The organism is Sediminihaliea albiluteola, from assembly GCF_014077625.1.
Classification (GTDB): domain Bacteria; phylum Pseudomonadota; class Gammaproteobacteria; order Pseudomonadales; family Halieaceae; genus Sediminihaliea; species Sediminihaliea albiluteola.
Map to the genome: position 1 here is coordinate 1,153,427 of NZ_JACFXU010000013.1, position 115,343 is coordinate 1,268,769.

Consider the following 115,343-nt stretch of genomic DNA (forward strand, 5'->3'; position numbering starts at 1 on the left):
ATAGCCTCAAGCATCGCCACAGCAAGAAAGGGTTCTACACGCGGGTATAAAGTATAGCGGGAAGGCACAGCAATAAATATTTCCTCACCATCAACCTCAGCACTTAATCGGTTTTGCTTCGACCCTGACTCTACTCGCAAGCCACTAATACGCACAGATTGTCTGTCATTCATTATCTATTCTCCGAGCGACAAACTAAGGTCTTATTGCCGACGATTATTTGCTGTTAGTTTTGGTAGCACCGACCTTGATGGTACCTGGTTGTATGCAAAGCCACCGTAATCAGGAAAAATATTCAATTCTAGTACTAAGGGCCCCTCTCTAGAGATAGCGATATCGGTACCCGAAAAGCGAATACTTGGAAATGCAAACAATGACGATTTGGCCAGCTCAATCGACTCCTCTAAAAAAGCTACTGCTCGGCCCTGCATTTGCTCACCCGTAACAGGGTTATGCGTATACAACTCGTATGGCTTCGCCTTCATGAAGCCAGATAACAAAACACCGCGTTCAATATCAACGGGATAAATGACGCCACCTGATGTCGCATTGTCAACCAAGGAGCCCGCAGCGCCTACACGCAGAAAAACTAATAAACATTCCACACGGTCCTCAGCTACCTGTCGAACCACACATCGCAAGGTATTAACAGAACTAGGATTAAAGGCCGCAAACTCTGCGTGCTGTTCCAGGTAACGCTCTACCAATACCCCATCCCGACCTGACACTCTGAGCCGCTCAGTTAGCTCACTAACTGTGATAGGGCTATCCTCATCTAGAAAACAAAGTTGATCACCGCCTAAGTACTCTGCAGCATGAAAACCTACCCCTCCCCATGCTTCTGTCAACTTGAAACAAACTTTCTCACCAGGGCTCAGTGTTTCCAATAAGCGCTGCAAGTCTCTTGAGCTCCTTAGTTCTCGGCCTTCTCGGTCTAGACCTCGGAAGGGATGAAAACAACCAAGTAACTCCGGAGTCGGCACGCCATAAGTTGAAAGTATCGCCTTCTCTACGATTTTGTTTTGTGATGTGCGATGGTAAAGGCGCTCATTCCATTCATAGACACGTTGAGCGTATTGCCGACTACTCCAATAACCGAGTAAGTGAAATAAGGGAAAGTCGCGTTGGTACATCCGACCCAAATTATAAAAGCCAGGACCTAGCCTAGAACGCAGATACAACAAACACCACTCCATAACTTGGCGCCCTACAGACTTATTCGTACTTTCAATAGCCAGTCGCCGCGCTAAGGCTAGATAAGTAAATAGACCTTGACTCATGGACTTGACCTATTAGTTAATCTGCTAAAACTAATAACTTGGCGAACTAGCTCAAGGAAGCCAGACATTTCCGCCTCAAGTTCTAGATTACTAAGATTCTCTCCATCTAAAATTCTCGGCAAGCAATAAATATTCGAGCTCTCTCGTGCCAAACCCGAATCCGTTGTTGTAGCACTTTCTATACCGAGCTCTTTTAACACCGGCCAATCCTCTGGCTCATTTAGGCCACTTGGGTAGCAAAAGTGGACCAAGGGCTTACTCGTTAGCTGCTCCAGCCACTGTCGATTTTCACTTATTTCGCTTGCGAGACTGCTTTCCGTAGCACTACGAGTGCGATGACGATGCGTATGGAGCTGTAGGTCTATTCCACGCGATGACATTGAAGCAAGTTCAGAGCTGTTCGCAAGATGAAAAGTGCGAGATGCGCACAAGGACTCATAGCTTTCCCCGATACTCTCTGCCACTGCAGCTAACAAAGACTGACGCTGTTCATCACTATCAAGACTTCTTGCATAGTCCTGAAGCTGAGATAGCGTCACTACCTGAGGAGCCTTTGAAGTAGTGCCTGCTGCATTTAACTGAATGCAAACGGCTTGTTTGCTCTCCTCAGCCAACTGAAATAGATAAGCCAAGGCCACATCAAATACTGGACTTTGTTTGTCAGCATAGTAGCTACTCACATATAAAGTCGCTGGGTAGCCCGCTGCACAGAGAATTTCAGACATATGCTTGCATGAACTCTGCCAACCGTCATCAATAGTAATCACTACTGCTTTTTCTGGGAGACGCTTTTCACTCAATAGTTCCAGCGCTTTTGACAGAGGTAATACAGTCGCGCCCCACTCATTTAAGAAGCGCATTCGCGACTCAAAGGTTGCCGGCTTCATAAAGAGAAAGTTACCAAAATGACCATCTCCCTCCCATATACCGTGATACGCCAAGATACGGAGACGATCACGGGTAAGCCACTGCGCAAGTTTAAACAGGCCGATGATTCGCGCTAGGCCTAGAATCAGCTGTTTCACGCTTCACCCATCTCAGAAAAAACAGCATGACAAGGTTTATACATCATGCCAAACGACGCAGTTTAGGAGTATCTGGCTGTAGCTCAGGCTTGCCGAAGGACCATAAAATAATAGTGATACCAACCAAGTGCCAAGGTAAGTCGAAGTAAGTGAGGCTCAGGAATGCGCCTCCAGACATATAAGCAACTAAGCTGACCTGCAACATACGCGCCAAAAGTATGTCCTGTTCATGATACAACTTGTGCTTGTTTTTTATAACCCGCGACAAGTTTCGCCAGGTGGTAGCAAGTATCAGTAAAAACAGCAGTAGGCCCGGCCAGCCGTGCTCAGCAAGCGGGTGAAAGTAAATACTATGCGCAACAAATACCCACTCTGGCCTCGGTGCGTAACGCTGAAACATCTCCTGACTCCACGAGGAGAAACCAGCACCTACAATAGACTCATTAGCCACATTGAGCGAGTACTGCCAAGAATTTAGCCTCTGCAATGCCGAGTTGTCTTCTTGATAATTTTCTATAGTGCCCATTCGCTCATGCCAACTTGTTGGCATAAAATTAAACACTAGTGCTGCCAAAATAATAATAGCTGGCCCAGTGATCAACTTTGAATGTGACTTTAACCAAAAGAAGCCGCCCACAGCTAAAATTGACACTATCGCACCACGGGACTGTGAGCCAATGACTGAAACTAAACTGAGAGTGATTGAAAGCCCCAATAACCACCTGATCCATCGCTGCTCTCGGTAACACATATAAAGATAAATCATTAAGGGAATGGTCATCAGGATTGCAACTGCCAGCGCATTATTCTCTCGAATATAGCTACTATCTGGTCCCCAAACTATAAAGGCGCCACCCGTTAGTATCGTAAAAACACCACCTTTTACACTGTAAAAACCGATAGAAGCGACAATGACCCAAATCAATTGTTGTAAACGCTCGCGATCGTTTATTAACACTAAGGTAAACAGCGCAACAAGCTGAATTTTCAGGATATTGACCAACTGTAGCATTGCAGCTTCAGGATAGACGGCCAGTGCCGTGGTGAAACACATCCAAACTAAAAAACACAGCCACATAGCCGTTGTGCTATTAAAGGGAAATGTTTTCTTTTCTTGACTAAATACCATAGCCAACATCAAGGTTAAGGCAACAATTTGCGCGAAGGGCATGGAGTATGCGAAACCATATGCGAGCCTGTGCGGGTTCATATAACTAATCCAGGACCACACCAATATCCCAGTATATGGCCGCCATAAAATTAGCGGCAAACTGCCAAACACAAGCAGAGTTACCAGAATATCCCGTAGTCCCATAGTTTTAGTCACCCCTCATCAAGTAGTTACTCGACTGACCACATAACGAAACTTACCTGATTTTTCCGCACTAATTGAATCAACCAAGTCGATTTCCACACTCACCTCATTACCCAATCGCTGGCGAAAACCCTGCTCAATACGCTCAGCACTCGCCTCATCAAAGCCATTGGCTGCAACAATACTGACCTTAGTTAAGCTTATGCTTTGCTGTTCAATACGAAACATTGATACCTCAGGCATCTCGCGCAGAATATAAATAAGCGCTAAGCCATGAATACGCGTGCCATCTGCTGCAACAACGAAATCGGTGCTGCGCCCTTCTACACTTGCGAGCACAGGCAGACCTCTGCCACAGCTGCAGGATGAAGCAGAAAGCGCGCCAACATCCCCTGTACGATACCTTACAAAGGGAAAGTCTCGGGTAGCCATATGGGTGACAACAATCTCGCCACTAGTGCCTTGGGGGACTGCACGACCGGCTTCATCAAGGATTTCGACCACAATATCATCCGCCGTTATATGTAGGCTGCCTTGGGGACACTGGTGGGCGATAAAGCCGGCATCTCGACCTCCGTAACCATTGGCCACCGGACAAGCGAAGGTCTGTTCTATCAATTGACGCTGATGATCATAAAGCCGTTCGGAGGTGACAAATACAACCTTGATACCCAGGTTATCCATCCGCTTCCCACTGCGCCTAGCGTGCTCCGCTAACAAACTAAAAGCAGAGGGGTAGCCAAATAACATTGCCGGTCGCTTGGCAGCGATCAAATCTAAATACTCAGCTATCTTTGCTGCCGACAACTCAAATGCTGACAGTAAACGACTGCGAAACAATTTATCGCGAATCAAACGCAGTCGATCTTGGGAGCCCAACTCAATGGGGGAGCCCCACAGTACCAGTTCTGAGTCGCCAATATCTACATTCCACCAGCGGGTGGCGCGCCACTTGGCCGCGACATCGTGACTGATCCGCTCCTTGCCAAGTTGAAACACCAAAGGTTCACCACTGGAACCGCCAGTGTTAAAAGATTGCAGCGAAGAGGCATTGTCTGCACGCAGCAAATCGCTGTTACTACGAATGGTCGTTTTATCGAGCAAAGGTAGTGCATTTAGCGCTGACAGGTCAGAAACGCTTTCGGGATCGAATTCGAGCTGTTCAAACAGATCGCGGTAATAGGGTACATGCCTGCCAATATCCTTTAAAAATACTCGCAAGCGCTGCACTTGGCGTGCGCTGATTTGTTCTGGCCGGCGCCACTGGTTGCGCTCCATCTCACGGCGAATAGCCACAGTGCCGTGCCCCTTGGCGTATTCGTGTAAAGGAAATAACACTTTAGCTACCAACTGCGTATAGACACTCATGTCCCTGACTCCAAGTGACCTTGATATAAACTCAGCCACTGTGGCCGCACTACTGGCCAAGTATAGTTCTGTACCAGCTGCAGGCCTGCCTCACGCATACGCCAGTACAGCGCTTGATCCTTATATAAACGCAGCACGGCATTGGCCATCGCTTGGGCATCATCAACAGCTACCAACAAAGCCGTTTTCTCATGCTCAACCATAAAGGGAACACCACCAACGTCACTTGATACCACTGCTACAGAGCAGGCTAGCGCCTCTAGAATCGAGTTGGGCATGTTATCCACTCGCGCGGGGTTCAGCATAATATCGCTTGTGGCATAAGCTGCCGCCATCTCCTCGGGATTGAGTCGACCAACAAACTGGACCTGAGCGGCTACCCCCAGAGATTCAGCTAAAGACTGCAACTCACTGAGCAAGGGGCCACTACCGGCGATAGTGAGACTGAGCTCATCGACCTCGTCAGCAATTAGGGCCAGGGCCCGAATAGCGATATCGAGGCCATAAATCGATTCTAAATTGCGGGCTACAAACAAGTTTAGAGGGCCTTCAATGCTCTGGGCCGGCCGCGCCGTGAAGCGCTGCACATCCACCACATTGGGGACAATCACACAGTCAACACCATAGTTGGCAAACACCTCCTGTAAAAACCCTGAAGGGACTACCACTGCGGCTACCCTGCGCAAACTCGGCAAGACGCGGGAAGCTGATCTGGCCATATAACTGGCTGCGTCTCCGCCACGATAATTGACGATCACCGGGGTGCCGCGCAAACCAGCAAGCCAAATCACCGGCGCCGCAAACAATTGCCAAGACCAACCAGAATTAGCCATCAGATGAATGACATCAACACGCCCTGCTAGACGCCAGGTACTCCAAATAAAAGGCAACAAGCGACAGATGGCCCGCAAGCCGCGCAGCCGCTCTACCCAGCGCGGGCGATATGCAGCATTAGTGGCTAACAACTCGACTTCTATACCCTCTTCTTTTAGAAGACGAGCTAACTGCTGAGTCTGCATCGCCATGCCCCCGCTCGGTGGCGGAATGGGCCCCACCAAGCCCAGCTTCACATTACACTCCGGTAAACATCCGCATAACGCGCCACACTGGTCGGCCAATTGCGCTCGCATTCAACATAGTCACGTCCCGCGCTTTGCATGACAGGCCACAAGGCTCGCTGTTGAAGCAACTTATCTATGGCCGTGGCAAGCGCCACTGGGTTCCCAGCCTCAAATAACAGGCCATTTTCACCATGGCGGATCAGCTCCCGGTGTCCGCCAACATCAGATGCCACCACCAGCTTGCCCTCTGCCATCGCCTCTAGCGGCTTTAAAGGCGTTACAAGCTCTGTCAGGCGCATCGACTCCCGCGGATACACGAACACATCGACCAAGCTGTAATAGCGCTGTACTTCTGCATGTGGAACACGCCCTACATAGACTACACTTTGCTCCAATCCAAGGTCGACAATACGCTGCTTCACAAGCGCCTCCTGCGGCCCTCCGCCAACCAGCAATAGCACCACATCGGCCCGCTGTTTGCGTATCTGTGCCAGAGCATCCAACAATATTGGCAAGCCCTCGTAGGCGTAGAAAGATCCGATAAAACCCAAGACTATTTTGTCGGACAGCCCCAACTCCGATAGCAGCGCTGCATCAGGGGCCCTACCGCTAGCAAAAGCCTCTGCATTGACCGCATTGGGAATCACCGTAACTCGCTCTGGAGCTATGCCACGCTTAACTATGTCAGCACGCAGACCCTCGCAAATCGTAGTAACTGCATCAGCGCCTTGAAAAACGCGAGTTTCCAGCGCGCGGGTCACGCTGTATCTCGGCCCTCCCTCACGACTAGTGCCGTGATCAACGGCCGCATCTTCCCAGAAAGCACGACACTCATAGACCACCGGTAAACTATATTTGCGCCCCACTCGCAGTGCCGCTAGGCCATTAAGTGCCGGTGAATGGGCGTGCAAAATATCTGGGCGCAGTTCCTCTACTAGTTGATTCAAACGAGCTTCAAGGCTGGTCACAACCTGCCACTGCTTCAGAATAGGAGTTTGAGCGACAAGGCGGCTCCCCGGCGCTGTACGGTAGAAGGTAAAGCCATCCACCTCTTCCACCATCGGGCCCACTGCGCTGTGCTTTAAGCCCGTCACTTGGCTAGTCGTCCAGCCAAGCTCACGCTGCGCCTGCAAAATGCTGCGGGTGCGAAAAGTATAACCACTGTGCATTGGTATCGAATGATCAAGTACATGAAGGATGTGAGGGCTCTTCATACTCACAAGCCCAGATCATCATTGCGCGTCGCGGCCTGAAACATCAGCAGCGACCACAGCGGAGCACTGTATTCGCGCCGTCCAGATTGATGGTCGCTGACTAGCCTTCGTAGATAATCGACATTGAATAAACCGCTATCAGCTAGCCCCCCCTCAAGCAAATCTGACTGCAAGCGCTGTTTCAAAGGACCTCGAAACCAGTCCCCCAGTGGCACCCCAAAGCCCATTTTAGGACGATATAAAACATCCTTCGGCAAATAGGGCTCCATCGAGGTCTTGAGCAAGTACTTCCCTTCTTGTCCGCGCAATTTCAGATCTGGCGCTAGACCAGACACCCATTCTGACAACTCATGATCTAGCAGTGGCACTCGCACCTCGAGTGAATGTGCCATACTGGCACGGTCTACTTTGGTAAGAATGTCGCCTACTAGATAGGTTTTCATATCGAGGTATTGGATCATGGACAAAGGGTCATCCGAAGGGCAGCGAGCCGCATGATGATCAAAAACCGACTGTACGGAATAACCCTGCAGCTCACTTTTGAGTGCAGGGCTGAACATATTTGATCGCTGTTCACTAGAGCTTAGGGACACCGAATGCAAATATGCGGACACCGAATCCCGAGCCAGGGCCTGAAGAGTCGTTTTAGCTCTGAACACGCGAGGTGCCCAATCAGCTTTCGGATAGAGACGCCCCAGCGGTGCAAACACCGCACGCCGCAAGCCCAGTGGCAAGGAACTGCGTAAGCGCTCTTCATTCATGTGCCAGCGATAACGGCGGTATCCGGCAAAGTTTTCATCCCCGCCATCACCGCTGAGGGCAACGGTCACATGTTGTCTCGCGAGCTGGCAAACTCGGTATGTGGGTAGTGCAGAGCTATCAGCAAAGGGCTCATCATAGAGCTGAGCCAAAGTATCCAAGAGGGAGAAATCCTCGCTACTTACCGAGTGCTCCGAATGATTGGTTTTATAACGCTCAGCCACCAGCCGCGCGTAGCTCGTTTCGTCGTACTGCTTGACGTCAAAGCCAATGGCACAGGTATTTACCGCTGCCTGCTGCTCCTGCGCCATCATCGCAACCACCGCGCTGGAATCAACACCACCCGAGAGGAATGCTCCAAGAGGCACATCAGCCACCATGCGGATCTTTACTGCCTCACGAATTCGCTGCTGCAGTTCTTCACGCAGATCCGCCTCAGAGGCTAGCGCAATGGGTGTAAATGGAATATCCCAATATTGCTTTTGAGCCGGCATCGCTGCACCGCGCTTAACCAGCAGTGTGTGCCCAGGGCAGAGCTTATGGACGTCACGATAGATGGTTTTCGGTTCGGGTATATAACCTAGAGCAAAGTAATCCTCTACCGCCTGTGGATCTAGGCGACGCGGCAAGTGACTGTGGGCTTTGAGCACCTTCAACTCAGAGCCAAATAATAACTTCCCATCCGCTAGCAGACTGTAAAACAGTGGTTTAATGCCGAAACGGTCCCTAGCCAAAAATAGACTCTGGGCCCTGCGGTCATAGAGAGCAAAGGCAAACATACCTCGAAAGCGATTGACGCAGGACTCACCCCATGCCTGCCATGCGTAGAGTATGACTTCAGTGTCACAGCGGGTGCGAAACTGGTAGCCCAAAGCCTGTAACTCTGCGGCCAGCTCACGGTGGTTATAGATTTCACCGTTATACACCAAGCAGGTATTACCATCGGCACTGGACATGGGCTGCTGGCCTGAGGACAGATCAATAATCGACAAGCGACGATGTGCTAAACCTAAACCCGGTTCTCGAAAGAAACCATCCTCATCAGGGCCTCGGTGCGTCTGTACCCGGTTCATAGCTGCAAGCAATTCTGCATCAACTGGGGCTCTGCCCCGTAGATCAAATACGCCTGCTATACCACACATAGTTTTATCCTGTTACTTAGGTGTTTACATCGTTCATCATCACTAACTCGTTGAGTTTCCCCTAGCCCACGGCTAGAAGCTCATCATAAAGTGCTAAATACTGAGCGACGGTTTGTGGCCAAGAAAAGTTTTCACGAACAAATCGAGTGCCGCTCTGCCCCATCTGCTGCCGCAACTGCGCTGAGTCGATAAGGCGTAAGATCGCCTGAGCTAAGGCTTCAGAGTCATCCACCGGCACCAACAAGCCATTGTCTTCGTCACTGACTAATTCCGGGTTTCCGCCGACCCGAGTTGCAATAACCGGCAAGCCGCTGGCCATTGCTTCCAGTAAAGTATTAGATACCCCTTCGGCTAGCGAAGGCAGCACAAATACATCCATAGCTCGCAGCAGTTCCGCCACATCACTGCGATCACCTGTTAAGAATAGCAGTTGGGCAATATTCAACTCTTCGGCTAGTGATTGCAGCGAATGTCGCATTGGCCCCTCGCCAACAATCACTAACCTTAGGGTGTCGCGCAAGTCCGGATTAATCTCAAGGATACGCGCTAGAGCCTGCAGCAGAGAGCGCTGATTTTTGACCTCTGCCAAGCGCCCCACCGCACCCACTATGAGCGAGCGCTTGTGTGCCAAAAAGTCTTTTGGAAATAGTGACTCTCTATTCTGATCAGCAAGCAAGGGATGGAATCGCGACTGATCCACACCATTGTAGATTTGTCGCAGGCGATCCGGACGAACACCAATGTAATCAACAAGCCAAGTAGAAAGGTCTCTGCTAACTGCAATATAGCGATGAATCAAGTAGCGCATAGCTTTACGCAGCAGTCGATACTTGTAATTTGTCCCCTCTAGGTCACTCATATCGCGACCATGCTCACCATGGACCCGTCTAAGCTTGGGACCAAAAAGAGTTACTAATTGGGCCTCTAGTGCCGCCAGGTTGCGGCTATGGACAATAGCTGGCCGAAGTTGGCGCAACAGCTTCCACAGGCGCCTGTAGGCTGACCAATCCCGCCCAGCTCGCATATTTAATTCATAGACCTCTACACCTGGCGCTGTAATTCGCTGGCCAAATGCATCTGCCTGCGTAAGACAGACGATAGCGTGTCGATAGCGCTCTTTCGGCGTGCCATTAATTAAATGAACAAGGCCATTTTCCAGGCCACCAGTGCCCAAGGCATAGATTATGTGCAGCACCAATGGCGGTCTTGTATCGCTACCTGACATGCTGCCCAACCAGCCACTGATGTTGTTGTAAAAAGTGCTCCATGTCAGCGCCAGAGTCCCGCTCTAGCGCGTCGACACTGAATAGTAATACACGTTCAGATTGGCTCTGGCCTTCCCTAAGCTGCTGCCATAACTCAAATAACTTCGCCATGTAATGGTTAGCAGTCACATGTGGCCCGACCTTGAACCAATACCACACTTTCAGGCGCTGAGTACCGCTGTCGATATGTGACTCAATAAGCGTAAACTTACGATCGTTCAAGCTAAGCTGCCGCCGGCCTGAGCTAATAACACGCCACTGCCCCTGATTTCCTAGCAGACGCTTAAAGTCTATGATGGCTTCTGCCCCAGCAATCTGACCTCCGTAGTGCAACTGAAGAACAAGAAACAATTGCTGCTCACCCTGTGTGTATGCTTGCTCAGTGACCCGCTGTGCCCCAGCTTCTAGAGGCAACCAAGGTGTCGCTGCATCTGATTGTTGCCAATCTTTAGTGCTAGCTGGGGGTACTGTCATGGCTTGCGCTTGCAATTCTGCGGTATTCAGCCCAATTTGCTTAAATAGGCTCTGGCCAGACCAGAGCAGCGCTACAGAAGCAAGGAAGGCCCCAAGCAGCTTGAAAGACCGGGGCCCTCTGGCTTCCGTACTAGCCCTTAGTGAAGGGCTATCATTACTCACTGCTTCAGCCCAGAAAGACCCAATCCAGAATAACAGCAGCATCACCAGGCCAAAGAACACCCAGCCATAAACGAGGTGGTCAACACCAGCGGCCAGCTTGCCGCTGCTTAAGTGCCCCAACATCACTATAAAATAGGCTCTCAAGGCATTGGCAAGAATAGGCACAAATAGAGAGAGAGCAATAAACAACAACTGCTTCCAAAGCCTTGAATAGCTCAGATAGGCATACAGCACACCCAGAGTGAATGAAGCAATGAGATAACGCACCCCACTACAGGCTTCCACTACGCGCCAGTTTCCCGTTGGCAAACTAAAATACATACCATCACGAAATACCGGTACGCCTGACCACTCGACCATTCTCACTGTCGCAGTCGCAGTAAACTCCTGCATAGGTGGAATTAAACCCAGCCCCATGGGAACCGCAAGAAACAGGAAGCCCAAGGGAAAAACTATTATGCGAGCTACGCTATTACCCAGTATCGCCCAAGTACCTGCTACCAGCATGGCCACCAGTGCCAGCTGCTGGACTACCAGCACCTGCACCAGAGAAGCGGCTAACCACAGCAGCAGCGAGGGGACAAGAAACAAGACTGCGAGGAAGCTGCCCTGAGGACGGCAAAGACGCAACTCCTCCTTCTTGCGATAAACCAGCCAGATAGAGATCGGTAAAATGAGATAGCCATGGGCAAAAGTATCCGATCGCGCCCAGATAGCCTGAATGGACAATGCTGTCTCAGCGAACATAATAAAGACTGCACACCAATAAAGTGCTACTAAAATACTTGCTAGCCCCCAGCCATTAACTGTAGCAGTGCTACTGAGCGAGGAAGGTACGTTAGTAGTCATGTAAGGCTCGCTTTTCGTCCATTAGCTTAATCTCAGCACCACGCTGCAGCAGCTTATCGACTAGTGGTAAGCTCGCACTCCAGCTGAATTGCTCCAGCACTAACTCGCGTCCATTGAGCCCAAGGTTCTGCCAATCACCCTCAATTAGCTCAGCAACACGTTGTGAGATCACTTCAGCAGAACCGGCCAGTAATACATGCTGACCATCAATGGCTGGAATCCCTTCCAGTCCCGCTGGACTGACCAAAACCGGACGAGCCATAGCCATCGCTTCGAGCACCTTATTCTGTATCCCCCTCGCAACACGCAGAGGTGCTACAGCTGCCAATGAATGCTGCAGATAAGGACGCACATCAGGTACCCGTCCCGTCACAAAAACGTTTGGCAGCACTGCTAACTGCTTGACACTGCGATCTGGATTACTGCCAACGATATAGAAAAGTAACTCAGGGTGCTGTTTTAATAAGACTGGAAACACTTCTTTGGCAAAGCCAACTACAGCATCTATATTCGGCCAATAATCCATCGCGCCGGTGAATACCAAAGCAGCTTGGTCTGGCTTGAAGGGGTTTGGCAGCCTGTCGTCCGGACAAAAATATCTGCCATCGACGCCATTATTATAATGACTCACACGCTTAGCTTCGGGAACTTGCAGGGAGCGAAACATCTCTGCCTCCGCCGCTGACACAAACAAACTTGCTGCACTGCGACGATTCAAAGACTTTTCAAACTCTAGTAAGGTTCGCGCCTCGCGCCGGTAAAGCCAAGACAGTGGCCAAACTTTGGTCTCAGCATACTGCCGCCATTTATCAGAGTCCACATCAACAAAATCAACCACCGCATGCAGCTCTGACAGTGCAGGCAGCTTCAGATACTGTCCCATTCCAGATGAATAAATCAGTGCCCGAGTAATACCTAGCTCGGTCACTACTGAAGTAATCCAATTCGCTAGGTCACGACGAAAGTACAATGGTAATGTTAAAGGTTGATTGCCATATAAGGCTGCCAACAGGGCTGATAAATGCGGCAGCCCGCGCCGAGGCAAGATCAAGCTACGATGACAGTAGCTCTCCACTACTTCTTGATACTGCCAGTCATTAGGGTCATCTACGAAGGTCGCCAAGCACACTGCATATTGCTCGCTGAGGTAATTGAGCAGATGAAACGAGCGGATTTTGTCACCCTTATCCGGCGGATAGGGTATCCGGTGACACAGCAGTAGAAGCGGCTCACGCAGATCATTGCCTGGTTGCTGTATCGCCATATTAGCCCAGACTTCCAGCGACTAACGGCCCTATGGCATTAGCCAGCGGCAAAGGTAAGCGCTGCCAAATGCGAATCAGCGACTGATACTTCGGGTTGCTGGGGCTGAGATTGGGCAGTTCATCGCGCTTAACTAGGTAGTACTCATAAGGCAGCGGCTGCGGCTCAAAACCCCAGTTCTTTTTGAAGCTAAAAGGCCCCGTATCTTTCTTACTGCGACCAAAATCAAAGCCCAAAACACCTTGCTCAACTGAGCGTCGCATGAGCTCCCAATACATAAAGTGATTGCAACCTTTAATGGTTCTAGCTCGTGACACGCTGCCACCGTAATAGGGCAGCACCTCCCCGCGAAAATAAAAACTCATCACCCCTGCAACATCAGACTGACCGTCGCTAATCATCAAGATTCGGCAGTCTTGACCAAACTCTTCTCGCAAGCACTCTAAATAGCGAATAGAAAAAACTGGAGTACCAAGGTTCCGGACACTTTCCGAGTACACGCTATAAAGACGCTTCAGATCATTAGTCTCCTCGCTGATCAATGCGCTTTTTATACCCTTACGTATCATCGCTCTTTGGCGATTAGGAATAGCTTTTAAATTGACCTCATGATCACTGTCTAACACTGTGCGAAAAGTGTAATACAAGTCTTTGGTGGGCCAACCGCTACCACTGTCTCGGGTGAAGCGAAGCTCCATATTATCCACATTGATATCTTCGGCCAGCTTGCAGGCCGTCTCTCGCAGGGTGTTCTCTATCGCTGCGCTATCAGCCAAAATACCGCCGTAAACACAGAACGGCAGGCTTATCAGGCTGTGTCCAAAAAGCCGACTTTTTACTTCAGCTAGAGGCAATACACCTACAATTTTGTCCTGACTCAGTGCCAGCAAAAAATGCGGTCGGTGACCGAAGGCTTTGTGCAGCACACGTGACCAGCCAAAGCGATGACAAAAAGTGCTTTTAGCACTGTTAAACACATAGCGGTCCCACTCTTTGGCATCGCCCTCCACCGCCCGCCTAACAGTGATGTCCTGCTCTACAAGCATCATTGTCCATACTCATTCACTGGAAAGACCCGATCGACTCGATCCCACTCAAAATCTGACAACAAGCTCTTCACTCGCGAGTGCATACGTCCAAGATTCAGATAATGTCTAAATCGAGTTTTCAAGCCAAGGCCCGAAATACGCGGCTGATCGGCATCAATTTCCCAAGGATGAAAGTAGAAAATGCCCGATTGTGACTCCCCAGTATTAAGGCGCTTTAAGGCCCATCGAGAAAAAGCATAGGGGTAAAGACGAAACCAACCTCCACCCCCGCAATTAAAATTTCTTCCAGCAATACTCAAAGTACTTATTGGAATTTCCAGCAAACGTCCTCCGGCTGCTGGAAAAGCAAAGCGTGGCGCATCGGGCATACCATAGTGATCATGATGGATCGGCACGATACTGGAACTGTATTGATAACCCGCCTCGGCCAATTCATCCAGCGCCCATAAATTATCTGCGCCGATCGAATAACTTGCTGCGCGATAGCCCAGCACGGCTGTACCAGAAATATCCTCAAGTAAACTGCGCGTCCGAGAAATATCCTCCCGGAAGGCGCCTCGATCCTGTTGCGTAACACGAATATGCTCCCAGCCATGACTGGCAAGCTCATGTCCCTGAGCAACAATCTTGCGAACCATAGAGGGATGGCTATTGGCAACACAGCCCAGGGTAAAAAAAGTGCCCTTCACTTCAGCATCGTCAAATAGCTGCAGAATTTTCTCAACATTAGCCTCAACACGGCTCGGCATTGATGCCCATTGGGATTTTTCAACATGCGACTCAAATGCAGAGACTTGATAATAGTCCTCCACATCAACCGTCATAGCATTTTTTAGCCTGCGCATCTTAAACTGCCCCTGAAGATCAATGTTGGTCTAGCCAGCTAGCTATTTTTGCGGCGATACGTGGCGCCGCTTGCCCATCCCAATACTCTGGGATACAGCCGGCTTTACCACCTGTTTCTCGAGTCTGCCGAAATACACTACGAATCTGTTCTGCATCAGTGCCGACAATCGTATTAGTGCCCTGAGTTACCGTGATTGGACGTTCTGTGCTCTCACGTAAGGTAATGCAGGGAATTCCAAGTGCGGTGGTTTCTTCCTGGATACCGCCAGAATCCGTAAGCACTAACTGGCTGTCTTTTAATATCCCTAACATTTGTAAGTAATTGAAAGGTGGGCAAAGGCTTATGTTCGAGCTGGCAATCAGCTGCTCCAATCCAGCTTGCTTAATTCGGTTTTCTGTACGCGGATGAAGTGGAAAAATCAGTGGCAAGTCTGCACTAATTTCACTGAGGACCTGCAACAAAGCTCGTAGTGTTTTCGGGTCATCGACATTCGACGGCCTATGCAACGTCAGTAGACCGTATTCTTTGAGCTTCCTTGGAGTACTTGCTATCTCATTTAAAGTTTGGGCAGCTGGAATGGCTTTATCTAAATTGTGATGAAGACTATCTATCATCACATTACCAACAAAATGCACCCGCTCCCTATCTATGCCTTCGCGCACAAGGTTGCTTTCTGCATCTCGCTCAGTAGTGAACAAAAGATCTGACAACTGATCAGTGAGGATGCGGTTGATTTCCTCCGGCATGCTCCGATCGCCACTTCGAAGCCCGGCTTCGACATGAATAACCGGGATACCTTTTTTGACAGCCACCAGTGAGCAAGCAATAGTAGAATTCACATCTCCTACAACCAATACTGCACGAGGTGGGTTGTTATCGAGCTCTGGCTCAAAGCGCTTCATGATTTCCGCGGTCTGTACCGCGTGGGACCCAGAGCCAACACCCAAATCAATATCCGGCTCGGGAATTCCCAACTGATCGAAAAAGGACTGCTTCATGGCCGCATCGTAATGCTGACCAGTATGCAATAAACGATAAGTTATGGCAGGCGAAATTTCCTTAAAGGCGCGAATAACAGGCGCTATCTTCATAAAATTAGGCCTAGCGCCCACTACACAGAGTATATGCCCAGACGCCGTACCAAGTACCATTTTAGACCACCTTAAAGCTGATATCTGAATTGGAAAACGATGCGATTTTCCTCGTATTCATTCAATGCACTCTTCGAGCTTCGTTCAGAGTATTGATAGCTCAAAGCCAGCGATGTCCTTTGGCCAATTTTGCGATTGAGGCCAAGGATAAAGCGCGCCACATCGGACTCTCTGTCAACAGCACTGCGAGCCTCATCAGGCTTACGGCGGTTCCAGGACAAGTGTGTATAGGCGCTTAACTTGGAGCTAAGTTGTCTGGTAGCTCCGACTCCAGCGTAGATAAAGCTATCTTTGTAGCCATCGACAGCGCGAGTTTGCTCTGAGTGAGAGGCATTTACTGTGAATGAAGTGCGCTGTGCCCCAAAGTGATAGGACAGCAAAAACTGCTCTCTTAAGATAGGGCTGTTGCTCACCGTGGTCTGCTGACCTTCCGGCCCAAAAATTTCATCCTGTCCCGGCAGCCCGCCGTCAAGCAAGTCATCGATATTATTGGCAAAAAGATCTTGACCGCGGAGTGATCGATCGTAAGTCAAATCGCGAAAGTAGCTTGCGCGTAATGCACTGCGCTTGTGTCGATACTCTACGGAAGCCCTCGGGGCGCTGCCAAAAAAGCGCTCTCCAGTACCTGCCTGTACCGTCACACGAGTGCTGGGTGTCCAAGTTACTCCGACATCCCAGAAGCCACCATCGGAATCCTGGAATACCGTGACGTAATCATTCCACTCCTCACCTACATAAGCATTAATTTGCCAAGTGCGATTAATTTGCCAAGCTGAGCGCAGCTGGGCAGATGAGAGCTGGCTATTAAAAAAGTCGCCTCCACCCTCACGGTTGTCGTAGTCTATATCACTATACTTAGCACTGATGCCAACACTAAGCCGCGTTAACTCCGGAGATGTCCCAATGTCGAAATCGACCTCCTGCCGCTGATTATCATTGACCTGATTTTCAGAGTTGAACTCTTCACTATATCGATAGCGAAGAAAGAGGCGGCTGCTAGGCGTCAACCTTCGCGAAACAAAAGGTGACACGCTATATTGATAGCTAGTATTGAGGTTATTGCGCCCGTCCAGTGCGTCTTCGCCACCAGCGGCAAAGGGGTTTATCCGATTCTGATCAGCGAAAGCAGTGGTATCAAGATACAACCAGTTTTCTAACAACTCAGCATTGCCATTAAAGCGAATTCGCGGTGCAGGTGAGATCGAATTGCTACCACCGACCCCACAATCAATATCACTATTTTCAATAGTACTGAATTGAGCTGCGGCATAGAGATCAATACGTGCACGAGCACCTGTCGCCTTTAAGCGTACATTTGGCGTCGCTGTAGCAATGACATCACTCTCTTTATTTTCCTTACTCAGGCAAAGGTTATCTGAATAAATCGCCCCCAATGACAGGCCAGCTGAGCGCTCCCACTCAGCCGCTGAAACTAAGCTAGAGCAGGACAGCACCGCAGTCATAGGAAATACAATGATGTAGCGCCACAGGCCTGCACTTGGGGTTTTTCTCATTATGACGACACCGCAGACTGTCTTGGTGCCGGCGCCTCCGGATTATTCTCAGCATAACCATAGCCGTAACCTAAGCCATAGCCGTAGCCAAAACCAATGAACTTGCGTCGTCTAGCGCGATTCAGAACCATGCCAACCATTTTGTCTTCGCTGATATGTTCAATCGCTTCCACTACTGCTTGCTGAGGGGTTCGATCAGCACTAACCACAAACACGATCTGGCCAACGAAGCTAGCCAAAACACCTGCCTCGGTGGTGAGCAAGAGGGGCGGCGAGTCGAAGACGATAACGCGGTCGGAATATCGTTGCGAGAGCTCACCCATCAATCTGCTCATGCCCTCACTGGCTAGCAATTCGTTAGATTTTTCGTGTGACCGCCCCGCAGGCAATATACTCAGCTTGTCCATGTTAGTACGGCAAATTACATCACCAATCTGAGTTCCATTACCCTCTAGAACATCGATCAAGCCAGGGCTATTGCGCGGTACGCCTAACAAACTGCCGGCCGTAGCTTTAGCAACATCTGCATCGACAAATAGCACCGTCCGGTCCATTTCCATGGCGATACTAATGGCGAGGTTAATCGAGGAGAATGTTTTTCCATCCCCTTCTAGTGCACTAGTTACCATAACCAAGTTAGCAAAGCGCAACTCACTGGCTGTCTTACCATCAATATTTTTCAAAATGGGGCGCTTGATACTGCGATACTCTTCCGCAATTAAACTTCGCGGTACAGCAGGGGTTAACATACCCCGTTGGTGCAGGTTGTCGAAGGGAATTTCAATTGTTCGCAGCTTAACTGTGCCCTCTGCAGCTCGAGATGAATGCGAGACTTTATCCTGTGATGAGCGCCCCGACCTTTCATCCGCGCTCTCAATACTTGTAGGCTGCGGCTGTTCCGGCTTAGGGCTAGAGCCCAGTTTCCCTACTGCTTTTTCAATGATACTCATTATTTGGCGACCCTAAATTGTGTCATAGTCTCTACCCTATTAATGAACTCTGCTTGAGACTAAGGCCGGCATAGACTAGGAAAAGCGCTACCACAAGCGATGCGTAAGTGAGAGTAGCGTAAAGTTCTTTGCGCCTTTCATATGCCGATTGCGCTAAGGTAACGGTTCCCAGCAAAGGTAAGCCCGTGACATTAACCAAGGTACGAGAATCGCTAACGATAGGCGACAAAATTGACAGTAAGAGTCCCACCATCGTGCCACCACCGATACCCAGAAGTAGTACACCCGCGTTTAGCAGCACCTTGTTCGGTTCGTTTGGCTTTATAGGCACAAAAGGAGGGTCAATCACGCGGAAGGTTACTTCTGAGGTTTTTTGCTCCACATCCTCTGATAACTTAGCCGATTCGCGGCGCTGCAATAACTGCTGGTGCTGAGACACTAGGACACTGTAGTCCCGGTCCAGTTGTTTTAACTGTCCTTCAACCTCAGGAATGCTATTAACTTTATTTTCTAGCTCAACAACTCTGCTCTCATACTCAGCCACTCGGACTCGAAGTTCAGCTACCCTGGCCTCTGTTTCCGCTAACATGCCGCGCATGCCCTGATACACCGGACTGGCAGATAAACCGTAGGCGCTTGGCCCGGCAACAGCCAACTGAGAGGCTCTCTCCTCCTCTAGCTCATCGAGTAAACCCTGTACCTGCCTAACTTCTGGATGTTTTTCCGTGTAGCGTGAGCGCAGAGTATCAAGCTTGAGCTGTAGTGATTGTATACGGGCATCCATCGGGGACCCTCCACCACCACTGGCAAGAAACACTGGCTCCTCACCGAGTAATTGTCGCTCTAATTCACGTCTACGGTTTTCCGCCTCACGCAGCTGCAGCAGAGCCTCGTCGAGCTGCGCTCGGGAAGCCTGCAAACGGCTATAGTAATCGCCACCACTGCCCGGCAGCATATCCACATTGCTCTGTTTGAATTCTGCTAGGCGAGCCTCAGCGGCTATTAAACGCTTCTCATAATCCGCTATTTGATCATCGAGAAAATCCTGAGCACCCGAGCCACCATCGCGCCTTTCAGTACGTGAACTCTCTATGAACACAGTGATCAATGATTGTGCTAAGCGTTTCGCCGTATCTCTATTGGAGTCCATAACAGAAATTGAATAGAGCGATGAATTAGCGCGATCACCAGATAGTGAAATGGCCTTCCTTAATCGGGCAACCATCTCCTCACGCTCCATTTCCGTATTAACGTCCAAGTCCAAGTCGGTCATACGCATGAGCTTTTCTAAATTAGGCCGACTCAACAGAGTGCGACTCATCATCGCAATACGCTGGTCTATATTAGGCTGAATCGTTAAGCCTTTTAGCAATGGGCGCAAGACACTATTGCTATCAACGTATACTCGGGCCGTCGCTACATAGGCCTCGGGTAATCGCCAAACCCACATCCAACCAGCCATACAAACCACCCATGCTACTATCAACACCAACCAGCGGTGTCGCCATATGCCCAGCACATAAGACCAGAGCTGCGCTATTGTATCTTGCATATTACCTTGCCTATTGACCGGGACAGTTTAAAACCACGACTCAGAAATAATCACAATATCCCCGGGCATTAGGGCCAAGTTAGCTGAGATATCACCATCCTTGAGCAAGTCGTCCAAACGCAGACCATAGGATTTCTGGACTCCCCCTTCCATACGCACTAGCACTGAGCTGTTACCTGAGGCAAATTCGGTCATGCCGCCAACGGCAATCATCAGGTCAAGCAAGGTCATATGCCTGCGATATGGAATACTCGCCGGCTGGGTCGCCTCGCCAACCACCCTGACCTGCTGCTGTGGCACACCGACAAAACCGTTAACGATGACGCTGACCACTGGTTGGCGTACGTAATCACCGTAAGATTTCTCAATATCACGCGCCAGCTGAGTCGAGGTTTTACCACTCGCTTGTAAATCCTCCACTAAGCGAGTGGTAAACTTACCATCGGGGCGTACGATGCCTGCGGAAGAGAGCTCCTCATTACCCCACACAAAAATTTCTAAGGTATCTCCGGGACCAATCACATAATCGAAGTCTGGAGCAGCCAGACGGTCAGACTGAGGAACAGGCGGGTAAGACCCTGCACAGGCAGCTACAACAAAGGCCATAACTAAGAGCGCAGCGCTGCGGATCCAGCTTTTAAGGCTTACCGCCCTATTGTTTTTATAACAAGCCGACATCGTTATCTCCTATAACCCAAGGTTATTTATGCTAGGAAGTGATTGATTTCAGCATAGCACGTCAAGTCAAAAGCACATGATTTATCTCTAACTAATGTGAAGAGGGTCACACGGCAAAAAGTCTAGTTCGAGAAAATGGAAGCTAAGAGGGGTTTTTAAGTCGGCAAAGTAATCAAGTGCCATAAAATTAATTTATGCCACTAGGGATCTTGGCCGCTAATCGCGCCCTGTTAATAAACGAACATGAGATAAAGCAGCACTAGGATCACAATGAGCTTTATCGAATGCTTCTGCCAGAAGCTCGCAAGCTGATCTCTGCCTAGTTCGGGTTCGGGTTCGGGTTCGGGTTCGGGTTCGGGTTCGGGAAAAATATCTGCATGACCACCTTGGTCTAAGGCAGTTTCAGCTTTTTTTTTTGCTCGGCATCGACCTCAGCTGCTGGTTTTGAAGTGCTATTTTCCAGACTATCGGCCGCTTCGCCTTCGGACTGTGGCTCTGGCTCATCAAAGTGATCGGGGGCCTCGAAATCTTGATCGGAGAATGTTGTGCCCGCGGCTAAATGCTCGCCCTGCAGTTCGGTGATAACCTCTTTTACATCAGCGACCAACAGCTGATGGCGCTGTTCCACCGCGCAATGCAGTAATAGACGACTACAAATTAAATTAATACGTCGTGGCACCCCTTCGCTGAACTTATAGACTAGAGGGTAAACAGCTTTACTTATCTGGGGGTCCCCTTGCCAACCCACCCGCTCAAGCCGATGACGTATGTAGGCCTCTGTCTCCCTTTCCTCCAGCGCTTTAAGGTGGCTGGCCGCAACTATGCGCTGATGCACTTGCTCCATTTCTGGCCGCAGTACCAACTCTCGCAACTCTGGCTGGCCCAGCAAAAATATCTGCAGTAATGGATTGCCCTTACTCTGGATATTAGTTAGCAAACGGAGCTCTTCCATCGCTGACACACTGAGGTCCTGCGCCTCGTCAACAATTAGTAGTGCGCGACGCCCTTCCCTATTCCAGCGATGCAGTAACTCAGTAAGCTGCTGTAATAGCTCACCTTTCTCTACCACTTTAGAGCTAATACCAAAATTATAAGCCACCATCTTGAGAAGATCGTTAGCTTCAAGCTGGGTACATACTAAGTGAGCTGTATTGACCGACTCGTCGGCCAGACTGTCCACTAAGTCACCTATCAGCGTAGTCTTACCGGTACCGGGGCGGCCGGTAATCATGGCAAAGCCTTCAGCACGCATGTAGGCGTAGGCCATATAAGCGCGAGCTTTGGCGTAAGCCTCATGTTCATAACAAAAATGGTGATCCGGACTTAGCCGAAATGGTTCCGCGCTGAGCTTGAATATCCGTTCATACATCGGCTTTTCTAATCCCTTTACCGCCCTGCGGCTTATCAATCAAGCTTTGCAGACCAGCTTGAACATTGCAAGCGGGCCCCTAAACCCTAAACATGACTTTGAAGCTCAAAATATAAAATAGCTGGCTTTATTAAAACCGCCTCACCTGCTGTGTTGCTTCAGTTTTTTGAACTGGCAGCAGCTGGAAAGCAATCCATCCAAGCTTTGCGTATAAGGTGGGGAAGCAGTAAACGCAGCGGCATACGCAAATAATGTGAACGCAGATAGAGGGAAAATTCGGCCAGACCAGTACCGCTCAGTCGGCAGGCGCTATGCTTTGGTGTAAACGCTCGAACAAACAAGAAATCCATCAGCTTTATTTGTGCTGACGAGGGTTGTTGTAATCCCATCGATTGCAGAGCCGCCAGATCCACTGGCGTAGCGAAGAAGCTGCTGGCATAGCGCAAAGCGTAATACAGCGGTCTTAAGAGCTTCATATCACTTGCCCGCTGTAGCAGCTGCGGATAAAAATCAGCGCCTTCTGTTTTGACAAAATGCCTGAGCAGACAATCGAGATCCCAGAGGTCTCTTAAACCGTGATCAAACTCCCCCTCGTGAAAAAGGTGGGCCGCGCTGTGTATCACCATATCTACTGGACACAGAACCTTGACCCCAGGCTGTAATTCACGAGCTTCAGCCCATAAGGTCGATGGATCAATAGCAACATCACAGGTCGGCGGCAGCAAGGTATGATGTACATCGAGTGTTGAGCCTCGCTCAACATGCCCCAAGGGCGGTATTTCGTGCATCCAGCGTCGATAGTAGCGCTCATTGTATGGATCAATCGCACCCGCGCTCCAGCCATAGCTAGACAAAACATTCTCAATTCGGGGGAGTTTGTTAGCATGTACCAAAATGTCGATATCGGAAATCAAGCGACCTGCTGCTGGCGCTAAGTCTCCACACAAGTACGCCGCCCCTTTGAGCAGCAGTACCGGCTCATCAACTTCTGCTAAGGCACTGACAAGGTGCTGTAACTCGTAGTCTAAACTGTGGCGCTGCTTCTGATGCAGTAGCCAACCTGCATCTAAGTGACGCCAGACCTCTTGAGGGATTTTCCTATCATCATCCGACTGAGCCGCCAAGAGGCTGCGCAAAGTGCCTAATAAGCGTGTTTGTCGCAGCTGTGGAACCAGCAGATCCCAATCAGACAAGCTCAGAGAAAAAGCTGTACCGGGATTACGCAATAAATCGGCAACACTTGGCCTCATGCACCATACCGCCCGTGCAATAAAGACTCCATCGCGCTATGAGCCTGATCAATACTCCCATAGTGCAAATCAAAACACTCAAGGTTATCGATGAAGCGGGACATGGAGTCAAAACCTGACTCCCCTAGCAGGCTATAATTGAAGGAGTGGTGTGCAGCAAACATAAAGCTTTCTGCTCGACCTTTAGGACTAAGTCGCAATTTAGCCCCTGCTTGATAGCGTGGAAAAACTAAAAACCTCGCTGGCAAACGAGCCAAATCATGGCTATCAGAGGCAAGATCAGCCTTGAGGTGCGCCACACTACCTTTATGAGTATCTTCAGATACAGGCCCCATAATCGCTGAGGGCTCAAAAGCCTGAATTAGCTCAATGGAGTCATTTTTAAGGCTAACCGGACGCGGCAAAGGGACAAGCTTATTGCTGCCGGGTTCAAGCATAGCGTGTTCGTCCGATAATAAACGCCAACCACGCAGAGCGAGTGCCGCGCTCAAGGTACTTTTGCCAGCACCAGGCAAGCCCGGCAATACAACTGCCACACCATTTTTCGCCACCACGGCGGCATGCAACTTCAGGTATTCATGCAAGGTAACCGACACACACCAGTTCATACCCCACTCAAGAAAAGCGTAGGCTTGGGCTTTGGGTATAGCAGCAAAAGGGCTCTGCTCATCGACTTGAAAGTGAATATGGCCACGCAGGAAGTCGAGTAGGCCATTTGCCCTAAAGCTTAAGTGAAAGTCGGCAAAGCCATCATTGGCAGCAAGAGGGTGATCAGCATAGAGCCGCGCCAAACCATAGCGAATAATCGGCAAAGGGCTGCGCAAGGCATAGGTATAAGGTCCAACGCAAAAACGTAAGCCGGAGCCCTCGAGGTAACGGCTAAGTTCTGTATCATCTAATGATGCTAAGGTTTGGCTAGTCAATCTTGCGTCACAATAGCTGCAGCCGATAAGGACTGAAGTTGCTGGACTAGCTGTTCCTCTGTCACCCCCGATCCAAGGCCATCACTTTGACATAAATGGTCCAGTAATTCAGTGGTACTGCGCTGCTTCTCGGCAAGCGCTTTCAGTATTGGGAACACAGTCTCACTCAGTAAATGTGTATCACCACTATCCACTTGATAATACACAAAAGCTGATTCGGATCGATCGTAGAATCTGGCCGGCCCTGTTAAACGCCACACGCGGAACACCCCACAGTAATATTGTTTGTTATTAAGGGAGGATTATGTCGGATAACTATAGCTTATCGCACAGCCTACAAGCTATTAATGTAAAAGCTTGCTCGCCAACAAAAAGCAGTTAGCGCTCAGGCAGCGTTTTATTGAATGTCTGGTTCAGTGAAACAGACCTTGAGCTCCGAACCAACCACCTCTTCACTTGCCACTGCATTAGGGTGCATTTGCTCGTAGCTCAAAAAGCGCTGAATCTCAGACTCACGCTCAGTACCAGGGGCCATGGAAGCAAGCCCATTCATTGCGAAGGACTCTAAAAGTGCTTTAGAAAAGCAGACTTTATCAGTGCTGGTCATCACTCCCCAAGCCGAACGGTTACCCAAGGACAAAAGTACAACACCTCCTACAGCTGCACCACGAGCGAACTGGCGTCGCGAGTTGGACATTCCACTTGGCTGGGACTGTCCCTCAGCACTTATAGCTTCCGAGCGTTCTGCTTTATCGAGATCCTTATTTGCTTCACTATCCATTCTCACAACCTGTCCTTGTAGCTAAGCTGCTATGAATCCACTTCTATTAGCTTGGGCAGCGGCTAATATAAAAATGAAGCACATAACGTGCCAAACTTCTTAGTCATTGATTATAAAGGTAATTTTTAGCCACTTCCTATCCAAGCGACAAAACCTTGGTAGAACTGTAAAAAAAGCTGACAGTCATACCTAGTATTACAATGCCTATTATAGACGCCAAGGCGGCATAGCGCCTGGAGCTGTTTCTCTGCGCTCCAAAACTGACTTCACATCAATGACCACCCCCCGCTCACTTAGCAGCCGACTGATGGCATCTAGGCCACCTTGTAAATATTCTTTATGCGGGACCGCCAACACCACAGCCTGGGCATTGACTAACTCCGTTAGCGGCTGCAACTCCAAGCCATACTCCAAGCGCGCCTCATCGGCACTGGCCAAAGGGTCGTGCACCCTCACATCACAGCAGTAGTCTTGCAGTTCACGGATGATATCCACCACTCTTGAATTGCGCAGGTCTGGGCAATTTTCCTTAAAAGTCAGCCCTAGCACAGCCACTCGGGCACCGCTGACTGGGTGCCCAGCACGGACTAATTGCTTGACCGTCTGCTCGGCAATGTACTTACCCATACCGTCATTGGTCTGCCTACCACCTAAGACCACCTGTGGATGGAAACCGACACTCTGGGCTTTATAAGTAAGATAATAGGGATCAACACCAATACAGTGCCCTCCCACTAAGCCGGGGCGAAATGGGAGAAAATTCCACTTGGTACCGGCAGCTTCCAGTACGTCCAATGTATCGATTCCTAAACGATTAAAGATCATCGCAAGCTCGTTCATCAGCGCTATGTTTAAATCACGCTGGGTGTTTTCAATGACCTTAGCAGCCTCTGCGACTTTGATACTTGCGGCTCGGTGCACTCCGGCTAGCACGACACTTTCATAAAGCTTAGCGACTCGTTCTAGAGTTGCTTGAGAGTCACCAGAAACGACTTTAATAATGGTTTCTAGTTTGTGTGCGGTATCGCCGGGGTTAATACGCTCAGGCGAATAGCCCACGCGAAAGCCTTGCTCACTGTCAGGAGTCCACTCGAGCCCCGATTCACGCTCGAGAATTGGCACACAAACCTCCTCAGTGCAGCCGGGATAGACCGTGGACTCAAAAATCACCGTGGCTCCGGCCTGCAAATGCTGTCCTACCGTCCGGCAAGCAGCCTCCAATGGTCTTAAATCTGGCCGCTGAGCATCATCAATTGGCGTGGGCACTACCACTATGATGATTGCTGCCTCTTGTAAACGACTTGGGTCACTGCTCAGCTCCAAGTACTCCGCGGCCTGCAGTGCCTCCTTGCTAACCTCACCACTGGGGTCATAGTGCTGTCGATAGTGCGCCAACTTTGATTCATTGAGGTCAAAACCAAGCGTGGGTCGCAGGCGTGCAAAGGCCACTGCCAGTGGCAAGCCAACGTAGCCTAGGCCAACAATTGCAATTTTATCAGTCATAGATTTAATCCCTTGAGTGCTTATTGCTGCTCTAAATACCAGCGTGTGCTTAGCTCCAAGCCTTTAGCGACGTCGAATTCTGGCTGGTAAGCCAGTAAACGCGAGGCCTTACTGATATCGGCTTGTGAGTGGCGCACATCACCTTCGCGAAAATCAGCATACTCAGGCTCAGGGATTGTCACTGTTACACCAGCCTTAATCAGTAAGTCACGAATTAAAGCGAATAATTCATTGAGGCTGGTGCGCCCACCAACAGCAACATTAAACACTTGATTAGCTGCTCCAGGGTCAGTGGCTGTTGCAGCTAGTAAATTTGCCTGCACTGCATTGCTTACAAAGCAAAAGTCCCGTGAAGTTTTGCCATCGCCGTTAATTCGACAGGCTTTACCTTGTATTTGCGACTCGATCCAACGAGGAATCACCGCAGCATAAGCGCCCTGTGGATCCTGCCTAGGACCAAATACGTTGAAATAGCGCAAGCCGATACAGTCCATTCCGTAAGTGCGCGCGAACACCTCAGCATAGAGTTCATTGACATACTTAGTCACAGCATAAGGTGATAAAGGCTTGCCAATACGCTCCTCTTGTTTAGGCAGGTCAGGGTGATCTCCGTAAGTAGACGAAGACGCGGCATAAACAACCCGTCGCACTCCGGCGTCCCGGGCTGCAACCAAAACATTAAGAAAGCCGTTGATATTGTTGTGGTTTGTTAACAGAGGATCTTTTATGGAGCGCGGAACAGAGCCCAGTGCAGCTTGATGCAATACAAAGTCTGCGTCCACCACGGCACGCTGACAATCCTCGAGCTGACAAATATCGCCTTCTTGGAAGTCAAACAACTCCCAGCGCGCTTCGCCTACTATGCGTCGCACATCATCTAAGTTTTCTTGGCGACCCGTTGAGAAATTATCTAAGCCAACAACACGCTGACCTTGCTTTAATAACTCTTCTACAAGGTGAGAGCCAATGAAGCCCGCCGCCCCAGTTACCAGCCATTTGTACTGTTGCTGCTGTAATTCATCATTGAGTCTTTGCTGGCTCGTCATCTACCACTCTCCCTAAATATAAAATGCTGCTTTCTACTGTGTACTGAGTCTCAAATCAAGGTGCTCAGCATTTACAGCTTTAAAGCTAGAGTATAGTGTCTATAAGTACTGCAAAGCACGATAAAGCTAAATCACGCCTCTCTATCTTGACGCGCTACCGCTCTGCTGGAGCATACAGGTATTCATATGCCGGATAATGTGGGACTTTATAGCTACCTAGCTGCCTGCTTTGTATTTGGGGCGCTTAGCTTGTTGCTGTTGGTCTCTTGGCGCAAGCGCCCCTATGCTGCGCTACTGATTATTGCCAACTTACTTACCGCGGTCTGGGCCGGCACGATTGGTATCGGTACCCTCGCACAGCAGCCACCGCTAGTGCTAATACAAGTAACAGAATTATGCCGTAATGCCGCGTGGATTTTCCTCTTATTACGCCTAACAAGTAGTCAATTTGCAGACCAATACTGGCTTTTAGCTGGACAGCGCTGGATATCAGTGTTTTGTGCGGGCCTGTTGCTTGTAACAACGCTGCTATTTCTACCTAATGCCCTGAGCGGCATCGCCCCAGCAATAGCTAAAAGTAGCAGCACAATCACACCGCTTACCTGGCTGGCAGTTTCGATCATTGCACTAGTCTTGATAGAACAGTTAATTCGCAATGCATCTGACAGTGAACGCTGGTCAATCAAGTACCTAGGCCTGGGCCTATGCTGCCTGTTTGGCTATGATTTTTTCCTCTACGCAGAGGGTCTGTTATTTCTAAAGCTAGACGCCAATCTATGGCAAGCGCGGGGTCTTGTTTCAACAGTAGCCGCACCGCTGCTGGCTGTGGCTATTGCTCGCAATTCAGACTGGCAACTCAGCTTGCATGTATCGCGCCATGTTGTGTTCCACTCGGTGACTATTATTGCCGCTGGTTGCTACCTGATGGCCATGTCAGCTGTCGGATACCTTATTCGAATGCTGGACACCACTTGGGGCGGCGTGCTGCAAACCTCCTTCATGGTTGCCGCAGGCGCTTTTCTATTGGTACTTCTGCTATCAGACAAGTTTCGTGCTAAAACTCGGGTATTTCTCAGCAAACACTTTTTCAGTTACCAATATGACTACCGTGAAGAATGGCTAAACTTCACCCGCTCCCTCGCCGAGATTGACGATGACGATGTACCGGAGGGTATCGTGCGAGCCATGGTGCCCTTAGTGGGCAGCCAAGCAGGCTTACTCTTTGCAGAAGAAGGTGGCCGCTACACTTTGCTGGCTAATTACCAGATGCCGCCACCGGAAGGTGAGCTTGGCATGGGCAACCTAGCTCACTGGCTTAGCCAAAGCGGCTGGGTAATTGATATTGATGAGTTCCAGCAGCAGCCTAGTAGCTACCCTCAGCTGATCCTCCCCAACTGGGTTCAGCGAGTATCGCAGCCCTGGCTAATAGTGCCTTTGATGTTTGGCAACCGCCTCCCTGGTATTTTGCTAATACGACGCTCCGATTTACAGCAGAGCATTCACTGGGAAGAACGCGACCTCATCAAAACCGCCGCGCGTCAGGCCGCCAGCCACTTGGCTCAGTTTTTAGCCCGCAAGGCGCTAGTAGAAGCGCGCCAATTTGACGCCTTTAACCGTCTCTCCGCCTATGTTATTCACGACCTGAAAAACATCCTCGCACAGCAATCCTTAATCGTCGCTAATGCTGAAAAACATAAGCATAACCCAGAGTTTATCGATGATATGATTGATACCATACACAACTCGGTGGAGCGCATGACGCGCTTGATGGAGCAGATGCGCAGCGGCTTGCGCGAAGCAGAACTTCAACACTTTGACCTTGCGGAGTTATTGGGCCGAGTTGTCGCCAATCGCTCTTCTGGAAAGCCCTGCCCTAGCCTGCAAGTTGAAGCTGGCCCCTTTCCGATGCAGGCAGACCCTGAGCGCCTAGCCACTGTATTTACACACTTAGTTCAAAATGCACAGGATGCCTGTGGCAAGCACGGCGAGGTCAGTCTGCGTTTGCACGCTCAGGATAGACTATGGGTGACCAGCGTTCGTGACAACGGTCAGGGCATGAGTCCAGAGTTTATCAGCAAACGACTTTTTACACCTTTTGACAGTACTAAAGGCTTAACAGGTATGGGCATTGGTGCCTTTGAGAGCAGAGAGTATATTCGCAGTATTGGTGGCGATATCCGCGTTGATAGCCAAGAGGGCTCTGGCTCGACATTCTGGGTGTTTATTCCAGCGCCCGATAATAACGAGTAAGGCGCCGCCTAACAGCGGCAAGGAAGGAGTAGCGATGTGGCTGTAACAAAAAAACATTTGCTGGTTGTTGAAGACGATAAAGGCCTTCAAAACCAGCTAAAGTGGGCCTTTGAAGATTTTGAAGTGGCCATTGCTGGTGACCGTGAGGAGGCTATCGCTCAACTGCGCCGCTACGAACCCGGTGTGGTGATTCTCGACTTAGGCCTGCCGCCAGACCCTGGGGGCGTGAGCGAAGGTCTGGCTACACTCAGTGACATTCTATCCCTTGCACCGGAAACCAAAATTGTAGTGGTAACCGGCGACAGCGACCGCGCTAATGCGGTAAATGCCGTCGGCCGCGGCGCGTATGATTTCTACCAGAAGCCGGTTGATCCACAGTTACTCAATATGATTGTGGACCGCGCCTACCGTGTCTTTGAACTCGAGCGGGAGAACTATCGGCTCAGCCAGTTTGAAGACAAAATGCCTCTCAAAGGCATTATTGCAACTAGTCCGCAAATGCTTCGTGTATGCCGGACCGTTGAAAAAGTCGCACCTACCGATGTCACAACTTTAATCCTTGGTGCCAGTGGCACTGGAAAAGAGCGCATTGCTCAAGCTTTGCACGAATTAAGCCATCGCTCCAAGGGCAAAATGATCGCTATTAACTGTGCCGCGATTCCTGAGAACCTATTGGAGAGCGAACTATTCGGATATGAAAAAGGCGCTTTTACGGGTGCCTCTCAAACCACACCCGGAAAAATTGAATATGCAGATGGCGGCACGCTGTTCTTAGATGAAATCGGCGATCTACCCATGGAGCTACAAGCCAAGCTCTTGCGCTTCCTGCAAGAGCGGGTGGTTGAGCGAGTTGGCGGGCGCAAGGAAATCCCGGTCGACGTACGCATTATCTGCGCCACCCATCAAGACTTAGAAGCCCGCATCGCCGACGGCCGCTTCCGGGAAGACCTCTATTATCGAGTGAGTGAGCTAAGCATCACTATTCCACCACTGCGAGAGCGGGACGGTGATGCGCTGGTATTAGCGACTGTCTTTCTCGACCGCTTTGCTCGGGAAATGGGCCGCAATATTAAATCATTCGACACAGAGGCACGCAAAGCGATTGAAAGCTATCACTGGCCCGGCAATGTGCGCGAACTCGAAAGTCGGGTAAAACGTGCTGTGATTCTCGCCGAAGGAACAAGCCTCTCTAGCGAAGACTTAGAATTAGAAAGTGTGGCCACTGGGCAAGATTTGCCCTTGAACCTAAAGCAGGTCCGGGAGGACGCGGAGCGCAAGGCCATCTTACGCGCCTTAAGTCACTGCGGGGATAACATATCGGACACGGCAAGCCTGCTTGGCATCACCCGCCCCACTTTGTATAACTTATTGGAAAGGTATCAGCTTAAAAACTGAAGGCTAACCCTTACCCCTCCAATGCAGCAGAGTTCAATCTGCTGCAGCTAATTTTGCATATAAGGCCTCAGCTGCTGCGCGCTCAGAGAACTCTTTATCGCTAGCAAGTAGCTTTTTAAGTAGTTCACGTGCAGTCACTTCATCCCCGGCAGCGAGCTCTACTTGTGCACTGTGATACTGAAACTCAGGAACCTCTGGAGACTCTGCCAGCAACTTAGAAAATATAGACCTAGCTTCTCCATACTTTCCATTGCTGCTCAGCACCATGGCCAAGGTATCCTGCACGGCAGCAGACTTACCCTCAGTTTGCTGAACTGCAGCACGCGCATATTCCAGGGCGCGCGCCGGTTGCTCGTCACGCAGCATCCAAGCCAAGTTATTTAAGGCCACCACATTATTGCTGTCTACATTAAGCACCGCGCTAAACTGCTCCATAGCATCTCCAGCGCTTCCCGCTAAGCGGAAGCGTTCAGCTAAGAGCAAGCGCGGAGCCACGTCAGCTGGATGCTGATCAACCCAAGACTCTAAAGTGTCTTTTGCTAGGCTTTCATTACGCATCAGCAGATGCTGCTGTACCAAATTCATCAGCGTGCTGACACTGGGCTGATCCGCATGCATTTGTTGCAAAATACTGAGTGCTTCACCCGACTTACCATCTAAGTTCGCGGCGGCTGCTTGTAACTGCAATACCTGCGGACTCCCCGGCGCCAGCCGCAAGGCCTCCGTAAGATGTTGATTGAAACTTTCGCGATCAGCTTGAGTGTATGCGTAGCGGGCCATCGATAACTGCAGGCCTGGATCTTCAGGATTGAGTTCTAAGGCACTATTTAATGCACTGACCATCCCTTCTTTATCACCCAAGCCCTCTGATACCGCAGCTAACACTCGATAGTCAGCCACACGAGGTTGGTCGATCAACTTGAAGAGTTTTTGCAGCTGCTGCTTAGCTTGCTCCAACTCACCCTGCTGCAATCTTGCCAAAGCCATGGTCCTGAGCACTGCTGGGTTATCCATATACTGTGGTTCCAGACCAGTGAAGGCACTAGCCACATTCTCGACCTGTTGATTACTCAAGTAATATCGAGCTATCAACAAGCGCGCTTGTAAGTATTGCGGCTTAGCACTACGTGCCCGCTCAAGGAAAGTGAGCATAGTCTCAAAATCACCTTGGTATGCGCTCACTGCTGCGTGTGCCATCAAACTTGGCACAAAGTCCCGGTGTTCTGCCAGCACCACTTCGTAATAGCGTTTAGCGGCAGCATAGTCCTGCTCAGCAAAGGCCAGCGTCGCCAGCGCGTGGTTAGCAGAGGGGTTGCCCGGCTCTAACACATCCGCCCTTTCAAATGCTTGCTTGGCCGATGCTTTATCTCTCAATGCAAACTGCGAACGGCCAATTAACAGCCACGGTTCAGGCTGTTCTGGCGCGCGGTCACGGTAAGCCTGCGCCGCCTCAAGGGCTTTTTTATTCTCGCCCTCTTGCAGCAATGCAGCCACCAGAACAGCATCAGCACTACCCGACTCCGGTGCCATTTCAATGGCCTGCTCTAAGAGATTAAATCCTTCCTGCTCACGTCCAGCGCTGAGGTAGCCAGCCCCTAAACGCATTTGAGCCGAGGCCGAGCCAGGCTCTAAACGCGCTACCTCGGATAAGACATCCAGCGCCTCATCCATGCGCTGTTGACTGACCAGTGAGTTGGCAAGAATATTTAACAGGTCACTGTTGCCTGGCGTCTCTTCGAGCATCTGGCGAACCAGCTGTTCAGCCTTGTCCGCCTCGCCGAACCTAACCCACATCTCGGCCATGAAGCGATTACCGATAGGGTTGCTGTTATCAAGCTCGTAGAAATCTTTGATGTGACGGTAAGCCAAGTTATGATCACCGAGCTGAGCCTGAGTTAAGCCCATGTAAAGTAACACGCCCGGAATATCAAACTTTATTGGCTCGGCAATTAACAGCGCCGATAATGCCTCTGGGTAATTACCCGCATAAAACTCCACGAGCCCTAGAGCATAATTAACTCGAGGGGACTGGGGTACATTATTTAGTAGTACTTTCAGGTCATTGCGCGCGGCATCAAAGGCTTGCTGCTGAATATTGACAAAAACTCGCTTAAGACGATATCCCAACAACTCAGGGTTGAGCTCAATCGCACGGCTATAATAATTAGCTGCGTCTGCGGGATTACTGGACTGTACTACATCACCCAGTAGAGCCCAGGCCAACCCATAGTCCGGGGCTTGCTCAGTCAAGGCGAGTAAATGATCACGTGCCGTCGCTAGCTCGCCATTGCGAGCAGCTAGCATAGCTTCCACATACTTTACGTAAGTGCTATCAGGCGCTAAAGCCAAGGAAGTTGCTAGGCGCCGCTGAGCGACAGCCAACTGTCCCTGCTGCATCTCAGCCATAGCTTTGGCGGCTAACACTGCCCCACGGCTACTATCGGAGAGCCCCTCTAACTCGATCGCCTGCACATCTTGTAAGCGCCCTAAAGAAACCCAGGCTTGAGCAAGCAGAGGCAGTACGCGATCACGCTGCTCGTCACTTGCTCGATCGATAACCCGACCTAATTCTTTTTCCGCCGCCTCTAAATCACCGGCCTGGAAGTGCAGCTCACCGAGCAGCAGCCTAGCCTCCATATTCGATGGGTTTTGACGCACTGCATTTTTTAGTTGGATAACAGCAGCCGCACTGTCACCTGCAGACAAATTCTGACCTGCCCGTTCAAGATACTCGGCATCTGAAATATCGCTTGAGCAAGCAAGCAAAGATAAAACAAACACTATCATTAAGGCTGCTGAAGCCGATCGCTTATAGCTCATTGTTACTTCCTTTTCGACCCTGTACCAAGGTGAATTACTGCTATTATCTATTGGTGAATGCGCTCACCTTTGTAGCAAACACTATGACTAAGCGACGCATACTCTCTCTGCTTAATTACTAACCAATTTACGCAGTTGTGCACACAAAAAGAAGCCCGAGCAGCAAGCCCAGTGTGCACTGGGTCACAGTTTGCTCAATAGCTAGCGATTATTCGCTCAAAGGACACACTATGCCTACAAAGCAGGCCTTAGCTGAACTTGTCAAACTGATCGCTCGAGCACCATCTGCGGACAATAGCCAACCTTGGAAAATCAGCCATGAGTCGCAGGACTTGCGGCTATCCTACGATAGTGCCCGCGTTGCTGGAAAAACCTTTGCTGCCGATCACCCGGCAACTTTATTGGCGATAGGCGCTGCCGTTGAGCATGGCATGCAAGGAGCTAGTGATTGGGGCATGGAACCACAACTCCGGCTACCTGAGGAACAACCAGATCAGAGCGGCAACTACGCTTGGATCCGCATTTCTAATAACAGCCAGCATGAAGTCTCTGCTGAACAGCACAATTGCTACCAGCGCCACACTAACCGCTGCGCTTACCACTCGACAGCATTGGCGGCACAACTCTTAAGCCAGCTTGCCCAAATGACTGAAGGACAAGCGCAATGCCAAATAATAGAACACCCTGAGACGATTAGAGAAGCTAGCAAACTGGTCAAGCTTGCGACACAGATACGTTTTCAGCGGCAGGATGCTCACCGCATGCTCATTGACAGTATTCGCTTAAGCCCTGCAGAAGCAGCCACTGGCGATGGTCTAGACCTCGCCACCCTAGGCCTGCCGCCCGGGGGGGGACTGTTTCTAAAAGCAATTGCAAACTGGCAGCGTATGACCTACCTAAACCGCTTCGGTTTGTTTCGCTTGCTCGCCAGCATTGACGCAGCGCCTGTCGCTAAAGGACCTGCCTTAATAGCCATTACTGGCACTAATGATAAGCGCGGCGCTTTTGATGCCGGACGCTTAGTGACAAGGATCTGGACTGAACTGAACGTACAGGGTATTGCTGTACACCCGAACTATGTCATATCGGATCAGCTGCACCAACACAAAAATCAACACTTAGCTCTGCACTTGCAGAGGAAAGCCACTGAACTGCAACGCAGCTGTGACAAGCTTTTCAACTTAAGTGAAAACACGACTCTACACATGCTGTTACGGGTGGGCTATCCAAAACAAGGGGCAGTCCTCTCCCAACGACTGCCATTAAAAGCAGTTTTCGACTCAAGCGCTAATACCTAGTTTGCGCCGCGCTATCGCTAATAAGAGTCGCTGCAATAGGTTGTTGTTGCCTCCGGGACGCCAAGTATTCACTAAGCGGTTGCGGTAGGCATCAAAGTGCAAGCCACGGGGAGCAAGCGGCACTCGCCCACGTCCCAGCAGCAACTTCAAGCCTTGAGTAGCCGCCATCCCAGCACAAAGCTCACAAGCCATCGCGGTTGAAGGTCCGCGCTGCTCAGCAAAATTGACCCGCTCGGGATCTGCCAAGTATTTCATCTGGAGCATGCGCGGGGACAAGCCTAAGAGAAAACGGATGGCTTGCTCTTCTGGACTCTGACCCTCTAATTGAAAGTAATCCTCAAAACTCATTCCACCTGGGGCAAAGGCCAAAAATGCCACCCCCATACCAAGCGGTGCCGCTGTAATGGCTGGTATCCCCTTAGCCTCACAGGCAGCAAAAACGGCGCGACGCACATCCAGCACAAAAAAATCTAAAGCGTCGACATACAAATCGACCCCTTCAAGAAACTTATCAATATTGCTTTGCTGAACGCCATGAGGAAACTCGGTCAAATGTAAACCCGGATTGACGCCTCGAGCTAACTCTGCCATCACCTCAAGCTTGTTGCGCCCCAAGCTTGCAACTGTGGCCCCTGCCTGGCGATTAAAGTTGGCCAACTCATACTGGTCCATGTCCGCAATATGAAACTGACCAACACCAAGGCGGGCCAGTGTCAGCAGATGACTGCCACCCACCCCACCCATACCTGCGATGGCGACACGGCTGCTTTGCAAGCGTCGCTGCTCGTCTTCAGTTACCCAGCCCAAATTGCGAGAGAATGCTTCGCTATAATCGAAATCAAGCATGACTTAGGCCCCAAGTGCCAAACAGGGCTTGCAAGCCCAAACGAGGCTGTCGCCTTAGGCTCTCAAGCTCAGCCCTTTCTTTTAATAACTTGGACGCCGACCAACTCTCGCTAAAATCAGCGTGGATTGCCTGATATAAAGCACTTAACTCAGGGGCCATGTGAGCCACCACATCAGCTGAGTCAATTGTATAAGGTGCGCGCCAACCGTGATAATCGATTTCGCTACCCGCAGCCACAAAATGAATACCTGAGCGCGATAACAGGCGAGGCAAGAAAGGCTCCATCATGGCAAACACGCGATTTCTCCCTGTCAATTCGGCCAGCGCTGTAGCCGAAAGATAGGCCGCAACGGCAATCAGCGAGAAGCTGCGTTTCTCTCGCAAGCTATAGTCAATTCCCGAAGGTTCACCAAAACGAGTTTGGTCCTCCCCTGCACGCCGACGAAAGTCACTATCTACAGCCAAACGAGAAATCTCACAGGATCTATTGCGGTTGTCATCGAGTAAGGCCAGCGCCGAGGCATCCAGTGCTTGCCCACAGAACGTTTCCAGCGGCAGTGGCCGCCCCGGGGTGGTTTCAACTAAACGCACACAGCCTGCAGCTCGCCCCGTAGACCTGTGGGTGATCAAACAGTGGTGAGAAGCACTATCAAAGCTATCGCTTTCAAATTCATCAGCAAAGCGAGATTTCGGCTCGTAGCCAAACTCCTCACAATACACCCGGTAGCGAATGTGAAAGCAACGTTGAATATCTTCAGCACTACTTGCGATACTGACGGCAAAGAAGCGACGAAAATCATCAACTAATAAAGTTTTGCCCTCAGACATAGTACCGCCCTCCAAGCTTGGCATACCTGCCGAAGCTAATAATCGTGCAGCTGCTCCGCTTAAGACTAGTCCCGCAGAGCATTAGCGTAAAGAAAATACTCACCGAGTCCGAAGCCTGGCAACAATATCGTCGGCAAGATTTTCGATCGCGGGAATTAATGACTGATAAACCACCTCAAAACCAGCTTGCGCACCAAAGTATGGGTCAGGCACATCCAAAGACTCAGCTCCTGGCACAAAAGATAGCAAGGCTTTAACTTCTGCCTGAGCGGAACTAGGACAGCTCTTTTGCAGTTCTGTGAGTACCGCCTCATCTAAAGCCAGCACATAGTCGAAGTACATAAAGTCGCTTGCTGCGAGGGGACGAGAGCGCAAGCCTGCAATATCAATAGCCCTGCCTGCCAAGGCCCGCACAGCGCGCGGATCTGGCGCTCGGCCCGACATCGACACCTCGGTCCCCGCCGACTCGACTCGTATCACTGAACTTAAGCCCCGCACTCGCAAGTAGTGCTGAAGCATGCCCTGCGCCATAGGTGAGCGGCAGAGATTCGCCTTGCATACAAACATGACACTGCACTTAGCAGGGAAAAACAGCCACTTAGCTCTTTGAAAAAATTGCATTAGCTTAGGGCTCCAGCAAGGCGTTTAAATAACGCACCGGTACAGCAAAACTAATGCGGGACGGCAACTTGCTATCCGACAAGGGACTACTTGCACTGAGACTGCCCTGCACCACCGCCACCACTTTACCCTTTTCAATGTCATACACTGGACTGCCGCTCTGCCCCGGTAACACCTCAGCATCCAACTGATAAGTCATATAACCTGATTTGCGCGCGCGTAGCTGCATCGCCGATAAATTTTCAGCCGAGCGCACGGGGCGTGCTGCAGGCACTATCGCAGATACCATACCGCGGTGGGTCACGGGATAGATCCCTCCCAAGATACCTGTTGGAAAGCCGGTAAAGGCCACTGAGCGACCCGGCGCCAATAAGGCTCCATCAGCTAGACTCAGACCATGTAAATTGCCAGCGCCGACAAGCTCTAATATTGCCAGATCATGGCTGCGGTCTACCTGGGCTAGCTGAGCTGCGTATGCGCGCACCTCCTGACCTTGACCAGCAAAAACCACCAGCGTCTCTGTTGGCCCAAGCTCATTATCAACTACGTGCCAACTGCTGGCGACCCGCCCACCACCTTCCAGTACAAAGCCGCTGCCAAAAAAACGTACCGGGCCTTGGCTTCCCCGCTGCGGCAAACTTTTAGTGAGCGCGCCGATGCCCACTACTGATGATGCTACTCTAGCTACAAGCTCATCTATTTCCTGAGCCTGCAAACTACTTGGGACTGCTGCACCGAGCAGAATGCTCAATAGGACAATCACTCGCATCAAACTTTCACCCCCAGCCTAATCATGGCCAATACATGTATTAACAATATGCCAGCATCACGCTAAAGCTATAAATTTATTGCTGAGAATAAAAAACCACCCAGAGGGGTGGTTTTAGTATTTCACTCGGCCTAAGCCAAGTGGAAGTTAGTACTAAAGCTTAGGCTTTAGACTGACCGCGACGGCGGCGTGTAAAACCTACACCTAGTAAGCCTAGCCCCATCAGTGCAAGGATTGAGGGCTCGGCAACTTCTCGAGCTGAAAGCTTCATGTCAAAGTGAAACTCGTTGGATTGATTCTCCTGAGTCTGCAAACCGATACAACCGGGGCCGACACCCACTTGCGCACAAGCACTGGCAGGCAGTGGCATGAGACCGTTACCGTCCAGTAGCACCTCGAAGGTGTACTTATAACCAGCTTGAACAAAGCTAAATGATAACTGCTCTGGGTTCAGCACCAAGAACACATCATCGCATTCTGAGACAGAGGCGTCGAAACACCCGCCTTGGTTAGGCGTCTCAAAAAAGTCAATGTTGATCAGACTCGGGTTAACTGGAGGGTTAACTGTCAAGCTAGTGAAGTCGTTCGCTGCATTGGCTTGAGCGAGCCCGAACCACTGAGTCAATGTAACGGTATCGAGTGTTGAACCGGTAATAGGGAAGTTGTCATGAGTGTAAGTACTGCCGCCAACAATATCGGCATACAGACCACCGCCCTGATCGGTCAGTGCAAACTGGGTACGCATCCCATCAAAGGTTGTGGTGTTGGCACCTTCAACAGCCACTGTATCGCCATCAGCTGCTTCGATTGAGCCCATTGCACCATTTGTAATACTGAGCGCGCTCTGGTTTGCTTCGTTACCCCAGGCGATTTTTGAGTAGCCCTCTACGCCACCAAAGTTTGCTGGGTTGACCACCATTGGTCCTTCCTGAGTTGGGACTGGATTGCCATTCACAAGCAAGGCGTTTTCCCACATAGAGAGAAGAGCCCAGTCCCAATCGGTAACCAGCGCTGCGTTAGCCTGCGCTGATAATGCTAGCGCCGAGCCAACGGCGACTGCTTTAGCAAAAGTAAGTTTCATAATCCTTCTCCATTATATTTTGGGTAACTGTTGCGCGTAGCGCCCAGCAACCCTGTCTTCCTTAACCTGCCTCGTTCGAATGAGCGAGATCATCCTTCACAATAGATAAAGCAAGCTCAATGCCAAATATCATAAAAACAATATAAATCAGAATCTTACAAAAACAGCGGAAGGACAAAATGTGCATAGTGTTAAAGAAGCTGACAGTTTTAAACCAGTCCTAGCATCTTCTTTACAAACTGTATTTTGGGGAAGCCACTCGCATCAGACTACGATATAGTGTGCCAAATACTTTTAATATGGATAGTGAGTACTATGTTCTACGGTTGGCGTATCGTCAGCGGCGTCTTCATCGCCCAGCTTTTTATCATTGGTTTTATGACCTATTCCTTCGGCCTCTTCATGGTTCCGCTACAAGAAGAGTTCGGCGCCAGCAGAGCCCAAGTCAATCTCGGCATGACTGCAGTCACCGTCGCTGGCTTAATACTATCGCCAGTGATCGGCTCTTTGGTTGATCGCATGTCGATCCGAGTTTTAATGACCGCTGGAGCAATCATATTTGCCGCCGGACTCTATGGTATGTCCTTAAGTCAAAGTATCTGGCACTTTGTGGTGATATTTGGCATTTCGGTAAGTTTCGGTAGTTTATTGTTGGGACCACTCACAGGCTCGACCACTGTTTCCCGCTGGTTTAGTAAAAAAAGAGGCCAAGCCCTTGGTATAGCGGCTGTTGGAACCTCCGTGGGCGGCTTGCTATTACCGGTGGTTATTGGTGACTGGATTGCAGAAGCCGGCTGGCGCAACGCACTACTCTACCTGTCCTATGTAGTTATGCTTTTCGTGCTACCCCTAATGATTCTAGTGATTAGAAGCCACCCATCAGAGCTGGGCATGTATCCAGATGGTGCAGAGACCAACGACTCTAACGAAAGTGCGGTACCGGCCATTGACCTAAAAGCGATCTTGCGCCACCCAGCCTACTGGACTATCGGCCTTTCCATTGGCCTGATATTCAGCGTCTACTCGGCCTTAATGGCCAACTTAGTACCCTATGCTGAAGACACTGGCATTACCTTAGAAGCTGCCAGCCTGTTAATGGGAGTGATTGCCGGTTTTGGCCTGGCGGGTAAGATTATTTTTGGCATGGCAGCAGATAAAATCAGCCTGCGACTGGGGCTTTGGATAGCTATCGTGTTAATCTTAGTTGGGCTTGGAATCCTGCTCTTAGAGCCATCTTACGCTCTCACCGTAGTCGCCTGTGCCGTGATAGGCCTCGCATCCGGTGGCATGCTGCCAGTCTGGGGGGCAATGCTAGCGGTAGTATTCGGTGTAGCTAGTTACGGTAAGGTTATGGGCCTGATGAACCCATTGATTACACTGCTGGTAATGCCCAGCTTCGTGATCACAGGTTACATCCACGATCTCACTGGCAGTTACAGCAACGCCTTTTGGCTCTACTGTGGCCTACTGGTTGTTTCGGCGCTGATACTATTCCGTTTGAAAATGCCGGCGAGCTCAGCAGCCGCCAGCAACTAAACGCTCTCAGGCAGCTGTAGGCATATATGCCTACAGCTGCTCAAAGTCATCTGTCAGCACACAGTCAAAGCGCAGTGCATCATAGTGCGCAATACCCGCAGCCGCTTCTTCACTAATCACTTCTTTGGCCACCGCATCGTTCAAGGCAGTCTGTAAATCTACTCCAGAGACTTGGCCTTTTCTCCAAGCTTGATTAAAGCGCTGCCAAGTGTCATCTACCTGCAGCAGCGTCTGATAAGTGCGCTCAACACGCCCCACAGCATCCTCAGCATCCTCAGGCATGTAGACCTTCGAGAGCAGGAGTGACCGCACTGAGCTAGGCTGCATAATTAAGTCACCTAAGCGACGTATCTGATCATCACTAGGCTGGCGGTGTATACGCCCAAGAGGCAGGCAGATGACGCGCAACAAGCAAGCGAGCCAGCGCTGGGGGAAGTTCTCCAGAAACACCAGCAATGCCGTCTGCGCTCGATACAGTGCCTGAGTCAGTGCAAAATCGGCGTGGATATCCACAGCCTCACTCGGAGACTGGCTCTCGCGAAACTTGAGCAAACTACAGGCGATAAACAGCTGGCTGTGGACATCGCCAAGACGCGCCGACAGTAACTCGCGACGTTTGAGCTCACCCCCCAGCACAGCTAGTGCCATATCGGAGCATACCGCCAATGCGGCACTCATATGATTAATATGCTGATACCAGCGCTTGCCAAATTCATCCACCTCAGTGGGGGTAGGGCTAAAGCGTGAAGCGCTCAGGCCGAATAGGCTAAGTCGCGCAATATTGGAGAACACATGGGCCAAGTGTCGCATCAGCAAGGGATCAAAAGCCCGCACCCCCGCTTCAGGGTCAGAGGCCTCAAGGGTTTGCATTTCATCGTATAGATAAGGGTGGCAACGCATTGCACCCTGGCCGAAAATCATTAACGAGCGGGTCAATATATTGGCGCCCTCTACGGTAATGGCAACTGGAATACCGCGATAGGCAAAAGCCATGAAATTGCGCGGCCCCATCTGGATTGCTCGGCCAGCCACTACATCCATACCGTGATTGACGCTGCTACGCATTAACTCCGTGGCGTGATATTTAGCCATGGCAGTGACCACCGATGGGGCGCCATCAGCCAAGCCGCGAGTCACTAATTCACGCATTGCCTCCAGAGTGAAGGCTGTGGCGGCTATGTCAGCTGTAGCTTCCTGCACGCCTTCAAACTTGCCAATTTCGATATTGAATTGACGGCGTATGCGGGAGAAGGCTCCCACAGTCAGGTAGTTCATTTCACCGCTCGCTGTGGCCAATGCCGGCAGGGAAATACCCCGCCCTATACCCAGACACTCGATCAGCATACGCCAGCCTTTACCGGCCATTTCAGCGCCACCAATAATCCAGTCGATCGGAATGAAGACATCCTCGCCGCGGATCGGCCCGTTCATAAAAGGTGTGCCGGGATTGTGCCGCGTGCCTATTTCCACCCCTGGATGGTCAGCTGGCAGCAGGGCACAGGTAATTCCGTAATCTACTTTGGCAGTGTCACCTAACAGGCCCTCGGGGTCTTCTAGCTTGAAAGCCAAGCCGACCACCGTAGCCACTGGCGCCAAGGTGATCCAGCGCTTGCGAAACGTGAGGCGCAGGCCCAGCACTTCCTGCCCCTCGTGTTCACCGCGACAAACAATGCCCAGGTCTGGTATCGCCCCGGCATCAGAGCCAACCTCTGGCCCGGTTAAGCCAAAGCAGGGGATTTCATCGCCGCTGGCAAGCCCTGGCAGCCAGCGTTGTTTTTGCTCTTGCGTACCGTACTTCATCAGTAGCTCGCCTGGCCCCAATGAGTTAGGCACCATCGCTGTCACGGCGCCGGTAATCGAACGGCTGGCGATTTTGCTCATAATCCGACTTTGCGCATAAGCACTAAAATTTCGGCCACCATATTCTTCGGGAATGATCAGGCCCAAAAAACCCGCCTTTTTCAGGTAGGCCCAAGTCTCTTCACTTAGATCCTGTTTTTTATGAACTTCCCACTCATCGATCATGCCACAGAGCGTCTCCACCTCATTATCGAGAAAAGACTGCTCCTGCTCGCTCAATGTGGGTGATGTAATAGCGCTGAACTTTGACCAGTCGGGCTGGCCACTAAACAGATCCTTTTCCCACCACGTGGTACCGGCTTCTAGCGCCTCTCTCTCGGTAGTGCTCATCGGGGGCATGGCCTTGGCCAGCAAATTGTAGACTGGACGACTGAGTAGTTTCAGCCGCAGAGGCGCGTAGTTTAGTACTAGCACAAGCGCCAGCACTGGCCACAGTAGCCACCACATAGCCGACTCAAACAATGTCAGCACGAATACGCTCAACACCATAGTGATTGAGCTAGCGACAAGACTAACTCGGTAGTACAACAAAGCCGCTAATACAGCGACAGCAAGCAAAAGAGTGATCAGCATGGAGTCCTCCTTGAGGATTAAAGCAAAGCTAGTGCTAGCCCCCACTGTGGCACAGTTTTAGGAAAATACCCAAACATCCTAGTTAAGGGCGCTTGCTAGGACTTGAATTTCAACAATTAAGTCCCATCTATATAAGTGTCGGGGCGTGTCTTACACAGAGCGACCTTCGACCAGTTCAATGATTAAAACGTGTTGCTTCTTTAGGAGAATATGTAATGAACACAATCGATTTTAGCCCTTTATACCGTAACAGCGTCGGCTTTGACCGCATGGCCTCACTCTTAGATGCCGCTTTTCGTAACGACACTGCCGGCTCTGGCTACCCGCCTTATAATATTGAGTCGCTGGACGATTCGCGTTATGCCATTACCCTAGCCGTTGCAGGCTTTAAGCTCAGTGAACTCGACATCCATGTTGAAGGCGGAGTACTCACTGTTAGCGGCCGCAAAGAAGAGGAAGCTGAGCGCAAGTACCTACATCGCGGTATCGCTAACCGCGCTTTTGAGCGCAAGTTTAATTTGGCTGAGCACGTGGAAGTTAGGGGAGCCACATTGGAGCACGGCTTGCTAACTATCCAGCTGCTTAAGCAGATACCAGAAGCTATGAAGCCCCGCCGAATTGCTATTAGCAAGGGCGATGATGCCTTAGAGCACGATAGTAGCACTGCTGAAAGCAAAGCCACTGACAAGCAGCAGGCCGCCTAAGGCCAATGGGGCCCGCTTACCTCGGGCCCCTAACTAGTACAGAAAATTTAGCTTTGAGGGGCAGATGCCTCTCAAAGCTTTGCTCCACCTTATCAGCGATCAAAAGCTTACCGTCCAGCTTGCTTAGCTACTTCTGATACTTTTCCTTCCATTCGCTATAAGGCATACCATAGACCCGCTCCCGAGCGGCATCATAATCGATCTCCTGCCCCGCCTCTTCCGCCGCTGCCATATACCACTTGGCTAAGCAGTTACGGCAAAAGCCTGCGAGCTCCATCAAATCGATGTTCTGCACATCTTTGCGGCTATCGAGGTGCTGCAGTAAACGACGGAAGGCTGCTGCTTCAATTGCTTCACTATTTGACACTCTACTCTCCTAATCCATTGATATTTAACTGTGTTTTAGAACATGTGCTTCTAGAGCGCTTAACTAAGCCCCTCAATCCCCCAGATGTGCGACACTTCTTAAGATCAGTTGCACTAAGCCTGTTTGTCGAGTCACACCAGTCTTGGCAAATACCGCACTCAAATGCGACTTAGCTGTGTTGCGCGATATATTCAGCGCCCTACAAGCCTCGTCCAAGCTAGCGCCATTGGCCAACTGTAAAGCAAGCTTAGCTTCGGCAGGAGTAAAGCCGAATAAGGTCATCAGTATGTCCGATTGTGTTTCGCGAGGCTGAGCGGGGTCTGACACAAAAATCGCTACCGAGGGGTTGCGGCTGCCATCTGGCGCTGCTGCTAGTGGCAGCGGACGCATTAGCATGCCAATCCCAGGGCCACCCGCTGTACCCAAGCGCAGGGCCCTGATAAAAGATGGTTCGCCGCGTAAATGGGCCTGCATCACATCATCGAGGCAGGCGCGAAAGGCGGCATTGTCACGGCGGTCAACTAATCGCAGCTGTCCATCTTCGGACTGCATCCAACCCTTCTGAGCCAACAGTGCTTCGGCGGCGCGATTACTGTGTCGGATGCGAGCATTTTGATCCAAAATAAAAGCGGCCATCGCCATCCGGTCAACCGCAGTGGCGAATAATGCGCGCTCACTCTCGACTCGTGCGATCCTTGCTTGCAAACGCAGAGTCTGCTGGATATGGGGTAAGAGCTGTCGGCACAGCGCCTGCTGATATGTAGAAAAATTCTCTTTGGCCGCCAGCCTGGCAAAGCGTAGACGCGCACTGTTCCCTAAATCATCACCTAGATCAGCGCCCATCAAATAGCGAATTCCGGTGCTCTTTACATACTGCTGATAGTAATCTGAAGCGTAATAAGCCTCAGCAGACATAAACTCTTCAATGGTAAACACTTCCCCAGCCGGCAAGTTAACAAAGGGGTCTATGGCGAAATAAGTTTCGTTGTAGGAGTCGTAGATTTCAGATGACAACTCCACAGAATTAATCACCACACCGGCATCCCCCTCTCGAGGGGCGCGCAGAATAAGTGTCACATAGTCGGCGTCGAGTGCTTCTCCCAACAAACGCAAAAACTCTTCCCACGGCGGATCCGCCACCGGCCCACGGGACAGGGCCAGTAGCAGTGCGTTCATTGGCTCAGAAATTGTGTAGCTGCGAGTCACGTGGACAGATCCCAGTAAATGGGCATATTGTCGGAGTTGCAGCGCACAGGGTCAAATACCCTGAAAATGTGCTCGGGCTATAAAGGCGAGGGCTAGATCGCGCAGTACCCAGCCCAGACCAAGCCCATCTTGCCGGTTTTAGACGGGCATATACTCGCCGCCGTTAACATCCAGCGCCGCTCCGGTAACTACCGCTGCATAATCGGAGGCAAGGAACACTGCCGCTTTGGCGCAATCGGCGTCGTCGGGGATAATGCCCAGAGGAATATTACGCGTCACTTCGGCAATCATTTCTTCTTTCGAGCGGCCAGTTTCTTGCACCTGCCAATCAAAATAGCCTTCCACTGAGGGGCCCCACATCCACCCCATGTGGGCGCTGTTAACGCGAATATTGTCAGCCCCTAGCTCTAAGGCCAAGTGCTTAGTGGCATTGCGCAGGGCTGCCTTAGAGGCACCGTAACCACCTTGGGTCGCCAGTGGCTTGTGCTCTACCATGGTCGCAATCATGACAATGGCCCCACCACCGGCTTTACGCATAGCGGGCACACAGGCCTGTGTGAGCTGCATACTGCCAAAGAAGTTCACTTCCATGCTGCGCCGCCAGCCATCGAGGTCGGCCTCGGCGATCGGTTCAAAGTTACCGGCATCGTAGGCGCTATTAAACAACACATCGATGCGACCAAAAGCTTCTGTCGTTTTATCTGCAAGATTTTGACACTGAGCGACATCGCTAATATCAGTGGGGACCTTTAAAACCTTTGTGTCCAAGCCTAAATCTCGAATTTCCTGCTCAGCAGCATCTAGTTTGGCTTCAGTTCGAGCCGCTAAGACAACTGCTGCGGCACCTTCTTTGGCGGCCAGTGTCGATAACTCCTGACCGAGGCCGGGACCGATACCTGAGACAATCACAACCTTGTCTTTCAATAACATCTTTTTGTGCTCCGAGTTTTTTTTATCACTAGAAAAGCGCTGCCACTATAGCAGCAAAAATCTGCGCAAAGCGCGGCTGAGTGCCCTAGACAATGACAGCTTTGCATAGCTGATACACCACCCGAAAGGGTGAGCTATCTAGCAGGCCTTGACCTCAAGGTAAATCAGGCATATTGCAGTGCCACACGCTCACTGCCTATACGCTCGCGCAATGCTTCAATGAGCTCATCCGAAGGCAGCACTTGCCAGCGCTCACCCAACCTCACCCGCGCGCGGTTATCAGGCTGAGAATAAGACAGTGCAACGGGACAGCTTCCGCCAGCAGCGCTACTTAAGGTCTGTGCCAACCAATCAGCAAAGTGCTCATCGACCATGTCCCGATGAATTTCAAGGCGCAGCTCTGAGGCGTAATCTTGTCGCGCCTGTAACAGACTCCGCACTTCGCGCACCCGCATTGCCAGACCACCGGAGTAGTCATCGTGGGCAACGGCTCCCTCTACAATCACAATGCTGTCTTTTACCAGTAGATCGCGGTGGGCGTTATATGCCTCTGCGTAAACGGTTACTTCAATCCTAGCACTGCGGTCATCCAATTGCAGAATGGCCATCGTATCGCCGCGCTTAGTCTTCATCGTGCGGGTAGCGACAATCAAGCCGGCCAGTACTTGGCTACCTTGCTTGTCAGCACGCAGGTCAGCAATTCGAGTTGGAGCAAACATCCGCACTTCGGATTCGTAATCATCGATCGGGTGGCCGGTGACATACAAGCCTAGAGTATCCTTCTCTCCGCCGAGGCGCTCTTTACCTGTCCATGGCCGCACTTCGCGAAACGCCGCATAGACATCATCACCGCTATCCACTGGGCCTGCCAGTACTTCACCAAAGAGGTCTGCCATACCGCTGTCGCGGTTGCTAGCACTCTGTTCGGCAGCTTTAAGCGCATCATCGACACTGCTCATCAAAATCCAGCGCTCGACGCCCAGCGAGTCAAAAGCTCCCGAGCGAATCAGTGCCTCTATAGCGCGACGATTGACCTTGCGCGGATCGGTACGGGCACAAAAATCAAAAAGATCAGTGAAAGGGCCACCCTCTTCCCGCGCCTTGAGTATATTCTCGATCGGCCCTTCACCCAGTCCTTTAATGGCTCCCAGGCCATAGATGATGTCCATCGCCGGATTGACGGTGAACATATACTGCCCCTCGTTCACATCGGGCAACTTGAGGGACAAATCCATACGCCGACACTCTTCGACAAACACCACAATCTTGTCGGTGTTGTCTAGTTCTGAGCTCATCACCGCCGCCATAAAGGGCGCTGGATAGTGCGCCTTCAACCAGGCGGTTTGATAAGAGACCAGTGCATAAGCTGCCGAGTGCGACTTGTTAAAACCGTAGCCAGCAAACTTTTCCACAAGGTCAAATATCTTCATCGCCAGCTCGGCATCAACGCCTTTACTTGCTGCACCCTCAGCAAAAATACTGCGCTGTTTGGCCATCTCTTCGGGTTTTTTCTTACCCATCGCACGGCGCAGCATGTCCGCACCACCAAGGGTATAGCCGGCCAATTCCTGTGCGATCTGCATCACCTGCTCCTGATACAGGATGATGCCGTAGGTAGGCTTTAGAATAGGCTCCAGCCACTCGTGCTGATATTGGGCATCAGGGTAAGAAATCGCCTCACGCCCGTGCTTACGGTTGATGAAGTTATCTACCATGCCAGACTGCAAAGGCCCTGGCCGAAATAAGGCCACAAGGGCGATGATGTCTTCAAAGCTATCCGGTCGCAGGCGCTTAATTAGGTCTTTCATGCCCCGAGATTCAAGCTGGAACACCGCGGTAGTTTCAGCCGACTGCAGCAACTGGAAACTGGCGGCATCATCTAAGGGCAGTTGCGTAATATCTAGCGGCTCTTCCCCGGCCGCGGCACGCACTTCATCGACCATTTTCAAGGCCCAGTGAATAATGGTCAGGGTCCGCAGCCCTAAGAAGTCAAATTTGACCAGCCCGGCATCTTCTACATCACCCTTATCGTACTGGGTGACTAGTCCACTGCCGGTCTCATCACAGTAGAGGGGTGAAAAGTCGGTCAGGCGAGAGGGCGCAATAACCACCCCCCCAGCGTGCTTACCGACGTTGCGGGTGATGCCTTCGAGTTGCACCGCCATATCCCAGATTTCCTGAGCCTGGCTGTCCTCATCTAAAAAGTCCCGCAGTGTTTCTTCCTGCTCGATCGCCTTGGACAGTGTCATGCCCACTTCGAATGGAATCATTTTTGATAGCTTATCGGCCAGGCCATAGGCCTTTCCTTGCACCCGGGCGACATCGCGCACCACAGCCTTAGCTGCCATGGTGCCAAAGGTGATGATTTGCGATACCGCATCGCGGCCATAAGTATCAGCGACGTACTCAATAACCCGGTCGCGCTTCTCCATACAGAAGTCGACGTCAAAGTCTGGCATCGATACCCGCTCAGGGTTCAGGAAGCGCTCAAACAGTAGATCGTATTGCAGCGGATCGATATCGGTAATTTCCAGGGCATAAGCCACTAGTGATCCAGCACCTGAACCTCGACCGGGGCCAACGGGAATATCGTGCTGCTTAGCCCAGCGGATAAAGTCCATCACAATCAAGAAGTAGCCTGGAAAGCCCATCTCATTGATTGTGTTGAGCTCAAAATCCAAGCGCTCGCGATAGCGCTGCTCAGTGTGGGCAAAATCAGGCGCGCTGGTATCAAACAACACCGCTAAACGCGCACTCAAACCCTCGTGAGATAGCTGTGCGAAGTACTCCTCCATGCTCAGGCCTTCAGGCACTGGGTAGTCCGGCAAGTAAGGCTTACCGAGCTCCAGCGTGACATTACAGCGCCGTGCAATAGCTACGGTATTAGCCAGCGCTTCAGGTAGATCTGAGAATAGCTCAGCCATCTCCTGCGGACTCCGCAGATACTGCTGCTCGGTATAAGCACGGCTACGCCGCGGATCATCCAGTGTCCGCCCTTCCCGAATACAGACTCTTGCCTCATGCGCTTCGAACTCATCGCTATCGAGGAAACGCACATCGTTGGTCGCCACGACCGGACAGTGCAAGCGCTCAGCTAAAGCTACAGCGGCGTGTAGATGGGCCTCATCACCCTCGCGCCCAGTGCGGTGCAACTCGAGGTAATAGCGGCCCGGGTAAACTGACATCCAGTGTCTGGCCCGCGCCTCTGCTAAATCGTCTTTGCCGCCGAGCAAGGCCTGCCCGACATCACCTGCCGCGCCACAAGACAGCGCGATCACCCCCTCCGAGTGCTCAGCTAGCCACTCTTTGCTGACATAGGGCTGCCCTAAATACTGCCCTTCAAGATAAGCTCTGGAAATCAGCTCGGTCAGGTTCCGATAGCCTGCATCATTCATTGCTAGCAGACAGATTAGAAAGCTGCGCTCTTCTTCATCGCTGTCGCGGACGTAGAGATCAACGCCAAATAGGGGTTTTACACCCTTAGCGAAAGCGGCCTTATAAATTTTCACTAAGGCGTAAAAGTTGGCCACATCAGTGACCGCTACAGCCGGCATCCCAAGGCTCGCGCTACGCTCTATCAGGGGTTTAACCCGAACGATGCCATCGACAAGGGAGTATTCAGTATGGAGGCGGAGGTGTACGAATTCAGTCATGGTAGAGAGTTTACCGCTGGCACTCAGGGCAAGCTAGCAAGAGCTGTGCTTTTCACTGTGTGAGTAGATTTTTGAGGCTTAATTAATCAGTGCTACTGCGCGCAGAGCGGCTATCCGCTAGGGAGTGCTCAGCTGCTTCGCGGGGCTCGGCAATGACAATCGAATTGTCTAAGGCTTTGGCTCAAGCATATCCCGAACTGGAGCAAAACTGCGCCGATGTACAGCTGTCACGCCCAGTTCCTGCAAGGCGGCCAGGTGTGCCGCTGTTGGATACCCTTTGTGTTTAGCAAAACCGTAACCGGGGTAGACTGCATCGAGCGCCACCAGTTCTTGATCGCGCTGTACTTTGGCCAAGATGGAAGCTGCGGCAATAGCAGGCACCCGGTCGTCACCTTTCACTACCGGTTCGGAGGGGTAGTCCCAGCGCGGCAGACGGTTGCCATCTACCAATACATAGCTCGGGGTGACTGACAGAGCATCTACTGCGCGCTGCATAGCCAGCAGGGATGCTTGTAGAATATTGAGTGAATCAATCTCTGCCACTGAGGCTCGAGCTAGCGCCCAGCAAAGGGACTGTTGTTTGATTTGATCAGCTAGCGCTTCGCGCTTTCGCTGGCTGAGCTTCTTAGAGTCGCGCAGGCCCTCAATGCTTCGCTTAGGGTCCAATATGACCGCAGCTGCTACGACGTCACCTGCTAGGGGGCCGCGCCCCACTTCATCGACACCCGCGAGACCGGGCCCTTCAAAATCAACCGTGAATAGATCCTGCATCAAGACTTACCTTCGGCGAGCATGTCGAGTAAGGCCTCGGCCGTATGCTGGGCAAAGCCCAGTGCAAGCTCCTGATGAATCGCATCAAAGGCCTGCTCCTGCTCTTGCGCCGCTCCTGCGCCCTGCAGCAAGGGCAGTAGCGCATCGCACATCGCGCTGGCGCTAGCATCGTTCTGAATCAGCTCTGGCACCAGTGCTCGACCCGCTAAAATATTAGGCAGCGAGGCCCATGGAGTCTTGACCAGGCGCGATACCAAGGCCCATGACATCGGCGACATTCGATAGGCCACCACCATTGGTCGCTTTAGCAGCATCGCCTCAAGTGTGGCAGTGCCCGAGGCCAACAATACGGCGTCGGCGGCAGCCATAATCTCACGAGACTGACCGTCGACCAGCGTCAGTGGCAAATCCGGGTAAGAGGCCAGCAGCAATTCCAGCTGTTGGCGACGCGCTGGATTGGCAGCTGGCAGCACCACATGCAAGTTAGGTAAGCGACTGCACAAGGCCCTAGCCGCTTCAAAAAATAAGGGAGCTAGCTGGCTAACTTCAGCGCCACGGGAACCCGGTAACAGCGCCAGCACTTTGCCATCCACCGGCAGTCCAAGCGCCGCTCTGGCCGCAGGCGTGTCCACTTGGCGGGGAATCTCGTCAGCCAGCGGGTGGCCGACAAAACTGGCGGCCACATTGTGCTGCTGGTAGATCGGCAACTCAAAAGGAAACAAACACAGGACCCGATCAACGGCACGGCGAATGCCTTTAATGCGTCCCTGGCGCCAAGCCCAGACCGTGGGACTAACTAAATGAGCAGTCTTAACTCCCACTTCGCGCAATTTGCGCTCCAAGCGGAGATTGAAGTCGGGGGAATCAATGCCGAGGAATAAGTCAGGAGGGTTATCACGAAAATGCCGGTACAGGGCTCGGCGGATACGCAGCAGTTCTGGCAAACGCTTCAGTGGCTCGACGAAACCCATCACCGAGAGCCGCTCCATAGGGAACATGCTCTGCAGACCCTGGGCCTCCATTAAGGGCCCTCCAATGCCTTCTACTTGCAGCTCGGGTACTCTTTCACGCAGAGCAGCCAAAACCCGAGAGCCGAGGATATCGCCGGAGGCCTCCCCGGCCAAAATGCCTATGCGCATAGCTTGTTAACGGACGATACCGCGTTCCGAGGCCCGTACAGAGTCGATCAGCACTTGCACCTCCGGCGTATCGCGCAGCATAGTTTCCAAACGCTGCAGCGCCAGCTCAAGGGTCAGGCCCTGACGGTAAAGGATTTTGAAAGCTCGGCGCAGCTGACTGATCGCTTCAGAAGAGAAACCTCGGCGACGCAGGCCTTCAATATTAATTGTTTTGGCCTCTGCTGGCGCACCACTGACAGTCACATAAGCTGGCACATCCTTGCCTATTGCCGTGCCCATGCCACTGAAGCTGTGTTCACCGATTTTGCAGAACTGGTGGACCAGTGTATAGCCGCTCAGAATAGCCCAGTCACCGACTCGCACATGCCCCGCTAGGGCTGTGTTATTGACCAAAATAGTGTGGTCACCCAAAATACTGTCGTGGCCAATATGCACATAAGCCATGATCAGGTTGTGGTTGCCAATAGTGGTCTCAGAGCGGTCCTGCACTGTGCCGCGATGAATGGTGACATTCTCGCGAATGATGTTGTTATCGCCAATAACCAGACGCGTGGGCTCATCCCGATATTTCAAATCAGGGGTCGCCTCACCTACTGTTGAGAACTGATAAATGTGGTTGTTCTCGCCAATGCGAGTCGGACCTTTGATCACCACATGGGACTCAATGATAGTACCCGCCCCGATTTCCACTTCGGGACCTATCAAGCTCCATGGCCCAATGGTGACGTTATCCGCCACCTTGGCCTTTGGATCAATAATGGCTGACTCGTGGATCATATTTTAGCGGTCGGCACAAAGAATGGTGGCCGATGCGGCAAGCTCGCCATCGACATCGGAACTAACATCAAACTTCCACACACCGCGGCGATCAGAAACAATCGATGCGCGCAGCATGACTCGGTCACCCGGTACACAGGGACGCTTGAAGCGCAGCTTATCAGCACCAACAAAATAATAAATTGAGCCGTCAGCAGGTGTTTTATTCATCGTCTTAAATCCGAGAATACCCGCTGCTTGAGCCATAGCTTCCAGCAAAAGCACACCGGGAAAAACCGGCTTGTCTGGAAAGTGCCCATTAAAGAAAGGCTCATTGATACTCAGGTTCTTATAGGCGACGATCGATTCGCCCAGCTTCATCTCAACTACCCGATCAACTAGCAGGAAGGGGTAGCGGTGAGGTAAATGTTTGCGTATTTCGGCGATGTCCATCATAGGACAACTATCCCTCCGTATTATTCGTCCCGCTGTTTTTCGAGACGTGTCAGGCGCCGTTGAATTGAGTCAAGCTGCGCAAAGCGTACTGCGTTGCGCTTCCAGTCCCGAGTGGCGGTCATCGGGGTACCGGAAGAGTATGAGCCGGGCTCGGTAATGGATTTAGTTACCATGGTCATGCCGGTCACATGAACGTTGTCACAGATCTCAACATGGCCAACTACACCCACGCCGCCGGCGAGCGTGCAATTAGCCCCTATAATCGTGCTTCCGGCCAAGCCAGCGCAACCTGCGATCGCGGTATTTTTTCCGATCCGGCAGTTATGCGCTATTTGTACGAGGTTATCGATGATCGCGCCATCTTCAACGACGGTATCATCAATAGCACCGCGATCAACCGTGGAGCAGGCCCCAATCTCAACTCTATCACCTAAGGTGACGCCACCGAGCTGGTGTATTTTTTCCCAGCCAGCGGGCCCCGGGGCAAAGCCAAAACCATCTGCTCCCAAAACAGCTTGGGAGTGAATGGTACAGTACTTGCCGACCGTCACTCCGTGGTTCAATACTGCATTGGGGTAAATTCGCGAGCCCTCACCAATCCGGCAGCCGTGGCCAATATAAACGTTAGCACCAATGACCACATCCGCGGCAATCACCACACCAGCCTCAATCACTGCATTGGCGGCGATAGAGGCGCTGCTGTGAACATCAGCTGCGTTGTCAACCGTAGCAGCGGGGTGAATTCCCGGCGCTGGCTCTGGCGCTTTGCTAAACAGGCCGCTGACCCGCGCGAAGCACAGGTAAGGGTCCTCGGCGATCAGGTGATCCACCGGGCATCGATCAGCCAGAGCTGGAGCTACAATCACAGCACCAGCGGTAGTGCTCAAGAGCTGCTCTTCATACTTCCGGCTAGCCAGAAATGCGAGCTGATCCGGGCCCGCGGCACTGAGTGATGCAAGCCCGCTAATGCGGCGCCCAGCCTTCCCCGAGAAGGCTATACCCAGAAAGTCTGAGAGCTCCTCGAGCGTATACATGCGCTTACTTCGCTGCGCTTTGGTTCAGCTTATCGGTTACTTTCGCGGTGATGCTATAACCGGCGTCAGCGTGGATAACCGAAGTGCGCTGCAGCAATAAGCCAATGCCTTCGCTGCTGATCAGGTCGCGCAATACTTCTTGGACCTTGGGTGACATTTCCTGCAGTAAAGCCTGCCCAGCGGACTGTTCAGCTTGCTGTAGCTTACCGGTGACGTGCTCTAAGTCAGACTGCTTGCTCTGAATCTTTTTACGCGCTGATAGTTGCTGCTCCTGGCTCATTACCGCTGCATCTTTCTGGTAGTCCTTGAGCAACTTATCGAACTCATTTTTCAATTTGTCAAACTCAGCCTTGTCAGATTTGTAATCGGACTGCGAGCGAACTTCATCGAGACGCTTTTGCGCGTAATCGGTTTGCAGAATCGCCTGCTCCAAGTTAACGACTGCGATCTTGCCTTGGGCCAAAGCGATTGTCGGCAATAGCAAAGCTGCGACAGTCAGTGCAATTTTCATCATTCTAGACACTATTATCTCCATTACTGGGTTACAAAAAAATTAGAAGCCACGGCCAAGGGTGAACTGGAATACCTCTTCCTCATCATCCGGACCGGCGTTAAGAGGCTTGGCAAGGCTGAAAGTCATCGGACCAAAACCTGTAATCCAGCTGACACCCACACCTACTGAGTAGCGCAGTTCATCGACATCCACATCAAAGCAGTTGAGCTGTTTAGAGCTACAACGGGTATTAAACACGTTCCCTGCATCCACAAAGAAGGCTGAACGCAATTTGCTGCGATCTTTTAAGAAAGGCAATGGAAAAAGAAGTTCCACACTACCTTCAATCAATACGTTACCACCGAAGGGATCTGGGTCATCGCGCACTGTCGAGTAACGCAACTTGCCTGTCACAGGATCGCGCACATAGCCAAAACCTCTACCATCAGGGCCGCCACGCTCTACAACGGCGCCTTCTTCGTCTAGCTTAGTAACTGGGCGGTCAATTTCGTAGAGCTCTGCTGGCGTACTGCGCGGCCCCAAGGTATTACTCTCATAGCCCCGCACTGAACCAAAACCACCAGCGAAGAAGTGCTCGTAGAAAGGCAGCAGGCTGGTGTCACCGTAGCCATCGCCATAACCCAACTCAGTGCGGAAGCGCAGGGTCCACTCATTGGCAATTGGGTAGAATACTTCACCGCGATAAGTCAGCTTATAGAACTCAAGGTCAGACCCTGGCACTGACAGCTCCAGAGCCACTGACTGAGCGGCACCGCGTGTTGCCAGACGACCGCGGTTCAAAGTCGACTGACTCCAGCTAGAGGTCACTGTCCAGTTGAGATACTCGTTGTCGTGAAGATCTAGGAAGCCCTTATCTGTGGGAATGGTCAAGGCCTCTGGCAGCAGCACATCCATTGGCATCAGCTGCTCAACATCGAGATAACTCTGCGTGGTTTGATCAAAGGTGCTGTCGTAGTAAAAGTCGATACCGTTTTGTAGTCGCGGACTAGCCTTAATTTCCTGTACTGCGAAGCGACCCGCAGTAATCTCGGTATTAGATACGCCAAAACTAAAGCCTAAACGCTCGGTCTCGCTAATCGGGTAACCAAAGTTCAGAGAGGCACCGAGCGTATCAGTGGTGTAGCTCGCCACGTTGACCTCTGACAAGTCGGTTGAGCGATAGTAGATATTAAAGCCGCGGCTGACACCATCTTCGGTGTAATAGGGGTTGGTATAACTGAAGTTATATAAATCCTGATAACGGGAGCTGTTCATGGAGATACCCACGCGACGCCCCGTACCGAGGAAGTTATCTTGCTGTAGGTTAAGACCCAGAATGAGGCCCGCATCTTGTGCGTAACCAAAGCTAGCGCCGATGCTACCAGAGGACTGCTCTTCGACGCTGAAATCAACATCGATAAGGTCATCGTGGCCCGGCACTTCCGGTGTTTCAACAGTAGCTCGACTAAAGTAACCCAAGCGCTCTAAACGCACGCGCGATTGTTCAATAGCCGCGGCAGAGGCCGGCGCACCTTCCATTTGCCGCATTTCCCGGCGCAGTACATCATCGGCAGTTTTCTTGTTGCCTTGGAAGTTTACCCGGCGCACATACGTACGCTTGCCAGGGTCAACAAAGAACTTCATTGATACCGTAGAGTTTTCTTCATCCAGCTCTGGTATACCAGTGACTTTGGCAAAGTTATAGCCTTCGTTGCCCAGGCGTCGGGTGAGATACTCTTCCGTCGCGGTGACCAACTGCTGCGAGAAGGTCTGCCCTTCAGCAATCAGTAAAAAGCGACGTAAATCAGATTCAGGCAGTACTAGATCGCCAGACAAATCGACCGTACTGACAGTAAACTTCTTGCCTTCGCTAACGTTGGCAGTGATGTAGACTTCTTCTTTGTTAGGCGAGACCGATACCTGAGTGGAATCGATGGTGAACTGCAGATAGCCACGGTCCATGTAGTATGAACTCAGCGTCTCCAGATCCCCGGTCAGTTTCTCTCGTGAATACTTATCGTTGTTAGTAAAGAATGAAAACCAGCCCGTAGTCTTCAGAGCGAACAAATCGCTGAGCTCTTCGTCACTAAAGACCTCATTGCCCACTATGTTGATGTGCTTGATCGATGCTACCGTACCCTCGTCTACATCAATGTTAATCGATACTCGGTTACGTGGTTCCGGCAGCACCTCGGTTTCAATATTGGCATCGTAGCGCCCCTGCTGGACGTACTGACGTTGCAGCTCTAGCTGCATACCCTCAAGCGTAGAGCGCTGGAAGACCTGCCCTACTGCCAAACCAGCCCCTTTTAGGCCATCGAGCAGCGCCTCGGTCTCAATCGCTTTGTTACCTTCAATTTTGATTTCGCTGATGCTCGGCCGCTCGGCGACGATGACCACCAAGACGTTGCCGTCGCGGCCAATGCGAATATCGTCAAAGTTGCCGCTGGCAAACAAACTGCGAGCCGCAGCCTGAATCGCCTCTTCACCGACTAAGTCACCTACTTGCAGAGGCATGGCAGCAAAGACACTGCCGGCGGAAATGCGCTGCAGCCCTTCCACTCGAATGTCACTGATAATAAATGATTGGGCGGAAGCTAAGGGTGCAAAGAGCGCCAAACTTAGCACTAACCATGAGGGTAATCGCGAGATCAAAGTACTTTTAAACACCGAATAAGGCCTGCCAGCAAGTCATGTTGATTGATTTGATTTATTCCCGACACACTCGGCTACAGGCGTGCGAAATCGTTATAGAGGGCCAGTGCCATGATTCCTAGAACCAGGAACAAGCCCAATTGGTACCCAAAAGCCTGTATTTTCTCAGGTACGGGCCGCCCCGCCAGCAGCTCCACTGTGTAATACAGCAGATGCCCCCCATCTAATACCGGTATCGGCAAGAGATTGAGAACCCCCAAACTGACACTGAGTAAAGCCAGAAAGCTGATATACGACTCCAGCCCCGACTTAGCGGAAGCGGAGGCCACTTTAGCAATGGTAATGGGGCCACTCAAGTTTTTTGGTGAGATCAGGCCCTGTATCATCTTCTTGATTGAGCTGAGCGTAAACACAACTAACTCACCAGTCCGGTCTACCCCAGCGACCAAAGCCTCTACCGGACCCCGAGGGAAGCTGCGCAGCAGCTCTGGCGGCATTTCAGGAATCACCACAGCAACACCTACTCGCCCAATGGCCTCACCCTCATCCGAGACGACTCGCTCCGGCACGATAGCAAGTTGTAATTCTTGCTCACCACGGCGCAGTTGCAAAGTAATTTCTTGGCCAGGGCGGGCGCGGACATACTCAACCCAGTCCTGCCATAGCGGCATGGCGATGCCATCTGCTGAAAGCACCATATCACCGCTCTCCAGTCCCGCCAGCTGAGCTGGACTGCCCGGGCTAATCTCACCGACTTGCGGCAAAATTTCAGGGGTATAAAGGCTCAAACCAAGCCCACCGAACAAATCCGGCTGCTCCTGCTCCGACAGCCATTCGTTCACCACGGCTTCAGATTCATAGAGCACGTCGGATTCGGGGTATTTCACCGTAAAATGAATGGTTCCGGAGTCGCCTATTCGGTCTAGCAATTGAAAACTCAAGGCCTGCCAAGTAGGCGTTGGCTTACCATCCACTGCGACAATTTCCTGGCCGACTTCTAGGCCCGCCACCTCAGCAATGGAGCCAGCCTCCACCTTGCCTACCAGCGGTGCATAGCCAGTTTCCCCAGCCATGAATAAACACCAATAGGCCAGGATCGCCAGCAAGAAATTAGCCAGAGGCCCTGCAGCCACCACAGCAATCCGCTGTAACACCGGTTTGCGGTTAAAGGCTTGGTGCTGATCTTCTGCTGCCACTTCAGCTTCACGCTCATCCAGCATCTTCACATAGCCACCCAAAGGGATAGCCGCAATGCTGTATTCAGTACCCTGTTTATCGCGCCAGCTATAGAGCGACTTGCCAAAGCCGATTGAAAAGCGCAGCACCTTCACACCGCAGCGCCTAGCCACCCAAAAATGGCCGTACTCGTGCACCGCCACCAAGATTCCCAAAGTCGCCAGTGTAATTAAAATGGTGTAAATCAAATCCATTATTTTGCTCCCAAGCCTGCAGAACGGCGTCCCGCGACTTGGCTAATAAGCACCTCGGCAGTGTGCCTTGCTTCTAGGTCAGCTGTTTCGACCACAGCCAGTGAAGTCGGTTCAATGATCGCTGAGCGCCCCAAGGTCTGCTCAATGATCGATGCTATAGCAGTAAAGCCTATACGTCCCTCTAGAAATGCTGCCACAGCGACTTCATTGGCAGCATTGCATACTGCCATAGCAGTCCCCCCGGCGCTAACAGCTTCGCGAGCCAAACGCAGGCAAGGAAAACGCCCCTCATCAGGCGCTTCGAAATCGAGCTGTGCAATCGCCACCAAATCCAGCGGCTGCACGCCTGAATCAAGACGCTCCGGCCAAGCTAAGCCATAAGCAATTGGCGTACGCATATCTGGGTTGCCCAGCTGCGCCAATACCGAGCCATCGCAATACTGCACCATGGAATGCACGATACTTTGCGGGTGCACCACGACTTCTATTTGCTCTGGCGACAGGTCAAACAGCCAGCAAGCTTCAATAAACTCCAGACCTTTATTCATCAGTGTTGCAGAGTCTACCGAAATCTTTCGCCCCATTTCCCAGTTGGGATGGGCACAAGCCTGATCTGGAGTCGCTGCGGCCATTTGCGCCGCGGTCCAAGTGCGAAAAGGCCCACCGGAAGCGGTCAGCAGCACTTTGCTCAACCCGCCGTGCTCTATTTTACCGCTGCGATCTACCGGCAGACATTGAAAAATTGCGTTGTGCTCGCTATCAATGGGCAACAGCAGCGCCGCCGAAGTCCGCACCGCATCCATCAATAGATGTCCAGCCATAACCAGTGATTCTTTATTAGCAAGCAGTACCCGCTTGCCGGCCTGGGCTGCAGCCAGCGTCGACGGCAAGCCAGCCGCCCCCACTACTGCCGCCATTACTGCATCGACCTCGGGGTCAGTGGCGGCCCGACGCAGCCCCTCTTCGCCCTGCAACACTTGAGTGCCCAATTCTTTGGGCATCGCCAAACGCAAGTTTTCGGCGGCCTCAGGACACATCATAATCGCGTACACTGGTTGGTGTGCAAGGCACTGCTCTAGCATCTTCGCCACAGAGGTATTGGCCGCAAGGGCGTAGACACGATAGCGCTCTGGGTGGCGCGCGATAACATCTAGGGTGCTCACCCCAATGGAGCCCGTAGAGCCCAGAACGCTGATTGCCTGCTGCGATTGATATGCCATTGTGTTACCAGCCGGCCAAGAGTAAACCGAGAACAAATACCGGCGCCGCAGCGCAAATACTGTCGAGTCGATCGAGAATGCCACCGTGTCCTGGTAGCAGCGAACCACTATCTTTCACTTTGCTATGTCGCTTCACCATACTGACGGTCAAATCGCCAACCACCGAAGCCAATGCCGTGGCCAGGGTCACTGCCACGACAGCCGCTAAGCTCACGTGGGCCATCTGCGGCGGCAATAAGGACCAAAACAGCAAGGCCAGCAGTAGCACAGCAAGCATGCCGCCCCAAAAACCCTCCCAGGTCTTAGCTGGGCTCACATCTTCGGCGAGCTTGTGACGGCCAAAGCGCTTACCCGAAAAATAGGCCCCAATATCGGCCGTGGCCACAATCAGGATCATGCAGACCATGAGCAAGCCACCCCGGGGGAAGCTCAACAAATACACTGCCGCCACCCAAGCCAAGACCATAATAAGGAAGCCCATGACACTGCGAGCGAGCACGCTACCCCAAAATACCGCACTAGTGGGGTAGCTCTTCACCCACAACAGGGCAAAAGACCACCACAAACACGCTAAACCTAAGATCGGTTGTACCTGCTCCCGCAGTGGTCTATCACCCAGATCGCAGTACAAATACAAGGCCAACATCGCCGCAACTATCGATAACACGTAGAGTAGCCGCGCTATCAGATGACGCCAGCCAGCCATCAGCGCCCACTCCCAGGAGCCTAAGGCAACCACCAGGGCAAAAGCTATGGCCAGCCCGAGTAGGGGCAAAAAAGCCACGGCAGAGAGAAACAAAGCGGCCATCGCCAGGGCAGTGAATATACGCTGCTTAAGCATCGGAGTTCCCAATTTTTATTTTATCAGCTACGCGCAGACCAAAGCGCCGCTCACGACGGCCATAATCGGCCAGCGCTCGAACAAACTCCAGCTCGCCGAAATCAGGCCACAAGATCGGGGTGAAATAGAACTCGCTGTAGGCAAATTGCCACAACATGAAATTACTAATGCGTGCATCACCGCCCGTGCGTATGCACAGATCAGGTGGCGGCAGATCGCTAGCGGAGAGATAGGGTGCCATCACCTCAGGAGTAATAGCTTCGGGCTGCAAGCGTCCTGCCTGCACCTCCATAGCCAGCGAGCGGGCCGCCTGAGCGATATCCCATTGGCCACCATAATCAACAGCAATGACTAATGTAGCGGCCTGATTCGCCTCAGTCAGCTGCTCCGCCTGCAACATGCGGCGCTGCAAACGTTCACTGAAGCGCTCCCTCTGCCCGATAAAGCGCAGTCGAACGCCATCCTTATGCAGCTGACGCACCTCATTGCGCAAGTAAATCAACAACAAGGCTAACAAGGCTCGAACCTCGCGCCGAGGCCGTCCCCAATTTTCACTGGAAAAGGCAAAGAGAGTCAGAACTTCTACGCCCTGATCTCGACAGGCACGCAACACACCACGCACCGCCTCCACGCCAGCACGATGACCTGCCGGACCAGACAGGCCCTTCAGCTTGGCCCAGCGATTGTTGCCGTCCATGATAATAGCAACATGCCGCGGCACTGCCGCGACAAAATCACTACCCTGCGAAGCAGCGCCCCCAGTTGTTGATCTCAGCTCGATGACTTAGATTTCCATCAAGTCCGCTTCTTTGACGCTGAGCATTTCATCTACTCGCGCCACAAAGCTGTCGGTGAGTTTTTGGATGGTATCTTGGCCGCGACGCTCTTCGTCTTCACTAATCTCTTTATCTTTGACCAGATCTTTCAGCAGCGCCATGGCGTCACGACGTGCATTTCGTACTGATACCCTTGCTGCCTCTGCCTCTGAGCGAGCCTGCTTGATATAGCCTTTGCGGGTTTCTTCAGTCAGCATCGGCATCGGGATGCGAATTACCTCACCTGCAGTAGCGGGGTTGAGCCCTAAGTCAGACTTCATGATGGCACGCTCAATTTCAGGCACCATCGTTTTGTCGAAAGGAACCAGCGACAGAGTCCGAGCATCTTCAACGTTTATATTCGCCATCTGGTTTAAGGGCGTATCAGCACCGTAATAATTCACTCGAATACCGTCCAATAGGCTAGGGTGAGCCCGGCCGGTGCGGATTTTGTTGAAGTTGTGCGTCAGTGCCTCAAGAGTTTTCTCCATGCGGCCAGATGCATCCGATTTGATATCGTTAATCACGTCTCTTCTCTCCTTTTACTCAGACGCCTGCTCGATCAAGGTGCCATCCTGGCCGCCTCGAACAATGTTAAGTAAGGCACCTGGTTTTTCCATTTCAAAAACCCGTACTGGCATATTGTGATCGCGACACAAGCAAATAGCGGTCAAATCCATCACTTCCAGCTTTTTGTCCAACACCTCATCGTAACTGAGTCGCTCATATTTCTGCGCCTCAGGATGCTTAAAGGGATCTGCCGAATAAACGCCGTCAACCTTGGTCGCTTTTAGCACCAACTCTGCGCCCACCTCAATACCGCGTAAACAGGCGGATGAGTCAGTGGTAAAGAAGGGGTTGCCAGTGCCGGCACTGAATATCACTACATCGCCATTACTTAAGGCCCGTATCGCTTTACGCCGATCATAGTGGTCGACCACTCCGCTCATGGGAATGGATGACATAACCTGAGTGGCTATATTGGAGCGCTCCAGGGCATCGCGCAGAGCCAGTGCATTCATCACTGTCGCCAACATGCCCATATGATCGCCAGTGACTCGATCTAGACCGGCTTTCTGTAGAGCAGCGCCGCGGAACAGGTTACCCCCGCCCACGACCAGACCAACCTGAACACCAATACCAACTAGCTGGCCCACTTCCAGCGCCATGCGGTCGAGTACTTTGGGGTCGATGCCGAATTTTTCGGACCCTGTCAGCGCCTCTCCACTGAGTTTCAGTAAGATGCGCTTATATTTTTTTTCAGCTGTGTTTTGCGGCATGATTTAGTCTCCTAAGCTGGGGGCGTATATTACAGGACATCTTCCTAACACCCCAGTGCATTTTAGTCATAGCTAGCCACTCTCGGCCCGAATAGGGCCCCGGGGCCCGGTCAAGCACTCCACCGAAGATCAGGGCCCAGCAAGCAGTGACTATTCTCTGCAGCAAAAACATTGAGCTAGCAGCGCCTGCTGTTATTTTCTAGCCAGTCCACAATATTAGGCACAGCAAGAAACTTTAGACAAAAAAAACGGGACCCCTTGAGGTCCCGTTAAGTGATATCACTCGCAGTACTTAGCCTTTCAGCTGAGCAGCCACTTCATCTGCAAAGTCGACTTTCTCAACTTCAATGCCTTCACCCACTTCAAAGCGAGCAAAAGACACTACCTCAGCACCGGCAGCAGACACCAACTTACCAACTGTGGTGTCAGGGTCTTTAACAAAAGCTTGCTCGGTCAGGCTGTTTTCAGACAGGAACTTCTTCACGCGACCGTCAATCATCTTCTCGATAATCTCTGCTGGCTTACCAGACTCTTGAGCCTGCGCACTGTAGATTTCCTTTTCTTTGGCAATCACCTCTTCTGGCATGTCGGCTGGTGATACCACCTGTGGGTTAACCGCAGCAACGTGCATTGCAACATCTTTAGCCAGATCCTGGTCGCCGCCTTTGAGCTCAACCAATACTGCGATGCGGTTATTGCCGTGCACATAAGCACCCACTACACCGGCGTCAGCTGTAACAATCTGAGCGCGACGCACAGTGATGTTTTCGCCAATTTTCTGTACCAGTGCTTCGCGATCAGCTTCTAGTTCGCCAGCCATCAAGGCAGCCACGTCGGACTGCTTATTTTCGAATGCTGCGCCTAAGACCTTATCAACAAAGGCCAAAAAGCCAGCGTCACGAGCAACAAAGTCAGTTTCGCTATTTACTTCTAACACAACGCCGTAGCTGCCATCTTCGGCAAGACGTGTTGCAACAACACCGTCAGCTGCGGTACGACCGGCTTTCTTAGCAGCCTTCATGCCGCTTGATTTACGCAGATCTTCAATTGCCTGATCTATATCGCCACCGGCAGCTGCCAGAGCCTTTTTACACTCCAACAAACCCAGTCCGGTGCGCTCACGAAGTTCTTTGACCAGTACTGCAGACATACTGTCCTCCTGCTAGTCCCATAGGGGAAAATTTTTAATACGGAATTCCCCAGCAGCGAATAGCACCGCCGGGGATTATTGCCAAACCCAGTCACAAGCCTGTCACCGGGTGAGTGTTCTTACTCGGCTGCGGCTTCTTCGACAAACTCGTCTTTATTGACGACAGCTTCGCCGGATTCAGCACGGCCAGCTAGGCAGGCATCAGCCACTGCTGTCACATACAACTTGATAGCGCGAATGGCGTCATCGTTACCGGGGATCACGTAGTCCACACCGTCTGGGTTAGAGTTGGTGTCCACCACGCCGATCACGGGGATGCCCAGCTTGTTCGCTTCGGTGATGGCAATGCGCTCGTGATCAACGTCGATAACGAACAGCGCATCAGGCAGTCCGCCCATATCCTTGATACCGCCGATACTACGCTCCAGCTTTTCCATATCGCGAGTACGCATCAGCGCCTCTTTCTTGGTCAAGTGATCAAAAGTACCGTCACTTTGCTGGGCTTCGAGCTCACGCAGACGCTTGATCGAGGCACGGATTGTTTTGTAGTTGGTCAGCATACCACCCAACCAGCGATGGCTGACGTAAGGCATGCCAGCTCGCTCCGCCTGCTCCTTAATGATCTTGCCAGCGGCACGCTTAGTACCAACAAACAAAATCTTATTTTTGGAAGCAGCCAGCTTTTTCACCATGGTCAAAGCGTCTTCAAACGCCGGCACGGTGTGCTCGAGGTTAATAATGTGGATTTTATTACGGGCACCAAAGATGTACTTGCCCATCTTGGGGTTCCAGTAACGGGTCTGGTGACCAAAGTGTGCACCTGCTTGAAGCAGGTCACGCATGCTTACTTGCGACATATTAAATACCTTGTATTGGGTTAATCCTCCACATATCCCATGCTCCAAACCGGCGTGCCGGCACCCTGGACCAGGTTGCGATATGTGTGTGTCATTAGGGTTTCCTCCCAACTGAAGCCGAACCTTAGTCGTAAGGTTTTGTCAGGAAGCCGCGCTTTATACCACATAAGCCCACCTGATTAAAGCAGAACTCTCAGCAAGCACTTTTCTCAGTCTTCGGCCCAGGGCAGGCTTTTGAGCCATGCTTGCGGTAGAATAGCCACCATTATCTAGCTCCAGATTGAGCAATATCCATCTGAAGCCAAGTAACACCCCACTCTATTAACCAGTTTAGGTGCTCACAGGACAGTATGGCGGTATTAATTAAGACAGCTGAAGAATTTGAAAAAATGCGAGCAGCAGGCCGACTGGCTGCCGAAGTGCTCGAAATGATCGAGCCGCTGGTCGAACCTGGCATGACCACCGGTGAAATCGATCGCATCTGCCACGAGTATATGACAGAAGTACAGGGGGTGATCCCTGCCTGTCTCAATTACCACGGCTTCCCCAAGTCGATCTGCACCTCGGTAAACGAGGTGATCTGTCACGGCATCCCCTCGGATACCAAAAAGCTCAAAGACGGCGATATCATCAATATTGACGTCACCGTGATCAAGGACGGCTACCACGGCGATACCAGTATCATGGTGCTGGTCGGCGACGCCCCAGACCACGCTAAACGCTTGGTGCGCGTAGCCCAAGAGTGCCTTTATAAGGCCCTGGATATTGTGCGCCCCGGTACGCGGCTAGGTGACATCGGAGCCATCATTCAGCAGCATGCTGAGAAAAACTATTATTCAGTGGTCCGAGAGTACTGTGGCCACGGGATTGGCCAGGGCTTTCACGAAGACCCTCAGGTGCTGCACTACGGTAAAAAAGGTACCGGACTCATACTAGAACCGGGCATGACCATCACTATCGAACCGATGATTAACGCGGGACGTCGCCACACCAAACTCAATAAGAAAGACGGCTGGACGGTTTCTACTAAAGATGGCCGTCTGTCGGCTCAGTGGGAACATAGTATTGGAGTGACCGAAGACGGCTGTGAAATTTTCACCCGTCGCAGCAACGAAACCTTCTGAGGTACACATGAACCCCGCCGACCACACGCTACCACAGGCCGTGTTTGACCCGGCGGTGTTCACTAAGGCACTGGCGTCGGGCAGTCCTGCCAAGCATGCCAAAGCGGCGCTCAACCGCGCCGCCGCATATTTTGAAGAACAGTTTTATGCCGGTGTTGAAGCTGGCCCACTGATTCGACTGCGCGCTGCCTTTATGGACTCTATGCTGGGCATCCTCTGGGACAGCCAGCAATGGCCGTCAACTGACATTGCCTTAGTGGCTGTCGGTGGCTATGGCCGGGGCGAGTTGCACCCCCATTCTGATATCGACATTCTGATCATCACCGGCCACGAAGCCGATGATGAGAACAGCCACCGGCACATTGAGATTTTTCTCACCCTGCTGTGGGATACCGGCCTGACGATAGGCCACAGTGTACGCACAGTGAACGAGTGCCGCCGAAGAGCAGCCCGCGACATCATCATTCTTACCAACCTGATGGAAGCGCGGGTCATTCGCGGCGACGCGGCACTGATGCAGGCCGTTCACGAAGCCACTGCCCCAGAGCAGATGTGGCCCAGCGGTGAGTTTTTTCGTGCCAAACTGGCCGAGCAACAAGCGCGCCACAACAAATACGCAGACACTGAATACAATTTAGAGCCGAACGTAAAAAGCTCTCCGGGAGGCCTGCGCGACCTGCAGATCATCGGCTGGATTGCGATGCGTCATTTTGGCGTCAAAACACTGGACGACTTGCCCAGCAATGACTTTCTCACACCCGATGAACGCCGCATTCTCGATAGCGGTCGTGAGTTTATGTGGCGGGTGCGCTATGCCCTCCACATAATTACCGGCCGCGAAGAAAACCGTTTACTGTTTGACCACCAGCGTGAACTGGCCAAAATGTGGGGCTTTGAAGACGGGGACAAGCTTGCCGTCGAGCAGTTCATGCAACTCTATTACCGCTCGGCAATTTCCCTAGGGCAACTTAACGAAGTGCTCGTGCAGAATTTTGATCAGGCTATTTTGCACGCTACCGGCAAGGATGAGCTGCGCCAAATCAACGATCGCTTTGTCAGCCGCAATGGCTATCTCGAAGTACAAGACGAGATGCTGTTCCAGCATTACCCCTCGGCGCTGTTAGAGGTCTTTTTACTCTGCGCTAGCGACCAAGACATTATCGGCGTGGGAGCTCCGACCATTCGCTTACTGCGCGACAACCGCCATCTGATTGATGACCACTTCCGCGCCGATCCACGCAACCACAAACTATTCCTAGATATTTTAAAAGCGCCCTACAAAGTAACTCGTCAGCTACGGCGAATGACTCGCTATGGCATCCTAGGCAACTATTTACCAGAGTTTGGCCGCATTGTTGGGCAAATGCAGCACGACCTATTCCACAGCTACACCGTGGATGCCCACACTTTGCAAGTGATCCAAAACATGCGGCGCTTTCTGAGACCTGAATTTGAAGAGCGCTTCCCAATCTCTAGCCGGGTTACACGACGCCTACCGCAAATCGAATTGCTTTATATCGCCGGCCTCTATCACGATATCGGCAAAGGTCGAGGTGGCGATCATTCAGAGCTGGGCGCGGTCGACGCCGAGCGCTTTTGCCAACAACACGGCCTGCTGCAGCGCGACACAGAGCTAGTGGTATGGCTGGTGCGCAATCACTTAACCATGTCGGCAGTATCACAGCGCAAAGACATCTCTGACCCTGAAGTCATTCAGCAATTTGCCCAGCACGTGGGCGATGAAGACCGTCTAGACTATCTGTTAGCGCTGACCGTAGCTGATATCAATGGCACCAATCCCACCCTGTGGAATGCCTGGCGCGCTAGCCTTCTGCGTCAGCTGTACACCGAAACCAAACGAGCCCTGCGGCGCGGCTTGGAAAACCCCATCGACAAACAGGCTTGGATCAATAACACCCGACAAAACGCTATCGATTTACTTGAGTGTCGCGGCTTCACGGTGCAAGAACTGGAAGAGCTGTGGCGCGAACGCGGCGAAGATTACTTTTTGCGCGAGCAGCCCGAAGATATTGTCTGGCACACTGAAGCCATCGCCGGACACTATGACAAAACGCAGCCGCTGGTACTAGTGCGCAACTCTTCTGACTCCAGCGTCGCCAACGCCACGCAAATTTTTATTCACGCGCGCAGTCACGCCCACCTATTTTCTCGCGTCTGTGCCGAGCTAGAGCAGCTCGACCTCAGTGTGCACGATGCCAGAATTTACAGCGCTAGTGACAATATGACCCTGGACACTTTTTTTGTCCTGGATTCAAATGGCAACTCAATCGCTGAAGATGGCGCTAGGTTGAGACAGATCAAAACACACCTCACCGAAGCACTGGGTCAAAACATTGATCAGCCAGTATTTATGCAGCGCCTGACCCCGCGACAAATGAAGTCCTTCCCCACCCCCACAGAGACCCGCATGTCTATTGACGAAATCAAGCAGGTCAGCGTCCTGGAAGTGGCCTCCCCCGACCGCCCCGGCCTGCTGGCACGGATCGGCCAAGTGTTTGTGGAGCAGGAAGTTTTGTTACAGGCAGCGAAAATTCAAACCTTGGGTGAGCGGGTGGAAGACGTCTTTTTTATCACCGACCTCAAGGCCCAACCTATCACTGATCCCGCGCACTGCGACGCCATTCAACAAGCTATCTGCGACCGCCTCGACAAGCAGATTTAAACAGGCCCCGATACTATGAACCCACAGCTTAAGCTGCTCCACCCCTATCCCTTTGAAAAACTAGGCGAGCTGTTTGCCGACATAGAGCCCAGTTCGGCGCACAGCCCCATTGCGCTATCCATCGGTGAGCCCAAGCACCCTGCACCACAATTCGTACTCGATACTTTAGCCAGTCACTTGAGCAGCCTCTCCAAGTACCCCAGCACACGAGGCAGTGAAGCCTTAAGAGAGAGCATCGCGAAGTGGTTGAGCCGCCGTTTTGACTTAAATGCCATCAACCCAAATACACAGATACTGCCAGTCAACGGCACCCGTGAAGCCTTATTTTCCTTTGCTCAGGCGCTCATTTCAGCAGAACAAAATGCCAGCGTACTGTGCCCCAATCCCTTTTATCAAATCTATGAAGGTGCCGCCCTGCTGGCCGGTGCTAGCCCACAATTTATCAATTGCAGTGAAGAAAACCGTTTCTTACCCGATTTCGATAGTGTCAGCCCACAGCAGTGGCAAGACTGTCAGCTGCTATACATCTGCAGCCCCGGTAACCCCAGTGGCGCAGTGCTGCCACTGGACACACTGCAAGAGCTGATCCAGCTAGCTCAGCAATACGATTTTGTGATTGCGAGTGACGAGTGTTACTCGGAAATTTATTTTGATGAAGACGATGCACCACCGGGCCTATTACAAGCCTGTGCGGCACTCGGAAACGACAGCTTTGAGCGCTGCGTGGTATTCCACAGTCTATCGAAGCGCTCCAATTTACCAGGCTTACGTTCGGGCTTTGTGGCCGGAGACGCCGATGTCTTAAGCCAGTTTTTACGCTACCGCACCTATCATGGCTGCGCTATGCCAGTACATCACCAAATGGCTAGCATCGCCGCTTGGAGTGACGAACAACATGTGGCCGAGAACCGGCGTCGCTACCGAGAAAAGTTTCGTGCCGTACGGGAGATCCTTAACCCGGCACTACCCACACAGCTACCTGACGCAGGCTTTTACCTGTGGCCGGCAACACCTATAGCAGATACTGATTTCGCCCGTGCTTTATTGGCGGATTATAATGTGACCGTGCTCCCCGGGCGCTATCTCGCCAGAGATACTCCGCAAGGCAACCCCGGCCAAGGACGCATACGCATGGCCCTAGTAGCGGAGCAGGCCGACTGTGTCGAAGCTGCTCAACGCATAGTCGATTGTGTTAGGAATTTATAAATGTTGAAAAAAGCCGAGCGCGTTGAATTTATACAGCGGCGCTTACAAGAACTGTACCCAGAAACTCCAATTCCGCTAGATCACAGCGATCCCTACACCCTGTTGATCGCGGTATTGCTCAGCGCCCAATGCACGGATGAACGAGTCAACCAGGTGACTCCTGCGCTATTTGCTCGAGCTGACAACCCCAAGGATATGGCCGCGCTTGATGTCGAAGAAATTCGCAGCATTATCCGGCCTTGCGGTTTGTCTCCGCAAAAATCCAAGGCAATCAAGAAACTCAGTGAAATACTATTGGAGGAGCACCAGGGCCAAGTACCGGCTGATATGGAAGCACTCGAGCGCTTACCGGGTGTCGGCCACAAAACCGCCTCGGTGGTTATGGCCCAGGCCTTTGGCGTACCGGCCTTTCCTGTGGACACGCATATTCATCGCTTAGCTCAGCGCTGGGGCCTGAGCAACGGCCGCAGTGTGCTACAAACCGAGCGCGACCTAAAACGCCTGTTCCCCAAGGAAAACTGGAACCGACTCCACCTGCAAATTATTTTTTATGGCCGGGAGTTTTGCAGTGCCAGAGGCTGCGATGGCCGTGTGTGTGAAATCTGTCGCACCTGCTACCCCAACCGCAAGCACCCTAAAAAAACGCACAAGCCATAAGTTTATTGCCAGCGAGGGCCGCTGCCCAACTAGCTGCAGCGGCATAAGCATCTGCTCAGTGAGTGCAGGCTAGGCATCAATCGATTTATGCCCGGATTGAGCAGCTGCTTAAAACAGTGCGTAAAACACCGCCCGCAACACCATGACCCAGAGAGCCAGCGAGGCAATCAGGTAGACTAAGAAGCGGTGCATCACGCGGTTGTAAGTACAGTGCACGAAACTGTGTAAGTAACGAAACACGACAAACACCCAAGCACAGCCCACGTAAAAGCCATCGACCTGAGCAAACATCATCAAATAGATCGAGATCGTATAAAAAATAACGGGCAACTCAACCAAGTTACGCAAGTTATTAGCTGGGGCCTGTATCTGAGCAGGCAATATGCGCTCAACATCCGCCGGTGTGAGCAATTGCTCGGAATCAACATTGCTCGAACTCATATATGCGATGCGCCGCACAAACATCACTAGCCAGACCAAAAACGTTAGCAGCATCATTGCCAACAAGGGCAGAGCCAAACCTTGAGCAGAAAAAGTCATTTTTTATCACCTTTTTTATCCATTGTTAGTCATCAGCACTCCAGCTGATCAAGCCAGCCTAGCATAAGGCAAACTCAGCCTCGCTGTAATTAAAACCGTCTTCTTGCTATGCTGAGCGTCTACAAACTTTCCACGCATGACAGGACTACGAAGTGCTTACTCTCTACGGCATCAAAAACTGCGACAGCGTAAAAAAGGCACGTCGCTGGCTAGACGACAAGGGCATTGAATTCCGCTTCCATGACTTCAGAGAAGATGGCTTAGAGCAAGCGCAAGTAGCGGCCTGGCTCGATGAGCTAGGCTGGGAAACGCTGCTTAACAAGCGCAGCAGCAGCTGGAAGGCTCTTGATCAAGCTACCCGCGACAGCATGGACCAAAACAAAGCGCTGAGCGCGATTATGCAACAACCCACGCTGATTAAGCGCCCGCTACTAGATACCGGTAAAGCGCGCAGCTGTGGCTTTTCAGCGGAGCGCTACCAACAACTCTTCAGTCAGCATACGCTTTAGCGAGCGGCTGGCCGGCGGCCCACCAATCAAGCACGGCAAAAGGTAAGACCATGACACAAAGCGCTTTCGCTTACGGGATCGGCATTGGTACTCAAAACAACCGGGGCGAATGGCTTGAAGTCTACTTCCCACAGCCGTTGCTAAGCCCCTCTCGAGCTCTGCAACAAGCACTGGGCAATTGCGATAACCAAAGCAGCCTTAACCGCAACAAACTATCGGCCCTGCACCAGACACTCGAAGCAGCAGGCGAGGCCTCTGAAGCGGTCTTAGTCGCGGCATTGCTCGACAGTGAAGCGCCTGTAGTAGCGGTCTTGCTGCGCGAGGACAGCGCCCCAAAGACGGTCCCAGAGGCTTATCTTAAGTTGCACCTGCTATCACATCGCTTAGTCACACCCCATGGCAGCGTACTGGATGGCCTGTTTGCCGTTTTACCCAATGTCGCATGGACCAGTGAGGGCGCTATCGCCATCGATGAATTGCCCGAGCGCCAGTTAGCGGCGCGACTGCGCGGCGACACGCTGGAAGTCAGCAGCGTCGATAAGCTGCCCAAAATGACTAATTACGTCGTGCCCGCCGGAGTAAGAATCGCGCACACTGCACGCGTACGCCTGGGTGCTTATTTAGGTGAAGGCACCACTGTCATGCACGAAGGCTTTGTCAACTTTAACGCCGGCACCGACGGGCCAGGCATGATCGAAGGGCGCATTTCCGCCGGCGTGCGTGTCGGTAGCGGCTCAGACTTAGGCGGTGGCTGCTCCACTATCGGCACCCTGTCCGGCGGTGGCAATATTGTTATCTCGGTCGGCAGGGAATGTCTGATCGGCGCCAATGCCGGCATTGGCATCCCCCTTGGAGATCGCTGCACTGTGGAAGCCGGCCTGTTTGTGACCGCCGGCACAAAAGTCAGCGTGCTTGATAGCCAAGGCCAAGTCCTGGAGGTTGTCAGCGCTCGCGAGCTGGCGAATAAAGCCGATTTACTGTTTCGCCGCAACTCCATCAGCGGCGCCGTAGAATGCCTTAGTAATCACTCGGCAGTGGAATTAAATAGCGAACTACATGCCCACAACTGATTCGACCGGAGCTCTGCCCATGGAAAAAACGCTGGCCCTATGTTGCGAGCTAATCTCCCGTCAATCAATCACTCCCGATGATGCTGGCTGCCAAGCATTAATTGCCGAGCGGCTCTCGGCTATCGGCTTTGAATGCCAAGCAATGCCCTTTGCTGAGGTTGACAACCTCTGGGCTGAACGCGGTGACAGTGGCCCAATTTTGGTCTTTGCCGGCCATACTGATGTGGTACCCACGGGGCCGCTAACACAGTGGCAAACGCCGCCTTTTGAACCCACCTTGCGCGATGGTGTGTTATACGGCCGCGGAGCTGCCGATATGAAAGGCAGTCTTGCTGCCATGATTATTGCCTGCGAAGAGTTTGTCGCCGAGCACCCCGATCACAAAGGCCGAATCGGCTTTTTGATCACTTCAGATGAGGAGGGCCCGGCAGTCAACGGTACGGTGAAAGTTATGGAAGCCCTGGCACAGCAGGGCAAAAGCATTGACTGGTGCCTGATAGGAGAGCCCTCTAGTACAGCGCAGCTTGGCGATGTAGTAAAAAACGGGCGCCGCGGCTCCTTGGGGGCCAAGCTGACCATCAAGGGAGTGCAGGGACATATCGCCTATCCGCACTTGGCTGATAACCCCATCCACCGCGCCTTGCCCGCATTGCAGGCACTGACTGACGAGGTTTGGGATAGAGGTAACGAGTCCTTCCCTCCCACTACCATGCAAATCTCTAATATCAACGCTGGCACAGGAGCCACCAATGTGATTCCGGGAGAGTTACATTTACTGTTCAACTTCCGTTTCTCCACCGAAGTGAGCGACGCTGATCTACGAGGCCGCACCCAAGCTATCCTTGATGCACACGACCTGGACTATGAACTGGAGTGGAACCTCAGTGGACAGGCTTTTCTCACCCCCAGTGGCGAGTTAGTTGACGCTGCGGTGGACAGTATTCGCGCCGTGGCCGGAATCGACACCGAGCTATCCACTGCTGGGGGCACCTCCGATGGCCGCTTTATCGCGCCCACCGGCGCCCAAGTACTTGAGCTAGGACCGATCAACGCCAGTATCCACCAACTCAATGAGAATGTACTGGCTGCTGACCTGCCGCGGCTAGCGGCAATGTATAAAGGTATTTTGCTCCGCTTACTCTGCGATTGACTGCAGTTGCCCTTCGAGCCCCTGGCGTACCAAGGATTGATTGATGGCGCCCGGCACCAGAAACACCTGCTCGGAGTCCAGCGCAGCTAAACTGGCATCGACCACATCGGCCGGTTCCATCCACATCTCCTCGGGCATAAGACTCTTATCAAAACCGGCAAAACTTTCTGTATCGTGAATTTCGGTGCGGGTCAGCCCAGGGCAAAGGCACTGGACACGAATACCATTGGCAGCTTCTTCTTCCTGCAATGAGATCGAAAAGCTATTGAGGAAGGCCTTGCAAGCACCGTAGACCGCGCTTAATTTCAAGGGCAGAAATGAGCCGACCGAGGACACGTTAATCACATAACCGCGCTGCTGCTCGCGCATAAAAGGCAAGGCTGCACGACACAGGCTCACCGCTGCATCCATGTGAACCCGCATCATCTTATGCTCCTGCTCGATATTGGATTCTGCAAAAGCACCAAAAGTACTGAAGCCGGCATTGTTAATAAGTATCGTCACCGGCCCTTTTTGACGCAGGGCCTCCACTGTTCTGGCGACACCTTCAAGCGTCGCCAAGTCGGCAACCACCGGCACTAACTCGACTTCTGCAGACAGCTCTTCTGCCAAGGCAGTCAAGCGCTCGGCACGCCGTGCCACAGCAATAATGCGATCACAGCGTCCCGCGAGTGCGCGGCAAAACTGCTCCCCCAAGCCCGATGAGGCGCCGGTAACCAAAGCAATGGTTTTTGACATGCAATTGTCTCCTTCGAAATGATATTTAATTCAATGCTCTTAAAACATGCACATCAAAGCGCACTGCTTTGCCGCTAATTGAGTGCGAGGGGCGCCGGTCTGCGAGGTAGGCGGCCTTTAAAGGTCGTTTGACCACGACCCTTGCTACATCTTGGCTTAGCGCCCATTGCAACAAACGTTCGCTGTCTTCCTCATTGCCAACAGGAGCTAATAAACGCTGAAAAAGCGCCATATCCTTTTTAACAGCGGCGCTTTTACCTCGCTGAGGAAACATGGGGTCTAAATAAATCACATCGCAAGTCTGCAGCTGTGCCGCTGTGAGTTGCCTGGCATCTCCTATATGCAAGCGCATGCGCTGGGTCACATCGCGCAACCAACTATCGCCACCTGCAGCACGGTTCAGGCCGGACTCCAAGAGCGCGGCAATGAGCAGCTCTCGTTCGCAAAGCCTCACCTGACAACCCAAGTCAGCGAGTACAAAACTATCTCGCCCCAAGCCGGCTGTCGCATCTAAGACCGTCAAACCCGGTTTGCGCAGCACACCCACAGCCTTGCCGAGCAGTTCATTCTGGCCGCCCTTACGCCGGTGTCGCATACCGGCAGCGCCAAAATCAACCGCCACCGGCCCGGGCGCTTTAGCTCCTAGCTCTTGCAGTGACAGCCGCTTGCCGTCCATCACTACCAGCGCCTTAAGATCACTGTTTACAGCCGCGATGTCAGTTGTGGTGAGTAATTCGAGCCCTAGATGCCGGGCCATTTCTAGCGCCAGTTTGCGGTCGGTAGCGGCACTAGCAAGCAGTGCAATGGCGGTGGCAGTCATCTACAAAAAATCACTCGACGCAGGCAATGTCACTGCTGTGCAGTGACTCAGGAGCAAGGCGCTCTATAGAGCAATCTTCAATTGAGTTGGCGCTCTGATCTATTTCGGCGATGCCCAGCTCTAGACTCTGCTCTTCAAACTCAATACTCAATTGCAAATTGTAAGCCAGGCGCTGCACCCCATGTTTATCAGTGATTTTAATCCGCTGTGCAACACTGTGGTCAATGCCGTCATGCTGCCTAGTGAGGTCACAGTGCATACCAAGGATGGTACGACCGGACAATTGAATACCGCGCATAAGGGCCAAGCGGCTGTTGCAGTGCTCTACAAATTGCGCTGTGCTAAGTACTTCATGCCCGCCGCTCTCTCGGTAAGCTGCCGCCCTAAAGTCACCGACCAAAATTTGGTGGCGCATCGCCTTCTCTAGCATGCGCGCTAAGTCAATGGTGACATCACCCACAATATAGCTAAACACCGTCGGATTAACGCCTTCAGCTTGGTAGAGCTCATAGTGGCTACCCACGTGATAGGCACTGCGAATCACCGGCACCGTATTGCCTACAGATACCTCCCTAGCTACCGCATTATCGGCCACCACCAAGAGTAAAAACATAAACAGGTCTTGGCAGCAGGACTCGCTGACATCACGGTTCCAAACATAGTAACCATCGCCCGTAGTCGTACGAGAGAAGTTGATGCGAATACCTTGAGAGAGTAGCTTGGTATAGGCTGAGTTCATTGAGTAAGACAAACTATTTAACTGGCTTGCTTGCTCAAAAGGCGTAAACAAAGAGAACTCTGCTATGTCGAACAGTAAAACTGCCCGGGATTCGACATAGCCCAGCCCGTAGCGTTTGATCAATTCCTCAACCGCAGCCAAGACTTCCGGACCCTCAGACAGTGCTGATGGGAGCCTGATAAAGCTTGGTGCCACATCTAGGCGACTGGCAATGGCAAATAGCTCTTCGCGCTTTTTACGCCGAGTCCCTGAAATCAAGCGGCGAATAAATTGCTCATTTTCACTTGCGCTATCACTAGGCTGAGCACAGTAATTACCAAGAAAATAATGTGGCACCCAGATAAGCAACAAGCCGCGCTCATCAGAACTCCAGCACAGCACGATATTTTGCCCCATACGCCACTGCTTACGCAGAGTGAGCTCAAGTGACTTGAGGTTAGCGCGCTGCTCTAGGCTGATCGCGGGCAGCTCATCCAAAGATGGCTTAGCTTTTGCCTTATTGGGGTGAAACTCAACCATAGGGTGCTCGTAATTAATCGCCTGACAGGCTAGCATTATAACTCTTAGCCTGCACCAAGATGAGTCACTGTAGCCGCTATGGCGGGCATTAGCGCTATGAGTGCAGGCGACACTGACCAAAATGAGTACCCACATGCTGTCACGACTATCTGCCTCGCTGCTGGCACTGCTATTACTGAGTGCCTGCCAACAATATGACTTCTCTGTGAATGACAAAGTCGTCTATACCCCTCACCCATTATTTAGCGACTTTGCCGCGGCAGATCCTGCCTTACAGCAATGCATTGAGAAAACTATCAAAGACCGAAAAATCACCCAGATGACACAGCTCAAAGAGCTGTCCTGTCGCAGCGCAGGCATTGAAAGCTTAGAGGGCCTCGCAGCTTTTACCGCTTTGCAAGAGCTCGACCTCAGTGACAACTCTATCGTCGATATCAGCGAACTCGCCGCCATCGGTAGCCTGAGCGAGCTTTATTTAACAGCTAACCAGATCCTCGATCCCTCGCCCCTGACTGACTTACCAGCCCTAGACAGCCTTGACCTTTCCGCCAACAAAAGCCTGCGCTGTCCCAATCGGCAAACGCTATTGCGTGTTGGACGCTTACAGCTGCCCCGGCACTGTGGCTAGCCTAGCCCCGCTAGCAAATACTCTTTGAGGATAGCGCCCCTGTGATTCTGTACCGACTGATCAGCCGACTGCCCTTTCCGCTGCTCTATGCCCTAGCTTGGCTGGCCTACTTACTGCTCTACTATGTCGTAGGCTACCGTAAGTCTGTTGTTAAGCAGAATCTCAGTCGCGCTTTTCCAGAAAAATCTTCGACTGAAATTAGCGCGCTTAGCAAACAGTTTTATCGCCGTTTTACTCAAGTTGCCTTAGAGATCGTCAAAGCACGTCGGATGACTGAAGCCGATTTTGCTGAGCGCATGGTGGTCCGCAACCCAGAGTTTATCGAGCAGCTGACAGAAAACTTTACGCGCTCAGCTATTATCCTCACCGTGCACCAAGGCAACTGGGAGTGGATGCTGCACGGGGCCTCCACTAGCTTAGGTATCCCGATTGACCCTGTTTACAAGCCCCTGCACAACCCCACGACTGACCGTCTCATCTACGATATCCGCCGACGCTTTGGCGGCCGCCCTCTGGCCATGGCCGACGCAGCACGGGATATTTTACGCCGACGCCGTGAGTTTCGACTCTTTGTCATGGTCGCGGACCAGTCACCGATACGCAATGAGCGGGGTTACTGGAGCAGCTTTATGAATCAGGAGGCAGCTTTTTATTTAGGTGCTGAAAGCATAGCGCAAATGACCCAGTTCCCAGTCGCCTTCGTTCAGTGCCACCGAGTTCGCACCGGCTATTACGAAATGGAATTCCATCACTTGGCCAGCCCCCCTTACGAGAAGGGCAGCCACAACATTATCGATGCCTATATCAAAGCAGCCGAAGCCGCTATTCGCAATGAACCCGAGAGCTGGTTGTGGAGCAATCGTCGCTGGAAACGCGACCGTGCCAAAGAAGAAGCGCGCAGTAATAAATCCTAGATGCTAAGCTCGCTTGAGATCCAACCAAGCAAAACCATCGCCCTGCTCAGCCCATATCACCCGCTCATCCAGCTCGCCATAGACTGCAGAGAGCGCTTCGGCGGCTAGTGTTTTACAGTTATTGTTCTCACTGATATGAGCGACCACTAAGTAGCGCAACTGATCGCAGCCTATGTCCTGCAACAAGGCTGCAGCCTGCTGGTTATTCAGATGCCCCCAGTCACTAGAGACTCGCTGCTTCAAACTCTGTGGATAGGGCCCATTGAGCAGCATTTCCAAATCGTGATTGAACTCAAGCAGCAAAGCATCACAGCCGCGGTAGTGGCGCAGCACATGCGCTGTAATACTTCCCAAATCAGTCAGCACCCCCAAAGATAGGCCATCGTAAGTGAAGCGGTACTGACAGGGTTCGCGAGCATCGTGGGGCACAGCAACCGTTTGAACGTGAACATCCCCCAGGTTAAAACTCTGATCGCTGTTGAACAGCTCTAGCTCATGACAGTCTTCTATCCGGCCGCTCGCGAAGGTGCCGTGGCTGGTGTATACAGGGGTTTTATAGCGCCGAGAAAAACGCGCCACGCCGGCACTGTGATCGCTATGCTCGTGCGTGACCAGAATAGCGTCCACCGCTGCAGGAGCAACACCTAGCGCCGCCATGCGACGCTCAGTCTCTCTCACCGAGAAGCCACAATCGACCATTAGCAGAGTATCCCCAGCACTCACAAGGGTGGCATTACCCTTGCTCCCGCTGCCCAAAGAGGCAAAACGCATTGTGCAGTCCCGCTAGCGGATATTGCCTTTGATGATAGCTAAGAGGGCCTGCTCTTGACGCTTGTCATAGGCTGGATCCGAAGATCGCAGACGTATCGCCACCTGCTCTGCCGTGTCTTCAGTCACCAGTAGCTCAAAGCTTTTGTTCTTTAAGGGGTGCTCATCAGAGCCAAACAGCCAAGAGAACCAACCCCCTTCTTCTTGCTCAGATGGCCCAAGATAGCGGACGTAGTAGGTTCCGGCACTGCGATCGCGGTCTTCGATCTCAAAGCTTGAATCCTCCAAAGCCTTAGCTAGCGAGGCCCATGCCCGTCCAAAAGGTAAACCAAGACTAATGTAGGTATAACCCTCGGGGGCTTCCTGCATGGAAACCTTACCCACGGCACTCATAGCCTGCTCAGCAATCATCGACACTGGAGCAGTATCGGCACTGTTGGCGATAAACTGCGCTACAGCCTTAAGCATTTCGCCTTCTTGAGCGAGATTATCTGACTGTTTGGGCCAGCGATTAATGTCTCCAGCCTGGTTCATCTGTAAGACATGTAGCTCACTACTGCCACGCTGAACACCTTGTTCAATACGGAAACGGAAGCGGGAGGACATATCCTGCCCATCTAATTGCAGCCAATTGGTCTCCATAATACCGGCCCGGGCATCCAAGCGCCCTACCTGGATACCTGCGGCGGCGAGGAAGCCGCGAACTTGCGGCCAAAGCTGCCCCGGTGCTATCGCCACCAAAGCCCAGCTTTCGTCACCCAGCGACTGGATACGCACCACCTCATCAGCAGCTCCCCCAACCAAGGGAGTCGGGCGTGGCACTTCAAACTCACCAGCCATCAGCAACTGATCTTGCACCGCTGGTATAGGATAAATTTCCTCTAGGGCTGAAACCTGCTTGCCTTCAGGGACTTTAATCACTGCCGTTTCTGGGGCTTTTTTATAGTCTTCAGAGGTGTCGCGAAACACGCCATCATCACTAAATAGATAGCCACAGCCAGCTGTGCTTGCCAGCAGCGTAGTGCAAATGCCGACGCGCGCGGCACATTTCATAAAATTGCTCATCAGACTCCTGCCGCCTCGAGGGCCGCGATCACTCTTGCATGGTACTGCTCATCCAATTCGGTTAAAGGCAGGCGAATACCTGACTGCACATAACCACGATACTGCATGGCCCACTTTACTGGAATAGGATTGGCCTCTAAAAACAAGGCGGTATTCAGTGCACTCAAGCTGGCATCAATCTGTGCTGCAGCCTCACGATTACCCGCCAATGCTAAGCGGCACATGTTCGCCATCTGCCGCGGAGCCACATTAGCTGTGACAGAGATATTGCCGTGACCACCTTCTAGGATCAACTCTAGTGCGGTAGCATCGTCTCCAGAGTAGATAGCAAAGCCTTCTCGGCAACGCGCCTTGAGGTCGGGAACTCGGTCTAAATCGCCAGTGGCATCTTTTATGCCAACGATATTATCAATCGCGGACAGAGCCACCACTGTATCGTTGTGCATATCGACTGCCGTGCGCCCTGGCACGTTATACAGGATTTGCGGAATAGCCACTGCCTCGGCCACGGCTTTATAGTGCAGATAAAGGCCTCGCTGTGTCGGGCGGTTATAATAGGGTGTCACTAGCAAGCAAGCATCGGCGCCATTTTCAGCAGCCGTGACTGTTAACTCTATCGCTTCGCTAGTCGAGTTGGCCCCGGTTCCGGCAATAATCGGTATACGGCCATTCACATAGCGCACACAGTGGCGAATCACCTCACAGTGCTCTGGCACGCTCAGTGTCGCGCTCTCACCTGTGGTACCGACAGCTGCTATGCCATTTGTACCCGCCTCAATATGCATATCGAGGATATTTTCCAGCCGTTTCCAGTCCAAACTGCCATCGGGCTGCATGGGGGTTACTAAGGCGACAATACTGCCGGTTATCATTGAGGTTCTCCAGATTGCGGTCTCAGGCGCTCAGATCTAGACGCCCAAAGGAAAGTGGGCAATTATCCATGTAAGGGCTCGGATGACAACCTGAATAGGTTAAAGTAGCCTTAATCTTGCCCCTTAGGGCTGAGCCTATCATCAAGCGAGGGAGGTCACCTTGGTTATTACACGTTTCATCCTACCAGCACTGCTGCTCTGCCTACTGGGCTTAATGGCGACCCAGCCCGTTGCCGCCCAAAGCGAAGCCAGAATCAGTGAGCTGTCCCTTTTGGACCACCAGTACATGGAGCAGCAGCGGACTCTCTTGGAAGACATTACCCGGCGCCATTTTGGCCGTGGTTTTAGCGGCGATACTGATAGCGACTTGCAGCTTCTGCAAAGCCTACTGGACCAGCGGCTGGTCAAACCCAGTCAAACCCGCGAGCTGCAAGCTATGGGCATGATCCTGGGTGACTTATTGGCCGCTGAACTAAAGCTGCACTGGGTGATCTACGAGGACAAACTAGGTCGCAGCCGCGCACTTCGCGATGGCAATACTGACAACTTTTTGTTTCCTATGACTATGATATCTAGGCGCCAAGAGGCTGGCAGCAACACAGCCGTGGCAGTTATTTACCGCAAGGCCTACGACATTATGGCGGCCACTCAAACCAAGCTGCCTTTCCAGTAGACGGTTGCCACAAGCCAGCGCCAAGCAGTAGACTGAGCGGCCCCCTTGAACTCCTGTCCATAGTTAATGAGCCAGCAAGCCCCCGAGTTCCAGCTCGATGAAGACTCGCCACAGGCGATAGTCCTACAGCTCCGTGGCAACTGGGTGCAGGGCCAGCAGATGGCTGATTTCGAAGCACTGCGCGCCGAACTCGTCGCCGCCGCGCCGCTCAAGTTGATCGTGGATGGCTCAGAGCTAGGCCGCTGGGATTCACTGCTGGTGGCCTTCTTGCTCAAGTGCTTCAATCATTGTCGCGCCGAAGGCATCGCCTTTGAACAGCGGAAGCTACCAGACAGCGCTAACAGTTTGCTGCAACTGGCCACCGCCGTGCCAGCTCACGAACGCCACAACGAGAGTCGGCAAGCACTGCTAACCCGACTCAACCCGCTGCGCATGCTGCGCAATCTAGGCCATGAGCTGGCTGGTTCAATGGCCTTTATCGGCGACTTGGTCATCGCACTCTTGCGCTTGATTATGGGCAAATCCAACACCCGTCTCAGCGACTTTCGCGATTTTTGCTTCCAGACCGGTCCCGACGCTTTAGCGATTATCAGTCTGACCAGCGTGCTGGTGGGCATGATCTTAGCTTACCTGGGCGCAGTGCAGTTGAAGATGTTCGGCGCGGAAATTTATGTCGCCGATTTAGTGCTGATCGGGATGTTGCGCGAAATGGGCGTACTGATGACGGCAGTGGTCATGGCCGGACGCACTGGCGCGGCTTACGCTGCCCAGCTTGGCACGATGCAAACCAATGAAGAAATAGACGCTATCACTACCATGGGCGTATCCCCCATGGAGTTTTTGGTCGTACCGCGGGTGCTTGCACTGTTAGTAATGCTACCCCTGCTAACTATCTATGCCGACCTTTTAGGCGTGATTGGCGGCACAATCGTCGCCGGCGGCATGGGCATTGGCTGGTTGCAGTATTTCAGCCAAATTGAGCAGGCGTTCTCATCAACCCACTTTCTGGTTGGGCTCAGCAAAAGTTTTGTATTCGCTGTACTGATCGCTGTGGCAGGCTGCCGCTCCGGCATCCAAAGCGGACGCGGCTCAGCCGCAGTGGGCAATGCTGCGACAGAGGCCGTGGTCACCGCTTTGGTTTATTTGATCGTGGCCGATGCAGCAATCAATATCATTTTCCAACAACTGGAGATCTGATATGACTGCCGCCTCTGACAGCGCCAAGCTAGCAAGCTCAGCCCAAGAAGCTCATATCGAGGTCCGCGATCTGACTATGGCCTACGGTGCCCGAGTCATCCAGCGCGAGCTCAATTTCAAAGTTAATCGCGGCGATATTTTCGTCATTATGGGCGGCAGTGGCTGTGGCAAGAGCACCCTACTAAAACACATGCTAGGCCTAATTTCGCCGGCGCAAGGCGATATTCTCTACGCGGGACGCAGCTTCACTCAAGCCGACGCCGCCACCCGCGATGCCATGCGGCAGAGCTGGGGCGTCACCTATCAGTCAGGTGCCCTGATTAGTTCTATGAGCCTGGGAGAAAACGTCAGCCTTCCCCTACAGCTCTACACCAACTACAGTCGCGCTGAAATCGCTGATGTCGTGTCCTACAAACTGTCACTGGTCGGCCTTGGGGGCTACGAGAGCTACTACCCTTCCGAGGTCAGTGGCGGGATGCTCAAGCGCGCGGCACTATCTCGCGCCATTGCTCTCGATCCGGAGGTGTTATTTTTTGACGAACCCTCCGCCGGCCTAGACCCGATCAGCTCACGCATGCTGGACGAACTCATTGTAGAATTAAAAGAGTCTATAGGCTCCACTGTGGTGATGGTGACGCACGAACTGGCCAGCATTTTCGACATTGCCACCAACTCGGTTTATCTCGATGCCAACAGTAAAACTATGATTGGCTACGGCGATCCCAAATACTTACGCGACCACAGTGAGCAGGCTATTGTGCGTCAGTTCCTGACCAGGGGAATCAACGCTACTAAGGGAGATTCAGTACCATGAGCGAGAACAGCCATAGTGTCGCTATCGGCGCGTTTATCATCGGCGCCCTACTGATCATTATCAGTATTGCGGTGTTCATTGTCGGCAGTGGCTTGGGCAGTAGCAAAGAGCGAGTCGTCATGGTCTTTGACGGCTCAATCAAAGGGCTGTCCGTCGGCGCACCCGTCGCCCTGCGCGGAGTGCAGATTGGACAGGTCGTTGATATCAACCTGATCCTAGAAGGTGACCGCGACAACCTGATCATGCTGGTGACCGCTGACTTAGATGATAAAAATGTCCAGCGCCGGGGCAACAGTAAAGATGAACTGACCGAGGAACTGATTGCCCGGGGGATGCGCGCCCAGCTCAACACCCAGAGCCTGCTAACGGGTTTGCTCTATGTACAGCTAGACTTTCACCCGAACTCACCAGTACAGCTGGCCGACTTAGATAGCCCTTATCTGCAAGTTCCCACTATTCCCACCGAGCTGCAAAAGCTTAGTCGACAGCTCGAAGAAATAGACGCAGCACAAGTCGCCATCGATTTGCGCGAAATCGCCAGCGGCTTAAAAACAATTATTACCGGGGACAAATTCCAAGCACTGCCAGGACAAATCGAATCCGCTGCTCTCTCTCTTAGCCAGCTCAGCGAGGAACTCAGGGCCAGCTTAGCTAACAGCGGCCCCAAATTAGATCTAGTGCTAGACAACACCGCCGCCACTGCCGCCACAGCCAATGAACAGCTACCCCGTATAGCCAATATGGTAGAGCAAAATCTCGAGGTACTGGCAGGCAGCATGCAGGCTTTTGAAAAAACACTTGGCGAGGTCAATAACCTGGTCAGAGAAGACTCACCCACCACCTACGAATTGAACAAAGCCCTGCGTGAACTCGCCCTAGCAGGGCGCGCGATGCAGTTATTAGCCAAAACATTAGAAGAGCAGCCCGAAGCGCTGCTCCGGGGTAAAAGCGAGGATTCACTATGAAGCAACTAGCACGCCTTGGCCTGCTTGGTCTCACGCTGCTACTGGCCGCCTGCGGCAGCACCCCACAAAGTAGCTACTACCACCTTAGCAGTAAGGCTGGTGGCGGCGAAAGCAATCACCCGGCACTGGGCATTGGGCCAATAAAAATTCCTGAGTATCTCAATCGCAACGCCATGGTATTCAAGCGCGGCGACAACCAGCTACACATTGCCAACTTTCAGCGCTGGGCAGAGCCGCTAGAAGAAGGCATAAGCCGTGTCATGAGCCTGAATCTGGCAGGTTTTCTGGACACCCAGAATATCCGCCGCTACCCCTGGTCGCGCAGTGAAACACCTGATTACGGCATCCAAGTGTGGATTCTTAGCTTGGACATGACAGCCAGTGAAGCTGTTTTGCTTGCTGAGTGGCGCCTTAACAAACCGCACAGCGGAAGCGAAGTTCTGCGCCGCATCGGCCATTACAAAAGCGCTGTTAAGGGTGCTGATGGTGCGGCCATGTCTGAGAGCTACAGCCTCTTACTAGAGCAGCTAAGCCAAGATATTGCCGACAGCATAGCCAGTGATATGGCTTCAGGAATTGAGTCTTAGTCTAAGCTCAGCTAAGTAGCGCAGAGCTTAGACTAGTTAAAAGTTAAAAGTTAAAACTGATCGTTGCGCATCATGGCGTCCGAGCCGCCATCGACAAAAAATACCGAGCCACACACAAAATCCGCTTCTTCACTTAGCATGAAGCGCATTACATTGGCGATATGCGCAGGCTTGGCCATACCGCCCCAGGGTACACTGGCCTGGAAATCGCGCATTGACTGACCGAGCTCTTCATCTTCAAACACACTTTCGGCGAGCGGGGTCTGGGTGATGCCAGGCGCCACGGCATTCATCCGCACCCCAGCTTTGGCATAGGCCACTACGTTGCGACGCATCCAGGCGACAATGGCTCGCTTTGACCCGGCATAAGCCACATGGCCATCCCGCTCTTCCACTGCGGCACAGGCCGCCGCTTCATCGCCCGCTAAGCAGGCTGTCACGAAAGGATCATCGGCCGACATCATAGGCGCCGAGTTCGATGACACAATCAATACGCTACCACGGCGCTTAGCCACTAGATCTTTTAAACCCTCCACTGTAGCCACTACCGCGAAGTAGTTTACTTGAGCAATCAGTGACAGCGGTCTGGCTATCGGCGGCAAGCCAGCACAGGCAATAAAACCATCAAGACCATCGGGTGCCAATTCCGTCACCCCAGCCACCGCAGCAGCTCTGCCTTCGGCCGTAGATAGGTCGGCGATGACATCGCCCTCTTTGATATCGACGGAAATCACCTGGTCGCCGCGCGCGGTGAGTTGCTGGCGCAGTTCTGCACCAATACCGGTGGCGCCACCAGTCATTGCGTATAAAGCCATATTACTTTCCTTAGTTACTAAATACAGGTCGTCGATTGTTACTTAATTTGCCCGAGAGTCAAACTCGATCTGTTGAAACTCTATAAATAATTGCGCAGCCTGGCAGCAAAATGAGCTAAAACCGAGGCTTATTGATCTCTATATAACCGGGCAGCTATCGGCGAGAGCTGCTACGACGGGCGCAGCAGCTAGCTCATTATAAACTGGGTGCTAGCCATCCATGGCCAGCGACAAGGGAACTCAGTCCTCGAAGACAGCAGGCCGCCCCCGGGAAGCCCACTCCAAAGGATAGATAGTAAATAAGGCGGACAGCTATCTATGATCAGAAGTTGTAGCGCAGCTCCATGCCATACATCCGCGGCTCATCTCGTCGATCATAAGCCGGGGAGCCATCGGAAAACTGCGAAGCCAGCTCACCGCCCAAACCACCGGGGTTTTTATTCCTCGGTTTCCAGTTGGTGGCGTTAGTGACATATGCGGCAATTTCCCAGTCGCCAGCGGGACTCAAATAAGCGACCCGGGCATTAAGCTGCTCCCGATCGCCGGTATCAGGACAAGAATTGAATGGCGCCTCTGTCAGATCGCCGGTAGCTGAGCCATCAGAAATGACCAGCTTGCCATCTATCTTGGCCAGCTTATACACATCGGAAGGCCGGCCCAGCGCACTGTTGTTCACCACATAAGTACAGCTGCTCTGGGACACGCCTTCGCTGAAGTTATAAGCTGCAGAAAAACTCAGCTCTCCGCCATTAGCGAAATCTAAGGTATAGGTACCGCCAAGGCTGTAGTTAAGATCGGGTGATTCAGCAAAGTCATCTCCGGAGCGATCAATGCTCTGACAGACACCGTCGACCACTTTGCGCTCTTGTCGGCGGGTGTATTCGGCGTCGAGCAAACCGGTATTAAAAAACAACTCCAAGGCGGGAATGGGCAGCCAGTTAACACTGAGCTCCATGCCCTTGCCTTTGACATCAGATGTTTCAAAGAGGTATGCGCCTGTGCTGCTATTGGACAGACATGCCGACTCGATAAACTCTAACTGCTGAAGATTGTCGTATTCATAATTAAACAGCGCCCCATTAACACGCAAAGTGTTATCTAGCCATGAGGACTTCATCCCCAACTCGTAGTTAGTGACCTCCTCAGGATCAAATGCCGGCGCTAAAACTTCACCTGCGCTATTAAAGCCACCCGCTTTGTAACCCTCAGAATAGGAGGCATAAAGCAGTACATCATCCGTGACATTCCAGTCTAGCACTAGCCGCGGCGTTACTTGCGACCAGCTTTTGTCTGACTCTAAATACCCCAGTGCACCATTGGGATCATAATTCCCCTGCCCATCTAAGCGGGTTTCTGTTGGAAAACCAAAAGCCAGCACGTATTCATTGAACTCAACATAGCGACCGAAGGTCTTGTCATCTTCGGTATAGCGCACACCAGCGGTGAGCGATAAGTTATCGAGAATATCGTAGCTTAGGTCGACGAAGACGCCTGTTGATTCGTATTCACCATCAATAAAAATATTTTCGCTGAAATCGATGCCAGAATTAAGCGCCTGGGCACCACTGCTAAAAGCGCGGCGTCCATAGGGGTCAGGAATAACGAGGAAAGCAACATCTAGCGCCTGGCCAGGCGCTAGAGCGCTGTAGGGTACGCCAATTTCCCGCTCTGCCACTAACTTATCCAGTGACTGTGGGCTGAGAATAATGCCACTTTGTTGTTTAGCGTGCTCCCAATAATAGCTCGCACCAGCTGTCCAACGGAGGCGCTCACCATACTCTCCGTCTAAGCGGAACTCCTGACCAAACTGTTTGTTTTTCTCAGCATTGAGATCATTAAAACGATACAGTGGATCAGCTGAGCCGTCCTTTTCTTCTGGGTTGCGCGAATTATAAGTGCGCCAAGAAGAGATTGAGGTCAGTGAAGCAAAGTCCAGGTCATAGGCAACGTTCAGCGAACTGCCAAACAAGTAGCGCCGCTCAGGCAGTAACTCATCGTTTTCTACCTTGGTAAAAGCACCTTTTTTATGCCGCGGCCCGATGACCGCAGAGGAAGCAGGGCGAGAATCCTGATCGACCTCGTCATACTCCGCACGTAAAGTGATATCGAGCCGATCGCTGGGCAGCCAGCGCAGCTGAGCATTTATCGATTTGTTGTACTCACGCGATAGGTCATCGCCGGTAAATACATTCTTCACCCAGCCATCGCGCTTGTTATATAGCATGCCGCTGCGAAAATATAAGTTATCGCTAATTGGCGTATTGAAAACACCTTCAAACTGCCTGCGGTCGTAGTTACCCAATGTTGCCTTCAGCCAGCCACCCTGCTCATCCGTGGCCTTATTAGTGACATATTGAATGGCACCTGCAGCGGCGTTGCGCCCAAACAAAGTACCTTGCGGACCATTTAGAATTTCAATGCGAGCGATGTCGTTGAAGGCAACTTTAGAACCGCCGGAGCGCCCGATATACACACCATCGACGTAGACACCTACTGCAGGATCTGCCCCGACGCCAAAATCATCTGTGCCAATACCACGGATTGCATAGCGCGGCTGATTGGTCGCCTTGCCGATATCGACGTTAGGGGTGAAGGTGCCAAGATCCGAAATATCTTGAGCCGCCAAGTTATCAATTTGCTGCTCGCCAAAGGCTTCCACTGAAATAGGAACGTTCTGCAGACCCTCTTCGCGCTTCTGAGCAGTCACGAGCACTTCTTCTAAGCCCTGAGCAAAACCACTCTGAGCAGTATAAAGACTCGCCGCTATCGCAGTAATCATCAGCCTAGATGGCCACTTTGACTGCCTAGAATCTGGCATGACTTTCCCCTGTGAAAATTTGTTGGTCTTATTACTGAGCAAAACTCATAACTAGAACTCGAAATAATGCCGCAAGGCCAAAGCACAAACAATCATTAACTGCTCATATATCTTGTGCTTCGGATTGCTCAATAATGTATTTTTACAAGTATTGGCAGTCACCACAGCCTAGGGCAAACACAGCGCAACTCGAGTAATGAGCAAAGTATCAGACCTGCACCGCACAAAGAGGCTAAGATTGAAACAATGCAGGTCTGTATTAGTAAACCCCGAAGCTAGCGCCTAGCCGAGATACCTTGCTCACATTCTAGGCGGAGTAGTACCCTATAGCTTCTAATCTGGAGGTACTCTATGAGTAATAAAGCCCTCGCCCCTGCCATCGAGGGATGGCACACCATGGGCGATCAGCCGCGACTGATCGGCACCCGCTGTTGTGATTGCGGGACCTATTTCTTTCCTAAGCAAAACGACTACTGCAAAAACCCAGACTGCGACAGCAGCGAATTTGAAGAGGTCGAGCTAAGCCGCAGTGGTGAGCTGTGGAGCTACACTAATGCTAGCTACAAGCCGCCGGCTCCCTTTGTCGCCGCCGACCCTTTCGAGCCCTTTGCGATTGCTGCGGTGCAGCTTGAAAAGGAGCAAATGACCGTTCTGGGACAGGTCGCCGGTGGTATTGGTGTAGAGCAGCTCAAAATCGGGATGCCGATGGAGCTGGTGCTAGAAACTCTGCACGAGACCGACGACGAAATTAAAGTGACCTGGAAATGGAAACCCGTTACGGCTTAACCCTTAGGGTTAACAACCGTCACGATAGATGGAGTAAGCAGTATGTCCAATGAGATTGCAATCCTAGGGGCAGGCATGCACCCCTGGGGCAAATGGGGTCACAACTTTGTGCAGTACGGCGTTGCCGCCGCACGAGCAGCCCTAAGTGATGCCGGTGTCCCTTGGCGCGATGTGCGCTTTGTCTCTGGCGGCGCCACGATGCGCTGCGGCTACCCCGGCTATGTTGCCGGTGCCACCTTCGCTCAAGCACTGGGTTGGCAAGGCGCCGAAGTGAACACCTCCTATGCCGCCTGTGCTTCGGGCTCCCAGGCCTTGGCCGCGGCACGCAACAAAATTTTGGCTGGTGAGTGCGAAGTTGCCCTAGTTGTCGGCGCAGATACCACCCCCAAAGGCTTTCTGGCACCTGCCGGTGGTTACCGCCCCGAGGACCCAGACTGGGTTCGCTTTTACCTAGGCATTACTAACCCCACCTACTTCGCCCTGTACGCCAGACGCCGGATGGACTTGTACGGCGATACCTTGGAAGACTTTGCTGCGGTAAAAGTGAAAAACGCCGCTGCTGGCAGCAAGAACCCCCTGGCCCGCTACCGCAAGTGCTTCACCCCTGAGGACGTCGCCGCTTCCGCCATGGTCGCAGACCCCCTGCGCTTGATGGATATTTGCGCCACCAGTGATGGCGGTGCAGCTCTGATTGTGTCTAGTGTCGACTACGCTAAGCGCATCGGCAAAGGTGACGCCCCACGGGTCGCAGCAATTTCTACTGTCACCCCCACCTTTGCTAGTGGTGTCGTGGAAATGCCAGATATTGCTACCGACTCAGCAGCCGCTGTAGGCATCGACGCCCACAGCTACCGCGCCTCTCTGCCGATCAAAGCCTACGAGGAAGCAGGCATCGGCCCAGAAGACGTCAATATCGCTGAAGTCTACGACCTGTCGACTGCGCTGGAACTCGATTGGATTGAAGACCTGCAGTTAGCGCCGCGCGGCGAAGCCGCTCAGCTCTTGCGCCGAGGTGATACCGCCATTGGTGGTCGCATTCCCGTCAACACATCCGGCGGACTAGCCTGCTTTGGTGAAGCGGTCCCCGCACAAGCTATTGCTCAGATCTGCGAACTGACATGGCAATTGCGTGGTCAAGCTGGCGAGCGTCAGGTTGAAGGCGCCAAGGTCGGCATCACTGCCAACCAAGGGCTATTCGGCCACGGCAGCTCAGTCATTGTAAAAGCCTAAAAGACGCTCAATGCTGCGACTGCTCGGCAATATAACGAGCAGTCGCCAGTGTTCTTCGCGCCTCATCAACATGCATAGTTTCCACCAGCTTGCCATCGAGTACGGCAAGCCCTAGGCCCTGCTCCTGGGCGACTTGCCAAGCAGCAATCACTCGCTTAGCCCACTGCACACCCTCTGCCGAGGGACCAAACACAGTGTTAGCCGCATCTAGCTGGGAGGGATGGATCAAAGTTTTGCCATCAAAACCTAAGGCTCTGCCCTGCTCACAAATTGCCTGAAAACCCGAGGGATTGTCGAGCTCTAGATAGACGCCATCGAGCACCGCAATACCAGCCAGACGCGCAGCCAGCACAGCTTGACTGAGCGACCACTGCAAACCTAAGCGATCGGGCCGATGGGGAACGCGCAACTCTGAAGCTAGGTCGGTCGTACCCATCACTAAAACACTCACTGCGGGGTGCTGTGCAATCTCAGCAGCATGAGCTATACCAGCGGGAGTCTCCAACATTGCCCACAGCGCAATATCTTGACGACCGGCATCAGCTAGCACGTCCATCACCCGGTCTAGCTCAGTAGCGCTCTCCACCTTGGGCAGACAGATCACTGCTAGATCAGCACTGCCGGCTAAGACTTGCAAATCATCTCGTCCCCAGGGCGTAGCTAGGCTGTTACAACGTGCCACCAGCTGCCGCTGTCCGTAACCTCCCGCTGCCAACTGCTCTATTAGCGATGCACGGGCCGTTTCCTTACTAGCGGGAGCCACTGCGTCCTCTAAGTCGAACACAATTGCATCTGCCGCTAAGCTGCGGGCTTTATCCATGGCACGCTGATTAGAAGCGGGCATATAAAGAACTGAGCGCAGTGGCTTATCACTCATCGCTGGTGCTTTCCTCGACAGCGCCTCGGACAGAAGCCTCTTTTAAATAGGCAATTAAATCAGCTCGCTGCTGAGCGTCAGGCACCCCCAAACTCATCATCGTGGTATCTGGAAACATTGCTAAAGGATCGGCCAGCCACAAATAAAGCAGCTCAGGGGTCCACACAAATTCTGCTTGTTTGAAGGTTTCTGAGTAGTATTCAAAGCCCTCTTGCTTACCAGCCACCTTGCCAAAAATACGATGCAAATTAGGGCCATTATTGTGCCCTAGGGCAGCTTCAGGGTAATGACAAGTGCGACACTGCCCAAACACCAAACGCCCTCTTTCAGCCGAGCCTTCGCGCATCTCAAGTTCGGTATTATCAACCTGGGCGATACTAGCCAGTGGCAAGAGCGCCAAGCAGACTAAGGTTTTTATTTTCACTGCACTGCCTCCTGTGCCGCAGCCAATCCGGCACGCCGACCAAAAAATGTACAATCTCCCACTGACAAACCGCTGGCGATATAAGGCGCTGTGGGCAAACCTGCCACTGTACGTCCCGCCGCATAAAGCCCGGGAATGGCCTCACCAAAGCTATTGATCACCTGGCCGTCAATATCTGTGTGCAGTCCGCCAAAGGTATGGGCTGGGAAGAAAGCTTGGTCCACTGACAGGTCCCAAGCACTGTAAGGCCCACCTTGTAAGGGCCGTAAAAAGTCAGTGCTTTTTTGAAACAGCGGATCGACACCGTTTTCAGCAAAGCGGTTGTAGTAGGCCACTGTGTGCTGCAGAGCGCCCTGAGGAAAACCGACCTGTTCGGCCAGATCACCGACAGTGCTACTACGCGCCACCAAGGGGAAGTTATCCTGCGCCATGGCATAACTGCTCTGGCTATCGGTAATTAACCAAGCTTTACCCTGCTGGTGGAAGGCAATGGCATCGCCCAGTACGCCGTGGTAGGACTCCTCAGAAATAAAGCGCTGGCCCGAGGCGTTTACAACGATACCAGACAGCACATTTTCAGGGGGGTAGATCGGCACGACAGCAAAGCCGTGGTGCATGCGCAGTGCCTCAGCACCTGCAGCAATACCCATATTAATACCCGCTCCTAAGTCGCCGGCGTTACCCCAAGGCACTGAACAATCAAACAACTCCGGCGCATAGCGCTGCAACATATCGCGATTGTGAATAAAGCCGCCACAGGCCAGTACAATGCCACGTCGCGCGCGTATATTCAGCCTGCCCTGGCTGCTCTGGACTACCATGCCCACCACTCGGCCATCACTTTCAACTACCAGACGCTGACCGGAGAGGCCCCTGCGAACTTTGACGCCCAGTGCTGGCAAACGGGCTAGTAGCGCCTCCATCAAGCTGCGGCCGCCGTTCATCCCCGGCACGCCAGGGACATGACCCCGAGGGGCAGGTCGCGAGTGCTCCCGGGAAGGCCAGGCCAGTTCATTGCCAGAGTAATACAGCGACTCATCACCAAAAGGCAGGCCCTTAGCTTTAGTAAAGCTTTCCTTATAGGGCACGCCCTGCGCCACCAACCAATCAAAATGAGCAGGGCTGGACTCACAGTAGAGCTGAATCTTGTCTAACTGCGGGTGCTTACTACCACTGACGATGAAGTCATACATGGCCTCGCTGCTGTCTTCGATCTTTAATGCACGCTGCAAGGAAGTACCACCCCCCGCGTACACCACACCTCCGGACATTGCCGAGGAGCCACCCAGCTTAGGCAGTGACTCAATTAACAGCACATCGACATCTTTTGTTTTCGCTTCAATAGCCGCGCTGACGCCCGCTGCGCCAGAACCGGCCACCAGCACATCGGTAGTGATATCCCAGCTGCGCAGTTCCGAGCTTTGGATAATTGACTGCTGAGACGAGCTAGCACTTGCTAGTGAAGCGCCAAGGCCGGCACCAGCAAGTGCTCCCATACCGGCTAGTAGCTGTCTGCGCCCTATTGCACTAGTTGATTTGATCAGTTTGTTATTTTGTTCCTGCTTTTTATCCACAGTGTTCCTCGTGCGGCGTGTTAGTACTGGCAGATATATTCCAAGTGATCACCAAGCATATAGCTTCGATGGCGCGGGCCCTCTGCCTGCTCATCTCCCTCGACATAGCCAGCATCTTCTTCGTATAAGAAACAAATGCCTCCCTCAATAAAAACCATATTAGGCACATAGCTAATTGGCTCTCGCTTGGCAATCGCCTCGCGAGCGGCTTGGCAATCTGAGTAGTCAGCTAAATCGACCAGGCTGACATAGGTTGGCGGCATTAGGCGGAAAGGGTTATTGGGATCTCGTATTTCCTCGAAAGCGACACGAGGCGAGAGCCAGCGGTGGAAGGCAATTTCGCCACCATCGACTTGTACTTCTTGGTCATCTTCAAGAATGGCTAAGAAAAACCAAGTAGAGAAGCGTTTTTTGGCACCTTCTGGTGTGGTCCAGTGTGACAAGTACTCCAGCTGATCTTCAGTGATTTTTAAGCCAGCTTCTTCTTCGGTCTCACGGATCGCAGCATTCATCGCAGTCCGCAAGGGGTCGCCATCACCGGGATCATCGGCCGGATCAACCCGCCCGCCCGGAAACACCCACATACCGCCCATGTGCTTGACAGCGGTACTGCGCTGAACCAGCAGCACTTCAGGGCCACTGTGCGCATCGCGCATCAAAATAACCGTAGCGGAGGGGTAAATCGGTTCTACTGAGCCACTAAGCTTGATCATTTAGCTGGCCTCAGGGGAAAAAACGGCTAATGGTGTCCACCACACAGGCTGGACGATCCGCTCCCTCTATCTCGATGGTCATGCGCACGACCACCTGCACGCCGCCTTTAACTTCTTCAGCACTAATCACCTCACCGGCGCCACGCAAACGGCTGCCCACCGGGACCGGAGCGGGAAAACGCACTTTCTCACAGCCGTAGTTCACGCCCATCGAGAAATTCTCAACCTGCAAAACTTCCGGCAAGAACTGATTGGCCAGCGACAGCGTCAAATAGCCGTGGGCAATGGTGCCGCCGAAGGGGCCCTCAGCTGCTTTGACGGGGTCTACGTGAATCCACTGGTGGTCACCAGTGGCATCGGCAAATAGGTTGATACGCTCTTGGCTAATTTCCAACCACTCACTGTAGCCAAGGTGGCGGCCTTCAGAGCCAAGCAAATCCGCAGGTGATTTAAAGGTTGTCGTCATAATCTCAGTCCAAGTTTCGAGTCAATGATAATCGAACAGACTATAACACTCCGCACCCATGCCAGCAGCTTGCGCGGTTTAACTCTTTCCACCACTAGCCGCTTCACCTGAAGCTAAGGGAAACAGCGCCGCCAGGGCAGCTAAAAGCACTGCTAAGGCAACCATCACTTGAAACGCAAAGGCCTCCGCGGTAGGCAGCAGAAACTGATTTCGTTATAGTGGCGGGTTAGTCACCAAAACTTTTGATCGGAGAAAACTTATGGAGAATTTTCCCATGATCCTCGAGAACTACATCATCCCCTGGGGGGTCAAGGTCATCATCGCACTGCTGATCTTCGTGATCGGTCGCGTGGTTGTTAGAGCCTTGGTTGGCATGGTCGAGAACCTGATGCGCAAACGCGGCGTGGATGAGGTACTGGTCCGCTTTATAACCTCTATCATGCGCTGGATCTTGCTGCTATTTGTAATAATTGCTGCCCTCAGTCAGTTGGGTATAGACACTACCTCGCTGATTGCCGTAGTCGGTGCTGCTGGCCTCGCTGTTGGCTTGGCACTGCAAGGCTCACTGTCCAACTTTGCCGCAGGCGTATTGCTCATTATTTTCCGCCCATTTACCAAGGGCAACTTTGTCGAGGCCGGTGGCGCTATGGGCGTGATCGACAGCATCGGTATTTTCACCACTACCATGACCACTACCGACAACAAAGAAGTGACGGTGCCTAACGGAGCGATCATCTCTAACAATATCACCAACTACTCTGCTCGCCCCACACGCCGAGTGGATATGACCTTTAGCATTTCCTACGATGACGACATCCGCAAAGCTAAGCAGATACTGCAAGAGATCATCGCTGCCGACGAACGCGTACTGCCAGAGCCCGCGCCGGTGATTGTGCTGAGCGAACTGGGCAGCTCGTCGGTCAACTTCCTAGTGCGCCCCTGGGTCAAGTCCAGCGATTATTGGCCGCTCTTATGGGCCACTACCGAAGCCGTCAAAACCCGCTTCGACGCGGAAGGCATCAGCATCCCCTACCCACAAATGGATGTGCACATGCATCAGCAATCAAGCCCAGAGGCACCGAAAGACTCATCAGAGAAGGCAGCTTAAACCCTGCCCCATCGAGTACCGGCGGCTAGCCCAAGAGGCTCTCCGCCGGACTCACTAGCAGCCAATAGCTACGCTACTTCCTAGCCTCTTCAAGCAAGCCTAAGCCCCTATTTCGCGCAGCTAGCCAGCTGGCACGAAACAGCGCGTAAGCCGCTACTGTGATGCGCTACAAGCCACACAGTGCATATACAGATGGGCCGGATCTCGCAAAGCATCAAGCAGGGCTGCGGCTTGATTGAGTGGCCGCAGTAAAAGTTCTATTGCTGGCATTCCAGTGGAGCCAGAACCCAGGGGTAAGCGAATGTTTTGGGTCAATTGCTGGAGCAGCATCTCGCGAGCTGACAGTGCTTGTCGCACATACTCCACTTCAAAGTCCTCCAGACCAGCCAGCTCGCCCGCTGTGGCCACAGCGTCTTTAAGCGAACCCAAGTCATCAATTAGCCCCCGCTCCAGCGCATCACTGGCGCTCCACACTCGCCCTTGAGCAATTCTATCCACCTGCTCAACGCTCATATCCCGGCCTTCTGCAACCAGTGCTAGGAAATTGTTGTAGGTAAAACGTACTGAGCTCGTCAGTGCCTCAGCCAATTGCTCATTCAGAGCACGATCGACACGCAGCGAACCGGCCAAGTCTGTAGTGCCCACGCCATCAGTGTGCACTCCGAGGCGAGCCATTAAGTTTTCAAAGGTGGGAATGGCAGCAAACACGCCAATACTGCCGGTAATCGTTGCCGGCGTGGCAAAAATTCGGTCCGCACTAGCCGCCACATAGTAGCCACCAGAAGCAGCCACTGAGCCCATGGAAACGACCACAGGCATACCATCGGCTTGCACTGACAACACAGCCTGGCGGATCACCTCCGAGGCAAACACACTGCCACCGCCACTATTGATTCGCAGCACGAGAGCTTTGACCCCTTCTCGCTTGGCACTGTGACGAATCATTGCTGCTAGCGAGTCACCGCCAATCGTACCCGGCGGCTGTTCACCTGGCACAATATTGCCCTCAGCCATCAGCACTGCCACTCGCTCAGCGGTCGAGGGGCTCAGCTGCATAGGGCGTTTACGCGCTAGATAGTGCTCAAAAGGCACCGCCTCATACTGCTGCTCATTGTTGCGCGCCCCTACCACTTCGGCCAAGTAATCATTTGATGCCTGGTGGTTCAAGAGCTGGTCAACTAGGCCCGCTTGCAAAGCGGCCTGTGCTGCATCCCCACCCTGCTCTGCCAAACGCTGGGCGTATTCATTAACATAAGCTGTAACCGCGCCTTTGGTGAGCTGACGACGCTGCTCCACAATCTCTGTAAACTGCCCCCACAATTGATCGAGCCAACGCAAAGTGATGGCTTGCTCGTCTTCAGACATATCATTGCGCAAAAAAGGCTCCGCTATCGATTTATGCTCACCGGCTTTAAACACGTGAACATTCACTGAGAGCTTCTCTAAGGCCTCTTGGTAGTAGTTGCGGTAACTACTAAAGCCCTCCAGCGCAACCGCCCCATAGGGGTGAAGAATCACTGTGTCGGCCTGACTGGCCAGTAAATACTGATCCTGGGTGAAGTAATCTCCGCGAGCAAGGATGGGCTTACCGGTGAGACGAAATACTTCCAGTGCTTCAGTGATTTCTGTGGTTTTACTAATTCCGACAGAGAGTAAGCTATCGAGCTCCAGCACTAGTGAGTTAATCGCTGGATCATCGGCGGCGTAGTAAATGGCATCAAGGAGGTCTTGCAAAGCGACTTCATGACTGGCCGGGCTAGACTCTGAGAAAATTGCTTGCAGTGGATCTACCGGACTGCGCTGGTCAACTACCATACCCATCGGGTTTAACAGCAGCGCGGCTTTATTGGGTAGCGGCGCCGGACTGCCGCTGCTGAACAACTTATAGATCAGCACTAAAACCAGCAGGAAAAGAATGTTTGATAAGGCCAAGCGTAGCCGCGTTATGCCCCTCCACAAAGCACCAAAAAACCGCCGCAGTGGCGAAGCTTTACTCATCACTAGTCTCCATTGTTTGTTCAGCTTCGACAGCCGCAAAGCGCAACTCACGAGCCCGCGAGCGCACATAGATCATGGCGGCACAAAACAGTGTCACCACAGCCACCATGCCGACTATTGCAAGCCCATTACCTGGCAGAGCAAATAAGCGCTCTACCAAAGCAATAAAATAAAGCAGAGTGACAAAGCAAAGCCAGATATAACTGCGCAAGTTATCGCGCAGCATACCGGGTAAAAAAATTAACAAGGGCAGCAACTTCGCCAACCAAAACACCCATGGCAAGCCCTGTAGATAGGCATCGGCGCTCTGTTGCGCCAACAGCAGCAGCCAACTAAGCCAGCACAGCAGCCAGAGCAATAAACTACTCCCTGCACGAGCAATCATCGGCTCAAGCCAGCAGCAATTTTTGCCACCCTCCTACCCAGTGCACGACACAAAGCAGCCTCCTGTTCGTCCACTGGACGGCTGTTGTCGGGCCCAGCCCAGTGTGAAGCGCCATAAGGCGTACCGCCAGACTCGGTGCTCATTAAGCCCGGCTCGCTGTAAGGCAAGCCAGTGATCAACATGCCGTGATGTAAGAGGGGCAAGATCATGCTGAGCAAAGTACTTTCCTGTCCTCCGTGCAAGCTAGAGCTAGAGGTAAACACGGCTGCAGGCTTATCGATCATTGCACCGCTAAGCCACAGCCCTGAGCTCTGATCGATAAAATACTTCAAAGGCGCCGCCATATTGCCAAAGCGGGTTGGACTACCTAACAATAAGCCCGAACAGTGACGCAGGTCATCCATTTCGCAGTACAGCGGCCCCTCTTCGGGTATTTCATCGGCGCTTTGTTCAGTGTTTGCTGACACAGGCGGCACGGTGCGCAAACGGGCTTCCATCCCATCAACTAGTGCCACTCCTCGAGCAAGATGCCGAGCCATCTCTGCTACCGCACCATGGCGCGAGTAATACAGCACCAGTATGTAGGCTTGACTCATCGTTTAGTCCAGCAGTTCAAGCACGTTTTCGGGGGGACGCCCTAAAACCGCCCTATCACCACGAACTACAATGGGGCGCTCGATCAATTTCGGATGATTACTCATGGCCTGCAAAACCTCTTGGTCGCTACTTTGCGCATTGAGGCCGAGCTCTTTATATTCGGCTTCACCGCGGCGCAGCAACTCAGCTGGGCTGATGCCTAGTTTCAGCAGTAACTCCTGTAACTGCGCTTTATCCAAGGGCGCCTCTAAGTAGCGAACAACCGTTGGCTCAACGCCATTTTCCTCTAACAGTGCCAAGGTCGCACGTGATTTAGAACAGCGCGGATTGTGGTAAATGGTGTAATCACTCATGGTAAACCCCCAAATAGACAAGACCTCGTATTATAGCAAAGCCGGACGCCGGACTCTCGTACTCAACGCAGGCCTCATGCCATAATACTCGTCATGGATTCTCTAGCTGACATCATACAGAGCCTCAAGCGGCGCAGTCTGTACCTCTTAGGTCGATTTGCCGCCGACCGCTGCTCCGACAACGCCGCAGCCTTAACTTACATGAGCTTGTTCGCACTGGTGCCACTGCTTACCGTGCTCTACACCATGGCCTCGGCAATTCCTGCATTTCAGGGGCTAGAAGTGAAAATGCAGGAGCTGATGTTCCAGCATATGCTGCCCGAAACCAGCGCCGACTTAGAGAGTTATCTCAGTGATTTTTCTCGCCAGGCTAAAAACCTCACCGGCTTCGGTATTGTGTTTCTGGTGGTGACCGCCGTGTTGATGCTGCGCAACATCGAGAAAGCCTTCAACCTAATATGGCGTACCCGCGAAAACCGCAGCCCGGTATCGAGCTTCCTAATATACTGGGCAGTATTAAGCTTAGCTCCACTGACTATCGGCTTAGCTTTAGGCATCAGCGGCGTGGTCACCGCACTCGCCGTGGTGGTGGAGGACTACGACATAATTGGTGCTGGGGCCATGCTACTAAAACTTGCCCCCCTACTGCTCACTGGCGCTGGTTTCACCTTACTTTACGTGGCGGTACCTAACTGCCAGGTACCGATCCGGCACGCATTGATTGGCGGCGCGACCGCTGCAGTGGCCTTCAACTTGGCCCGGGGCCTATTTACAGTGCTGGTACAAGGCTCCAGTATCACCTTTATTTATGGCGCATTCGCCGCAGTACCGCTATTTCTGCTGTGGATATTCTTATCTTGGAATATTGTGCTGATGGGCGGAGTCCTAGTCCACAGCCTATCGTCTTATCAAACCTCTGAGCAGGCAGCTAGGCCCAACGTTCTCAAGGCCCTAGACGTTCTCTATCTGTTCTGGAAGCGCCAGCAAAGCGGTCTGCCTGTGCGAGAAATTGAGCTACTCAGCGGCAAGATCAATATTGTGCAAGGCATCGACAGTGAAACCTGGCGCGACCTGCGAGATATTTTTATTAAGCGCAAAATTATCGCTCAGGATCATCGTGGCCACTATTTTCTGAGCCGCGACCTGCACACCATTACGTTTTGGCAACTCAAAGAGTGGATCAACTCAGAGGCCAAGCTAGATCAATCTGATGTGGTCGCCCAACTGGCTTGGCAACAACAGGCTTACGCTATGCTACTTGAGCAGCGCACAGATCAACGCCAAGCTCTCGCCATCACTATCGCGGATTTATTTAAACAATGAGAATTATATTTTTTGTCGTGCTCGCGGCACTGACTGCTTGTCAGCCACAACCCACCTCGGCTACTTTCTCTGCCGAATCTCTGCGTGGCCAATGGGTATTTATCAACTACTGGGCTCAATGGTGCAAACCCTGTATTGAAGAAATCCCCGAGCTCAACCGCCTCAATAGTGAGCATGACCACATTACTGTTTTGGGCGTGAATTACGATGGCGCTAGCGCTGAGCAGTTAGCAGAACAAGAAGCGGCCCTGGGTATTACATTTCAAACTCTGAGTGAAGATCCCGCCGCTCAACTAGGTACAACCCGGCCAGTAGTGTTACCCACGACTCTCGTCCTAAACCCTCAGGGCGAACTACTGCACACTTTAGTGGGGCCACAGACAGAAGCCAGTTTGCTGGCTGCAATCGATAAGCACTAAACAGCGAACAAAAAAAACCGGCCCCTGCAAATAGGCGGGGGCCGGCTGGATCTTCTCAACTGCTCAATCTGCAGGAGAATGCTCCACAGGGGGGGGTATGAGGACCTGGTTGGGAGCCCGAAGGGCAGCACTACCTGATACAACTGATTAATATGACCCAGCTCTAGGGCATGGGTTCCATCTATTAGAAAATATTTTTTAGGGGAGAGTTTTATAATATGGCGACAGTTTTTAGTGATAATGCGGAAACCATCGGCGCTACACCACTGGTCCAAATTAAGCGCATCAGTGAGGGCAATATTCTCGTTAAGCTAGAAAGCCGCAATCCGGCCATGTCGGTCAAATGCCGTATTGGTGCAAATATGGTCAATGCCGCTGAGCAAGAAGGCAGCCTCAAAGCAGGTATGACGATTGTCGAGCCTACCAGTGGCAATACGGGTATCGCTCTGGCCTTCGTGGCAGCAGCTCGGGGCTATGGCTGCATTCTCGTCATGCCCGACAGCATGAGCCTGGAACGGCGCAAACTGATGAAAGCGCTTGGCGCGGAAGTGATTCTCACCGAAGGGGCCAAGGGGATTCCCGGCTCCATTGCCAAGGCGGAAGAAATTTTGGCCTCTGATGCCACGAAGTACTGGGGACCGCGCCAGTTTGAAAACCCCGCCAATCCGGCCATCCACGAGTCGACCACCGGCCCCGAAATCTGGCATGACAGCGACGGCCAGATTGACATCTTAGTCGCGGGGGTTGGCACAGGCGGCACCCTGACCGGAGTTTCTCGCTACATTAAAAACAGCTGCGGCAAGGCCATCACCACCATTGCTGTGGAGCCTTCCAGCTCCACAATCATCAGCGCCGCCAAAGCCGGCACAGAACCAAGTCACGGCCCACACAAAATCCAAGGTATTGGCGCCGGAATCCTGCCGCGCAACCTCGATTTATCTCAGGTGGACCAAGTTGAGCAAGTGAGCAACGAAGAGGCGATGGAGTGGGCGCACAAACTGATGCAGCAGGAAGGCATTTTGGCAGGCATTTCGAGCGGCGCAGCGATGGCCGTTGCTGACCGGGTTGCTAAGCGAGCGGAAAACAGCGGAAAAACCATTGTCGCGATTTTGCCGGACTCAGGTGAGCGCTATTTGAGCGGCCCGCTATTTGAAGGCTTTTTCACCGATAAAGAACTCTTACAATAGCCGCTTTGTAACAAGGAGGCCCACTGAGCATAAACTGGTGAGCCTCCTGCTCCACTAGGGCAGAATAATTGTCGAACCGGTGGTCTGGCGCGACTCCAGATCGCGGTGGGCCTGTACAACATCATCTAAAGCATAGCGCTGATTTATCTCTACGCGTATACGCCCATCAGCGACCCGTTCAAACACGGCGGCACTCGATGCCTCTAGCTCTGCCTTACTCTGCGTGTATGTCATCATAGTGGGCCGGGTGACATAGAGCGAACCACCAGTCGACAAGCGCTGTAGATCCAGTGCTTCAGGTGCGCCCGAAGCATTACCGAAGCTCACTAATAACCCGCGTGCTTGCAGGCAAGCCAGTGAACTATCAAAGGTGTCGCGCCCCACACCATCGTATACCACCGGCACGCCCTGGCCAGCGGTCAACTCACGCACTGCTTCAGTCACATCTTGCTCACGATAATTTATGACATGAGTGTAGCCGTGGGATAGGGCCAGCTCAGCTTTGGCGGCACTGCCGACAGTGCCAATGACAGTGGCACCTAAGGCCTTAGCCCACTGGCCGAACAACAGACCAACACCACCCGCAGCGGCATGAAACAGGCAGGTCTGCCCGGCCTGTAATTCAAAGCAGCGCTGGATTAAATATTCAGTGGTTTGGCCTTTTAGCAAAACAGCGGCTGCGGTTTCAAAGTCGATGCTATCGGGTATCTTGACCAAGCGATCAGCGATCAAGTTGACGGCCTCAGCATAACTGCCAAAGCCCGCTGAGCAATAGGCAACGCGATCGCCTACTGCAAGATCCACCCCCTCGCCTACCGCAGTCACAACACCGGCGCCCTCAAGGCCTAAGCTGGCTGGCAGCTCCAGTGGATAGAGGCCACTGCGGTGATAGGTATCAATAAAGTTAAGCCCTATTGCACGGTTTTCAACCTGCGCCATTCCCGGCCCCGGCGCTGCAAGCTCCACCTCTTTCAGCTGCATAACTTCCGGGCCACCGTGCTGGGCAATCTGCACTACCTTAACCATAAACCTCTGCCTTGCTATTGATTGAAGATGATCGAGGCCTCAACTGAGGCCCGAGTAGCTCAGCTTATACCGCTGCTGTGCCAGCGACAAATCACTGCACTTAGCCTTGCTGCGCTAAGCCTTAAGCGCTTTTACCCCTCTCCCCCTATCTGCTTTATAGCACTATGCTAGGTCATAGTAGGACGCAGTATCAAAGCAATTGCGTTAGAATGCAGTATCAGCCCTCTACCATCCGGAATACCGACTGTGCTAGACCATATTGACTTGGATCGCCGCTTACGGCTCGCCATCGACAGTTTACAACTGGAGCATGCCACTCCAATTCAACAACAGTTTATTCCCGTCGCCCTCAGTGGCCGCGACATCAAGGCCTCGGCCGAAACCGGCAGTGGCAAGACACTTGCTTACTTGCTTCCGGTAGTACAGCGCTTACTGAGCTGCGATCAACTACCGCGCCATGCCGGCACCCTCATACTCATACTGGTGCCCACTCGTGAACTGGCCCGGCAAGTGCTGAAGCAAAGCCGCAAGCTGATAGAAAAAACTCACTTGCGGGCCGCCGCTATAACAGGCGGTGCCGATTTCAAATATCAAAAATCTGTGCTGCGCGAGAACCCTGAAATTATCATTGCCACCCCCGGTCGCATATTGGAACACTGCGAAAGCCGCAGTGCCGACCTCTCCGCGCTGCTTTGTCTGGTCTTGGATGAGGCGGACCGCATGTTGGAAATGGGCTTTCGAGAAGATGTACTTAAAATCAATGAGTACTGCGCCGCTGATCGCCAGGCCCTATTTCTATCCGCAACGCTGCGCATGAAAGGCTTAAGCGAACTCTCTGCCATGCTTTTGTCGGAACCTGAAACTATCGCCGTGGGTGAAATTCGGCAAGCCCATAGCAATATTCACCACCAGCGCATCTTGGCCGACAGTCAAGAGCACAAAGACAATTTACTACTGGCCCTGCTAGAGCAGCAAACAGAGCGGCGCAGCTTAGTTTTTGCCAACAAGCGCAGTACAGCAACACGTCTGGCAGGCTTGGTCAGCCAGCGTGGCATCAAGGCCGACTGCCTGCATGGCGACATGAGCACCGAGGATCGCAAGCGAGTCATGACAGCCTTTAGCGAGGGCAAAATTCAGGTGCTCTGCGCCTCAGACCTCGCCGCTCGAGGCCTAGATGTGCCCAATATCGACAGCGTGATCAACTACGATCTGCCGCGCAGTGGCGACGACTATCTACACCGCACCGGCCGCACTGGCCGCGCGGGCGCTAGCGGCCTGGCCATATCCTTAGTGGACGCTAGCCAATGGAACCTCATGAGTAGCATTCAGCGCTACCTCAATACCGAATTTGAAGCGCGCAGCTTGCCGGGACTCAAAGCGAAGTACAGTGGCCCCAAAAAGCTCAAGAGCTCTGGCAAAGCGGCCAGCTCGAAGAAAAAGTCATCGAAAAAACAGCCAAAAGCTAAACAGCGGGCCCGTGACCTGAAAAATAAGGGCAAGCCCGCAGGCCGCCGCTCGGCAGCACCTAACGATGGCACCGCGCCCTTAATGAAAAAGAAACGCCTGCCACCGAAAGATTAATCTGCCTACAGCAGCCCTTTAATTGTCAGCTCGACTTGGGGCGAGTCGCTTATCGAGCTGTAATATTAGTCATCGCTCCGGCCTGAATAACGCTCGAACCACTCCAGGATCGCAGCTACCTTGCCCAGCAACTGACTGGGACGCTTATAAATACTGTGTGAGGCGCCGGGCATTCTGACCATGGCGCTGTCTACACCTGCCAATTTGAGTGCCTGGTAATATTGCTCCGTCTCCGACATCGGCGTGCGTAAATCGGCCTCGCCAGTCAACAACATGGTCGGCGTCGTGACATTGCCAACCCGCGATAAGGGCGAGCGTCGCCAGTAGTTTTCCTGATCTTCCCAGGGCAGCTTGTCAAACCAGTAGCGAGCAAAGTATGGCGACATATCCGCAGTCAACACAAAGCTAGTCCAGTTGATAACGGGTTTGGCCACGACAGCTGCGCGGAAACGATCGGTAGTGCCTACAATCCACGCGGTGAGCACGCCGCCGCCAGAACCGCCGGTTACATAGAGTTGCTCAGGGTCGACATAGCCTTTAGCAATCGTTGCATCCACAGCTGACATGAGGTCGTCAAAATCTTGGCTGGGATAATTGTGGTGGATGAGGTTGGCGAACTCTTCGCCATAGCTGGTGCTGCCCCTTGGATTGACATAGAGCACCACATAGCCAGCGGCGGCGTAGAGCTGAACCTCAGCAGCAAAGTGTGGACCATAGGCGGCGAAGGGCCCACCGTGTATTTCCAAAATTAAGGGGTATTTTTTACTCGGGTCAAAACCAGGCGGCTTAGCTATCCACGCTTGAATGTCACGCTGATCGGCACTCGACTTAAGCCACAACTCCTCAAGCTGCGCCAATTCCCGGTGTGCTAATAAATTTTGATTAAGCCGAGTCACTTGCTGCGGTTTTTGACCGCGCTCCCCAACCGATAACTCCGCCGGAAAAGCAGGGCTACCAGAGGTATAGGCGTAAACGCCATTACCGCCCACCGAAAAATCGGCAGCGGTATAGGGCCGCCCTAATGCTGTACCACCGAGATTGCGGGCTAAGATATCCATATCGCCCGACAGCTTCACCGCAGCTAAGAGCGTGTCGCCTTTATCGTCATACTGAAAGTAGATATAGCGTCCATCATCGGACCACTGCGGATTAACAATGCTGCGATCAAGATCTGGCAGTAATTCTTTGCGGCCACTACCGTCAGTGTTCATCACATATAAACGTTTGCGGTGATAGCCCATGCGCTGGTCGTCCCAACCGGTAAAAGCGATACGCTTGCCATCGGGAGACACGCTGAGGCTGTCATCGGGGCCCTTGCGATCAGTCAGTGCTGCAATCGCTCCTGTGCCAAGATCAATGCGATAGATATCGCTGTTGGATACATCTTTTGCCCAGTCCCCATTGCGGTTTGCTGAGAGATAGAGCGCTTTGCCATCCCTGGCCCAGCCGATACTGCCCTGGTGATGGAAGTCACCACTGGTGACCTGGCGCATGCTGCCCCCATCGGCCGAGATAACAAATACTTGCTCATAGCCATGGGCTTTATCGCCGCTGCCATCATGCCGGTACACACTGCGCTCAACGACCACTGGCGGAGCAGCCCACTCGGCAGCTTGGGGTTTTCGAGGAAGCTTTCCCATCGTCGGTTGGTCAGCTTCAACCAGCATACTAAAAGCCAACCATTGGCCGTCAGCTGACCAGGCAAGGTTCTTCGGCTTGTGTGGCAAGCGCGTCAACTGGGCCAGCCGCGAATTATCCAGCCAACTGACAAACAATTGTGAGCCCACATCATCCTTAGTGATATACGCTACCCGTTTGTCATCCGGCGACAATACCGGATTAGTGATGCTATTAGGTCCGGTGGTAATAGGCCGCTGCTCACCGCTTTTGCGATCTAGCAACCATAAGTTGGAGCGCGAGCGGTCTTTCATGATGTCCATCGAGTGCCGCAAGTACAATACCTGACGACCCTGACTATCTACTAAGGGCTTACTCACGTAGTACAGCTGAAACACATCCTCAGCGCTAAATAAGGGCTTGGCACTCACCGAGATGCTCAGCAATAGTGCCGACAAACCCGGCAACAATAGCCGTAATAGAAGCTTACTTAGTGTGTGCATTCCTTCCCCCTGACAATTTCAGTTACCATGGCGACCAATTTCGAGCCAGACTTATCGGGAATGATTATGTCCAATCCACTGCTGGAAGATCACCATCTACCACCTTTTTCACGAATTTTACCTGAGCATGTAGAGCCTGCAGTCAGCCAACTCATCGAGGGCAACAAAGCCGCTATCAGCGATTTGCTAGCCAAGGCAGAAGCTCTAGATGCGACCGAGTTACTGCGCAAGATTGAAGATCTCGGCGATGAACTCGAGCGATGCTGGGCGCCGGTATCTCATCTGAACGGCGTGATGAACAATGATGAATTGCGAGATGCTTACAATCGCTGCCTATCACTGCTGTCGGATTATAGCACTTGGATCGGCCAAAACGCTGAGCTCTTCGCGGCCTATAAAAACATCGCCGATAGCGCGGAGTTCTCAGACCTTGATGCCGCACAACGTCAGGCAGTCAACAATGCACTGCGCGACTTTCGCCTAGCTGGCATCGACCTACCGCCGGCTGAGCAGCAGCGCTACGGTGAGCTAAAGCAGCGGCTGGCGACATTGGGCAGCAGCTTTAATGAAAACCTGCTTGATGCCACCCGTGCCTGGACCAAAAATGTCACTCTGGAAGAGCTATCGGGGCTGCCTGAGTCGGCTTTAGAGAGCGCTCGACAAGCCGCTCTTGATGCCGGGCAAGAAGGCTACTTACTCACTCTGGACTTCCCCTCGCTACTGCCGGTATTGACCTACTGCGACAATGCGGCACTGCGTCAAGAAGTCTATACCGCCAATGTCACTCGCGCCTCAGATCAGGGTCCACAGGCCGGTCAGTGGGACAATAGCGAGCTAATCGACGAAATCCTAGATTTGCGCTTAGAACTAGCGCAGTTACTGGGTTTTGAAAACTACAGCGAGCTGTCTTTAGCCACCAAGATGGCTGAGAGCCCAGAGCAAGTCCTCGATTTCTTAGAGCAGCTCGCTGAGCGCTCCCGTCCTCAAGCGCAACAAGAGTGGCAGGCACTGAGTGAATTTGCCGCCACTGAGTTTAAGCACCATGAACTGCAGGCCTGGGACGTCGCCTACTATGGTGAAAAACTTAAACAATCCCGCTACCAAGTGTCACAGGAAGAAATCCGGCCCTATCTCCCTCTGGATACTGTGCTCAATGGCCTGTTTGCACTGAGCCACAAACTTTTTGGCATTGAGATAGTGGAAATAGAAAGCTTCGATAGCTACCACCCAGATCTCAGGTTATTTGAAATACGACGCGATGGCCGACTGCAGGCACAGTTTTATCTCGACCTCTATGCTCGCTCTGGAAAGCGCGGCGGTGCTTGGATGGCAGATTGCCGCGTACGACGCTTACGCGATAGTCAGCTGCAACTACCCGTGGCATTTTTAGTCTGCAACTTTAACCCACCAGTAGGCGATAAAGCCGCCTTACTGACTGAGGACGAACTCACCACACTGTTCCACGAGTTTGGTCACGGTTTGCACCACATGCTGACTCAGCAGGACGTGGCAGCCGTATCTGGTATTAATGGCGTAGCCTGGGATGCGGTGGAGCTGCCGAGCCAGTTTCTCGAAAACTGGTGCTATGAACCCGAAGCTTTGGCCTTTATCACCGGGCACTTTGAAACTGGCCAGAGCCTGCCCCAGGAACTGCTGGAAAAGATGCTGGCGGCGAAAAACTTTCAGTCGGCGATGATGATGGTCAGGCAGCTTGAATTTGCTCTGTTTGACTTCAAGCTCCACCAACAGTGGGGCAGCGCGAATGCGCAGCCGGTGCAAGCGCTGCTCGATCAGGTAAGACAGGAAGTGGCAGTGATAATCCCACCGCAATTCAACCGTTTCCAACATAGCTTTGCACATATTTTTGCTGGCGGTTATGCCGCGGGTTACTACAGCTACAAATGGGCCGAAGTGCTATCGGCAGACGCTTTTTCACGCTTTGAGGAAGACGGTATTTTTAACCCCAATACTGGCGCCGAATTCCGCGACAAAATATTAGCCGTTGGCGGCTCGCAAGACCCTATGGCCATGTTTGTCGCCTTCCGCGGCAGAGAGCCAAAGGTTGAGGCGCTACTGCGACACAGTGGCATCAAGGCAGCTTAAACAGTACTTTGCCACCACTGCCTCAGACTGACAGTGGTGGCAAAGAGTCGCTCAACAGAAACAGCTCAGCGAGCTACTGGCGCACGATGACAGCATCAGTAGATCACGCAGTGGCTAGCCAAATGATAGACCAGAGCCAACAGTCAGGGCTCAGCAGTCCAACTAGCACAACCTTTTTGGCCTGGGCCTGAAGCCACACACAACTCGATCTCCCTGAGGTCATCACCTGCTGAGAGTTCCAACAGCTGCATTAAAAGACAGTGCGAGAACTCCTCGACTGTGGCATTGGCGATCGGCAACAGCAGTGTGTCACTTTTTAAAAAGAGCATATCCTCACCAGTGAAGCTTACCCGGTAGTAAGGGCCGTCTTCACAAATGCGTTGATAGGGTGACAAATTAGCCAACAAGACATATTCGTCCCATTGCTCGCAAAGCTGCTCAATGCGGCGTTTATAAACATTGTAATCCGCAGAAAAGCCATTATTGCCCATCGGCGCCACAATGCGCACCGACACGGAGTAGTTGTGACCGTGTAGTCGCTCCCGCTCAGTTGCACTAAAAATGGTGTAGTGGGCGGCGGAAAACTTGTGCGCTTCTTTATCGATATATAGTGTGGTCAAACGCTCCATAATCATCAGCTTCAACAGATTCGGCCCAGTATTGTTACGGCTGTGCTGCTAATAGGCAAGCCATCACAATCCTGCAGAAAAAGTTCAGCTGAGTTATGATTTTGCGATTAACTGGCTAATCGCCGAGATCAGTAGTTATTGTCATTGCTGAGAAATGAATCATGCGGTGGCAATGCCTCGAAAACTAATACAGGATTGATCGATGAAAACCGCCATTATCACCGGTGCCAGTGTCGGCATTGGACAGGCCACCGCCGCCCGCTTTCTTGCTGACGACTATCAGGTGTTCAATCTAGCGCGCCGCGCCTGCCCAGAAGCGGGCGTGAATAACCTTTACTGCGACCTCAGTTCCGATGCGTCTATTGCCCAAGCCTGCGCCAAGCTAGCCCCTGTTATTGAAAAAAGCTCTTCGGTGGCGCTGATCCACAACGCCAGTCAAATGCACAAAGACAGCACCGACGACTGTGACAGCGAGGATTTGCGCGCAGTGCTAGAGGTTAACGTCGTGGCCATCAACAGCCTCAACCGCTCTCTATTAGGTTTGCTGCCCAAAGGCTCCAGTGTGATCTATGTCGGCTCTACCCTCTCTGAAAAAGCGGTGCCGGGTTCCTTTAGTTACGTACTGAGCAAACACGCTCAACTGGGCATGATGCGCGCCAGCTGCCAAGATCTCATGGGCCGGGGCATCCATACGGCACTCGTATGTCCGGGCTTTACCGACACAGAGATGCTGCGCACTCATCTTGGTAATGATCTAGAACTCATCAATACCATCGCTGCTGGCAACAGTTTTTCCCGACTAATAGAACCGGGCGAAATCGCCGAGCTACTGCACTGGGCCCATCACAACCCGGTTGTGAACGGTGCCGTATTGCACGCCAATCTTGGTCAGCGGGAATACTAAAGGTGAGCGCAGTTTTACAGGAGCGGCGGGAGCGCGTCTTTCTAATTCTTGCTGGTACGTTCTTAGCCGCCATGACCCTACTGAACGTGATTGGCATCACCCGCTTTATTCATATCGGGCCCATGGCCCTAGCCGTAGGCGTACTACCCTACCCGCTGACCTTCTTGTGCACTGACCTGATTTGCGAGCTATATGGCAAGGCGCGGGCTAACTTTCTGGTCAGCGTTGGTTTAGGGCTCAACTTCCTTATTTTGCTAGTGCTATTTCTCGGCGGCGCCATACCAGCAGTAGCCCCTGAGCAAATGCCGCCCTGGCAAGTACTGCAGCTAGCCGAGCCGGTAGCCTTACCTAATGGGGATATTGTTGAAGGCAGTGTCGAGTTTTATCAACTGATCTATGCCACCACCTCTGGGGCAGTATTCGCCTCAATGCTGGCCTATATTACGGCACAGTATTGCGACGTTCAGCTCTTTCACTTCTGGAAACGGGTCACCAAAGGAAAGTACCTCTGGGTGCGCAATAACTTCAGCACACTGATGAGCCAAATGGTCGACTCGGTGATGGTTATTACAGTGACTTTTGGCGCCGCTTTTTTACGGGGGGATATCGCTTTCAAGGCGATGTTAGTGTTGATTGGTAGCAACTACTTGTTCAAGGCCACTGTGGCACTCTTGGATACCGGGCCTTTTTATCTAGCCGTGCACTACCTGCGACGCTACTTGCACTTGGGGCCCTCCGAATACGCAATTCCTAACGACACGGAAAGAACCCCAAGCACTGCGACAGCTTAATTTGACGCGGCCAAGGCCTGCAGCTGGGACTGCCCTGCTTGTAGGTACTCTCGAGCTAGCTCCTCGGCAATAGCATGGGTAGAGCGCCGGCTTTCATCGGCGCGGCGCAGCACTTCTGCCAAGGTGGTTTCAATGCGGCCAATATGCTCCTGCTTAACGCTCTCGGCCGAACCTAAGCGCTGGTGGTGGACATCAATGATACCGCCAGCATTCACTAGGAAATCGGGGCAATAAAGGATACCCAGATCTTGCAACTGAGCACCATTTTCGGCTGTGGCCAGCTGATTATTGGCAGCACCACAGACAATACCAGCCCGCAGCTTAGGGATACTTTGCTCGTTAAGTACCGCGCCCATTGCACAAGGCGCCAAGATATCGACTTTCTGGCTGAGAATATCTGCCACATCAAGCGCTATAACACCTAAGTCATCGACCGCTCGCTGTACGTTAGCTGCATTGACGTCTGCAGCGTAGACCTGCGCCCCATTGTTACGCAGATAGGCCGCTAAGCAGTAGCCGACATGCCCCAGCCCTTGAATCGCTACCTGTAAGCCCTCTAGGGAGTCCACTCCCAAACGGTGACGCACCGCGCAGCGCATTCCCAGATATAAGCCTAAGGCAGTATTCGGCGATGGGTCGCCACCGTATTCATTATCATCGATACCGCTAACCCAAGCTGTTCGCTCAGCGATAAGGCGCATATCTGCCGCACTGGTTCCAGAGTCTTCTGCCGCCACATAGCGGCCACTCTGGGACTGCACAAAGTCACCCATGGCGCGAAATAGCGCCGGAGTCTTATCTTGGCGGGGATCGCCAATAATCACTGACTTGCCCCCCCCTAGCGGCAAGCCAGCCAAAGCCGACTTATAGGTCATGCCACGGGACAGACGCAGCACATCATGCAAGGCATCCTCGTCTGAGGCATAGGGGAACATGCGACAGCCCCCCACACCGGGCCCCAAAGTAGTGTCATGCACTGCAATAATGGCTCGCAAACCACTATCGCGATCCGAACAAAACGACACCAGCTCATGCTGATCAAAAGCTGGGGCTGAAAACACGCTCATGGCTAATCCTCGGTAAAGCGATAACGCCGTCAGGCCGTATCCACGATTTTGACGGCTGTTATGTCTGACTCACCGCGCAGCTGCGCGATGAGTGATTGTTTATGCAATTGATACTGCTCTCGGTTACGCTCTTTAATATGGCCAAAACCACGTAATTGAGCCGGCAAACGGGCTAGCGTCAATGCCACTTGGTAATTATCGGCCCGCAGCTCAGCTACCACCAGCTCTAAAATCTCCTCGTAGTCTAGGATGTCAGCGCGTTCCTGACGACGTTCGTCGCTATAGCCAAAAATATCAAAACGACTACCCCGCAAACTGCGACAGCGCGCTAACAAGGCAAAAGCTCGCAGCATCCAAGGGCCGAACTCTTGCTTTATTGGATGCCCGGTATTCGGATCGCGCTTGCTGAACAAAGGAGGCGCCATATGAAAGCGTAATTCATAGTCCCCTTCAAACTGCTGCTGTAGCTTACGCTGGAACTCCCCATCACTGTAGAGCCGAGCAACTTCATACTCATCTTTATAAGCCATCAGCTTATAGAGATTGCGCGCTACTGCCACACTGATAGAGTCCGGCTGCTCGGCGTACATATCAGCCTTCCTAACCTTATCTAAGCACTGCCTGTAACGCTCTGCATAAGCTGCGTTCTGATAGGCAACGAGACGCTCTGCGCGATCTTCAATAATCTCATCGACTTGCTGCAGCAGTGGCTTGGGGCTTGGCGCCATCTTTTCTACCAGCGCCAAAACCTTGCTCGGTTGATCGGCGCAGCGGCGGCCCCATAAAAACGCCTGCAAATTAAACTCGACCGCCACATTGTTTAGCTCTATCGCCTGCTGTAGGGCTTCTGCAGACACTGGCACCATACCGCGCTGCCAAGCGTAGCCCAGCAGAAAAAGATTCGATGCAATGGAATCACCCAATAACTGGCTGGCAAGCCGCGCCGAGTTAATGAAGTAAGTGTCTTCTACGCCCACTTCTGAGCAAATCTTATCCTTCATGGACTCGCTGGGAAATGGGGCGTCCGGGTCGAGTACAAATGCGGCAGTCGCCACTTCCGCATCGTTGATAACCGCATGAGTGCGGCCATGAGCTACTTTACCTAATGCCTCGTAAGCTGCGGTCACCACAAGATCACAGCCCAGTAGTAAATCGGCCTCTCCCGCGGGAATCCGAACTGCTTTGATATCCTCTTGCTTTTGGCTCACACGGACGTGACTGACCACCGCGCCAAACTTTTGTGCCAAACCGGTCTGGTTCATGGTGGCGCAGCCTTTACCTTCAATATGAGCAGCCATCGCGACCAGAGCAGTAATCGTCAACACCCCGGTACCACCCACGCCTGTCACCACAGCGTTCCAAGGCTTCTCTAGCGTCGGCAGCACAGGCTCAGGGAGTGGCTCAAACAGCACTTGAGTATCGTCACCCGCCCCTTCTGGCCGGCGCAAGCTACCACCTATAACCGAGACAAAACTGGGGCAAAAACCATTAACGCAGCTGTAATCCTTGTTACAGGCACTCTGGTCGATTTGGCGCTTGCGCCCCAGTTCAGTTTCTTTTGGTATTACCGATAGACAATTCGATTTTACGCTGCAGTCACCACAGCCTTCACAGACCGCATCATTGATAAAGATACGGCGATTCGGATCTACTAAGCTGCCCTTTTTACGCCGGCGGCGCTTTTCTGCGGCACAGGTCTGCACATAAACGATAACTGAGGTGCCCTCGTATTCGCGCAACTCTTGTTGCAGTGCATCGAGCTCGTCCCGGTGATGCAAGCTGTAGCCAACGGTCCCGTGAAACTCACCGCGCCACGCTTCTGGCGCATCGCTCACCAAGGCAATTCGATTGACCCCTTCAGCGCTGACTTGCCGGATCAGATCGCCAACACTCAACTTGCCATCTATGGGCTGACCACCGGTCATTGCTACCGCGTCGTTATAGAGTATCTTGTAGGTGATATTGACCCCTGCAGAAACCGCCGCACGGATTGCCAATAAGCCGCTGTGAAAATAGGTGCCATCGCCCAAGTTTTGAAATACATGGCGAGTTTCGGTAAACGGCGCCTGTCCAATCCAAGTCGCGCCCTCACCACCCATTTGGGTAAAGGTGTGGGTCTCCCGATCGGGCATCCAGGTCGCCATATAGTGGCAGCCTATGCCACCTAGAGCGCGACTTCCCTCAGGTACCTTGGTCGATATATTGTGCGGACAGCCCGAGCAGTAGTGCGGCACCCGCTCAATGATCTCACGCGGTTTTGCCAGTGACAGTTCCTTACGCTTAAGCCACTCAACCCGCTGCTCCATCAGATCCGAGGCAAAGTAGCGTTTCACTCGGCTGTGGATCGCCACTGCGACCATGGCCGGTGTCAATTCACCTAGGTTAG

General features: G+C 52.4%; 103 protein-coding genes (2 of these 103 running past the window's edge). 29 read left to right on the top strand and 74 right to left on the bottom strand.

Annotation, left to right across the window (positions count from 1 at the left end; translation table 11 throughout):
- From H2508_RS06175 to H2508_RS06295, 25 genes are all read right to left on the bottom strand, one after another.
- Positions 1-173 carry the beginning of a hypothetical protein gene (locus H2508_RS06175; protein WP_182170199.1) on the bottom strand. 1,009 nt of this gene lie to the left of the window's left edge, so only the first 173 of its 1,182 coding nucleotides appear in the window; it begins with the start codon at positions 171-173; the stop codon falls past the left edge of the window.
- 30 nt (positions 174-203) lie between these two features.
- On the bottom strand, positions 204-1,280 hold the full coding sequence (locus H2508_RS06180) for a sugar-transfer associated ATP-grasp domain-containing protein (protein ID WP_182170203.1): 1,077 nt from the start codon (positions 1,278-1,280) through the stop codon (positions 204-206).
- Positions 1,277-2,305 (bottom strand): polysaccharide deacetylase family protein, encoded by a 1,029-nt coding sequence (locus H2508_RS06185; RefSeq protein ID WP_182170218.1) that lies wholly within the window; start codon positions 2,303-2,305, stop codon positions 1,277-1,279. The genes H2508_RS06180 and H2508_RS06185 overlap by 4 nt, the downstream gene beginning before the upstream one ends.
- Before the next feature lie 43 nt (positions 2,306-2,348).
- A complete protein-coding gene (locus H2508_RS06190) occupies positions 2,349-3,620 on the bottom strand; it encodes a putative O-glycosylation ligase, exosortase A system-associated (protein WP_182170221.1) in 1,272 nt (423 codons plus the stop codon).
- A gap of 18 nt (positions 3,621-3,638) precedes the next feature.
- Positions 3,639-4,988, bottom strand: a complete 1,350-nt coding sequence (locus H2508_RS06195) for a phenylacetate--CoA ligase family protein (RefSeq protein WP_182170224.1) — start codon at positions 4,986-4,988, stop codon at positions 3,639-3,641.
- Positions 4,985-6,058, bottom strand: a complete 1,074-nt coding sequence (locus tag H2508_RS06200; protein ID WP_220463590.1) for a glycosyltransferase family 4 protein — start codon at positions 6,056-6,058, stop codon at positions 4,985-4,987. Before H2508_RS06200 ends, H2508_RS06195 begins: the two co-directional genes overlap by 4 nt.
- Positions 6,055-7,263 (bottom strand): TIGR04063 family PEP-CTERM/XrtA system glycosyltransferase, encoded by a 1,209-nt coding sequence (locus H2508_RS06205; protein WP_182170231.1) that lies wholly within the window; start codon positions 7,261-7,263, stop codon positions 6,055-6,057. The genes H2508_RS06200 and H2508_RS06205 overlap by 4 nt, the downstream gene beginning before the upstream one ends.
- Before the next feature lie 2 nt (positions 7,264-7,265).
- A complete protein-coding gene (locus H2508_RS06210; RefSeq protein WP_182170234.1) occupies positions 7,266-9,164 on the bottom strand; it encodes an XrtA/PEP-CTERM system amidotransferase in 1,899 nt (632 codons plus the stop codon).
- A gap of 61 nt (positions 9,165-9,225) precedes the next feature.
- The gene (locus tag H2508_RS06215) at positions 9,226-10,389 is read right to left on the bottom strand and encodes a TIGR03088 family PEP-CTERM/XrtA system glycosyltransferase (protein ID WP_182170237.1); all 1,164 of its coding nucleotides are present in this window, start codon (positions 10,387-10,389) and stop codon (positions 9,226-9,228) included.
- Complete coding sequence (gene xrtA / locus H2508_RS06220; RefSeq protein WP_182170240.1) at positions 10,379-11,914, bottom strand: exosortase A; 1,536 nt, start codon at positions 11,912-11,914, stop codon at positions 10,379-10,381. The genes H2508_RS06215 and xrtA overlap by 11 nt, the downstream gene beginning before the upstream one ends.
- Positions 11,904-13,178, bottom strand: a complete 1,275-nt coding sequence (locus tag H2508_RS06225) for a TIGR03087 family PEP-CTERM/XrtA system glycosyltransferase (protein ID WP_182170243.1) — start codon at positions 13,176-13,178, stop codon at positions 11,904-11,906. The genes xrtA and H2508_RS06225 overlap by 11 nt, the downstream gene beginning before the upstream one ends.
- A 1-nt stretch (position 13,179) precedes the next feature.
- A complete protein-coding gene (locus tag H2508_RS06230) occupies positions 13,180-14,226 on the bottom strand; it encodes a FemAB family XrtA/PEP-CTERM system-associated protein (protein WP_182170246.1) in 1,047 nt (348 codons plus the stop codon).
- Entirely contained in the window at positions 14,223-15,071 is an 849-nt protein-coding gene (locus tag H2508_RS06235) for an XrtA system polysaccharide deacetylase (RefSeq protein ID WP_235964901.1), read from the bottom strand. The genes H2508_RS06230 and H2508_RS06235 overlap by 4 nt, the downstream gene beginning before the upstream one ends.
- Before the next feature lie 19 nt (positions 15,072-15,090).
- Positions 15,091-16,224, bottom strand: a complete 1,134-nt coding sequence (gene wecB, locus H2508_RS06240) for a non-hydrolyzing UDP-N-acetylglucosamine 2-epimerase (protein ID WP_182170249.1) — start codon at positions 16,222-16,224, stop codon at positions 15,091-15,093.
- Between the two features lie 11 nt (positions 16,225-16,235).
- The gene (locus tag H2508_RS06245) at positions 16,236-17,738 is read right to left on the bottom strand and encodes a TIGR03016 family PEP-CTERM system-associated outer membrane protein (protein ID WP_182170252.1); all 1,503 of its coding nucleotides are present in this window, start codon (positions 17,736-17,738) and stop codon (positions 16,236-16,238) included.
- Entirely contained in the window at positions 17,738-18,688 is a 951-nt protein-coding gene (locus H2508_RS06250) for an XrtA-associated tyrosine autokinase (protein ID WP_182170255.1), read from the bottom strand. The genes H2508_RS06245 and H2508_RS06250 overlap by 1 nt, the downstream gene beginning before the upstream one ends.
- Before the next feature lie 31 nt (positions 18,689-18,719).
- A complete protein-coding gene (locus H2508_RS06255; RefSeq protein WP_182170258.1) occupies positions 18,720-20,240 on the bottom strand; it encodes an XrtA system polysaccharide chain length determinant in 1,521 nt (506 codons plus the stop codon).
- A gap of 27 nt (positions 20,241-20,267) precedes the next feature.
- Complete coding sequence (locus H2508_RS06260; protein WP_182170261.1) at positions 20,268-20,918, bottom strand: XrtA/PEP-CTERM system exopolysaccharide export protein; 651 nt, start codon at positions 20,916-20,918, stop codon at positions 20,268-20,270.
- A gap of 391 nt (positions 20,919-21,309) precedes the next feature.
- Complete coding sequence (locus H2508_RS06265) at positions 21,310-22,287, bottom strand: ExeA family protein (RefSeq protein WP_182170264.1); 978 nt, start codon at positions 22,285-22,287, stop codon at positions 21,310-21,312.
- Positions 22,288-22,445: 158 nt separating this feature from the next.
- Entirely contained in the window at positions 22,446-23,537 is a 1,092-nt protein-coding gene (locus tag H2508_RS06270) for a nucleotidyltransferase domain-containing protein (protein ID WP_182170267.1), read from the bottom strand.
- On the bottom strand, positions 23,534-24,460 hold the full coding sequence (locus tag H2508_RS06275; protein WP_182170270.1) for an HprK-related kinase A: 927 nt from the start codon (positions 24,458-24,460) through the stop codon (positions 23,534-23,536). Before H2508_RS06275 ends, H2508_RS06270 begins: the two co-directional genes overlap by 4 nt.
- Positions 24,457-24,729 (bottom strand): HPr-rel-A system PqqD family peptide chaperone, encoded by a 273-nt coding sequence (locus H2508_RS15305; RefSeq protein ID WP_408014919.1) that lies wholly within the window; start codon positions 24,727-24,729, stop codon positions 24,457-24,459. The genes H2508_RS06275 and H2508_RS15305 overlap by 4 nt, the downstream gene beginning before the upstream one ends.
- A gap of 128 nt (positions 24,730-24,857) precedes the next feature.
- On the bottom strand, positions 24,858-25,241 hold the full coding sequence (locus H2508_RS06285; RefSeq protein ID WP_182170276.1) for a hypothetical protein: 384 nt from the start codon (positions 25,239-25,241) through the stop codon (positions 24,858-24,860).
- A gap of 207 nt (positions 25,242-25,448) precedes the next feature.
- On the bottom strand, positions 25,449-26,744 hold the full coding sequence (locus tag H2508_RS06290; RefSeq protein WP_182170294.1) for a nucleotide sugar dehydrogenase: 1,296 nt from the start codon (positions 26,742-26,744) through the stop codon (positions 25,449-25,451).
- A gap of 20 nt (positions 26,745-26,764) precedes the next feature.
- Positions 26,765-27,790, bottom strand: a complete 1,026-nt coding sequence (locus H2508_RS06295; RefSeq protein ID WP_182170297.1) for an SDR family oxidoreductase — start codon at positions 27,788-27,790, stop codon at positions 26,765-26,767.
- A gap of 186 nt (positions 27,791-27,976) precedes the next feature.
- On the opposite strand from H2508_RS06295, the gene prsK reads away from it, so the two are divergent.
- Complete coding sequence (gene prsK / locus H2508_RS06300; RefSeq protein WP_182170300.1) at positions 27,977-30,040, top strand: XrtA/PEP-CTERM system histidine kinase PrsK; 2,064 nt, start codon at positions 27,977-27,979, stop codon at positions 30,038-30,040.
- A gap of 36 nt (positions 30,041-30,076) precedes the next feature.
- Positions 30,077-31,435: a PEP-CTERM-box response regulator transcription factor gene (gene prsR / locus H2508_RS06305; RefSeq protein WP_182170303.1), complete on the top strand. Its 1,359-nt coding sequence runs from the start codon at positions 30,077-30,079 to the stop codon at positions 31,433-31,435.
- A 33-nt stretch (positions 31,436-31,468) separates the two neighbouring features.
- Here prsR and prsT read toward each other — a convergent pair whose 3' ends face one another.
- Positions 31,469-34,255: an XrtA/PEP-CTERM system TPR-repeat protein PrsT gene (prsT, locus tag H2508_RS06310; protein ID WP_182170306.1), complete on the bottom strand. Its 2,787-nt coding sequence runs from the start codon at positions 34,253-34,255 to the stop codon at positions 31,469-31,471.
- Positions 34,256-34,485: 230 nt separating this feature from the next.
- Here prsT and H2508_RS06315 point away from each other — a divergent pair, with 230 nt between their 5' ends.
- Positions 34,486-35,553, top strand: coding sequence for a nitroreductase family protein (locus H2508_RS06315; protein WP_182170309.1), 1,068 nt, complete (start codon positions 34,486-34,488; stop codon positions 35,551-35,553).
- Here the strand turns inward: H2508_RS06315 and H2508_RS06320 are convergent.
- The 5 genes from H2508_RS06320 to H2508_RS06340 all read right to left on the bottom strand — a co-directional run bounded on the left by H2508_RS06320 (position 35,536) and on the right by H2508_RS06340 (position 39,699).
- Positions 35,536-36,399, bottom strand: coding sequence for a ThiF family adenylyltransferase (locus H2508_RS06320; RefSeq protein ID WP_182170312.1), 864 nt, complete (start codon positions 36,397-36,399; stop codon positions 35,536-35,538). The genes H2508_RS06315 and H2508_RS06320 overlap by 18 nt on opposite strands.
- The gene (locus H2508_RS06325) at positions 36,392-37,228 is read right to left on the bottom strand and encodes a PEP-CTERM/exosortase system-associated acyltransferase (RefSeq protein WP_182170315.1); all 837 of its coding nucleotides are present in this window, start codon (positions 37,226-37,228) and stop codon (positions 36,392-36,394) included. Before H2508_RS06325 ends, H2508_RS06320 begins: the two co-directional genes overlap by 8 nt.
- 99 nt (positions 37,229-37,327) lie before the next feature.
- Positions 37,328-37,849: a low molecular weight protein-tyrosine-phosphatase gene (locus tag H2508_RS06330; protein WP_182170318.1), complete on the bottom strand. Its 522-nt coding sequence runs from the start codon at positions 37,847-37,849 to the stop codon at positions 37,328-37,330.
- A gap of 4 nt (positions 37,850-37,853) precedes the next feature.
- On the bottom strand, positions 37,854-38,618 hold the full coding sequence (locus tag H2508_RS06335) for a S1 family peptidase (protein WP_182170321.1): 765 nt from the start codon (positions 38,616-38,618) through the stop codon (positions 37,854-37,856).
- Between the two features lie 160 nt (positions 38,619-38,778).
- A complete protein-coding gene (locus H2508_RS06340) occupies positions 38,779-39,699 on the bottom strand; it encodes a THxN family PEP-CTERM protein (RefSeq protein WP_182170324.1) in 921 nt (306 codons plus the stop codon).
- 315 nt (positions 39,700-40,014) lie between these two features.
- Here H2508_RS06340 and H2508_RS06345 point away from each other — a divergent pair, with 315 nt between their 5' ends.
- Complete coding sequence (locus tag H2508_RS06345; RefSeq protein WP_182170327.1) at positions 40,015-41,235, top strand: MFS transporter; 1,221 nt, start codon at positions 40,015-40,017, stop codon at positions 41,233-41,235.
- A gap of 30 nt (positions 41,236-41,265) precedes the next feature.
- Here H2508_RS06345 and H2508_RS06350 read toward each other — a convergent pair whose 3' ends face one another.
- Positions 41,266-43,668: an acyl-CoA dehydrogenase gene (locus tag H2508_RS06350; protein WP_182170329.1), complete on the bottom strand. Its 2,403-nt coding sequence runs from the start codon at positions 43,666-43,668 to the stop codon at positions 41,266-41,268.
- A 215-nt stretch (positions 43,669-43,883) separates the two neighbouring features.
- On the opposite strand from H2508_RS06350, the gene H2508_RS06355 reads away from it, so the two are divergent.
- A complete protein-coding gene (locus H2508_RS06355; protein WP_182170331.1) occupies positions 43,884-44,372 on the top strand; it encodes an Hsp20 family protein in 489 nt (162 codons plus the stop codon).
- 127 nt (positions 44,373-44,499) lie between these two features.
- Here the strand turns inward: H2508_RS06355 and H2508_RS06360 are convergent, their stop codons facing one another.
- The 19 genes from H2508_RS06360 to rpsB all read right to left on the bottom strand — a co-directional run bounded on the left by H2508_RS06360 (position 44,500) and on the right by rpsB (position 65,425).
- Positions 44,500-44,739 (bottom strand): DUF1244 domain-containing protein, encoded by a 240-nt coding sequence (locus tag H2508_RS06360; protein ID WP_182170333.1) that lies wholly within the window; start codon positions 44,737-44,739, stop codon positions 44,500-44,502.
- Positions 44,740-44,811: 72 nt separating this feature from the next.
- Complete coding sequence (locus H2508_RS06365) at positions 44,812-45,945, bottom strand: helix-turn-helix transcriptional regulator (protein ID WP_182170335.1); 1,134 nt, start codon at positions 45,943-45,945, stop codon at positions 44,812-44,814.
- Positions 45,946-46,083: 138 nt separating this feature from the next.
- Complete coding sequence (locus tag H2508_RS06370) at positions 46,084-46,875, bottom strand: SDR family oxidoreductase (RefSeq protein WP_182170337.1); 792 nt, start codon at positions 46,873-46,875, stop codon at positions 46,084-46,086.
- Between the two features lie 164 nt (positions 46,876-47,039).
- Positions 47,040-50,528, bottom strand: coding sequence for a DNA polymerase III subunit alpha (gene dnaE / locus H2508_RS06375; RefSeq protein WP_182170339.1), 3,489 nt, complete (start codon positions 50,526-50,528; stop codon positions 47,040-47,042).
- A 168-nt stretch (positions 50,529-50,696) separates the two neighbouring features.
- Positions 50,697-51,299 (bottom strand): ribonuclease HII, encoded by a 603-nt coding sequence (gene rnhB, locus H2508_RS06380; protein WP_182170341.1) that lies wholly within the window; start codon positions 51,297-51,299, stop codon positions 50,697-50,699.
- Positions 51,299-52,438, bottom strand: a complete 1,140-nt coding sequence (lpxB, locus tag H2508_RS06385) for a lipid-A-disaccharide synthase (RefSeq protein WP_182170343.1) — start codon at positions 52,436-52,438, stop codon at positions 51,299-51,301. The genes rnhB and lpxB overlap by 1 nt, the downstream gene beginning before the upstream one ends.
- A gap of 6 nt (positions 52,439-52,444) precedes the next feature.
- Entirely contained in the window at positions 52,445-53,215 is a 771-nt protein-coding gene (gene lpxA / locus H2508_RS06390; protein ID WP_182170345.1) for an acyl-ACP--UDP-N-acetylglucosamine O-acyltransferase, read from the bottom strand.
- A 3-nt stretch (positions 53,216-53,218) separates the two neighbouring features.
- Entirely contained in the window at positions 53,219-53,650 is a 432-nt protein-coding gene (fabZ, locus tag H2508_RS06395; RefSeq protein WP_182170348.1) for a 3-hydroxyacyl-ACP dehydratase FabZ, read from the bottom strand.
- A 20-nt stretch (positions 53,651-53,670) separates the two neighbouring features.
- Positions 53,671-54,684, bottom strand: coding sequence for a UDP-3-O-(3-hydroxymyristoyl)glucosamine N-acyltransferase (gene lpxD / locus H2508_RS06400; RefSeq protein ID WP_182170351.1), 1,014 nt, complete (start codon positions 54,682-54,684; stop codon positions 53,671-53,673).
- Positions 54,685-54,688: 4 nt separating this feature from the next.
- Positions 54,689-55,198, bottom strand: coding sequence for an OmpH family outer membrane protein (locus H2508_RS06405; RefSeq protein ID WP_235965118.1), 510 nt, complete (start codon positions 55,196-55,198; stop codon positions 54,689-54,691).
- A gap of 39 nt (positions 55,199-55,237) precedes the next feature.
- Positions 55,238-57,832: an outer membrane protein assembly factor BamA gene (gene bamA / locus H2508_RS06410; RefSeq protein ID WP_220463653.1), complete on the bottom strand. Its 2,595-nt coding sequence runs from the start codon at positions 57,830-57,832 to the stop codon at positions 55,238-55,240.
- A gap of 74 nt (positions 57,833-57,906) precedes the next feature.
- Positions 57,907-59,262 (bottom strand): RIP metalloprotease RseP, encoded by a 1,356-nt coding sequence (rseP, locus tag H2508_RS06415; RefSeq protein ID WP_182170360.1) that lies wholly within the window; start codon positions 59,260-59,262, stop codon positions 57,907-57,909.
- Complete coding sequence (gene ispC / locus H2508_RS06420) at positions 59,262-60,482, bottom strand: 1-deoxy-D-xylulose-5-phosphate reductoisomerase (RefSeq protein WP_182170363.1); 1,221 nt, start codon at positions 60,480-60,482, stop codon at positions 59,262-59,264. Before ispC ends, rseP begins: the two co-directional genes overlap by 1 nt.
- A gap of 4 nt (positions 60,483-60,486) precedes the next feature.
- Positions 60,487-61,323, bottom strand: a complete 837-nt coding sequence (locus H2508_RS06425) for a phosphatidate cytidylyltransferase (RefSeq protein ID WP_182170366.1) — start codon at positions 61,321-61,323, stop codon at positions 60,487-60,489.
- A complete protein-coding gene (uppS, locus tag H2508_RS06430) occupies positions 61,316-62,044 on the bottom strand; it encodes a polyprenyl diphosphate synthase (protein ID WP_328799327.1) in 729 nt (242 codons plus the stop codon). Before uppS ends, H2508_RS06425 begins: the two co-directional genes overlap by 8 nt.
- A 63-nt stretch (positions 62,045-62,107) precedes the next feature.
- A complete protein-coding gene (gene frr / locus H2508_RS06435) occupies positions 62,108-62,665 on the bottom strand; it encodes a ribosome recycling factor (RefSeq protein ID WP_182170372.1) in 558 nt (185 codons plus the stop codon).
- Between the two features lie 15 nt (positions 62,666-62,680).
- Positions 62,681-63,418 carry a UMP kinase gene (gene pyrH / locus H2508_RS06440; RefSeq protein ID WP_182170375.1) on the bottom strand — a complete coding sequence of 246 codons (738 nt, stop codon included), beginning with the start codon at positions 63,416-63,418 and terminating at the stop codon, positions 62,681-62,683.
- Between the two features lie 292 nt (positions 63,419-63,710).
- The gene (gene tsf / locus H2508_RS06445; RefSeq protein WP_182170378.1) at positions 63,711-64,568 is read right to left on the bottom strand and encodes a translation elongation factor Ts; all 858 of its coding nucleotides are present in this window, start codon (positions 64,566-64,568) and stop codon (positions 63,711-63,713) included.
- A gap of 119 nt (positions 64,569-64,687) precedes the next feature.
- Positions 64,688-65,425, bottom strand: coding sequence for a 30S ribosomal protein S2 (rpsB, locus tag H2508_RS06450; RefSeq protein ID WP_182170382.1), 738 nt, complete (start codon positions 65,423-65,425; stop codon positions 64,688-64,690).
- A gap of 350 nt (positions 65,426-65,775) precedes the next feature.
- Between rpsB and map the strand changes: the two genes are divergently transcribed.
- The 4 genes from map to nth are packed head-to-tail and all read left to right on the top strand — an operon-like array spanning position 65,776 to position 71,095.
- Positions 65,776-66,549 carry a type I methionyl aminopeptidase gene (gene map / locus H2508_RS06455; protein WP_182170385.1) on the top strand — a complete coding sequence of 258 codons (774 nt, stop codon included), beginning with the start codon at positions 65,776-65,778 and terminating at the stop codon, positions 66,547-66,549.
- A gap of 7 nt (positions 66,550-66,556) precedes the next feature.
- Positions 66,557-69,232 (top strand): [protein-PII] uridylyltransferase, encoded by a 2,676-nt coding sequence (glnD, locus tag H2508_RS06460; RefSeq protein ID WP_182170388.1) that lies wholly within the window; start codon positions 66,557-66,559, stop codon positions 69,230-69,232.
- Between the two features lie 15 nt (positions 69,233-69,247).
- Complete coding sequence (gene dapC, locus H2508_RS06465; protein WP_182170391.1) at positions 69,248-70,438, top strand: succinyldiaminopimelate transaminase; 1,191 nt, start codon at positions 69,248-69,250, stop codon at positions 70,436-70,438.
- Positions 70,439-71,095 carry an endonuclease III gene (gene nth / locus H2508_RS06470; protein WP_182170393.1) on the top strand — a complete coding sequence of 219 codons (657 nt, stop codon included), beginning with the start codon at positions 70,439-70,441 and terminating at the stop codon, positions 71,093-71,095.
- A gap of 108 nt (positions 71,096-71,203) precedes the next feature.
- Here nth and H2508_RS06475 read toward each other — a convergent pair whose 3' ends face one another.
- Positions 71,204-71,635, bottom strand: a complete 432-nt coding sequence (locus H2508_RS06475) for an MAPEG family protein (RefSeq protein ID WP_182170396.1) — start codon at positions 71,633-71,635, stop codon at positions 71,204-71,206.
- 152 nt (positions 71,636-71,787) lie between these two features.
- Here H2508_RS06475 and H2508_RS06480 point away from each other — a divergent pair, with 152 nt between their 5' ends.
- The 3 genes from H2508_RS06480 to dapE are packed head-to-tail and all read left to right on the top strand — an operon-like array spanning position 71,788 to position 74,364.
- Positions 71,788-72,144 carry an ArsC family reductase gene (locus H2508_RS06480; protein WP_182170399.1) on the top strand — a complete coding sequence of 119 codons (357 nt, stop codon included), beginning with the start codon at positions 71,788-71,790 and terminating at the stop codon, positions 72,142-72,144.
- A gap of 50 nt (positions 72,145-72,194) precedes the next feature.
- Complete coding sequence (gene dapD, locus H2508_RS06485) at positions 72,195-73,214, top strand: 2,3,4,5-tetrahydropyridine-2,6-dicarboxylate N-succinyltransferase (protein ID WP_182170402.1); 1,020 nt, start codon at positions 72,195-72,197, stop codon at positions 73,212-73,214.
- Between the two features lie 19 nt (positions 73,215-73,233).
- Positions 73,234-74,364, top strand: a complete 1,131-nt coding sequence (dapE, locus tag H2508_RS06490) for a succinyl-diaminopimelate desuccinylase (protein ID WP_182170405.1) — start codon at positions 73,234-73,236, stop codon at positions 74,362-74,364.
- Here dapE and H2508_RS06495 read toward each other — a convergent pair.
- From H2508_RS06495 to H2508_RS06505, 3 genes are read right to left on the bottom strand one after another with little or no spacing between them, the layout of a single operon-like run.
- Positions 74,350-75,102 (bottom strand): SDR family NAD(P)-dependent oxidoreductase, encoded by a 753-nt coding sequence (locus H2508_RS06495; RefSeq protein ID WP_182170408.1) that lies wholly within the window; start codon positions 75,100-75,102, stop codon positions 74,350-74,352. The genes dapE and H2508_RS06495 overlap by 15 nt on opposite strands.
- Before the next feature lie 25 nt (positions 75,103-75,127).
- Positions 75,128-75,922 (bottom strand): class I SAM-dependent methyltransferase, encoded by a 795-nt coding sequence (locus tag H2508_RS06500; protein WP_182170411.1) that lies wholly within the window; start codon positions 75,920-75,922, stop codon positions 75,128-75,130.
- A 10-nt stretch (positions 75,923-75,932) separates the two neighbouring features.
- Entirely contained in the window at positions 75,933-77,216 is a 1,284-nt protein-coding gene (locus H2508_RS06505; RefSeq protein WP_182170415.1) for a hypothetical protein, read from the bottom strand.
- A gap of 97 nt (positions 77,217-77,313) precedes the next feature.
- Here H2508_RS06505 and H2508_RS06510 point away from each other — a divergent pair, with 97 nt between their 5' ends.
- The gene (locus tag H2508_RS06510; RefSeq protein WP_182170418.1) at positions 77,314-77,808 is read left to right on the top strand and encodes a leucine-rich repeat domain-containing protein; all 495 of its coding nucleotides are present in this window, start codon (positions 77,314-77,316) and stop codon (positions 77,806-77,808) included.
- 41 nt (positions 77,809-77,849) lie between these two features.
- Positions 77,850-78,722, top strand: coding sequence for a lysophospholipid acyltransferase family protein (locus H2508_RS06515; protein WP_328799328.1), 873 nt, complete (start codon positions 77,850-77,852; stop codon positions 78,720-78,722).
- 3 nt (positions 78,723-78,725) lie between these two features.
- On the opposite strand, the gene H2508_RS06520 is transcribed toward H2508_RS06515, so the two are convergent.
- The 3 genes from H2508_RS06520 to dapA are packed head-to-tail and all read right to left on the bottom strand — an operon-like array spanning position 78,726 to position 81,427.
- On the bottom strand, positions 78,726-79,493 hold the full coding sequence (locus H2508_RS06520) for an MBL fold metallo-hydrolase (RefSeq protein ID WP_182170421.1): 768 nt from the start codon (positions 79,491-79,493) through the stop codon (positions 78,726-78,728).
- 12 nt (positions 79,494-79,505) lie between these two features.
- Positions 79,506-80,555 (bottom strand): outer membrane protein assembly factor BamC, encoded by a 1,050-nt coding sequence (gene bamC / locus H2508_RS06525; protein ID WP_235964924.1) that lies wholly within the window; start codon positions 80,553-80,555, stop codon positions 79,506-79,508.
- Positions 80,555-81,427: a 4-hydroxy-tetrahydrodipicolinate synthase gene (dapA, locus tag H2508_RS06530; RefSeq protein WP_182170425.1), complete on the bottom strand. Its 873-nt coding sequence runs from the start codon at positions 81,425-81,427 to the stop codon at positions 80,555-80,557. Before dapA ends, bamC begins: the two co-directional genes overlap by 1 nt.
- Positions 81,428-81,587: 160 nt before the next feature.
- Here dapA and H2508_RS06535 point away from each other — a divergent pair, with 160 nt between their 5' ends.
- From H2508_RS06535 to H2508_RS06555, 5 genes are all read left to right on the top strand, one after another.
- Positions 81,588-82,100 carry a DUF3806 domain-containing protein gene (locus H2508_RS06535; protein ID WP_235964930.1) on the top strand — a complete coding sequence of 171 codons (513 nt, stop codon included), beginning with the start codon at positions 81,588-81,590 and terminating at the stop codon, positions 82,098-82,100.
- Between the two features lie 66 nt (positions 82,101-82,166).
- On the top strand, positions 82,167-83,297 hold the full coding sequence (locus tag H2508_RS06540) for an MlaE family ABC transporter permease (protein WP_182170428.1): 1,131 nt from the start codon (positions 82,167-82,169) through the stop codon (positions 83,295-83,297).
- 1 nt (position 83,298) lies between these two features.
- Positions 83,299-84,111 carry an ABC transporter ATP-binding protein gene (locus H2508_RS06545; protein ID WP_182170431.1) on the top strand — a complete coding sequence of 271 codons (813 nt, stop codon included), beginning with the start codon at positions 83,299-83,301 and terminating at the stop codon, positions 84,109-84,111.
- Positions 84,108-85,076 carry an MlaD family protein gene (locus H2508_RS06550; RefSeq protein ID WP_182170434.1) on the top strand — a complete coding sequence of 323 codons (969 nt, stop codon included), beginning with the start codon at positions 84,108-84,110 and terminating at the stop codon, positions 85,074-85,076. The genes H2508_RS06545 and H2508_RS06550 overlap by 4 nt, the downstream gene beginning before the upstream one ends.
- Positions 85,073-85,663 (top strand): PqiC family protein, encoded by a 591-nt coding sequence (locus H2508_RS06555; protein ID WP_182170437.1) that lies wholly within the window; start codon positions 85,073-85,075, stop codon positions 85,661-85,663. Before H2508_RS06550 ends, H2508_RS06555 begins: the two co-directional genes overlap by 4 nt.
- Positions 85,664-85,713: 50 nt before the next feature.
- On the opposite strand, the gene H2508_RS06560 is transcribed toward H2508_RS06555, so the two are convergent.
- Both H2508_RS06560 and H2508_RS06565 read right to left on the bottom strand, forming a co-directional pair.
- Complete coding sequence (locus H2508_RS06560; protein ID WP_182170440.1) at positions 85,714-86,478, bottom strand: SDR family oxidoreductase; 765 nt, start codon at positions 86,476-86,478, stop codon at positions 85,714-85,716.
- Positions 86,479-86,800: 322 nt separating this feature from the next.
- Positions 86,801-89,296 (bottom strand): TonB-dependent receptor, encoded by a 2,496-nt coding sequence (locus H2508_RS06565; RefSeq protein WP_182170443.1) that lies wholly within the window; start codon positions 89,294-89,296, stop codon positions 86,801-86,803.
- Between the two features lie 351 nt (positions 89,297-89,647).
- Here H2508_RS06565 and H2508_RS06570 point away from each other — a divergent pair, with 351 nt between their 5' ends.
- Together H2508_RS06570 and H2508_RS06575 are read left to right on the top strand one after the other, a co-directional pair.
- Positions 89,648-90,082 carry a Zn-ribbon domain-containing OB-fold protein gene (locus H2508_RS06570; RefSeq protein WP_182170459.1) on the top strand — a complete coding sequence of 145 codons (435 nt, stop codon included), beginning with the start codon at positions 89,648-89,650 and terminating at the stop codon, positions 90,080-90,082.
- 42 nt (positions 90,083-90,124) lie between these two features.
- A complete protein-coding gene (locus tag H2508_RS06575) occupies positions 90,125-91,312 on the top strand; it encodes a lipid-transfer protein (protein WP_182170462.1) in 1,188 nt (395 codons plus the stop codon).
- A 7-nt stretch (positions 91,313-91,319) separates the two neighbouring features.
- On the opposite strand, the gene H2508_RS06580 is transcribed toward H2508_RS06575, so the two are convergent.
- Genes H2508_RS06580 through H2508_RS06600 form a run of 5 tightly spaced genes read right to left on the bottom strand, consistent with a single transcriptional unit; the run spans position 91,320 to position 95,366 of the window.
- Positions 91,320-92,189 carry an HpcH/HpaI aldolase/citrate lyase family protein gene (locus tag H2508_RS06580; RefSeq protein WP_182170465.1) on the bottom strand — a complete coding sequence of 290 codons (870 nt, stop codon included), beginning with the start codon at positions 92,187-92,189 and terminating at the stop codon, positions 91,320-91,322.
- Positions 92,182-92,613, bottom strand: a complete 432-nt coding sequence (locus H2508_RS06585; protein ID WP_328799329.1) for a c-type cytochrome — start codon at positions 92,611-92,613, stop codon at positions 92,182-92,184. The genes H2508_RS06580 and H2508_RS06585 overlap by 8 nt, the downstream gene beginning before the upstream one ends.
- A complete protein-coding gene (locus H2508_RS06590) occupies positions 92,610-94,187 on the bottom strand; it encodes an FAD-dependent oxidoreductase (protein ID WP_182170468.1) in 1,578 nt (525 codons plus the stop codon). Before H2508_RS06590 ends, H2508_RS06585 begins: the two co-directional genes overlap by 4 nt.
- Before the next feature lie 20 nt (positions 94,188-94,207).
- A complete protein-coding gene (locus H2508_RS06595; protein ID WP_182170471.1) occupies positions 94,208-94,900 on the bottom strand; it encodes an NUDIX hydrolase in 693 nt (230 codons plus the stop codon).
- Between the two features lie 10 nt (positions 94,901-94,910).
- Positions 94,911-95,366 (bottom strand): MaoC family dehydratase, encoded by a 456-nt coding sequence (locus H2508_RS06600; protein ID WP_182170474.1) that lies wholly within the window; start codon positions 95,364-95,366, stop codon positions 94,911-94,913.
- A 259-nt stretch (positions 95,367-95,625) separates the two neighbouring features.
- On the opposite strand from H2508_RS06600, the gene H2508_RS06605 reads away from it, so the two are divergent.
- Complete coding sequence (locus H2508_RS06605; RefSeq protein WP_182170477.1) at positions 95,626-96,474, top strand: mechanosensitive ion channel family protein; 849 nt, start codon at positions 95,626-95,628, stop codon at positions 96,472-96,474.
- A gap of 153 nt (positions 96,475-96,627) precedes the next feature.
- Here H2508_RS06605 and sppA read toward each other — a convergent pair whose 3' ends face one another.
- Genes sppA through arsC form a run of 4 tightly spaced genes read right to left on the bottom strand, consistent with a single transcriptional unit; the run spans position 96,628 to position 99,807 of the window.
- Entirely contained in the window at positions 96,628-98,472 is a 1,845-nt protein-coding gene (gene sppA, locus H2508_RS06610; RefSeq protein WP_182170480.1) for a signal peptide peptidase SppA, read from the bottom strand.
- Entirely contained in the window at positions 98,465-98,830 is a 366-nt protein-coding gene (locus H2508_RS06615) for a DUF2069 domain-containing protein (RefSeq protein ID WP_235964937.1), read from the bottom strand. Before H2508_RS06615 ends, sppA begins: the two co-directional genes overlap by 8 nt.
- Positions 98,831-98,853: 23 nt before the next feature.
- Positions 98,854-99,453, bottom strand: coding sequence for an NAD(P)H:quinone oxidoreductase (wrbA, locus tag H2508_RS06620; RefSeq protein WP_182170486.1), 600 nt, complete (start codon positions 99,451-99,453; stop codon positions 98,854-98,856).
- A gap of 3 nt (positions 99,454-99,456) precedes the next feature.
- Positions 99,457-99,807 carry an arsenate reductase (glutaredoxin) gene (gene arsC / locus H2508_RS06625; protein WP_182170489.1) on the bottom strand — a complete coding sequence of 117 codons (351 nt, stop codon included), beginning with the start codon at positions 99,805-99,807 and terminating at the stop codon, positions 99,457-99,459.
- Positions 99,808-99,900: 93 nt separating this feature from the next.
- Here arsC and H2508_RS06630 point away from each other — a divergent pair, with 93 nt between their 5' ends.
- The 3 genes from H2508_RS06630 to cysK all read left to right on the top strand — a co-directional run bounded on the left by H2508_RS06630 (position 99,901) and on the right by cysK (position 102,736).
- The gene (locus tag H2508_RS06630) at positions 99,901-101,130 is read left to right on the top strand and encodes a YihY family inner membrane protein (protein ID WP_182170492.1); all 1,230 of its coding nucleotides are present in this window, start codon (positions 99,901-99,903) and stop codon (positions 101,128-101,130) included.
- Positions 101,127-101,549 (top strand): TlpA family protein disulfide reductase, encoded by a 423-nt coding sequence (locus tag H2508_RS06635; protein WP_182170495.1) that lies wholly within the window; start codon positions 101,127-101,129, stop codon positions 101,547-101,549. The genes H2508_RS06630 and H2508_RS06635 overlap by 4 nt, the downstream gene beginning before the upstream one ends.
- Positions 101,550-101,767: 218 nt before the next feature.
- On the top strand, positions 101,768-102,736 hold the full coding sequence (gene cysK / locus H2508_RS06640; RefSeq protein ID WP_182170498.1) for a cysteine synthase A: 969 nt from the start codon (positions 101,768-101,770) through the stop codon (positions 102,734-102,736).
- A gap of 54 nt (positions 102,737-102,790) precedes the next feature.
- Here cysK and H2508_RS06645 read toward each other — a convergent pair whose 3' ends face one another.
- Entirely contained in the window at positions 102,791-103,762 is a 972-nt protein-coding gene (locus H2508_RS06645; RefSeq protein ID WP_182170501.1) for a quinone oxidoreductase family protein, read from the bottom strand.
- 246 nt (positions 103,763-104,008) lie between these two features.
- Here H2508_RS06645 and H2508_RS06650 point away from each other — a divergent pair, with 246 nt between their 5' ends.
- Positions 104,009-105,343 (top strand): DEAD/DEAH box helicase, encoded by a 1,335-nt coding sequence (locus H2508_RS06650; protein ID WP_182170504.1) that lies wholly within the window; start codon positions 104,009-104,011, stop codon positions 105,341-105,343.
- A gap of 65 nt (positions 105,344-105,408) precedes the next feature.
- On the opposite strand, the gene H2508_RS06655 is transcribed toward H2508_RS06650, so the two are convergent.
- Complete coding sequence (locus H2508_RS06655) at positions 105,409-107,463, bottom strand: S9 family peptidase (protein WP_182170507.1); 2,055 nt, start codon at positions 107,461-107,463, stop codon at positions 105,409-105,411.
- A gap of 66 nt (positions 107,464-107,529) precedes the next feature.
- Between H2508_RS06655 and prlC the strand changes: the two genes are divergently transcribed.
- The gene (prlC, locus tag H2508_RS06660; RefSeq protein WP_182170510.1) at positions 107,530-109,566 is read left to right on the top strand and encodes an oligopeptidase A; all 2,037 of its coding nucleotides are present in this window, start codon (positions 107,530-107,532) and stop codon (positions 109,564-109,566) included.
- A gap of 143 nt (positions 109,567-109,709) precedes the next feature.
- On the opposite strand, the gene H2508_RS06665 is transcribed toward prlC, so the two are convergent.
- Positions 109,710-110,195: a 6-pyruvoyl trahydropterin synthase family protein gene (locus H2508_RS06665; protein WP_182170513.1), complete on the bottom strand. Its 486-nt coding sequence runs from the start codon at positions 110,193-110,195 to the stop codon at positions 109,710-109,712.
- Positions 110,196-110,397: 202 nt separating this feature from the next.
- Between H2508_RS06665 and H2508_RS06670 the strand changes: the two genes are divergently transcribed.
- Both H2508_RS06670 and H2508_RS06675 read left to right on the top strand, forming a co-directional pair.
- On the top strand, positions 110,398-111,099 hold the full coding sequence (locus H2508_RS06670; RefSeq protein WP_182170516.1) for an SDR family NAD(P)-dependent oxidoreductase: 702 nt from the start codon (positions 110,398-110,400) through the stop codon (positions 111,097-111,099).
- A 2-nt stretch (positions 111,100-111,101) separates the two neighbouring features.
- A complete protein-coding gene (locus tag H2508_RS06675; RefSeq protein WP_182170519.1) occupies positions 111,102-111,890 on the top strand; it encodes a queuosine precursor transporter in 789 nt (262 codons plus the stop codon).
- Here the strand turns inward: H2508_RS06675 and H2508_RS06680 are convergent.
- Both H2508_RS06680 and H2508_RS06685 read right to left on the bottom strand, forming a co-directional pair.
- Positions 111,887-112,957: a Glu/Leu/Phe/Val family dehydrogenase gene (locus H2508_RS06680; protein ID WP_182170522.1), complete on the bottom strand. Its 1,071-nt coding sequence runs from the start codon at positions 112,955-112,957 to the stop codon at positions 111,887-111,889. The genes H2508_RS06675 and H2508_RS06680 overlap by 4 nt on opposite strands.
- Before the next feature lie 29 nt (positions 112,958-112,986).
- Positions 112,987-115,343, bottom strand: partial view of an indolepyruvate ferredoxin oxidoreductase family protein gene (locus tag H2508_RS06685; protein WP_182170525.1) — the 3' portion only. Its footprint extends 1,147 nt past the window's final position; the window shows 2,357 of its 3,504 coding nt (coding positions 1,148-3,504); its start codon lies off the right edge, out of view — the gene reads right to left on this strand; it ends in the stop codon at positions 112,987-112,989.

Excerpts from the sequence above, each read along its gene's own strand:
- H2508_RS06180 (WP_182170203.1), bottom strand. The coding sequence starts at position 1,280 with ATGAGTCAAGGTCTATTTACTTATCTAGCCTTAGCGCGGCGACTGGCT.
- H2508_RS06190 (WP_182170221.1), bottom strand. The coding sequence starts at position 3,620 with ATGGGACTACGGGATATTCTGGTAACTCTGCTTGTGTTTGGCAGTTTG.
- H2508_RS06195 (WP_182170224.1), bottom strand. The coding sequence starts at position 4,988 with ATGAGTGTCTATACGCAGTTGGTAGCTAAAGTGTTATTTCCTTTACAC.
- H2508_RS06205 (WP_182170231.1), bottom strand. The coding sequence starts at position 7,263 with ATGAAGAGCCCTCACATCCTTCATGTACTTGATCATTCGATACCAATG.
- H2508_RS06210 (WP_182170234.1), bottom strand. The coding sequence starts at position 9,164 with ATGTGTGGTATAGCAGGCGTATTTGATCTACGGGGCAGAGCCCCAGTT.
- H2508_RS06215 (WP_182170237.1), bottom strand. The coding sequence starts at position 10,389 with ATGTCAGGTAGCGATACAAGACCGCCATTGGTGCTGCACATAATCTAT.
- xrtA (WP_182170240.1), bottom strand. The coding sequence starts at position 11,914 with ATGACTACTAACGTACCTTCCTCGCTCAGTAGCACTGCTACAGTTAAT.
- H2508_RS06225 (WP_182170243.1), bottom strand. The coding sequence starts at position 13,178 with ATGGCGATACAGCAACCAGGCAATGATCTGCGTGAGCCGCTTCTACTG.
- H2508_RS06230 (WP_182170246.1), bottom strand. The coding sequence starts at position 14,226 with ATGATGCTTGTAGAGCAGGACATCACTGTTAGGCGGGCGGTGGAGGGC.
- H2508_RS06235 (WP_235964901.1), bottom strand. The coding sequence starts at position 15,071 with ATGCGCAGGCTAAAAAATGCTATGACGGTTGATGTGGAGGACTATTAT.
- wecB (WP_182170249.1), bottom strand. The coding sequence starts at position 16,224 with ATGGTACTTGGTACGGCGTCTGGGCATATACTCTGTGTAGTGGGCGCT.
- H2508_RS06245 (WP_182170252.1), bottom strand. The coding sequence starts at position 17,738 with ATGAGAAAAACCCCAAGTGCAGGCCTGTGGCGCTACATCATTGTATTT.
- H2508_RS06250 (WP_182170255.1), bottom strand. The coding sequence starts at position 18,688 with ATGAGTATCATTGAAAAAGCAGTAGGGAAACTGGGCTCTAGCCCTAAG.
- H2508_RS06255 (WP_182170258.1), bottom strand. The coding sequence starts at position 20,240 with ATGCAAGATACAATAGCGCAGCTCTGGTCTTATGTGCTGGGCATATGG.
- H2508_RS06260 (WP_182170261.1), bottom strand. The coding sequence starts at position 20,918 with ATGTCGGCTTGTTATAAAAACAATAGGGCGGTAAGCCTTAAAAGCTGG.
- H2508_RS06265 (WP_182170264.1), bottom strand. The coding sequence starts at position 22,287 with ATGTATGAACGGATATTCAAGCTCAGCGCGGAACCATTTCGGCTAAGT.
- H2508_RS06270 (WP_182170267.1), bottom strand. The coding sequence starts at position 23,537 with ATGAGGCCAAGTGTTGCCGATTTATTGCGTAATCCCGGTACAGCTTTT.
- H2508_RS06285 (WP_182170276.1), bottom strand. The coding sequence starts at position 25,241 with ATGGATAGTGAAGCAAATAAGGATCTCGATAAAGCAGAACGCTCGGAA.
- H2508_RS06290 (WP_182170294.1), bottom strand. The coding sequence starts at position 26,744 with ATGACTGATAAAATTGCAATTGTTGGCCTAGGCTACGTTGGCTTGCCA.
- H2508_RS06295 (WP_182170297.1), bottom strand. The coding sequence starts at position 27,790 with ATGACGAGCCAGCAAAGACTCAATGATGAATTACAGCAGCAACAGTAC.
- prsK (WP_182170300.1), top strand. The coding sequence starts at position 27,977 with ATGCCGGATAATGTGGGACTTTATAGCTACCTAGCTGCCTGCTTTGTA.
- prsT (WP_182170306.1), bottom strand. The coding sequence starts at position 34,255 with ATGAGCTATAAGCGATCGGCTTCAGCAGCCTTAATGATAGTGTTTGTT.
- H2508_RS06315 (WP_182170309.1), top strand. The coding sequence starts at position 34,486 with ATGCCTACAAAGCAGGCCTTAGCTGAACTTGTCAAACTGATCGCTCGA.
- H2508_RS06320 (WP_182170312.1), bottom strand. The coding sequence starts at position 36,399 with ATGCTTGATTTCGATTATAGCGAAGCATTCTCTCGCAATTTGGGCTGG.
- H2508_RS06325 (WP_182170315.1), bottom strand. The coding sequence starts at position 37,228 with ATGTCTGAGGGCAAAACTTTATTAGTTGATGATTTTCGTCGCTTCTTT.
- H2508_RS06330 (WP_182170318.1), bottom strand. The coding sequence starts at position 37,849 with ATGCAATTTTTTCAAAGAGCTAAGTGGCTGTTTTTCCCTGCTAAGTGC.
- H2508_RS06335 (WP_182170321.1), bottom strand. The coding sequence starts at position 38,618 with ATGCGAGTGATTGTCCTATTGAGCATTCTGCTCGGTGCAGCAGTCCCA.
- H2508_RS06340 (WP_182170324.1), bottom strand. The coding sequence starts at position 39,699 with ATGAAACTTACTTTTGCTAAAGCAGTCGCCGTTGGCTCGGCGCTAGCA.
- H2508_RS06345 (WP_182170327.1), top strand. The coding sequence starts at position 40,015 with ATGTTCTACGGTTGGCGTATCGTCAGCGGCGTCTTCATCGCCCAGCTT.
- H2508_RS06350 (WP_182170329.1), bottom strand. The coding sequence starts at position 43,668 with ATGCTGATCACTCTTTTGCTTGCTGTCGCTGTATTAGCGGCTTTGTTG.
- H2508_RS06355 (WP_182170331.1), top strand. The coding sequence starts at position 43,884 with ATGAACACAATCGATTTTAGCCCTTTATACCGTAACAGCGTCGGCTTT.
- H2508_RS06370 (WP_182170337.1), bottom strand. The coding sequence starts at position 46,875 with ATGTTATTGAAAGACAAGGTTGTGATTGTCTCAGGTATCGGTCCCGGC.
- dnaE (WP_182170339.1), bottom strand. The coding sequence starts at position 50,528 with ATGACTGAATTCGTACACCTCCGCCTCCATACTGAATACTCCCTTGTC.
- rnhB (WP_182170341.1), bottom strand. The coding sequence starts at position 51,299 with ATGCAGGATCTATTCACGGTTGATTTTGAAGGGCCCGGTCTCGCGGGT.
- lpxB (WP_182170343.1), bottom strand. The coding sequence starts at position 52,438 with ATGCGCATAGGCATTTTGGCCGGGGAGGCCTCCGGCGATATCCTCGGC.
- lpxA (WP_182170345.1), bottom strand. The coding sequence starts at position 53,215 with ATGATCCACGAGTCAGCCATTATTGATCCAAAGGCCAAGGTGGCGGAT.
- fabZ (WP_182170348.1), bottom strand. The coding sequence starts at position 53,650 with ATGATGGACATCGCCGAAATACGCAAACATTTACCTCACCGCTACCCC.
- lpxD (WP_182170351.1), bottom strand. The coding sequence starts at position 54,684 with ATGTATACGCTCGAGGAGCTCTCAGACTTTCTGGGTATAGCCTTCTCG.
- H2508_RS06405 (WP_235965118.1), bottom strand. The coding sequence starts at position 55,198 with ATGATGAAAATTGCACTGACTGTCGCAGCTTTGCTATTGCCGACAATC.
- rseP (WP_182170360.1), bottom strand. The coding sequence starts at position 59,262 with ATGGATTTGATTTACACCATTTTAATTACACTGGCGACTTTGGGAATC.
- ispC (WP_182170363.1), bottom strand. The coding sequence starts at position 60,482 with ATGGCATATCAATCGCAGCAGGCAATCAGCGTTCTGGGCTCTACGGGC.
- H2508_RS06425 (WP_182170366.1), bottom strand. The coding sequence starts at position 61,323 with ATGCTTAAGCAGCGTATATTCACTGCCCTGGCGATGGCCGCTTTGTTT.
- pyrH (WP_182170375.1), bottom strand. The coding sequence starts at position 63,418 with ATGCCGCAAAACACAGCTGAAAAAAAATATAAGCGCATCTTACTGAAA.
- tsf (WP_182170378.1), bottom strand. The coding sequence starts at position 64,568 with ATGTCTGCAGTACTGGTCAAAGAACTTCGTGAGCGCACCGGACTGGGT.
- rpsB (WP_182170382.1), bottom strand. The coding sequence starts at position 65,425 with ATGTCGCAAGTAAGCATGCGTGACCTGCTTCAAGCAGGTGCACACTTT.
- map (WP_182170385.1), top strand. The coding sequence starts at position 65,776 with ATGGCGGTATTAATTAAGACAGCTGAAGAATTTGAAAAAATGCGAGCA.
- glnD (WP_182170388.1), top strand. The coding sequence starts at position 66,557 with ATGAACCCCGCCGACCACACGCTACCACAGGCCGTGTTTGACCCGGCG.
- dapC (WP_182170391.1), top strand. The coding sequence starts at position 69,248 with ATGAACCCACAGCTTAAGCTGCTCCACCCCTATCCCTTTGAAAAACTA.
- nth (WP_182170393.1), top strand. The coding sequence starts at position 70,439 with ATGTTGAAAAAAGCCGAGCGCGTTGAATTTATACAGCGGCGCTTACAA.
- H2508_RS06475 (WP_182170396.1), bottom strand. The coding sequence starts at position 71,635 with ATGACTTTTTCTGCTCAAGGTTTGGCTCTGCCCTTGTTGGCAATGATG.
- dapD (WP_182170402.1), top strand. The coding sequence starts at position 72,195 with ATGACACAAAGCGCTTTCGCTTACGGGATCGGCATTGGTACTCAAAAC.
- dapE (WP_182170405.1), top strand. The coding sequence starts at position 73,234 with ATGGAAAAAACGCTGGCCCTATGTTGCGAGCTAATCTCCCGTCAATCA.
- H2508_RS06495 (WP_182170408.1), bottom strand. The coding sequence starts at position 75,102 with ATGTCAAAAACCATTGCTTTGGTTACCGGCGCCTCATCGGGCTTGGGG.
- H2508_RS06500 (WP_182170411.1), bottom strand. The coding sequence starts at position 75,922 with ATGACTGCCACCGCCATTGCACTGCTTGCTAGTGCCGCTACCGACCGC.
- H2508_RS06505 (WP_182170415.1), bottom strand. The coding sequence starts at position 77,216 with ATGCTAGCCTGTCAGGCGATTAATTACGAGCACCCTATGGTTGAGTTT.
- H2508_RS06510 (WP_182170418.1), top strand. The coding sequence starts at position 77,314 with ATGCTGTCACGACTATCTGCCTCGCTGCTGGCACTGCTATTACTGAGT.
- H2508_RS06520 (WP_182170421.1), bottom strand. The coding sequence starts at position 79,493 with ATGCGTTTTGCCTCTTTGGGCAGCGGGAGCAAGGGTAATGCCACCCTT.
- bamC (WP_235964924.1), bottom strand. The coding sequence starts at position 80,555 with ATGAGCAATTTTATGAAATGTGCCGCGCGCGTCGGCATTTGCACTACG.
- dapA (WP_182170425.1), bottom strand. The coding sequence starts at position 81,427 with ATGATAACCGGCAGTATTGTCGCCTTAGTAACCCCCATGCAGCCCGAT.
- H2508_RS06540 (WP_182170428.1), top strand. The coding sequence starts at position 82,167 with ATGAGCCAGCAAGCCCCCGAGTTCCAGCTCGATGAAGACTCGCCACAG.
- H2508_RS06545 (WP_182170431.1), top strand. The coding sequence starts at position 83,299 with ATGACTGCCGCCTCTGACAGCGCCAAGCTAGCAAGCTCAGCCCAAGAA.
- H2508_RS06550 (WP_182170434.1), top strand. The coding sequence starts at position 84,108 with ATGAGCGAGAACAGCCATAGTGTCGCTATCGGCGCGTTTATCATCGGC.
- H2508_RS06555 (WP_182170437.1), top strand. The coding sequence starts at position 85,073 with ATGAAGCAACTAGCACGCCTTGGCCTGCTTGGTCTCACGCTGCTACTG.
- H2508_RS06560 (WP_182170440.1), bottom strand. The coding sequence starts at position 86,478 with ATGGCTTTATACGCAATGACTGGTGGCGCCACCGGTATTGGTGCAGAA.
- H2508_RS06565 (WP_182170443.1), bottom strand. The coding sequence starts at position 89,296 with ATGCCAGATTCTAGGCAGTCAAAGTGGCCATCTAGGCTGATGATTACT.
- H2508_RS06570 (WP_182170459.1), top strand. The coding sequence starts at position 89,648 with ATGAGTAATAAAGCCCTCGCCCCTGCCATCGAGGGATGGCACACCATG.
- H2508_RS06575 (WP_182170462.1), top strand. The coding sequence starts at position 90,125 with ATGTCCAATGAGATTGCAATCCTAGGGGCAGGCATGCACCCCTGGGGC.
- H2508_RS06580 (WP_182170465.1), bottom strand. The coding sequence starts at position 92,189 with ATGAGTGATAAGCCACTGCGCTCAGTTCTTTATATGCCCGCTTCTAAT.
- H2508_RS06595 (WP_182170471.1), bottom strand. The coding sequence starts at position 94,900 with ATGATCAAGCTTAGTGGCTCAGTAGAACCGATTTACCCCTCCGCTACG.
- H2508_RS06600 (WP_182170474.1), bottom strand. The coding sequence starts at position 95,366 with ATGACGACAACCTTTAAATCACCTGCGGATTTGCTTGGCTCTGAAGGC.
- H2508_RS06605 (WP_182170477.1), top strand. The coding sequence starts at position 95,626 with ATGGAGAATTTTCCCATGATCCTCGAGAACTACATCATCCCCTGGGGG.
- sppA (WP_182170480.1), bottom strand. The coding sequence starts at position 98,472 with ATGAGTAAAGCTTCGCCACTGCGGCGGTTTTTTGGTGCTTTGTGGAGG.
- wrbA (WP_182170486.1), bottom strand. The coding sequence starts at position 99,453 with ATGAGTCAAGCCTACATACTGGTGCTGTATTACTCGCGCCATGGTGCG.
- arsC (WP_182170489.1), bottom strand. The coding sequence starts at position 99,807 with ATGAGTGATTACACCATTTACCACAATCCGCGCTGTTCTAAATCACGT.
- H2508_RS06630 (WP_182170492.1), top strand. The coding sequence starts at position 99,901 with ATGGATTCTCTAGCTGACATCATACAGAGCCTCAAGCGGCGCAGTCTG.
- H2508_RS06635 (WP_182170495.1), top strand. The coding sequence starts at position 101,127 with ATGAGAATTATATTTTTTGTCGTGCTCGCGGCACTGACTGCTTGTCAG.
- cysK (WP_182170498.1), top strand. The coding sequence starts at position 101,768 with ATGGCGACAGTTTTTAGTGATAATGCGGAAACCATCGGCGCTACACCA.
- H2508_RS06645 (WP_182170501.1), bottom strand. The coding sequence starts at position 103,762 with ATGGTTAAGGTAGTGCAGATTGCCCAGCACGGTGGCCCGGAAGTTATG.
- H2508_RS06655 (WP_182170507.1), bottom strand. The coding sequence starts at position 107,463 with ATGCACACACTAAGTAAGCTTCTATTACGGCTATTGTTGCCGGGTTTG.
- prlC (WP_182170510.1), top strand. The coding sequence starts at position 107,530 with ATGTCCAATCCACTGCTGGAAGATCACCATCTACCACCTTTTTCACGA.
- H2508_RS06665 (WP_182170513.1), bottom strand. The coding sequence starts at position 110,195 with ATGGAGCGTTTGACCACACTATATATCGATAAAGAAGCGCACAAGTTT.
- H2508_RS06670 (WP_182170516.1), top strand. The coding sequence starts at position 110,398 with ATGAAAACCGCCATTATCACCGGTGCCAGTGTCGGCATTGGACAGGCC.
- H2508_RS06680 (WP_182170522.1), bottom strand. The coding sequence starts at position 112,957 with ATGAGCGTGTTTTCAGCCCCAGCTTTTGATCAGCATGAGCTGGTGTCG.